The organism is uncultured Massilia sp. (genome assembly GCF_913773735.1).
Taxonomy (GTDB): domain Bacteria; phylum Pseudomonadota; class Gammaproteobacteria; order Burkholderiales; family Burkholderiaceae_D; genus Telluria.
Genome location: NZ_CAJYEB010000010.1, coordinates 227817 through 319892, shown reverse-complemented (window position 1 = coordinate 319892; position 92076 = coordinate 227817). Strand labels below are relative to the sequence as shown.

At 69.9% G+C, this 92076-nt stretch carries 73 protein-coding genes, 2 tRNA genes, 1 other RNA gene and 1 riboswitch (1 of these 77 cut by a window edge); of the genes, 29 read left to right on the top strand and 47 right to left on the bottom strand.

The window, feature by feature from the left end; translation table 11 throughout:
- Positions 1–112: 112 nt before the first annotated feature.
- The 6 genes from QZ749_RS04795 to QZ749_RS04770 all read right to left on the bottom strand — a co-directional run bounded on the left by QZ749_RS04795 (position 113) and on the right by QZ749_RS04770 (position 5967).
- Positions 113–349 (bottom strand): Arm DNA-binding domain-containing protein, encoded by a 237-nt coding sequence (locus QZ749_RS04795; protein ID WP_296943849.1) that lies wholly within the window; start codon positions 347–349, stop codon positions 113–115.
- Positions 350–490: 141 nt separating this feature from the next.
- Positions 491–580: transfer RNA gene (locus tag QZ749_RS04790), tRNA-Ser, on the bottom strand.
- Between the two features lie 63 nt (positions 581–643).
- Positions 644–2689, bottom strand: a complete 2046-nt coding sequence (locus QZ749_RS04785; protein WP_296943846.1) for a bifunctional diguanylate cyclase/phosphodiesterase — start codon at positions 2687–2689, stop codon at positions 644–646.
- Positions 2682–3821 (bottom strand): HDOD domain-containing protein, encoded by a 1140-nt coding sequence (locus tag QZ749_RS04780; RefSeq protein ID WP_296943843.1) that lies wholly within the window; start codon positions 3819–3821, stop codon positions 2682–2684. The genes QZ749_RS04785 and QZ749_RS04780 overlap by 8 nt, the downstream gene beginning before the upstream one ends.
- 131 nt (positions 3822–3952) lie before the next feature.
- Positions 3953–4606 carry a response regulator transcription factor gene (locus QZ749_RS04775; RefSeq protein ID WP_296943840.1) on the bottom strand — a complete coding sequence of 218 codons (654 nt, stop codon included), beginning with the start codon at positions 4604–4606 and terminating at the stop codon, positions 3953–3955.
- Between the two features lie 2 nt (positions 4607–4608).
- Positions 4609–5967 (bottom strand): cache domain-containing protein, encoded by a 1359-nt coding sequence (locus tag QZ749_RS04770; protein WP_296943837.1) that lies wholly within the window; start codon positions 5965–5967, stop codon positions 4609–4611.
- 263 nt (positions 5968–6230) lie between these two features.
- On the opposite strand from QZ749_RS04770, the gene QZ749_RS04765 reads away from it, so the two are divergent.
- From QZ749_RS04765 to QZ749_RS04750, 4 genes are all read left to right on the top strand, one after another.
- Positions 6231–8306, top strand: coding sequence for a carbon starvation CstA family protein (locus tag QZ749_RS04765; RefSeq protein WP_296943835.1), 2076 nt, complete (start codon positions 6231–6233; stop codon positions 8304–8306).
- Positions 8306–8524 carry a YbdD/YjiX family protein gene (locus QZ749_RS04760; protein WP_296943833.1) on the top strand — a complete coding sequence of 73 codons (219 nt, stop codon included), beginning with the start codon at positions 8306–8308 and terminating at the stop codon, positions 8522–8524. Before QZ749_RS04765 ends, QZ749_RS04760 begins: the two co-directional genes overlap by 1 nt.
- A gap of 292 nt (positions 8525–8816) precedes the next feature.
- Entirely contained in the window at positions 8817–11705 is a 2889-nt protein-coding gene (locus QZ749_RS04755) for a response regulator (RefSeq protein ID WP_296943831.1), read from the top strand.
- A gap of 1 nt (position 11706) precedes the next feature.
- Positions 11707–13908 carry a bifunctional diguanylate cyclase/phosphodiesterase gene (locus tag QZ749_RS04750; RefSeq protein WP_296943828.1) on the top strand — a complete coding sequence of 734 codons (2202 nt, stop codon included), beginning with the start codon at positions 11707–11709 and terminating at the stop codon, positions 13906–13908.
- 63 nt (positions 13909–13971) lie between these two features.
- Here QZ749_RS04750 and QZ749_RS04745 read toward each other — a convergent pair whose 3' ends face one another.
- From QZ749_RS04745 to QZ749_RS04730, 4 genes are all read right to left on the bottom strand, one after another.
- Complete coding sequence (locus QZ749_RS04745) at positions 13972–14871, bottom strand: glycerophosphodiester phosphodiesterase (RefSeq protein WP_296943825.1); 900 nt, start codon at positions 14869–14871, stop codon at positions 13972–13974.
- Positions 14846–16438 carry a hypothetical protein gene (locus QZ749_RS04740; protein WP_296943822.1) on the bottom strand — a complete coding sequence of 531 codons (1593 nt, stop codon included), beginning with the start codon at positions 16436–16438 and terminating at the stop codon, positions 14846–14848. The genes QZ749_RS04745 and QZ749_RS04740 overlap by 26 nt, the downstream gene beginning before the upstream one ends.
- The gene (locus tag QZ749_RS04735) at positions 16438–17307 is read right to left on the bottom strand and encodes a hypothetical protein (protein WP_296943820.1); all 870 of its coding nucleotides are present in this window, start codon (positions 17305–17307) and stop codon (positions 16438–16440) included. The genes QZ749_RS04740 and QZ749_RS04735 overlap by 1 nt, the downstream gene beginning before the upstream one ends.
- A gap of 267 nt (positions 17308–17574) precedes the next feature.
- The gene (locus QZ749_RS04730) at positions 17575–19983 is read right to left on the bottom strand and encodes a penicillin acylase family protein (protein ID WP_296943817.1); all 2409 of its coding nucleotides are present in this window, start codon (positions 19981–19983) and stop codon (positions 17575–17577) included.
- Positions 19984–20164: 181 nt separating this feature from the next.
- Here QZ749_RS04730 and QZ749_RS04725 point away from each other — a divergent pair, with 181 nt between their 5' ends.
- Complete coding sequence (locus QZ749_RS04725; RefSeq protein WP_296943814.1) at positions 20165–20554, top strand: hypothetical protein; 390 nt, start codon at positions 20165–20167, stop codon at positions 20552–20554.
- Here the strand turns inward: QZ749_RS04725 and QZ749_RS04720 are convergent.
- The 7 genes from QZ749_RS04720 to ubiD all read right to left on the bottom strand — a co-directional run bounded on the left by QZ749_RS04720 (position 20451) and on the right by ubiD (position 28742).
- Entirely contained in the window at positions 20451–22274 is a 1824-nt protein-coding gene (locus tag QZ749_RS04720; protein ID WP_296943812.1) for a polysaccharide deacetylase family protein, read from the bottom strand. The two genes, QZ749_RS04725 and QZ749_RS04720, sit on opposite strands and share 104 nt — an antisense overlap.
- Positions 22261–23400: a glycosyltransferase gene (locus QZ749_RS04715; RefSeq protein WP_296943810.1), complete on the bottom strand. Its 1140-nt coding sequence runs from the start codon at positions 23398–23400 to the stop codon at positions 22261–22263. The genes QZ749_RS04720 and QZ749_RS04715 overlap by 14 nt, the downstream gene beginning before the upstream one ends.
- A 99-nt stretch (positions 23401–23499) precedes the next feature.
- Positions 23500–24090 (bottom strand): recombination mediator RecR, encoded by a 591-nt coding sequence (gene recR, locus QZ749_RS04710; protein WP_296943807.1) that lies wholly within the window; start codon positions 24088–24090, stop codon positions 23500–23502.
- A 100-nt stretch (positions 24091–24190) separates the two neighbouring features.
- A complete protein-coding gene (locus QZ749_RS04705; RefSeq protein WP_296943804.1) occupies positions 24191–24517 on the bottom strand; it encodes a YbaB/EbfC family nucleoid-associated protein in 327 nt (108 codons plus the stop codon).
- Between the two features lie 72 nt (positions 24518–24589).
- A complete protein-coding gene (locus QZ749_RS04700) occupies positions 24590–26803 on the bottom strand; it encodes a DNA polymerase III subunit gamma/tau (RefSeq protein ID WP_296943801.1) in 2214 nt (737 codons plus the stop codon).
- A gap of 191 nt (positions 26804–26994) precedes the next feature.
- Positions 26995–27093, bottom strand: an RNA gene (gene ffs, locus QZ749_RS04695) — signal recognition particle sRNA small type.
- A gap of 164 nt (positions 27094–27257) precedes the next feature.
- Positions 27258–28742 carry a 4-hydroxy-3-polyprenylbenzoate decarboxylase gene (gene ubiD, locus QZ749_RS04690; RefSeq protein WP_296943798.1) on the bottom strand — a complete coding sequence of 495 codons (1485 nt, stop codon included), beginning with the start codon at positions 28740–28742 and terminating at the stop codon, positions 27258–27260.
- Positions 28743–29332: 590 nt separating this feature from the next.
- Here ubiD and QZ749_RS04685 point away from each other — a divergent pair.
- Positions 29333–30115: a transglycosylase SLT domain-containing protein gene (locus tag QZ749_RS04685; protein ID WP_296943796.1), complete on the top strand. Its 783-nt coding sequence runs from the start codon at positions 29333–29335 to the stop codon at positions 30113–30115.
- Positions 30116–30350: 235 nt separating this feature from the next.
- Here the strand turns inward: QZ749_RS04685 and nusB are convergent, their stop codons facing one another.
- The 3 genes from nusB to ribBA form a co-directional block, all read right to left on the bottom strand.
- On the bottom strand, positions 30351–30821 hold the full coding sequence (gene nusB / locus QZ749_RS04680) for a transcription antitermination factor NusB (RefSeq protein ID WP_296943794.1): 471 nt from the start codon (positions 30819–30821) through the stop codon (positions 30351–30353).
- A 16-nt stretch (positions 30822–30837) separates the two neighbouring features.
- Positions 30838–31317, bottom strand: a complete 480-nt coding sequence (ribH, locus tag QZ749_RS04675) for a 6,7-dimethyl-8-ribityllumazine synthase (protein WP_296943792.1) — start codon at positions 31315–31317, stop codon at positions 30838–30840.
- 97 nt (positions 31318–31414) lie between these two features.
- Positions 31415–32527, bottom strand: a complete 1113-nt coding sequence (gene ribBA / locus QZ749_RS04670) for a bifunctional 3,4-dihydroxy-2-butanone-4-phosphate synthase/GTP cyclohydrolase II (protein ID WP_296943789.1) — start codon at positions 32525–32527, stop codon at positions 31415–31417.
- Between the two features lie 252 nt (positions 32528–32779).
- Here ribBA and QZ749_RS04665 point away from each other — a divergent pair, with 252 nt between their 5' ends.
- Positions 32780–35635 carry a pitrilysin family protein gene (locus tag QZ749_RS04665; RefSeq protein WP_296943787.1) on the top strand — a complete coding sequence of 952 codons (2856 nt, stop codon included), beginning with the start codon at positions 32780–32782 and terminating at the stop codon, positions 35633–35635.
- 107 nt (positions 35636–35742) lie between these two features.
- Here QZ749_RS04665 and QZ749_RS04660 read toward each other — a convergent pair whose 3' ends face one another.
- From QZ749_RS04660 to glyA, 10 genes are all read right to left on the bottom strand, one after another.
- The gene (locus QZ749_RS04660; RefSeq protein ID WP_296943786.1) at positions 35743–37701 is read right to left on the bottom strand and encodes a S9 family peptidase; all 1959 of its coding nucleotides are present in this window, start codon (positions 37699–37701) and stop codon (positions 35743–35745) included.
- 315 nt (positions 37702–38016) lie between these two features.
- Entirely contained in the window at positions 38017–38652 is a 636-nt protein-coding gene (locus QZ749_RS04655) for a riboflavin synthase (protein ID WP_296943783.1), read from the bottom strand.
- Between the two features lie 70 nt (positions 38653–38722).
- A complete protein-coding gene (gene ribD / locus QZ749_RS04650; protein ID WP_296943781.1) occupies positions 38723–39829 on the bottom strand; it encodes a bifunctional diaminohydroxyphosphoribosylaminopyrimidine deaminase/5-amino-6-(5-phosphoribosylamino)uracil reductase RibD in 1107 nt (368 codons plus the stop codon).
- Between the two features lie 61 nt (positions 39830–39890).
- Positions 39891–40457 carry a GspH/FimT family pseudopilin gene (locus QZ749_RS04645; protein WP_296943778.1) on the bottom strand — a complete coding sequence of 189 codons (567 nt, stop codon included), beginning with the start codon at positions 40455–40457 and terminating at the stop codon, positions 39891–39893.
- Positions 40454–40933 (bottom strand): type IV pilin protein, encoded by a 480-nt coding sequence (locus QZ749_RS04640; RefSeq protein WP_296943776.1) that lies wholly within the window; start codon positions 40931–40933, stop codon positions 40454–40456. Before QZ749_RS04640 ends, QZ749_RS04645 begins: the two co-directional genes overlap by 4 nt.
- Before the next feature lie 20 nt (positions 40934–40953).
- Complete coding sequence (locus QZ749_RS04635) at positions 40954–41811, bottom strand: pilus assembly protein (RefSeq protein WP_296943774.1); 858 nt, start codon at positions 41809–41811, stop codon at positions 40954–40956.
- A gap of 47 nt (positions 41812–41858) precedes the next feature.
- Positions 41859–42794, bottom strand: a complete 936-nt coding sequence (locus tag QZ749_RS04630) for a PilW family protein (protein ID WP_296943772.1) — start codon at positions 42792–42794, stop codon at positions 41859–41861.
- Positions 42791–43318, bottom strand: coding sequence for a type IV pilus modification protein PilV (gene pilV / locus QZ749_RS04625; RefSeq protein WP_296943770.1), 528 nt, complete (start codon positions 43316–43318; stop codon positions 42791–42793). The genes QZ749_RS04630 and pilV overlap by 4 nt, the downstream gene beginning before the upstream one ends.
- A gap of 121 nt (positions 43319–43439) precedes the next feature.
- A complete protein-coding gene (gene nrdR / locus QZ749_RS04620) occupies positions 43440–43898 on the bottom strand; it encodes a transcriptional regulator NrdR (RefSeq protein ID WP_296943768.1) in 459 nt (152 codons plus the stop codon).
- A 117-nt stretch (positions 43899–44015) separates the two neighbouring features.
- On the bottom strand, positions 44016–45263 hold the full coding sequence (gene glyA / locus QZ749_RS04615; protein WP_296943766.1) for a serine hydroxymethyltransferase: 1248 nt from the start codon (positions 45261–45263) through the stop codon (positions 44016–44018).
- 115 nt (positions 45264–45378) lie between these two features.
- A riboswitch (ZMP/ZTP riboswitch) is annotated at positions 45379–45507 on the bottom strand.
- 179 nt (positions 45508–45686) lie between these two features.
- Here glyA and QZ749_RS04610 point away from each other — a divergent pair.
- From QZ749_RS04610 to QZ749_RS04570, 9 genes are all read left to right on the top strand, one after another.
- Positions 45687–46433, top strand: a complete 747-nt coding sequence (locus QZ749_RS04610) for an SDR family oxidoreductase (RefSeq protein ID WP_296943764.1) — start codon at positions 45687–45689, stop codon at positions 46431–46433.
- A 243-nt stretch (positions 46434–46676) separates the two neighbouring features.
- The gene (gene ybgC / locus QZ749_RS04605; protein ID WP_296943762.1) at positions 46677–47081 is read left to right on the top strand and encodes a tol-pal system-associated acyl-CoA thioesterase; all 405 of its coding nucleotides are present in this window, start codon (positions 46677–46679) and stop codon (positions 47079–47081) included.
- Positions 47082–47107: 26 nt separating this feature from the next.
- Positions 47108–47791: a protein TolQ gene (gene tolQ, locus QZ749_RS04600; RefSeq protein WP_296943760.1), complete on the top strand. Its 684-nt coding sequence runs from the start codon at positions 47108–47110 to the stop codon at positions 47789–47791.
- 21 nt (positions 47792–47812) lie between these two features.
- Positions 47813–48241: an ExbD/TolR family protein gene (locus QZ749_RS04595; protein WP_296943759.1), complete on the top strand. Its 429-nt coding sequence runs from the start codon at positions 47813–47815 to the stop codon at positions 48239–48241.
- Positions 48242–48256: 15 nt separating this feature from the next.
- Entirely contained in the window at positions 48257–49303 is a 1047-nt protein-coding gene (gene tolA, locus QZ749_RS04590) for a cell envelope integrity protein TolA (protein ID WP_296943756.1), read from the top strand.
- 36 nt (positions 49304–49339) lie between these two features.
- Positions 49340–50602, top strand: a complete 1263-nt coding sequence (gene tolB / locus QZ749_RS04585) for a Tol-Pal system beta propeller repeat protein TolB (protein WP_296943754.1) — start codon at positions 49340–49342, stop codon at positions 50600–50602.
- Between the two features lie 26 nt (positions 50603–50628).
- On the top strand, positions 50629–51156 hold the full coding sequence (gene pal / locus QZ749_RS04580; RefSeq protein ID WP_296943751.1) for a peptidoglycan-associated lipoprotein Pal: 528 nt from the start codon (positions 50629–50631) through the stop codon (positions 51154–51156).
- Between the two features lie 115 nt (positions 51157–51271).
- On the top strand, positions 51272–52033 hold the full coding sequence (gene ybgF, locus QZ749_RS04575; protein WP_296943867.1) for a tol-pal system protein YbgF: 762 nt from the start codon (positions 51272–51274) through the stop codon (positions 52031–52033).
- Between the two features lie 53 nt (positions 52034–52086).
- Positions 52087–52162: transfer RNA gene (locus tag QZ749_RS04570), tRNA-Lys, on the top strand.
- Positions 52163–52345: 183 nt separating this feature from the next.
- On the opposite strand, the gene QZ749_RS04565 is transcribed toward QZ749_RS04570, so the two are convergent.
- From QZ749_RS04565 to QZ749_RS04540, 6 genes are read right to left on the bottom strand one after another with little or no spacing between them, the layout of a single operon-like run.
- Entirely contained in the window at positions 52346–52531 is a 186-nt protein-coding gene (locus QZ749_RS04565) for a hypothetical protein (RefSeq protein ID WP_296943749.1), read from the bottom strand.
- The gene (locus QZ749_RS04560) at positions 52528–53448 is read right to left on the bottom strand and encodes a hydroxymethylglutaryl-CoA lyase (protein ID WP_296943746.1); all 921 of its coding nucleotides are present in this window, start codon (positions 53446–53448) and stop codon (positions 52528–52530) included. The genes QZ749_RS04565 and QZ749_RS04560 overlap by 4 nt, the downstream gene beginning before the upstream one ends.
- Positions 53445–54677 carry a CaiB/BaiF CoA-transferase family protein gene (locus tag QZ749_RS04555; protein WP_296943743.1) on the bottom strand — a complete coding sequence of 411 codons (1233 nt, stop codon included), beginning with the start codon at positions 54675–54677 and terminating at the stop codon, positions 53445–53447. Before QZ749_RS04555 ends, QZ749_RS04560 begins: the two co-directional genes overlap by 4 nt.
- A gap of 19 nt (positions 54678–54696) precedes the next feature.
- Positions 54697–55755, bottom strand: coding sequence for a TRAP transporter substrate-binding protein DctP (gene dctP, locus QZ749_RS04550; protein WP_296943740.1), 1059 nt, complete (start codon positions 55753–55755; stop codon positions 54697–54699).
- Positions 55756–55787: 32 nt separating this feature from the next.
- The gene (locus QZ749_RS04545; protein ID WP_296943738.1) at positions 55788–57074 is read right to left on the bottom strand and encodes a TRAP transporter large permease; all 1287 of its coding nucleotides are present in this window, start codon (positions 57072–57074) and stop codon (positions 55788–55790) included.
- Positions 57075–57076: 2 nt separating this feature from the next.
- Positions 57077–57619, bottom strand: a complete 543-nt coding sequence (locus tag QZ749_RS04540) for a TRAP transporter small permease (RefSeq protein ID WP_296943735.1) — start codon at positions 57617–57619, stop codon at positions 57077–57079.
- Positions 57620–57727: 108 nt separating this feature from the next.
- On the opposite strand from QZ749_RS04540, the gene QZ749_RS04535 reads away from it, so the two are divergent.
- On the top strand, positions 57728–58630 hold the full coding sequence (locus QZ749_RS04535; RefSeq protein ID WP_296943733.1) for a LysR substrate-binding domain-containing protein: 903 nt from the start codon (positions 57728–57730) through the stop codon (positions 58628–58630).
- Positions 58631–58646: 16 nt separating this feature from the next.
- Here QZ749_RS04535 and QZ749_RS04530 read toward each other — a convergent pair whose 3' ends face one another.
- Together QZ749_RS04530 and QZ749_RS04525 are read right to left on the bottom strand one after the other, a co-directional pair.
- Positions 58647–59840: a DUF2325 domain-containing protein gene (locus QZ749_RS04530; protein ID WP_296943731.1), complete on the bottom strand. Its 1194-nt coding sequence runs from the start codon at positions 59838–59840 to the stop codon at positions 58647–58649.
- 10 nt (positions 59841–59850) lie between these two features.
- A complete protein-coding gene (locus QZ749_RS04525; protein ID WP_296943729.1) occupies positions 59851–60102 on the bottom strand; it encodes a hypothetical protein in 252 nt (83 codons plus the stop codon).
- Between the two features lie 236 nt (positions 60103–60338).
- Between QZ749_RS04525 and QZ749_RS04520 the strand changes: the two genes are divergently transcribed.
- Positions 60339–61364, top strand: coding sequence for a 5'-nucleotidase (locus QZ749_RS04520; protein ID WP_296943726.1), 1026 nt, complete (start codon positions 60339–60341; stop codon positions 61362–61364).
- On the opposite strand, the gene pbpC is transcribed toward QZ749_RS04520, so the two are convergent.
- Both pbpC and QZ749_RS04510 read right to left on the bottom strand, forming a co-directional pair.
- Complete coding sequence (pbpC, locus tag QZ749_RS04515; RefSeq protein WP_296943723.1) at positions 61268–63472, bottom strand: penicillin-binding protein 1C; 2205 nt, start codon at positions 63470–63472, stop codon at positions 61268–61270. The genes QZ749_RS04520 and pbpC overlap by 97 nt on opposite strands.
- The gene (locus QZ749_RS04510; RefSeq protein WP_296943720.1) at positions 63469–69255 is read right to left on the bottom strand and encodes an MG2 domain-containing protein; all 5787 of its coding nucleotides are present in this window, start codon (positions 69253–69255) and stop codon (positions 63469–63471) included. Before QZ749_RS04510 ends, pbpC begins: the two co-directional genes overlap by 4 nt.
- A gap of 294 nt (positions 69256–69549) precedes the next feature.
- On the opposite strand from QZ749_RS04510, the gene QZ749_RS04505 reads away from it, so the two are divergent.
- From QZ749_RS04505 to QZ749_RS04490, 4 genes are all read left to right on the top strand, one after another.
- Positions 69550–70950, top strand: coding sequence for an L-cystine transporter (locus QZ749_RS04505; protein WP_296943718.1), 1401 nt, complete (start codon positions 69550–69552; stop codon positions 70948–70950).
- A 145-nt stretch (positions 70951–71095) separates the two neighbouring features.
- Positions 71096–71827, top strand: a complete 732-nt coding sequence (locus QZ749_RS04500; protein ID WP_307726649.1) for a histidine phosphatase family protein — start codon at positions 71096–71098, stop codon at positions 71825–71827.
- A gap of 11 nt (positions 71828–71838) precedes the next feature.
- The gene (locus QZ749_RS04495) at positions 71839–72819 is read left to right on the top strand and encodes an NAD(P)H-hydrate dehydratase (protein ID WP_296943716.1); all 981 of its coding nucleotides are present in this window, start codon (positions 71839–71841) and stop codon (positions 72817–72819) included.
- Between the two features lie 295 nt (positions 72820–73114).
- A complete protein-coding gene (locus QZ749_RS04490; protein WP_296943714.1) occupies positions 73115–73555 on the top strand; it encodes a hypothetical protein in 441 nt (146 codons plus the stop codon).
- A gap of 217 nt (positions 73556–73772) precedes the next feature.
- Here QZ749_RS04490 and QZ749_RS04485 read toward each other — a convergent pair whose 3' ends face one another.
- The 3 genes from QZ749_RS04485 to QZ749_RS04475 form a co-directional block, all read right to left on the bottom strand.
- On the bottom strand, positions 73773–76976 hold the full coding sequence (locus tag QZ749_RS04485; RefSeq protein WP_296943713.1) for an efflux RND transporter permease subunit: 3204 nt from the start codon (positions 76974–76976) through the stop codon (positions 73773–73775).
- A gap of 21 nt (positions 76977–76997) precedes the next feature.
- Positions 76998–78176, bottom strand: coding sequence for an efflux RND transporter periplasmic adaptor subunit (locus QZ749_RS04480; RefSeq protein ID WP_296943711.1), 1179 nt, complete (start codon positions 78174–78176; stop codon positions 76998–77000).
- A 331-nt stretch (positions 78177–78507) separates the two neighbouring features.
- Positions 78508–78927, bottom strand: a complete 420-nt coding sequence (locus QZ749_RS04475) for a divergent PAP2 family protein (RefSeq protein ID WP_296943709.1) — start codon at positions 78925–78927, stop codon at positions 78508–78510.
- A 167-nt stretch (positions 78928–79094) separates the two neighbouring features.
- On the opposite strand from QZ749_RS04475, the gene QZ749_RS04470 reads away from it, so the two are divergent.
- The 4 genes from QZ749_RS04470 to QZ749_RS04455 all read left to right on the top strand — a co-directional run bounded on the left by QZ749_RS04470 (position 79095) and on the right by QZ749_RS04455 (position 83059).
- Positions 79095–80132, top strand: coding sequence for a DUF475 domain-containing protein (locus tag QZ749_RS04470; protein WP_296943707.1), 1038 nt, complete (start codon positions 79095–79097; stop codon positions 80130–80132).
- Positions 80133–80207: 75 nt separating this feature from the next.
- A complete protein-coding gene (locus tag QZ749_RS04465; protein WP_296943705.1) occupies positions 80208–80783 on the top strand; it encodes a TerD family protein in 576 nt (191 codons plus the stop codon).
- A gap of 81 nt (positions 80784–80864) precedes the next feature.
- Positions 80865–81269, top strand: coding sequence for a hypothetical protein (locus QZ749_RS04460; RefSeq protein ID WP_296943703.1), 405 nt, complete (start codon positions 80865–80867; stop codon positions 81267–81269).
- 284 nt (positions 81270–81553) lie between these two features.
- Positions 81554–83059, top strand: coding sequence for a tryptophan halogenase family protein (locus QZ749_RS04455; protein WP_296943701.1), 1506 nt, complete (start codon positions 81554–81556; stop codon positions 83057–83059).
- Between the two features lie 116 nt (positions 83060–83175).
- Here the strand turns inward: QZ749_RS04455 and QZ749_RS04450 are convergent, their stop codons facing one another.
- From QZ749_RS04450 to QZ749_RS04440, 3 genes are all read right to left on the bottom strand, one after another.
- Positions 83176–84798, bottom strand: coding sequence for a methyl-accepting chemotaxis protein (locus tag QZ749_RS04450; RefSeq protein WP_296943698.1), 1623 nt, complete (start codon positions 84796–84798; stop codon positions 83176–83178).
- A 282-nt stretch (positions 84799–85080) separates the two neighbouring features.
- Complete coding sequence (locus tag QZ749_RS04445) at positions 85081–87429, bottom strand: hypothetical protein (RefSeq protein WP_296943696.1); 2349 nt, start codon at positions 87427–87429, stop codon at positions 85081–85083.
- A gap of 154 nt (positions 87430–87583) precedes the next feature.
- Positions 87584–88591, bottom strand: a complete 1008-nt coding sequence (locus tag QZ749_RS04440) for a serine/threonine protein kinase (protein ID WP_296943694.1) — start codon at positions 88589–88591, stop codon at positions 87584–87586.
- A 254-nt stretch (positions 88592–88845) separates the two neighbouring features.
- On the opposite strand from QZ749_RS04440, the gene QZ749_RS04435 reads away from it, so the two are divergent.
- Positions 88846–89538, top strand: coding sequence for a UPF0149 family protein (locus tag QZ749_RS04435; RefSeq protein ID WP_296943691.1), 693 nt, complete (start codon positions 88846–88848; stop codon positions 89536–89538).
- 114 nt (positions 89539–89652) lie between these two features.
- Here QZ749_RS04435 and QZ749_RS04430 read toward each other — a convergent pair whose 3' ends face one another.
- Positions 89653–90804: an HPP family protein gene (locus tag QZ749_RS04430; RefSeq protein WP_296943688.1), complete on the bottom strand. Its 1152-nt coding sequence runs from the start codon at positions 90802–90804 to the stop codon at positions 89653–89655.
- A gap of 122 nt (positions 90805–90926) precedes the next feature.
- On the opposite strand from QZ749_RS04430, the gene QZ749_RS04425 reads away from it, so the two are divergent.
- Both QZ749_RS04425 and QZ749_RS04420 read left to right on the top strand, forming a co-directional pair.
- On the top strand, positions 90927–91328 hold the full coding sequence (locus QZ749_RS04425; RefSeq protein WP_296943686.1) for a MarR family winged helix-turn-helix transcriptional regulator: 402 nt from the start codon (positions 90927–90929) through the stop codon (positions 91326–91328).
- Between the two features lie 99 nt (positions 91329–91427).
- Positions 91428–92076 carry the 5' portion of an MBL fold metallo-hydrolase gene (locus QZ749_RS04420; protein WP_296943684.1) on the top strand. 308 nt of this gene lie beyond the right edge of the window, so the window shows 649 of its 957 coding nt (coding positions 1–649); its start codon is at positions 91428–91430; its stop codon lies beyond the right edge, outside the window.

Below are 92076 nucleotides of genomic sequence, written 5' to 3'. Positions count from 1 at the left end.
CATGGTGTGGGTTGGACGGCAAATGTGGTTCCAATTGCCGCCATTGCTGTTCAGTTAGGTCAGTTCGGCTCATCGCCGTCTGACCGGCTAAACCTTGCTTGGTTCAACTCAGTCAGACAGACCCTAGGCGGCATTCCTTGGCTTTTGTGCGCGCCTCTGCTAGCGATACCGCGTGAAACGGCCCTAGCCCCATCTCTCGCTGCTTTCCGGCGATGGTGTAGCGGAATATCCAGCTTTTGGAGCCAGTGGGCGACACTTGCAACCACAGCCCTGCTCCGTCGCCGTAGTAACCCGGCTTTGTCTTCTTGCTTACTTCAAGAGGTGATAATTTTTCGATCAGTCTTGCCACGAAATCCTACCCACATTCCTACCCACATGGAACAAGCGGATTTTAGCGTTTTCCGTTGGACAACGGTGGACGACTGTTGCGTGATTTCCCTATGAAGCCAGGGCAAATGAGGAATGAGAGAGACCGTGTTGGACGATGTATTGGCGGAAGCGGTGAGATTCGAACTCACGAACGGGTTCCCCCGTCGGCAGTTTTCAAGACTGCTGCCTTCAACCACTCGGCCACGCTTCCTGGGGAACCGCATTATACCTAAATCGTTGCCCACCGGGCAGCAAACAGCAGGCCAGGCAGCGCTCACGCCGGCAACACCCAATCCGCCCGCAACCCCTGCTCGAACTCCTCTGCCGGCAACGGCTTGCCATACAGGTAGCCCTGCGCCTCGTCGCACCCCGCCTGGCGCAGGAACTCCATCTGCGCCACGGTCTCCACCCCTTCCGCGATGACGCGGTGCCCCAGGCGCCGGCCCATGCTAATGATGGTGGTGGCGATCGCGCAGTCGCTCGAGTCGGCCGGGATGCCGGTCGTGAACGAGCGGTCGATCTTCAGGGTGTCGATCGGGAAGCGCTTCAGGTACGACAGCGACGAGTAGCCCGTGCCGAAATCGTCCAGCGACAGCGCCACGCCCAGCGCGTTGATGCAGTCCATGATGTCGATCACCTGCTCGATGTCGTGCATCAGCGTACTTTCGGTGATCTCCAGTTCCAGCCAGTGCGGCTGCAGGTCGTGGCGGCGCAGGGTGTCGGCGACGCGTTCCGGCAGCGACGGCGTGAACTCGCGCGCCGACACGTTCACCGCCAGGCGGAACGACGGCAGGCCGGCGCGCTGCCAGATGGCGGCCTGGGCGCAGGCCTGTTCCAGCACCCAGCCACCCACCTGCACGATCAGGCCCGTGGTCTCGGCCAGCGGGATGAATTCGCTCGGCGGGATCATGCCGCGCACCGGGTGCTTCCAGCGCACCAGCGCTTCGGCACCGACCAGGCGGCCGCTGGCGATCTCGAACTTCGGCTGGTAGTGCAGCGCCAGTTCGCCGTGGCCCAGCGCGTGGCGCAGGCCCGATTCGATCCGCATGCGCTGCTGCATGCCGTGGTTCATGTCCAGGCGGTAGAACGCCACGCCGTGGTCGGGGTGCTGGGCGTTTTCCTTGGCGCGGCCCATCGCGATGTCGGCCATGCGCAGCAGCGTCTCGGCGTCCTGGCCGTCCTGCGGGTACACGGCGATGCCGATGCTGGCGCCCACGCGCAGGTCGTGGCCGCCGATCTGGAACGGCGCGTCCAGCGCCATCTGCAGCTTGCGCGCGACCGTCGTCGCCTCGAAGTGCTGGCGCATGTCGAACAGGCCGACGGCGAATTCGTCGCCGCCCATGTGGGCCACCACGTCCTCGTCGCGCAGCGCCGCGCGGAAGCGCTGCGCGGCCTGGCGCAGCAGTTCGTCGCCGACCTGCAGGCCCAGCGTGCCGTTGATCAGCTTGAAGCGGTTCAGGTCGACGTACAGCACGCAGGCCGAGGTCTCGTTGCGCTGGGCGACCGTCAGCGCCTGGTCGACCAGGCGCGCGAACAGGCGGCGGTTCGGCAGGCCGGTCAGTTCCTGGTAGTAGGCCAGGTGGTGCAGGCGCTCCTCGGCCAGCTTGCGCTCGGTGATATCGGTCAGGTAGGCGATCAGGCCGACCGGGCGATCCTCGAGGTCGCGCAGCGGCGACAGCGACAGGCTGGCCCAGAACACCTCGCCGGACTTCTTGCGGCGCCGCACTTCCATCATGCGTCCGCCCTCCTGCGCGAAAGCGTCCGCCTCTTGCGCGGCCTCGTCGGCGTACAGGAACAGGATGTTGCGCCCCACCGCTTCCAGCGCCGTATAGCCGAACAGCTGCTCGGCGCCCTTGTTCCAGCTGGTGATGTAGCCCATGCGGTCCATGGTCAGGACCGATTCGTGGATCTGGTCGAGGATCTGCGACTGGTGCGCCAGCTGCGCCTCGACCTGGGCGTAGGCGTGGGTGGTGCGCTGGGCCAGGCCGTGCATCTGCAACAGCGTGCCGGTCAGCGCGGCCAGGCCTTCGAGCTGGCGCCAGTCCTCCAGCCGGTACGGGCGGCCGCTCACCTCATAGCGGCCGATACAGGCGCCGTCGGCGCGCACGCCCTGGGCCAGGCCGCCTTCCAGCGCCATCGCGGGCGGCTGCGCGCATCCGGAGCACGGCAGGAACAGGCCGTAGGGGCTGGACAGCAGGGCCGCGGCGATGCGCCCCAGTTCGGCGTGCAGCGCGTCGCCGCGCAAGGTGAGGACGGCGTCGCAGACGGCAGCGCTGCTGCCGACGAAGTCGAGTGGCGCAGCGGCTGGCAGCTTAGACATTGCGTGCTACCTGGATCGCCCAGTGGCAGGCATGGAGCTGGCTGTGCCACCAGTCCTCGGCATCGACGCCGGCGCCGGCCAGCGTCGCTGCGCCAGGTGCGTCGGCCTCGGCCAGCCGCAGGCGCTGGCCCAGCGCGCCCTCGCGCCGCAGCAGCGCGGCCTGCACGTCGGCGCGCAGGTTCAGGTCGGGCAGCACGTCCGACATCGGCATGCGGAACAAGCGGTCCAGCAGCGAGAACACGCCGGTCATGAAGGCGATGTCCTGCTCGTCGCGCTCGCCGCCCTCGCGCTTGCACAGGTCTTCCAGCGCCGCGCCGCGCAGCGCCGCCAGCGGCAGCAGCAGGTTGGGCGGGCCGTCCGGGTCCTGGCGCGCGTACAGCAGCAGTTGCAGCCAGCGCTGCAGCTGGCGCCGGCCGATGCGGTTGATCGCCTGGTTAAAGCTGGTGATCGGCACGCCCGCCGAGAAGGCCGCCGAGTTCACGAGCTTGAGCAGGTGGTAGGCCAGCGTCGCGTCCTGCTTGAGCTGGTGTTCCAGCTCGTGCGAATCGGCGTCGCGCGCCAGCAGCGCCAGCATGGTCAGCATGCGCTTGCGCGTGGTGCCGTCGTCGTCGTCGCCGAGCGCGCTTTCCAGCACGTAGTCGCCGCTGAACCAGGCGAAGCCCGCGTTCTCGCAGGCCCGGAAGCGTTCCATGCTGTCCACGCCGTAGGCCAGGTGCGGGCCGAACAGGGCCGGCAGCGAGATCGCCGGCGGCGCGTGCGCGCTGCAGTCGCGCGCCACCGTGCGCAGGGCCAGCGGCGGCGCCACGCCGTCCGGCAGCGGGCCGTCGACCAGTACGCGGTAGCCTTCCATCTGCAGCTCGGCCAGGCGGCGCGCCACGCCGTCGCGCGCGAGCGCGCCGGCCGCCACGGCCAGCACGACGCGGCCGGGCGGCAGCACCTTCAACACGGGGGGATGCAGCACGGCCGGATCGGCCACGCGCACGACGCACTCCAGCGGCGCCACGGCGGCCAGCAGGTCCGCGGGACCGAACACCGCCTGCAGGAAGCCACTGTCGGCCGGCTGGCCGACGGCGTCGACCAGCAGCGCGACCCACTCGTTTTGTGCGTTGGCGATCGAGCGTAATTCAACCAACGGGAACGATGGCGAGGCCATTAACGATCAGGCATGTATGCAGTAGTAGTAACCGGGGCAATGGTAATGCCCCGGTTTTTGGAAAGCAACTGTTTTTATTGCCAATAAGATATGTTTGCCATAATAAATACTTACCTTGGTGCATCGAAATGCGCGTGCTGGACCGCGTACTTGATCAGTTCGGCCTGCCCTTCGATGCCCAGCTTGCGCTTGATGTTCAGGCGGTGCGTCTCGACGGTGCGCACCGACAGGTCGAGGGCGCGCGCGATCTGCTTGTTCGATTCGCCGTTGGCGATGTGGCGCAGCACTTCCTGTTCGCGCGAGGTCAGCTGGTTGTCCTGCGCCGCCGCCGCCGGGCGCGCGAGCTGGCGCGCCAGCGCGGCGCTGTAGTAGATGCCGCCGGCCATCACGGTGTCGATGGCCAGCACGATGTCCTTGCCGGGCGCGTCCTTCAGCACGTAGCCGCGCGCGCCGGCCTGCATGGCTTGGGTCACGTATTCGAGCTTGTCGTGCATCGACAGGATCAGGATCGCGATGTCCGGGTGGCGTTCGGAGAGGCACGCGGTGGCGTCGATGCCGCTGCCGTCGCGCATGGTGATGTCCATCAGCACCAGGTCGACGGGTGTGCTGCCGGCCAGCACCAGCGCGTCGGCGCCGGAATCGGCCTCGGCCACCACGTCGAAGTGGGGCACGGCTTCCAGGCGCGCGCGCAGGCCGTCGCGCACCAGCGGGTGGTCGTCGACCAGCATGATGCGCACGCTGGGCTGGATGGTGTCGGTATGCATGTTCAATCCTTGAGTTCGACGCTGGCGCGCACGCTGGTGCCCGCCGCGGAGGAGACGATGTCGAGCGTGCCGCCGATCGCGTCGAGCCGCTCCATCATGTTGCGCAGGCCGATGCCGCGCTGCGGGTGGGTCTCGACGCCTTCCGGGTCGAAACCGGCGCCGTCGTCGACGATCGCCAGCACCACCGTGCCGCGCAGCGAGGTCAGCGACAAGTCGATGCGGTGCGCGCCGGCGTGGCGCTCGATGTTCGTCAGCGCTTCCTGGGCGATGCGGAACAGCACCGTGCCGACCACGGCCGGCAGCTTTTCCACGTTGCCGCGCGCGGAAAACGCCACCGGCGTGCCGCTGTGCTGCGAGAATTCCTGGGCCAGGTGGTCCAGTGCGGCCGCCAGCCCCAGGTCGTCGAGCAGGGTCGGGCGCAGGTCGTGCGAGATGCGGCGTACCTCGCCCAGCACGTCGTTGAGTTCCTCGGCGATGCGCTCGAAGCTGGCGCGCGCCCTCGCCTGCTGCGCGGCGTCGCCCTGCAGGCGGATGATGCCGGCCTCGATCTGCAGCTTGATCGACACCAGCCACTGGCTGATGCCGTCGTGCAGGTCGCGCGACAGGCGCGCCCGCTCCTGTTCCTGCGAATCGACCACGCGCTGGGCCAGGGCCTTGAGCTTGGCGTCGGCCACGCGCGACTCGCTGATGTTCAGCGCCAGGCCGGCCGTGGCGATGACCAGCGTGGCCAGGATCGCCAGGCCCATGATCCACAGCATGGTGACGTCGATGTTGCGCGACTGCTGGGCGTCGACCTTGGCCAGCGCGGCCTCGACGTCGTCCAGGTACAGGCCGCTGCCCATGATCCAGTTCCAGTCCTTGATCGGGACCACGTAGCCGAGCTTGGGGCCGGCCTTGCGCGTGGACGGCTTGACCCAGTTGTAGCGCACCAGGCCGCCGCCCGCCTTCGCCACCGCGACCAGGTTCTGGATCGTCGGGGCGCCGAACTGGTCGTGCAGGTCCCACAGGTCGCGCCCCACCAGTTCCGGCTGGCGCGGGTGCATCAGGTTGCGGCCCTGCATGTCGTAGACGAAGAAATAGCCGTCGTCGCCGAAGCTGAGCGACTGCAGCACGCGCTTGGCCTCGTCCAGCGTGTCCGCGTCCTTGCGGCCGGACGCCGTCAGGTGGGCGATGGCGTGCGCGGCCAGCTCGACGTAGTGCTCGAGCTCGGCCTGCTTGCTGGCCAGGTAGGCCTGCTGGATGGTGGCATGCTGCTGGCGCGCCAGTTCGGCCGCCTGCTGGCGCACGAACACCGCGATCGCGCACAGCGCCACGATCAGCGGCGCGATCGCCAGGAAAATGAACTTTTGCCGTAATTTCATGCCATGCCGGTGCGCACACCGGATTTGTTTCGTCGTAACATGAAATTGTACGTGCGAACCGGCGCAGGAGACCACCCGGCCGTTCGACGGCGACGATCGCAGGGCACATGACTACGCGCATGGCTACGTAGTACTACGCAGGAGGCTGCGTAATCATGCGCTTGTCCGTTGTCGAAGCGTGCAAGATACTGAAAATAATGCTGCAAAAAAGTAATCGGCATCGACCGAATCCAGGCAGCGCGATCCACATCGGAGGAGTCACAATGAACAAAACTGCAAGCCGGCTCGGTTGGGCTGCGCTTTCGCTCGTGGGCGCCGGCGCCCTCGGCTTCATCGCCCTGAAGCGGGGCGAATCCATCAACGCGGTCTGGATCGTCATGGCGGCGGTCTGCGTCTACCTGATCGCCTACCGCTTCTACAGCCGCTACATCGCCGACAAGGTGATGGGCCTGGACGCCACGCGCCAGACCCCGGCCTACCGCTACAACGACGGCCTCGACTACGTTCCCACCAACCGCTACGTGCTGTTCGGCCACCACTTCGCCGCGATCGCCGGCGCCGGTCCGCTGGTCGGCCCCGTGCTGGCCGCGCAGATGGGCTACCTGCCGGGCATGATGTGGATCCTGGCCGGCGTCGTGTTCGCCGGCGCCGTGCAGGACTTCATGGTGCTGTTCATGTCGATGCGCCGCGACGGCCGCTCGCTCGGCGACCTGATCAAGTCCGAGATGGGCGAGATCCCGGGCGTGATCGCGCTGTTCGGCACCTTCATGATCATGGTGATCATCCTGGCCGTGCTGGCGCTGATCGTCGTGAAGGCGCTGACCGGCTCGCCGTGGGGCACCTTTACCGTGATGGCGACGATCCCGATCGCGCTGTTCATGGGCATCTACTCGCGCTTCGTGCGCGTCGGCCGCATCGGCGAGATCTCGCTGATCGGCTTCGTGCTGCTGATCCTCGCCATCGTCGGCGGCCAGTGGGTGCACGACTCGCCGACGCTGGCGCCGATGTTCACCTTCACCGGCACCCAGCTGACCTGGATGCTGATCGGCTACGGCTTCGTCGCCTCCGTCATCCCGGTGTGGCTGCTGCTGGCCCCGCGCGACTACCTGTCGACCTTCCTGAAGATCGGCACCATCGTCGCGCTGGCCCTGGGCATCGTGTTCGTCGCCCCGCACCTGCAGATGCCGGCGTTCACCCGCTTCATCGACGGCACCGGCCCGGCCTGGTCCGGCACCCTGTTCCCGTTCCTGTTCATCACCATCGCCTGCGGCGCCGTCTCCGGCTTCCACGCGCTGATCTCGTCGGGCACCACGCCCAAGATGATCGAGAACGAAAAGCACGCCCGCTTCATCGGCTACGGCGGCATGCTGATGGAATCCTTCGTCGCCATCATGGCCCTGGTGGCCGCGTCGACCATCGACCCGGGCGTCTACTTCGCCATGAACAGCCCGGCCGCCGTGCTCGGCACCACCGCCCAGAGCGCGGCCGCCGCGGTCTCGAACTGGGGCTTCGTGATCACGCCGGAAACCCTGACCCAGATGGCCAAGGACGTCGGCGAGAACACCATCATCTCGCGCGCCGGCGGCGCCCCGACGCTGGCCGTCGGCATGGCCCACATCCTGTCCAACGCCGTCGGCGGCAAGGCCATGATGGCGTTCTGGTACCACTTCGCGATCCTGTTCGAGGCGCTGTTCATCCTGACCGCCGTCGACGCGGGCACCCGCGCCGGCCGCTTCATGCTGCAGGACCTGCTGGGCGCCTTCGTCCCGTCGTTCAAGAAGACCGATTCGCTGCCGGCCAACCTGATCGCCACCGCCCTGTGCGTGGCGGCCTGGGGCTACTTCCTGTACCAGGGCGTCGTCGATCCGCTGGGCGGCATCAACACGCTGTGGCCGCTGTTCGGCATCGCCAACCAGATGCTGGCCGGTATCGCGCTGACGCTGGGCACCGTCGTGCTGTTCAAGATGAAGCGCGGCAAGTACGCCTGGGTCACCGTCGTGCCGACCGTCTGGCTGCTGATCTGCACCCTGACCGCCGGCTGGATGAAGATCTTCGACGACAACGTCAAGGTCGGCTTCCTGGCCCACGCCCGCAAGTTCCAGGCCGCGCACGACGCCGGCCAGGTGCTGGCCCCGGCCAAGACGGTGGACGAGATGAGCCGCATCATCTTCAACGACTACCTCGACGCAGGCCTGTGCGCCTTCTTCATGGTCGTCGTGCTGGCGGTGCTGCTGTACGGCTTCCGCACCATCATGGCCGCCAACAAGGAATCGCGTCCGACGGTCAAGGAGACCCCGTACGTGACCCAGGCGCCGGCCGCGGCCGCCGAGGCGCACTGATGTTCGGCGCGCTCGTCCAGGCGGGGGAGACCCTGGCCCAGGCGGGCCGCTACCTCGGGCAGAGCATGCGCCTGATGGTCGGCCTGCCGGAATACGACACCTACGTCGCCCACATGGAAAAGACCCACCCGGGCCAGCCCATGATGAGCTACGAGGAATTCTTCCGCGAGCGCCAGGAGGCGCGGTACGGCGCGAGCGGGAACGGCAAGTGCTGTTGAGGCCTGGCTGATACGGTGAAAGGGACGCAGGCTTGCGTCCCTTTTCTTTTGCTGGTCTCAGACCGTCTCCCCGGCGCAGGCCGGGGCCTAATCTTGCGTGCGTTATCGTAGCGCGTGCAAATTGGATCCCGGCCTGCGCCGGGACGACGGGCAGCGGCGCCCTCTTGCGTCACCGCAAACGCATCCCACCACCCCTCCCCTATAGTCCGTTCTTGCAGGAATTTTCCTTCCTGCATGGTGAGCCCGGACCCCGTCGGGCTCGTTCGCAGCGCGACCGCCGGATCCGCCTCCCATGCCGAACCTCGAGCGCTCCAGCCTCAACCGCAAACTGTTATCGATGTGCCTCAAGACCGCGGCCGGTGCGCTGGCGATCGCCTGGATGGCGTTCGCGCTCGCCACGGTGCTCGGGCACCGGCGCACCGAGGGCGCGCAGGCGCGCGCGCTGGCCGGCGTGGTCGCGCGCAGCAGCGCCGACGCGCTGCAGTTCAACGACCGCCGCCTGGCCGAGCAGATGCTGGCGGCGCTGGGCGAACACGGCACCGTGTGCGCCGCCGTGCTGTACGATCGCGACGGCCGCCCCTTCGCCACCTGGCGCGCCGCCCAAGCAGCCGCCGAAGCAGGCGCCGATGCCGGCCCGGACCCGGCGCTGCCCGGCCTCGATCCCACCGCCATGGCCGCGCTGAACCGCGCCGGCAGCAGCCCGTGGCATCCGACGCTGCGCATCTACCGCCCGCTCGACGCGTCGGCCGCCGCCGCGCCGCCGCCCGGCGCCGTCATGGTCGAGACCGACCTGCGCCCGATGTGGCTGGACCTGGCGCGCGGCCTGGGCGTGACCGCGATCGCGCTGGCCACCTCGATGCTGGCCGCGCTGCTGCTGGCGCGGCGCCTGCGGCGCGACATCGCCGACCCGATCGCGCGCCTGAACGGCGCCGCGCAGAAGGTGTCGAGCAGCCAGAATTACACGCTGCGCATCGCCCACGAGCGCGACGACGAACTGGGCATGCTGATCGACAGCTTCAACGACATGCTGGCCCAGGTGGAGGGGCGCGGCGCGGCGCTGGCCCACCACCGCGACGAACTGGAACGCCAGGTCGGCGTGCGCACCGAGCAGCTGGAACGGGCCAAGAACGCCGCCGAGGCGGCCAGCCGGGCGAAGAGCGCCTTCCTCGCCACCATGAGCCACGAGATCCGCACGCCGATGAACGGCGTGCTCGGGATGACGGAAATGCTGCTGGGGACCGACCTGTCCGAGGTGCAGCGCAACTACACGAACCTGGTGAAGCAGTCGGGCGAGCACCTGCTGGTGATCATCAACGACATCCTCGACTTTTCCAAGATCGAGGCCGGCAAGCTGACCGTCGAGTACATCAACTTCAACCTGTGGGACCTGCTCGAGGACATCCACACGGTCTACACGCCGCAGGCCGAGGCCAAGGGCATCCCGCTGCACTTCGACATCGCCAACGACATCCCGGTGGCGATCTGCGGCGACCCCAACCGCCTGCGCCAGATCATGGCCAACCTGCTCGGCAATGCCCTCAAGTTCACCGACGAGGGCCGCGTGCTGGCGCGGGTGCGGATCGCCAGCGAGGACGACCAGGCGGTGATGCTGCGCTTCGAGGTGCACGACACCGGCATCGGTATCTCGCGCGAGGCGCGCAGCCGCCTGTTCGAGGCGTTCTCGCAGGCCGACGACTCGACCACCCGCAAGTACGGCGGCACCGGCCTGGGGCTGGCGATCTCGAAGCAGCTGGTCGAACTGATGGGCGGCGCCATCGGCGTCGACAATGCGCGGCCGCGGGGCGCGGTGTTCTGGTTCACGGTTTCGTTCGACAAGCGCCGCGTCGACCCGGACGCACCGGAGGCGCCGGACGCGCGGCAGCACACGATCGACGGCCTGCGCGTGCTGGTCGTCGACGGCGGCGAATCCAGCCGCGTCGGGCTGGAACGGCACCTGGCCGCCTGGCGCGTGGCGTGCGACGGCGTGACGGGCGCCGAGGAAGCGCTCGCGCGCCTGCGCGCGGCGGCCCAGGCCGGACGGCCCTACGACGCCGCCATCCTCGACATGGAACTGCAGCATTCCAGCGGCCTGCTGCTGGCCGCCGGCATCAAGGCCGATCCGGCCACGCGCGCGACCCGGCTGGTGCTGCTCAGCCCCGAACGGCTGGCGGCCGATCCGGTGCAGCGGCGCGAGGCCGGCGTGGCCTACCAGCTGGTCAAGCCGGCACGCGCGGCCGACCTGTTCGCCTGCCTGGCGACGCGTCCGCGCGGCCAGGTGGCGCCGGCGCCGCGCTTCGTGCCGCCGCGCCCCCTGCGCACCGACGCCGGCCGGCCGCGCCGCCGGCGCGTGCTGCTGGCCGAGGACAATCCGGTCAACGTCGAGGTGGCCAGGGCCATGCTGGAAAGCCTGGACCTGCAGGTCGACTGCGCGCGCAACGGCCAGGAAGCGCTGGACGCAGTGCGCGCCGCCGCCGGCAAGGACCACTACGACGTCGTGCTGATGGATTGCCAGATGCCGCTGATGGACGGCTTCGCGGCCACCGCCGCGATCCGCCGCGAGGAGCGCGAATCCCAGCACGAGCGCGGGCACGGGCACGGACGCGTGCTGCCGGTCATCGCGATCACCGCCAACGCGCTGCAGGGCGACCGCGAATCCTGCCTGGCCGCCGGCATGGACGACTACCTGTCCAAGCCCTTCACCCAGCAGCAACTGGCGGCCGTGCTCGGGCGCTGGATGGCGCTGCCGCTGTCGGCCACCGTGCATCACGACGACGCGCCGCCACGCCTGCCGCCCGAGGCGGCCGAGGCGGTCGAGGCGCTCCGGCGCGACGTCATCAATCATGCGGCGCTGGACAAGATCCGCGCGCTGTCGCGCGAACGCGGCGCCGCGCTGGTGCAGAAGGTCGTCGAAGCCTACGTCGGCGACACCCCGCAGCAGCTGCGCGTGCTGCGCAACGCCATCGGCGACATGGATGCCGGCGGCGTGCGCCGCATCGCGCACACGCTGAAGTCGGCCAGCGCCAACGTCGGCGCCGACACCCTCGCCGCGATGTGCAAGGAGATGGAACACCTGGGCCGCGCCGACACCACCGAAGGGGCCGATGCGATCCTGGTCGACATGGAACAGGAATTCCAGGCCGTCCGCCACTCGCTCACCGCCCTGCTAGAGAAGGAAACCTGACATGCCCGCGTCCCATTCCACCCGGCGTGCGCCGTCGTCCACCGTCGTGCTGGTCGCCGACGACGATCCCGTGATGCGCCTGCTGATGGTCGAGATGCTGGAAAGCGTCGGCCTGCAGGCGATCGAGGCCGCCGACGGCGCCCAGGCCGTGGCGCTGGCCGCCGAGCGCGCGCCCGACCTGATCCTGATGGACGTCGAGATGCCCGCGATGGACGGCTTCGCCGCCTGCCGCGCGATCCGCGATTCCGCCGGCGGCGCCACGGTGCCGATCGTGATGGTCACCGGCGGCGACGACCTCGAGGCCGTCACCAACGCCTACGAGGCCGGCGCCACCGACTTCGTGTCCAAGCCGATCAACTGGCCGATCCTCGGCCACCGCGTGCTGTACGTGCTGCGCGCCAGCGACGCCATCGTGCGCCTGCGCATCGCCGACGCCCAGAACCGCGCGGTGCTGGCGGCGATCCCCGACACCTTCTTCCGCATGTCGCGCGACGGCGTCTACCTCGACTACGAACCGGGCCGCAGCGGCGGCGGACGCGAGACGCCCGGCCACGGCAACGTGCCGCGCGAGGCGCTGCCGGCCGGCGCCATCGTCGGGCGCCACGTCAGCGAGGTGCTGCCGCCCGACATCGCCGCGCGCCTGCTGGAACAGGTGGCGGCGGCGCTGCAGATGCGCCAGGTGCGCTCGGTCGAGTACGAACTGGTGCACTTCGGCGAGACCCAGCACTTCGAGGCGCGCCTGGTCGCCACCGGCCCGTCCGAAGTGCTCGGCCTGGTGCGCGACATCTCCGAGCGCAAGCGCGCGGAAGAGCAGATCCGGCGCCTGGCCTATTCCGACAGCCTGACCGGCATCCCGAACCGCCAGGCCTTCCTCGAGATGCTCGAGCGCGAGCTGCAGCGCTCGAAGATCGGCAACAAGAAGTTCGCCGTGCTGTTCATGGACCTCGACGCCTTCAAGCGCATCAACGACACGCTCGGCCACAACGTCGGCGACCAGCTGCTCAAGCAGGTGTCGGAGCGCCTGCGCGAGACGATCCGCCCGAACGACCTGATGTCGCGCGGCGACCCGATCGTGCGCCCGGAAGGCGGCGCGCGCGCCGAGGCCGAGCCGCGCCAGGACACCAACCTGGCGCGCCTGGGCGGGGACGAGTTCACCATCCTGATCCCGGACCTGGACCGGGTCGAGCACGCGCTGAACGTCGCGCACCGCGTGAAGGACGCGATGCGCCGGCCCTTCCTCATCGAGGGCAACGAGATCTTCGTCACCGCCAGCATCGGCATCTCGCTGTTCCCCGAGGACGGCGACGACTGCACCTCGCTGTTGAAGTACGCCGACACCGCGATGTACCACGCCAAGAACTGCGGCAAGAACAACGCCAAGCTGTATTCCTCGTCGCTGACGATGCAGATCATGAGCCACGTGAAGCTCGAAGTCGGCCTGCGCCGCGCGCTGCAGAACGACGAGCTGTACCTGCTGTACCAGCCGCAGCTGGACGTGCGCTCGTCCGAGATCGTCGGCGTCGAGGCGCTGGTGCGCTGGCGCCACGCGGAGCGCGGCATCGTCCCGCCCACCGAATTCATCCCGCTGGCCGAGGAGACCGGCCTGATCGTCCCGATCGGCGAATGGGTGCTGCGCACCGCCTGCAACCAGGCGCGCCGCTGGCAGCGGCTGGCGCGCCGTCCGGTGCGCATGGCGGTGAACCTGTCGGCCAAGCAGTTCAAGGACGAGAGCCTGGGCCGCATGGTGCTGTCCGCCCTGCACGACACCGGGCTCGATCCGCGCCTGCTGGAGCTGGAACTCACCGAGAGCACGCTGATGGACGACGCCAAGGCGACGCTGGCCACGCTGGAACAGTTGCGCGGCATCGGCGTCTACCTGTCGATCGACGACTTCGGCACCGGCTACTCGTCGATGAACTACCTGAAGCGCTTCGACGTGCGTGCGCTGAAGATCGATCGCAGCTTCATCAGCGGCCTGCCGCAGGATTCCGAGAACGCGGCCATCACGCGCGCCATCATCGCGATGGCGCACGGCCTCAAGATGGTCGTGGTGGCGGAAGGCGTGGAAACCGGCGAGCAGCTGGTGCTGCTGGAGGAATTCGGCTGCGACCTGGTGCAGGGCTTCTACCTGGGCCGGCCGGCGCCGGCGGATGCGGTGAGCGGCATGCTGCAGAAGCTGTGGGTGCCGCTGCCGTCGAAGTGATCCCGTCCGGGCCGCGTCGATGCCCGGTGCGCGCCCTGCCCGCACCCGGCTCGTGCCCCGCGTCTAGTCGAGGCGCGCGCAGAAGGCGGCGGCGGCGCCGTCGACCACCACTCCGCTCGGCCAGTAGCCGGTGCGCATGCGCGCGCGCCGCACCGACGTCGCCAGGGCCGCGTCGCCGGCCACCGCGTACACGAACACCGGCACCCGGGCCGCGGCCGCATCCGTCAGCAGCGCCGGATTGTCGTCGAGCGTGCGCGCGTCGACGTGCACGCCCACCGGCGCGCCGATCTCGTCGCGGACCCGCGCCAGCCAGGCCGCGTCCAGCCGCGGCGCACGGGCGCGGCTGGACAGCGCGCGCGTCAGGCGGTTGCTGCCGAGCGCCTCGGCATTGCGCGGGTCGAGCACGATCAGGCCCAGGTAACCCTCGGGATCGGCCTGGCGCGCGCAGCGCAGGTTGGCGTCGCTGACCGAGGTCATGAACCAGTTGCCGTGCCCGACGCCGCCACGCAACTCGGCCGCAAGTGCGCCGATGTCGGCGCAGCCGGCGACCGCCTTGATCTCGGCGTTCAGCGCCTGGCCGGGATGGCGCGCCGCCAGGTCGGCGACCTGGCTCACGAACGGCGGCGCCTCGGACGTGGCCACGCCGCGCAGCTTCATGCGCGCCGCGCGCCAGTCGCCGGCGTCCAGCGCGCGCACCGGCTGCGGCGCGCCGGCCTGCACCACGCGGCCGGTGAGCGCGTCGTGGTGGATGACCCAGGTGCCGTCGCCCAGCTCCTGCATGTCGGTCTCGACGCCGTCCCAGCCGCCCTCGTAGGCGGCGCGCAGCGCGCTCAGGGAATTCTCGGGCGCGCCGTCGGCGCCGCGGTGGGCATGCACCTGCATGCCCATGCAGCCCGCCTGCACGGCCGCCGGCAACGCCAGCGCGCCGGCCAGCAGCCTACGGCTGCGTGGGGTGATATCCATAACTCAGTCCCTGCAAGATCCCGATGCGGATCGATTCGTTGATCGGATAGCCGTAGCCCTGGCCGACGGCGACCACGTGGGTCACGTTGGCCACGAACGCCTTGCGCAGCTTGTCCCAGTTGCCGTCGTCCGGCTCCGGCGCGCGCACCTGGTCGACGAGCTGCTGGAACAGCTCGCTGCGCGTGATGCGGTTGTCGCTCACCGTCAGGCCGCCCCAGGCCAGCACCACGGCGCCCAGCAGCACGCCGAAGGCCAGCCACGCCGCGCCCGCGCTCAGGCCCTCGTCGGCATCGCCCTGGTCGCGGCGCCGCGCCAGCAGGACCAGCGTGGCCAGCAGGTACAAGAGCTTGGCCAGGTGGCCGACGGCCCCGAGCAGCGAGAAGAACAGCGCCACCGGCGGCACGATGACGGCGCGCGCGGCCTCGCGGCCCTTGGCGAACCAGTCGCCGCCGTGCTCGAACTGCGCGGCCGGCGCGTCGTACTGCGCGCGCAATGCGCGCACCTGCTGCTGCACCATGGCGTCGTACAGCTTGCGGAACTCGGCCGGGCTGCGGTAGACCGGCGCCACCGTCGTCCCCGCCGGCAGGCCCAGCGCCTTGCGCAGTTCGGCCTGCACGCCGGGGCGCAGCACGAACTGTTCATGGGACAGGCCCGGCGGGATCCAGTCCTTGCCGACCTGCACGCCGCGCACCGTGCGGCGATAGCGCTGCTCGACGGCGTCCCGGAAGCCCACCTCGTCGGCCGGGTCCCACGAAGACGGCACCGGCACCTGCTTGCGCACCTTGTTCACCACGGCGCCGCGGCGCGAGGCCGGGACGCTCTGCGGCGTCCAGCCGTGCCGCGACAGCGACTTCAGGTAGTCGTTCCAGGCCTTGTCCTGCTCGTGCAGCAGGTCCTCGTCGTTCGCCACCGGGATGCGCGCGTACTTCTTCCAGCGCTCGCCCGCCTCCTTCATGCGATCGACGTAGTCCTCGTAGTAGCGCTGCGGCGTCACCTTGCGGCGCACGCCGTTGCCGATCAACGCGTCCTTCAGCGGCGACAGGCGCTCGTCGAGCCGCGTGCTGGACAGCGCGAGGAAGGGAAACAGCGCCATGAAGGCCTTGCCCTCGGGCTGGGCGAACACGCCCTGGTCGTCGACGAGGCCGTCCAGGGCCACCTGGCCGTGCGCCAGCGCGTCCTGCAGCAGCAGGGAGTTGAAGGCGGTGCGCCGGAATTCGGCGGTGCGCGTCGCGACCAGCACGTCGACGACGACCTTGATGGCGACGTAGACCGTACCCAGGGTCAGCGCGCACCACAGGGCGATCATCGGCAGCGACGGGCCGCGCCCACCGGTCTTCGCGCGGCTCCGCAGCTTGACCTGCAGTACCACCAGCGCGGCGGCGATGCCGGACAGCGAACGGCCGTAGACTTCCAGGCCCTCGACGTCCTCCGGCGCCGGCGCGCCGCCGACCACGTCGAGCAGGCGCGCGTTGAAGCCGAGTTCGAAACACAGGTAGACCACCGTGATCGCGATGAGGAACAGCGTCTGCCTCACGTGCACGGAGCGCATCAGTCGCGTCGCTTGCATCAGTTGTTCCTCAAATCGATACGGACCGGCTTGATCTCGTCGGCCGGGATCTGCATCGCGCCCGGCAGCTGTGCGGACGGCTGCGTCCGCGCGGGGCGCTTGGCGGCCTGGCGCGCCGGCGTCGCCGCGGCGGTCGCGGTCGCGGTCGTGGTCGTGGTCGCGGTGGCGTTCGTGCTCGCCCCGGCGGTCGTGGCGGCGACCGCGCCGGCCCGGTGCGGCGGCGCCGGGATCACACGGGCGCCACCGGCGGCCGGCGGCATGGACGCGGCGCCCGCCAGGCCCGCGCCGGCGGGGGCGCGCAGGTCGGCATCGGCGAAGGGACGCGTCAGCGACGTGCCGGGCGGCAGCGGAATGCGCGACTCGAACATGAGGTCGCCGATGGCATAGGCATAGCGGTGCAGTTGTCCGTTCTCCAGGAACTCGAGGGCCAGCGTCTGGCCGCTCGCCCCCGGCGCGACGCGCGGACGGCCCTGGCAATCGCCCATCGTCCACTGCGCCACGTCGTCGCGCCCGATCGCCAGCAGGACGTAGCGGTACTGGCAGCCGCGTTCCTGGGTCTCCAGGACGGCCACGGTGCTCGGGCCGATGGTCGACACGTGGGCGATGCGCGCCGACGTCGCGTTCGGCAGCGGCACCACGCGCGCCGTGCCGCCGATCTTGACCGACAGGGCGTTGCTGGCCGGGTCGCGGCGCAGCACGGCCTGGCGGCCGCCGGGCAGCTCGAAGGTGCCGAGCGTGGTGCCGAACAGTTCGGCGTTGTCGATGCCGACCAGCATGCCGCCGCGACCGTTCGGCTGCACGGCGCAACCCGCGAGCAGCAGTGCCAGGACCGGGGCGGCGAGCCGGATAAGGAGCGAGGATGTCTTCATGGTGAGTACGGGGATGGCACGGCGTCCGGCACGGTCGGAATAAAGACGCCGAGCATAATCTATTTACAAGTAAAAGTGTATGCCTGGAAATAATTTTGCGCGGCAAATGCTGCCCCGCCTGACCAGAACGCGGGCGAACGACGATTTTGAAAGGAATCGGCATGAAAAGCGGGGCGTGCGCATGCGGCGCCGGCCGCCGCGGGCCGGCTGCTGCGCACGGCGCGCCGAACGGCCGCAGGGTCAGGACTGCGGGGTCCGGGCTGCGGGTCAGGGCTGCAGCATCAGCGCATGGCGCACCGGCCCCGGCAACAGCGGCTTCGGCGTGCCCGCCACCCAGTCCGCGTGCCCCTTCAGGAAGAACGGCGACAGCGGATGCCCGCTCTGCCCGCCGGGCATGTCGAACAGTCCTTCCTCCTCGCGTCCGGGCGAGACCGTCATGCGTTCGGACTGGCCGAATTTCGGCCCCGCCACGCGCGGCATGTTGCCGTCGCCCGAAAGTTGGTCGGGCGGTGCGGCCAGCCAGCGCCCCAGCAACGGTGGCAGCGCCGCCGCCACCGGGTGCGCGATCGCCGCCGTGTTGCGCCGCCCCCAGGTGGCTTGCGCTAGCGGCGTGCCGTCCTTCGTGACCTCGGCGATCGTGCGGTCGACGGCCGCCAGCTGCAGGTCCTGCCAGCGCGCGTAGCCGGGCGGCAGCCAGGCGGCCGGGCGCTCGTCGAGCAGGCGCGCGACGACGTCGGACCAGCGCGACGTCGCCGCCAGCATGGTCGCCTTCGGGTCGAGCTGGCGCATGCCGGCATCGGCGCCGGCGAACAGCAGTTCGTACAACGACCAGCGGTACTGCTGCGCCAGGCGGTAGCCGACCGAGCCGGTGCCGGCATGGCCGTCCCAGCTGTCGCGCAGCAGGCGCGCGAATTCGGCGCGCCGCGCATCGCCCGCGACGGCGCGCGCATCGAGCGCCTCCAGCGCGCGCCGGCGCCAGCCGTCGATGTACAGGGCGCGGTCGTCCAGCACGGTACGGAAGGCCGCGCCGACGTCCGCCCCGGCGGGCAGCGCCGCCAGCCCGTCGCGCAGCTGGCGGGCACGCGCGCCGAGGTCGAAGCCGCCGTCGCCCAGCACGTCGGCGCCGGGGCCGGCGAGCTGGCGGCTGTTGGCCGTCACCAGCAGGCCGGACGCCGGGTTGACGATGCGCGGGTGCGCGTCCGGCGCCAGCAGGCCGTCCCAGGTGGGAACGGCGCCGCCGGCAGCGAGCGGGTAGGCGACGGCCGCGCCTCCCTGCGCGCGGCGCGGCAGCGCGCCGGCGATGGTCCAGGCGATGTTGCCGCGCGCATCGCCCAGGACGATGTTCTGCGCCGGGATGCCGTCCGCGGCGGCCGCGGCCAGCGCCTCGTCCAGCGTCACCGCCGCCTCCAGCTTCAGGTGTTCCAGGTTCACCGCATCCGGCGCATGCGCGACCCAGTGCACGGCATACACCGCGTCGCCGGCCGCGCGCACCGGCCCCAGGCTGGTCTCGCGCACCGCCAGGCGCTGCGCCGTCTCGCCCTTGACGAGGATGGTCTCGACGTGCGTTACCGGTGTCTCCCAGCCGGACGGCAGGCGCAGCTGGCCCGGATGGGCGTCGTCGCGCTCCAGGCGCACCAGGTCGAGCGTGTCGGCATAGCTGTTGGTGAAGCCCCAGGCCACGTGGCCGTTGCTGCCCGCGATGACGAGCGGCGGCGCGCCCGGCAGGCTGACGCCGACGAGGCGCCGCGCCCTTCCCTGCGCGTCGGTGAAGCGCAGCGCCAGCCGGTACCAGATGTTCGGCAGTTGCAGCCCCAGGTGCATGTCGTCCGAGACGATCGCCGCGCCGCTGGCGCTGCGGCTGCCGGCCAGGGCGAAATTGTTGCTGCCGACGGCGTCGGTGAAACCGATGCCCGCCACCTGGCGCGCCGGCACGGCATCCTTGCGGCCCCACCAGGACGGGGCCGTGGCGGGCACCGGGGGCGGCGCGGCGGCGGCGATCGCGGGTGCATCGAGCGGCGCATCCCAGGCGCTGGAAGCCGGCAGCAGGAAGGCGCGCTGGGCGTCGTCCAGGTTGGCAGCGAGCCAGCCGCGCGCCAGCTCGCGCGGTTCCTGGTTGCCCTGCAGGTCGAAATACATCGCCCACACGACCAGCAATGAATCGGCCGGACGCCAGCGGCGCGGCGCGGTGCCGGTCAGCGCATACTCGAACGGCTGCGCGCCGAGCGCGCCTAGGCCGTCGTTGACGCCGGCGGCGTAGCGTTCGATGAAGACGCGTTCGGCCGGCGCCAGGCGACCCAGCGCCAGCTCGGCGCGGGCGCGGAAGCGGTGCAGCCGGTGCGCGCGGTCGAGCGGCAGCGCGCGCGCGCCGAACAGCTCGGCCAGTTCGCCGGCGGCGCTGCGGCGCAGCAGGTCCATCTGGAAGAAACGCTCCTGCCCGTGCACGAAACCGGTGGCGTAGGCGAGATCGAGCCGGTTGGCGCCGCTGAGCGTGGGGACGCCGTCGGCATCGCGCGCCACGGTCACGGGCGCCGACAGCAGCGGTGCGCGGCGCGCGCCGTCGAGCTGCGGCAGGCTGGCGCGCAGGTACAGCCAGGCGGCCAGCGCGGCCAGCGCCAGCAAGACCGCAACGGCCAGCGCCATGCGGGTTCCCCAGGTCAGCCAGCGGCGTGTTCGCATGCGCGTCATCCTTCGAAAAGGCGCATCTTGCCAGAAAAAACATGTCTCGGCGAGTACGCGACAGTCCCTGCCCGATGCGGTTCCCGGCCCGCATTTGAGCCAGTGTCGCAAGCGTCCTGCGATCCTGCCTATCCTGATGACAGGCGCACATGCCGTGCGCCCCGTACGAGGAGACTGACCGATGAAGCCGCAGCCTTTGCTGTCGCGATCGCTTGCCGCGCTCGCGCGGCCTGTCTCGGCAAGCGTGCTGGCGCCTGCGCCGCTGCCCGGCCGGCGCCTGCCCGGCCTGCTCTTGCGTGGTCTGCTCTTGCCTGGCCTGCTCTCACTGGCGGCATGCACGACGCCGCAGGAACGGGCGGCCCAGGTGCAGGCACAGGTCGAGCGCATGATGGTGGTGTACGGGCCGGCATGCACGCGCCTCGGCTATGCCGCCGGGTCCGATCCATGGCGCAACTGCGTGCTGAACCTCAGCGCAAAGGACGACCTGCCGCGCTACGGTCCCGATCCGTACTACCATGCCGGCTGGGGGATGGGCCGCTGGCCGGGCGGCTGGTGGGGCCCGTACTGGTAGCGCCGGCGGCAGCCGGCCAGCCGGCCCGGCCCCTGCGCCTGCCGGAAGCAGGCAGGCGCGCGAACGTCGGCACGATGCAGTGACGGTTGCCGAAGTCGATGCCGGGACGGCGCGTGTCGGGTAACGATGCCGGATGGTGGCCCGCCGTGGCGTCCGCCGTGAGGTCGGCGGTGGCATCGGCCGCGATGGCGGCCCGCGCCCGATCGTCGGCTTGCGCCTCGCGACTTGCCTGCGCGTAGGTGCGGGCTTGCGTGCGGTCGCCGGCGTGCGCCGGGCTGCCGGCCCGCGTTCGGTCGTCGGCGTGCGCTTGCCCGTTGGCCTGCAGCTGCTCGTCGGGCTGCGTCTGGTGGCTGGCCTGCGCCTGATCGTTGGCCTGCGCTCGCGCGTTGGCGTGCACCGGCTCGTCAGCGTGCGCGCGGGTCGACACGTTCGCGGCCGCGGCTTGCGCATGCTCGCTGGCGCTGTCTGCGATGCCTGCGGTGCCTGCAACGCGCACCGCCGCGTCGGCGACATGCGCGTTGGCGACATGCGCGTTGGCGACATGCGCGTCCGCAACATGCACGCCCGCGGCGTGTTCGTCCGCCACGCGTTCGTCCCCGACTTGCGCTTCGACTACGCCTGCCCCGGCAGCACGCGCCCCCACCCCGCCCTCGCACGCGCCAGCGGCATCGACGCCGGCGCCGGCACTGGCGGCACCATGCGCACCCGCATCGGCCCGCGCCGGCGCGATGCCGCCATGGTCGCCAGCAGCGCTGGCGCCGGCATCGTGTGGCTGCAAGGCATCGTCGCGCCCGGCCTCCGCCAGCGTACCGCCCACGCCCGGCCCGGGTTCGCCTGCCGCCGTCCGGATCACGAGGACGTCTTCGCCGGGCGCCCGCGCCGCGCCGTCGGACGGCGACGGCTGCATCAGGCGCCGCGCGCACGCCAGCTTGGTCACGGCCTCGCGCTGCTCGAGCAGGCGTTCGAGCACGCGCTGCGTGTGCCGCACCAGTTCCGGGTAGCGCGCATCCGGCGGATGCAGGCCGAAGCGCACCAGCGGCGCGTTCGCCAGCATGGCCGCCGTGGCGTCGGCGATGCGCGGGGACAGCAGGCGCCCGCCGCGGTTGCGCGCGGCATAGACCAGCGATGGCGACAGCACGGCGCGCCCGCCCGTGCCGGCGCCGTCCCCGTCCGCGCCCGGCAGGCAGTGGAAATGGCTGAAGGTGCTGGTGTAGGCGAAACCCGATGCGCGCAGCGCGCGCCAGGCGCCCTTGCCCAGCAGCCAGGCCGGAGGGACGAAGCCGGACGGCGTCCAACCGCGTTCCGCGAACCAGGCGCGGCCCAGTTCCAGCCGGCGCCGCGCCTCGGCCTCGTCCAGCGCGGCGAACTCGCCCTCGCGGCGCGTGTAGACGTTGCGCAGGAAGCGGCCACGCAGGCCGCCGCCGTTGGCCTCGGTGTCGAGATGGCTGTAGCCGTGCAGCGCCAGCTCGTCGCCGCGCTCCAGCACCACGTCCAGGCAAGCTTCCATGGCCGCCGAGCGCTCGGGCCGGAAGTGGTAGTGCGGCACGACCAGCCAGGTCAGCGGAATGTCCGCCACCTCGCGCACGGCCTGCACGAGGCGCAGGCAGTCGGCCCAGGTGGCCGGGGCCACGTCGTGGATCGACACGCACAGCATCGGCGCGGGGGCAGCCGCGCTCGCCGGCTCGGCGACGCGCTGGTCGGGGATGTCAGTCGACGGCACAGGCACGCTCCGGGTCGGGCGCCGCATGGGCGCGGCGCGACAGCAGGCCGTCGTAGCGCCCCAGCACCTGCGGCAGGATTTCGTTCCAGTCGTAGCGTTCGGCGGCCTTGCGCCGCGCCGCGGTGCCCATGCGCGCCATGTCGCGCTGGTACAGCGCCTCGATGGCGCCGGCGAAGCTGTCGACGCTGTCCGGTTCGGCCAGCAGGCCGGTGTCGGCATCGACCAGTTCCGCGATGCCGCCGCCGTTGACGCCCACCACCGGCAGGCCGCAGGCCATCGCTTCGAGCACGATCAGGCCGAAGGTTTCGCGGTCGCCCGGGTGCACCAGCATGTCGCAGCCGGCCAGCAGGCGCGCCAGGCGGCGCTGGTCGCGCTCGAACGGCAGGCGCGTGACGTTGGGCGCCGACGCCGGCGCCGTGCCCGACCCCACCAGCAGCAGGTGGTAGCGCGGGCCCAGGCGGCGCATGGCGCGCACCAGCACGTCGAGCTTTTTCTCGGGCGTGAAGCGGCCCGCGTACACGAGCAGGCGCACGCCGGGCTCCAGGCCGAGGCGCCGGCGCAGCGCGTCGTCGCGCTGGCGCGGGCGGAACACGGTGCTGTCGATGCCGAGCGGCTGGTGCACGGCGCCATGCACGCCGATGGCGTCGAGCTGCTGCACCATGGCGCGGCTGGGCGCCAGCACCAGGTCGAACTGGCGGTACAGCCGGGCGAGGTAGTTGCAGGTGCCGCGCGCGGCCAGGCTGCCCAGGCGCGGCTGCACGAGGCGCGGCAGGTCGGAGTGGTAGAAGGCGACGGCGGGGACGTCGTGGCGGTCGCGCATGCGCAGCGCGGCCCAGGCGCAATGCCCGGCGTCGCCGGCTTCCACGAGGTCGGGATGGGCCGACGCCAGCAGGCGCGCGGGCCCCGCCACCGACAGCGGCATGCGAAAGCCATGGAAGCCGGGCAGCCCGGCCGCCGGGATGCGCACCAGCGCGGGCACGTGCGCGCCGCAGGTCTCGACGTTGGGGCTCATGATCGTGTGACGCACGCGGCTGCGACGCGACAGCCAGTGCGCCTTGGCGTTCAGGTAGGTGCTGACGCCGCCGCCTTCCGCGGCATAGAACATGGTGATGTCGACGAGGTGCATGCTGGGGTCCGGTCAAAGTATCCCCACGATAGCAGCGGACATGCCGCGTCCACTTTGCGCACCGTCAAAGCTGGAGCCGCCACCCTCACGGGAGGCCCATTATGCACTGCGTCTGTCCAGCATGGCGCGCGCGATGGTGCCGGCGTCCACGTACTCGAGTTCGCCCCCCACCGGTACGCCGCGCGCCAGCCGGCTGACCTTCAGCCCGCGCGCCTTCAGCATCTCGCTGATGTAGTGGGCGGTCGCCTCGCCCTCGTTGGTGAAATTGGTCGCCAACACCACTTCGGCGACCTGGCCGTCGTTGGCGCGGTTGACCAGTTTTTCGAGATGCAGGTCGCGCGGACCGATGCCGTCCAGCGGCGACAGCCTGCCCATCAGCACGAAGTACAGGCCCTTGTAGGTCAGGGTCTGCTCGATCATGATCTGGTCCGCCGGCGTCTCGACCACGCACAGCAGCGCGCGGTCGCGCTCCTCGTCCGCGCACAGTTCGCAGACCTCGGTCTCGGAAAAGGTATTGCACATGGCGCAGTGGTGCACCGAGTCGACGGCCTGGTACAGCGCGCGCGACAGCATGGCCGCGCCTTCGCGGTCGTGCTGCAGCAGGTGGAAGGCCATGCGCTGCGCCGACTTCGGTCCGACGCCCGGCAGGCGGCGCAGGGCCTCGGTCAGGAAGTCGAGCGATTTGGACATGATGGCTCCGGTGAAAGGAATCGGCGCCCCTGCCCCGGGCACCAGGGATGCGGCGGCAGGGACGGCGCCGGCACGCGCCGGCGCGGATGCTGCAGGCGTCTCAGAACGGCATCTTGAAGCCCGGCGGGATCGGCAGGCCGGCGGTCAGGCCGCTCATCTTTTCCTGGGTGGTCGCCTCGGCCTTGCGGATCGCGTCGTTGAACGCGGCGGCGACCAGGTCTTCCAGCATGTCGCGGTCGTCGCCCAGCAGCGACGGGTCGATCGTGACGCGCTTGACGTCGTTCTTGCAGGTCATGACGACCTTGACCAGGCCGGCGCCGGACTGGCCTTCGACTTCGATGAGGGCCAGCTGGTCTTGCGCCTTCTTCATGTTGTCCTGCATGGCCTGTACCTGCTTCATCATGCCTGCGAGCTGGTTCTTCATCATGGTGTGTTCTCCAATGGGTCGGGTGAAACGAAAGGGATTCGAAAAGCGGGCCGGGTCGTCTGCAGCGCCCGATCAGGTCGCGATCGGCCGCACCGAGCCGGGCACCACGAACGCGTCGAAGGTGCGCGCCATCTCCTGCACGAACGGGTCGGCCTCGACGGTCGCCTCGGCCTCGCGCTGCAGCCGCTCGCGGCGCGCCTTCGCTTCCGCGCTGGCGGTGTACCAGACCGGCGCGATCTCGGTGTCGACGTTCACGCGCACGGACGGGAAGCATTCCTGCAGCGCCGCGCACAGTTTCTCGCTGTTGCCGCTGGCGCGCAGCGTGTCGACCGGCACGCGCAGGCGGAAGGTGGCGGCGCCGGCGTCGGCCCGGCACTCCACCAGTTCGGTCTGGAACGCGAGCTGCTGGGCCACGCCGCGCAGCGGCAGCGAGGCGGCCAGCGCGGGCCAGTTGCCGTCCCAGCCGAGCTGCGCCACCGGCGTGACGACGTAGGGATACGGCGCGACGCTCGACGCGGCCACGCGCGCCGGCGGCGGCGCCAGCGCGGGGGCGTCGGCGGCCGGCGCGGCGACGGCGGTATCGTCGGAAAATTCGGTGACCCAGGACGGCGGCTCATCGTCGGCCACGGTCTGTTCATGGGCCTGCGGCGCCTGCCGCGCCACGGCGCCCGGCTGCGCGCGGCCCGCGGGCTGCTGCGCCGGCGCCGGCGCCTGCGCGCGGGCCTGCGCCTGCGTGCCGGCGCCCGGCGCCGCATCCCACGGCGCCGTCGACGCGGCGGCGGGACGGGCCGGGGCGGCGCTCGCCTGCGGCCCGGGGATGGATGCGGGGGACGGCGCCGGCACCGGCGCCGCGGGCGCGGCGGAGGCATCGGCCGGCGGCGGACGCTTGGCGACGCCGCCGCTGCCGCCGCGCGAGGCGGCGCGCGCCGCTTCCAGCGCGGCATTGATCGAGGCGCGGGCCAGGCTCATGGCCGGGGCGCCGCCGCCGGCTGCGGAAGCGGGAGCGGGCGCTCCGGCCGGTGCGCCGTGGCCATGGGCGGCAGCCGGCCCGGCCGCCGGACGCGCCGGCGCCTGGGAGACCGGTGCGGACGGCGCCGGCGCCGCGGCCGGGCGGACCGCCTGGGCCTGCGGCAGCGGGCGCGCCAGCGCGCCCGGCGCCGGGGTGCCGGCTGGCTCGGCGCCGCCCTGCCCCGGACGGAAGGCCAGCATGCGCAGCAGCGTCATCGTGAAGCCGGCGTACTCGTCCGGCGCGAGGCCGATCTCGTTGCGGCCGTGCACGGCGATCTGGTAGTACAGCTGCACTTCCTGCGGATCGAAGGCGAGCGCCAGGCGCTGGATGTCGGCCAGTTCGGGGAGGTCCTGCGGCACGGCCGTCGGCACGGTCTGCGCCAGCGCGATACGGTGCAGCAGCGTGCCGAGGTCCTGCAGCGCGCCGTTGTACGACAGGCTGCGGCTGGCCATCTCGTCCGCCACCGCCATCAGGTCGGCGCCGTCCTGCTGCGCCAGCGCGTCGAGCAGGCGCACGAGGTAGGACTGGTCGAGCGCGCCCAGCATGCCCTGCACGGCGTCGAGCGTGACGGCGCCGGCGGCGTAGGCGATGGCCTGGTCGGTCAGCGACAGCGCATCGCGCATCGACCCGTGCGCGCCCTGCGCCAGCAGGCGCAGCGCCGGCTGCTCGAAGGTCACGCCTTCCTGGCCGAGGATGTTTTCCAGGTGCCCGACGATATGGCCCGGCGGCATCTGCTTGAGGTTGAACTGCAGGCAGCGCGACAGCACCGTCACCGGGATCTTTTGCGGGTCGGTGGTCGCGAGGATGAATTTCACGTGCTCGGGCGGTTCTTCCAGCGTCTTCAGCATGGCGTTGAAGGCGTGGTTGGTCAGCATGTGCACCTCGTCGATCATGTAGACCTTGTAGCGTGCGTTGCTGGGCGCATAGACCGCCTGCTCGAGCAGTTGCGCCATCTCGTCGACGCCGCGGTTGGAGGCGGCGTCCATCTCGATGTAGTCGACGAAGCGGCCGGCGTCGATCGCGCGGCAGGCTTCGCACTGGCCGCAGGGTTCGGCGGTGATGCCGCCCTGCCCGTCCGGCCCGGTACAGTTGAGCGACTTGGCCAGGATGCGCGACAGCGTCGTCTTGCCCACCCCGCGCGTGCCGGTGAACAGGTAGGCGTGGTGCAGCCGCCCGGTGCGCAGTGCATGGGTCAGGGCACGGACGACGTGCTCCTGGCCGACCAGCGTTTCGAAGTTCCGGGGACGGTATTTGCGGGCGAGGACTTGATAGGACATACCGCGATTTTACCGTAGACCGGGGGCGCAGGGCCAATACTCCATGTCCGGCGGACACGACGCTGCGGGATGGCGGCGCAACACGCGGGCGCAACGAAGCGTGCCCTGGAGGGCCATCGACGACGAAATGGAAACGAGAGGGAAACGGGAGGCGGAAAGACGAGGACGGCGAGGAATACGGGAACAACGAAAGAGGCGAGCCTGATCTGCGGCACTTGCGGTGAACGGCTTTGGCTGCTTCGTTCCCGACCTGACCAGGTAAACCATGCCACAATGCGCAGGGGCCCGCCAGCTCGCATTATACCCGACGCGGGAGGGGCAGGCAAACGGCTTTGTCGCCGCGCTATGTATGCCCTATATATATGTGTATGCGGCAGGGGTCAGGGCCCGGTGTCGATGTCCAATGGGCCCTGCCCCCGGTGTCGAACGGCGCGGCACGCGCACCGCCCGCGCGCTACAGTCCCAGCTGCTGCCAGATCCCGTCCACGCGCGCCTTGACCTCCGGCGTCATCACGATCGGCGTGCCCCACTCGCGGTCGGTCTCGCCCGGCCACTTGTTGGTGGCGTCGATGCCCATCTTGCTGCCCAGGCCGCTGACCGGCGACGCGAAGTCGAGGTAGTCGATCGGCGTATTGTCGACCAGCACCGTGTCGCGCGTCGGGTCGACGCGGGTCGTGATCGCCCAGATCACTTCCTTCCAGTCGCGCACGTCGACGTCCTCGTCCACCACGACGATGAACTTGGTGTACATGAACTGGCGCAGGAAGCTCCACACGCCGAACATCACGCGCTTGGCGTGGCCGGCGTACTGCTTCTTCATCTGCACCACCGCCATGCGGTAGCTGCAACCTTCCGGCGGCAGGTAGAAGTCGGTGATCTCGCTGAACTGCTTCTGCAGCAGCGGGATGAACACCTCGTTCAGCGCCACGCCCAGCACGGCCGGCTCGTCGGGCGGCTTGCCGGTATAGGTGGAGTGGTAGATCGGGTCGCGCCGCATCGTGATGCGGTCGATGGTGAACACCGGGAACCAGTCCTGCTCGTTGTAGTAGCCGGTGTGGTCGCCGTACGGGCCTTCCAGCGCATGCTCGAAGCCGGTCGGATGGCTCTGGTCCGGATAGATATGGCCTTCCAGCACGATCTCGGCGGATGCCGGCACGCGCAGCTCGCTGCCGATAGCCTTGGTGAGCGTCGTGCGCTGGCCGCGCAGCAGCCCGGCGAACTGGTATTCGGACAGCGTGTCCGGCACCGGCGTCACCGCGCCCAGGATGGTGGCCGGATCGGCGCCCAGCGCCACGGCCACCGGATACGGCTGGCCCGGGTTGGCGATGCAGTGCTCGCGGAAATCGAGCGCGCCGCCGCGGTGCGCCAGCCAGCGCATGATGACCTTGTTCGGCCCCAGCACCTGCTGGCGGTAGATGCCCAGGTTCTGGCGTTTCTTGTTCGGCCCCTTGGTGATGACCAGGCCCCAGGTGATCAGCGGCGCGATGTCGCCCGGCCAGCAATGCTGGATCGGCAGGCGGCCCAGGTCCACGTCCTGCCCTTCCCAAACGATTTCCTGGCAGGGCGCGCCCTTGATTTCCTTGGGCGCCATGTCCCACACGGCCTTGACGAGCGAGCCCATGTCCATGATGTCGCGCAATCCCTTGGGCGGCTCGGGCTCCTTGAGGCGCGCCAGCACGTGGCCGATGCGACGCAGCTCGCCGACGTCGTCGGCACCCATGCCCAGCGCCACCCGGCGCGGCGTGCCGAACAGGTTGGCGAGCACCGGGATGGTGTGGCCGGTGGGCTTTTCGAACAGCAGGGCCGGTCCGCCGGCGCGCAGCGTGCGGTCGCAGACCTCCGTCATCTCGAGATTCGGGGAAATGGGCACCGATATGCGCTTGAAGTCACCGATTTCTTGCAACTTAGCAAGGAAATCGCGTAAATCAGAGTAGTTCATCGCGTTTTTAATTCTTTTTTACATCTTTTGAGGTTGGCTAACAATCAGCGGCAAGTGATTGATTTGCCAAAGAATTGATGAGCCCCGAGGCTTACTTTAGATCTGAAAGTAATAAAGAACAGGCGTGCTAGTATTGACTTGGTATAAACGCGCCCCTACAATCCGCCTACTTAGTGAGACAGGCCCGTCCAGAACGTGATTTTAGCCGGTCTCATTCTTTCACGGGGACGGGGCCCCAGCGACATTTTAAGGAGTGTTTCCCTGGGCGTCTGCCCAACCTCCCCCGAGAACTTGTTAGCCACTGGGCGCCTCCATCGCAGCGCGGCCCAGCTGTAGCAAGCAACGACGGCGTTAGTCGACCGCAACGAGCGGCGACGGACGGTTTTCTGATGCACGGCATGAGTATGTCCATGACTGCAGCGCTTCGCGCGCCGCAATGGGAACGCTTTTTCCGCGACAAAGGAGAGACGATGATCCATCGCTTCATCGGTACGAGCGCAAGGCTCGTCCAACAGGCGGCCAGCCAGCCCATCACGTGGTCTTCCGTGATCAAAACGGCGCGCGGTGTCTTTACCACCGCAAAACATACGATGACCGTATTCGGCATTTCCGCAGTCGCCATGATGGCGCTGCTGTACCTCCGCCCCGACTTCGCCAAGCGCGTGTCGGATTTCCTGAGCCCGCAACAGGCAGCTCCCGCTGTCGTGGCGGCCGCTCCCGCACGGCCGCAGGCCGCCGCGGCCCACGCCGTCGAAGTCGCCAACGACGACAAGACGCACCGCGTCACGCGCCAGCAGAAGTACGTGACCGACTGGCTGTCGCGGCGCTACCGCGTAGCCGGCGACGCCGCCAACATGCTGGTGACGACCGCCTACAACACGGCCCACGAGATCAAGCTCGACCCGCTGCTGATCCTGGCCGTGATGGCCATCGAATCGGGCCTGAATCCGTTCGCGGAAAGCCCGATGGGCGCGCAGGGCCTGATGCAGGTGATGTCGAAGGTCCACAGCGACAAGTTCGAGGAAGTCGGCGGCAAGCAGGCTGCCCTGAATCCGGTCGCCAACATCCGCGTCGGCGCCCAGATCCTGAAGGATTACGTGACCCGCACCGGTTCCGTCGAGGGCGGCCTCAAGACCTACGTCGGCGCCGGCGCCTTCGACGACGATTCCGGCTACGGCAACAAGGTCATGGCCGAGTACAACCGCCTGAAGCAGGTCGCGCGCGGCAAGAACGTGCCGATCTACACCGCCCCTGCGGCCCCGGTCGCGCCGGCCGCGACGCTGGCCCAGAAATCGGCGCCCGCGCCGAAGGCCGATGCCGCCGAGACGGCGCACGGCAACAGCCAGAACGGCGAGACCGTCGCCGGGCTGTAACACCCCTTCCTGGTCGAAAGCCACCGTTGGCGGGAGCCGCGGTGGCTTTCTTTTTGGCGCCCCGTCACCCCGGCGCGTGCCGGGGGCCCGATGGTTCCCGCGTTTCGACGCCACATGCGCAGTCCGCCCCAGCCTGCGCCGCAGCGACAGGTCATGCACCTGGACCGCAGGACAAACAAAAAGGCCGCCCCGGTTCCCCGGCGCGGCCTCTCTCTATATATAGAGGGTAAAACGATCAGCGCTTCGCGTCCGCGCCCGCCTCGTCCGGGCGCAGCCTGCCGACCAGGCGGTCGAGCACGCCGTTCACGTACTTATGGCCGTCGATGCCGCCGAAGGACTTGGTCAGCTCGACCGCTTCGTTGATGACGACGCGGTACGGGATTTCGAGCTGGTTCTTCAGCTCATAGGCGCCCAGCAACAGCACCGCGTGCTCGATCGGCGACAGTTCGGCGACCGGACGGTCGACGGTCGGCGCCAGCAGCTCGCGCAGCTCGACCGACTGGGCGATCGCGCCGTGCAGCAACTCCTTGAAGTATTCGCTGTCGGCCTTGTCGAAACCGTGCGCGGTACGGATGTTGGCGATGATCGTGGCCGCCGGCTCATTGTTCAGCAGCCATTGGTACAAACCCTGCAGGGCGAACTCGCGCGCGCGGTGACGCGGCGTGCGGTTCTTGTTCGGGTTGGCGTGCGTAGTTTTTTCAGTCATGTTCCTTGCCTTGCTTTCAGTCTTCCTCGGCCTGCAGTTCTTCCAGGCCCAGCAGCAGATTGGCCATCTCGACCGCGACGCGCGCGGCATCGGTGCCCTTTTCGGCCATGCGGGCCTCGGCCTGCTCGTCGTTTTCGGTGGTCAGGATCGCGTTGGCGATCGGCATGCCATAGTCCAGGCCCACGCGGGTGATGCCGGCGCCGGATTCGTTCGACACCAGTTCGAAGTGATAGGTCTCGCCGCGGATGACGGCGCCCAGCGCGACCAGCGCGTCGAACTGCTGGGTCTCGGCCATCTTCTGCAGGGCCAGCGGGACTTCGAGGGCGCCCGGTACGGTCACGTGCAGGATGTCCTCGTCGGCCACGCCGAGATGTTTCAGTTCTGCCAGGCATGCCGACAGCAGGCCGTGCCCGACGTCCGCGTTGAAACGCGCCTGCACGATCCCGATGCGCAGGCCTTCGCCTGCCAGATTGCTTTCAAAAGTTCCTACCGTCATGGCTGCCTCTTGTTCTCTTGCTACGTTGAATGTGGATGGATACGTCAATGGTACCGCGTTCGCCGTGCGGCGCGGTACCCCGTGTGTGGATCGCGCGTCACGCCTCCGGGCGCGCCAGGTAGCCCGTGACCTCCAGGTCGAAGCCGGTCATCGACGGCATCTTGCGCGGGTTGGCCAGCAGCTTCATCTTGCGCACGCCGAGCTGGCGCAGGATCTGCGCGCCGATGCCGTAGGTGCGCAGGTCGAGGTTGGCCGCGCGCCCGGCCGGGCGGCTGGCCGGCTTGTCCATCGCCTCGAAGCGTTCGAACAGCTCGGCCGCGGTCTCGCCGGCATTGAGCAGGACGATCACGCCGGCCTCGGCGCGCTTGACCGTGTCCATCGCCGCCGCCAGGTTCCACGAGTGCGAGGTGCACGCGGTATCGAGCACGTCCAGGATCGACACCGGCTGGTGCACGCGCACCAGCGCCTCGCGCTCCTCGGACGGCGTGCCGTGCACCAGCGCCAGGTGGGCCGAGCCGCTCGGCTGGTCGCGGAAGGCGATCAGCTGGAATTCGCCGTGGGCGGTCGCCAGCGTGCGCTCGGCAACGCGCTCGACCAGCGTCTCGGTCTGGCTGCGGTAATGGATCAGGTCGGCGATGGTGCCGATCTTCAGGCCGTGTTCCTCGGCAAAGGCGAGCAGGTCGGGCAGGCGCGCCATGGTGCCGTCTTCCTTGATGATCTCGCAGATGACGGACGCCGGGGTCAGGCCCGCCATCTCGGTCAGGTCGCAGCCCGCCTCGGTATGGCCTGCGCGCATCAGCACGCCGCCCTTGACCGCGCGCAGCGGGAAGATGTGGCCCGGCTGCACCAGGTCTTCCGGCTTCGCGTCCTTGGCCACCGCCACCTGGATCGTGCGCGCGCGGTCGGCCGCCGAGATACCGGTGGTGACGCCTTCGGCGGCCTCGATCGACACCGTGAAATTGGTGCCGAACGAGGTGCCGTTGCGGGTCGTCATCATCGGCAGTTCCAGGCGGTCGCAGATCTCCTCGGCCAGGGTCAGGCAGACCAGCCCGCGCGCGTGACGGATCATGAAGTTGATCGCCTCGGGCGTGACGTGCTCGGCGGCGAGCACCAGGTCGCCCTCGTTCTCGCGGTCTTCTTCGTCGACCAGGATGACCATGCGCCCGGCGCGCAGTTCTTCGACGATTTCCTGGGTGGTGGAGATGGGCATGTGGGTTCCTCGAAACGGGGCGGCGGGGCGCGCCAAATCCGTTATTTTAATGGATTTGCCAGCATTTCACTGCCTCCCCGGGCCATCCGCCGGCCGCCGGCCGCCCCGAACCGCCTTTTGGCGGGGATCTTCGTTGCACTTCGACAACGACGCGGTCCGCGCTGCAGGGGCACGGTCATGGTTTTCTACCATTGTGTCGACTAACTTGCCATGTAGAATGGGTGTTTCCTGCCTCAACCGGACATCCTCCGCATGACTCATCGTTTCGCCCGTTTCACCCAGTCGATCGTCCTGTTCCTCATCCTGTGCGCCAGCGGCCTGGCGGGTGCCGCCGCGCTGAGGCTCGACGATCCGCTGCCGGTCGGCCCCCTGGTCCGGGTCGGCAAGCTGCCGAACGGCCTCACCTATTACATCCAGCAGAACCGCAAGCCGGAGCGCAAGCTCGAGCTGCGCCTGGTCGTCAAGGCCGGCTCGATCCTGGAGGACGAGGACCAGCGCGGCCTGGCCCACTTCACCGAGCACATGGCGTTCAACGGCTCGACGCATTTCAAGAAGCACGAACTGGTGTCCTACCTGCAGTCGATCGGCGTGAAGTTCGGCGCCGACCTGAACGCCTACACTTCGTTCGACGAAACCGTGTACATCCTGCCGGTCCCGGTCGCGGGCCGGCAGGAACTGGACAAGGCCTTCCTGGTGCTGGAAGACTGGGCCCACGGCCTGACGCTGAACGACGCCGACATCGACAAGGAGCGCGACATCATCCTGGAGGAGCTGCGCCTCGGCAAGGGCGCCGGCGACCGCATGCAGAAAGTCCTGATGCCGAAGATCTACAATGGCTCGCGCTACGCCGAGCGCCTGCCGATCGGCCAGGAAGACGTGATCCGCAACTTCCGTCCCGACGCGCTGCGCCGCTTCTACCGCGACTGGTACCGGCCCGACCTGATGGCCGTGGTCGCCGTCGGCGACGTCGATCCGGCCCACATCGAGCAACTGGTCAAGCGCCACTTCGCCGGCCTGAAGAACCCGGCGCCGGCGCGCCCGCGCGAGTACGCCGCGATCCCGCCGCGCGCCGGCACCGAGGCGCTGGTCGTCACCGACAAGGAAGCGGGGCCGGCCTCGATCCTGATCCGCTATCCGGTGCTGCCCTACCGCGAGCGCGCCACCATCGGCGGCTACCGCGAGCAGCTGGTCGAGAGCCTGTTCTCGGGCATGCTGAACCAGCGCCTGGCGGAACTGGCGCAGCTGCCGACGCCGCCGTTCATGGCGGCCAGCAGCGCGCTGTCGCGCCTGACCCCGCGCTACCGCTCCTGGAACGCGACCGCGGCGCTGGGCGAGAACGGCGCCCCGGCCGCCATCGACGCGCTGGTGCAGGAAAACGAGCGCGCCCGCAAGTTCGGCTTCGGCGCGCAGGAACTGGAGCGCGTCAAGAAGACCCTGCTGCGCACCTACGAACGGGCCTGGAACGAGCGCGACAAGACCGATTCGGCCGTCTACGCGTCCGAATACATGCGCCACTTCCTCGAAGGCGAGGCGATCCCCGGCATCGATGCCGAGTACCGCTACGTCAGCGAACTGGTGCCGGGCATCACGCTGGACGAGATCAACGCCTATGCGCGCCGCACCATCCCGGCCGATTCGGGCAAGCTGGTGGTCTACACCGGCCCGGCCCAGGGCGCGGAGAAGGACGGCGCCGCGATCCCGAGCGGCGACGAGCTGCTGGCCGCCGTCGCCCGCGCCGAGCGCCTCGACGTGCAGGCGAACGACGCCGAGAAGGCCGTCGCCGCGCGCCTGCTGGACAAGCCGCCGGCGCCGGGACGCATCGTCGGGGAGACGCACGACGAGCGCCTCGGCCTGACCCGCCTGGCGCTGTCGAACGGCGTCAAGGTGATCCTCAAGCCCACCACGTTCCGCAACGACCAGGTGCTGATGAGCGCCGCCCGCTTCGGCGGCCAGAGCCTGTTCGACGAGCGTGACATCTTCAATGCGCGCTATGCCGACGCCATCGTCGCCTCGATGGGCCTGAAGGACTTTTCGCCGCTCGACCTGCGCAAGATCCTGGCCGGCAAGGCGGCCGCCGTCAGCGCGGGCCTGGGCAGCCACACCGACGTCGTGGCCGGCACCGCCGGCGCCACCGACGTCGAGACGATGCTGCAGATGGTATGGCTGAAGTTCGCCGGCGTGCGCCGCGACGAGGATCTGTATAAATCGTTCATCGGCAAGCAGATGGAACTGGCGCGCAACCGCCTGGCGCAGCCGGGCGCGCAGTTCGGCGACACCGTGCTGGCCACGCTGTACGACAACAACCCGCGCGCGCCGCGCGCGCTGCGCCCGGACGACGTCACGCGCATCGACCTGGACCGCGCGATCGCCATCTACCGCGAGCGCTTTTCCAGCGCGCGCGACCTGACCTTCATCTTCGTCGGCAGCTTCGACGTGGCCGCCATCAAGCCGCTGCTGGCGACCTACCTGGGCAGCCTGCCGACGCCGCCGCTGCCGACCGCCTACCGCGACCTGGGCGTGCGCCCGGTGCGCGGCGTGGTCAAGCGCGTGGTGAACAGCGGCTCGGAAGAACGCAGCACGGTATCGCTGACCTTCACCGGCGCCGCCGACGTCGACGAGCACGAGGAACTGCGCCTGTCGGCGCTGACGGAGCTGATGAACCTGCGCATCATCGACGTGCTGCGCGAGAAGCTGGGCCTGATCTACGGCGGCGGCATGGAAGGCTCGATGACGCGCCTGCCCTACCCGCACTACACGGTCGGCGTGACGCTGCCGACCGGCCCGCAGAACGTCGGCAAGGTGGTCGACACGACCTTCGCCGAGATCGAGCGCATGCGCGCGCGCGGCCCGGACCAGGCCGACCTGGACAAGATCAAGGCGAACTGGATGCAGACCTACCGCAAGTCGCTGCAGGAGAACGGCTACTGGCTGGCGGTGCTGCAGACCTCGTTGACCGAGGGGACCGACCCGTCCACCGTCCTCACGCTGGACAAGGAAGTCGCGGCGCTGTCGGTGCACGACGTGCGGGAGGCGGCGCAGCGCTACCTCGATCCGCAGAATTACGTGCAGGTGGTGCTGAATCCGGAGGCGCCGGCGGCGCCGAAATGACGCCGCGATGTCATGCCGGCGCTTGGTGGGCACGGGGTGCCCACGCGTGACGTTCGCATCGAGCCAGCGCCGTAGGGTGCGCACCCCGTGCGCACCACCCCTTCACGTTACTTCAAATACTTGTTGAACCATCCGATTTCGCGCGCCCGCAGGTCGCGCTGGTGCTCCGGCTTGCGCAGCGAGTGCCCCTCGTCGGCGTAGATCACCAGCGAGGTGGGCACGCCCATCGCCTTCAGCCCGTGCCAGAATTCCAGCGACTGCGCCGGCGGGCATTCGACGTCGCGCTCGCCCACGTAGATGAAGGTCGGCGTCCGGGCGGCCTTGATCGACTCGATCGGCGAGGCGGCGCGGTACACGGCCGGATCGTCGTACATGGTGGCGCCGAAGAACGGCACCATCCACTGGTCGATGCCGTTCTGGCCGTAGTAGCTGATCCAGTTGGCGATGCCGGCGCCGGCGACGGCGGCCTTGAAGCGGGTGCTGTGCGTCACGCCCCACATCGTCATGAAGCCGCCGTAGGAATGGCCCATCAGGCCCAGGCGCGCGCCGTCGATCGGCGCCGCCTTCAGGGCCGCGTCGACGCCCGCCAGGATGTCGCGCCAGTCGCCGCCGCCGAAGTCGCGCCGGTTGGCGCTGGTGAAGGCGCTGCCCTGGCCGAAGCTGCCGCGCGGATTCGGCATGAACACGAAATACCCTTCGTCCACCAGGTCGCGCAGCAGGTTGCCGGTACCGCCGGCCGCCACGTAGCGCGGCGTCACCGCCGCCGCCGGGCCGCCGTGCACCTGCACGATCATCGGGTAGGTCTTGCCCGGCTCGACCCGGGCGGGGCCGACCAGCCAGCCCTGCACGTCATGGCCCTCGTTGGTCCAGGCCACGCTGCGCGCCGACAGCGCCGGCGCGAAGTGTGCGTTGTCGCGCGTGACGGGCGCCAGCGCAGGCAGGCGGCCGGCGACGATGCGCGGCGCACTGCCGAAATCCTCGTGCACGGAGGCCGCGACCTTGCCGTCGGCGCTGAACACGAAGCGGCCGTCGCGCGAGGCCGTCGCCGTCACCGGCCCCTTCCACAGCAGGCGCGTGCTGCGCGCGGCCGGGTCGATCGCGGCCACGCCGGCGTCGGCGCCGGCCAGCACCGACGCCAGCAATTCCTTGCCGCGCCAGGCGATGCCGTTGAACGTCCCCTTGTAGCCCGGCGTGACGTCGACCGGCTGGCCGCCCGCGAACGGCACCGTGTAGACGTCGCCGCCGACCGAGCCGAAATCGCTCATCAGGCCGCCGATGAAGGCGACCGTGCGGCCGTCCGGCGACACATGCGGCATGTTCATCTGCATCTTCGGCGCCGCCAGCACGCGCAGCGCGCCGCTGGCCGCATCGACGTGGCCCAGCGTCGCGACCCACCAGTTGTTGTCGCCGTTGCCCCTGGCGCTGGTGACGACGAAACCCTTGCCGTCCGGCGTCCAGTCGTATTCGTAGACGAAGGTGTCGGCCGGGGACACCAGCCGCACCGCGCCGCCCGCCGCCGGCACGACGGCCACGCGCTGCGCATCCTCTTCCTGGGCCAGGCCGATCTCGCCGACCTGGCGCGCTCCCGCCTCGACGGCGCCGGTGAGCTTCCTGGCGCCGACGGTGGCGAGGAACGCCAGCTGGCGCCCGTCCGGCGACCAGCGCACCGTGCTGGCGACGCCCTTGACGCTCGCGAGCGCCGTCATCCGGCCGTCGCGCAGCAGGTAGACGGTGGCGGTACCGGCTTGCGGATCGCTGCCGATCACGGCCAGCGCTGCCTGGTCGGGCGACCAGCTGGGCGCATCCAGGCGGCAGGCGGCGCATTCGGCCAGCTGGTAGGTGGCGGCGATGGCGCCGTCGCTGCGCGCACGGACGACGACGCGCGGTCCCGCCTTGGGTTCGCCGTCGACGGTCTCGATCGCCGCGATGCGCTCGCCATCGGCCGAGATCGCCAGCGCGCGGTAGCTGCGCAAGCCGGCGGGATCGGCCGTCGCGGCGCCGGCTGCGGCCAGCAGCGCGGCCAGGGTGGCGGCGCGTGCGAGCGCCGTGGGGTGTCGTTGGGTCATGTCGCTTACCTCTTGGTATCGTCGTTGTGATGTCGGGCGACGCCGCCGTCGAGACAGGCGCGCGCGGGCGCCGCCATGCGGCCGGAATTGCCAGCGGGCAGTCTACGTCAAATGGATGAGGGGACACGGTTGTTTTGCGGGTGCGTGCTCTGCCAGCACGTCGCCCCGGCGCAGGCCGGGGTCCAATGCTGCATGCGCCGTCGCACTGCATGCGCATTGGGTCCCGGCCTCCGCCGGGACGACGTGCACGTCAGTGCGTGCACGGCCATGCGCCTTTTGCGACAGCCTCCTGCGCCGGGACGACGGCGTTGCCGGTCAGGCCTTGGCCGCGCCCAGCATGCGCTCGACGTAGCGCGCGATCAGGTCGATTTCCAGGTTCACGCGGGCGCCCGCGTGCAGGTGCTTGAGCGTGGTGACGGCGATCGTGTGCGGGATCAGGTTGATCGAGAAGCGGCAGCAGGCGGCTGCGGCGCCATCGGCGGCCACGTCCTCGACGCTGTTGACGGTCAGCGACACGCCATTGACGACCACCGATCCCTTGTAGGCCAGGAACTTGCCCAGCTCATGGGGCGCATCGACGACCAGCTTGTACGACTCGCCCACCTGCTCGAAGGCGTGCACGCTGCCCAGGCCGTCGACGTGGCCCGACACCAGGTGCCCGCCCAGGCGCTCGGCCAGCGTCAGCGCCTTCTCGAGATTGACTTCGCCCGGCTGGTCCAGCCCGACGGTGCGGTTCAGGCTCTCGCGCGAGACGTCGACGGCGAACGCATCGGCGGTCTTCTCGACGACGGTCATGCAGGCGCCGTTGATGGCGATCGAGTCGCCCAGGGCGACGTCGGCCAGCGGCAGGCCGCCGGCATCGATCTCGAGGCGCACGCCGGCGTCCGCGCCGCCCGCGAGCGGCGCGACCGACTTGATGCTGCCGACGGCAGCGACGATTCCAGTAAACATGGCTTGAGGTTCCTTCCTTGTGTTCGGTTGAGGTCGTTATTCGGTGCTCGATGAATGATCCGTAGGGTTTTTATTCGGCATGGTCGTGAGCGAAGCGCGCCAGGATGCGCAGGTCCGGCCCGACCTGGGCCACGCCATGGAAGCGCAGCTGGCGCTTGTCGGCCAGGCGCGCCAGCGGCGGCAGCGCGAACATGCCCTGCCCCGGCCCGACCAGGCTGGGCGCTAGGTAGACCAGCAGCTCGTCCACGCAGCCTTCGCGCACCAGCGAGGCGTTCAGCCTGGCGCCGGCCTCCACGTGCAACTCGTTGATCTCGCGCCGGCCCAGCTCCAGCATCAGCGCCGGCAGGTCGACCTTGCCGGCGGCGTTGGGCAGCACGATGACCTCGTGGCCGGCCGCGCGCAGCGCCGCTTCCTTGGCGGTACCGGCGACGGCGGCCACGATCCAGCACGGCTCGCCCCGCAGGATGCGCGCGCCGGGATCGATGTCGAGGCGGCTGTCGACGATCACGCGGCGCGGCTGCAGCGGCGTATCGACGCCGCGCGCCGTCAGTTGCGGATCGTCCTGCCTGACGGTGCCGATGCCGGTGAGGATGGCGCTCGCGCGGGCGCGCCAGGCATGCCCGTCGGCGCGCGCCTGCGCGCTGGTGATCCACTGGCTCTCGCCATCGTCCAGCGCGGTGGCGCCGTCCAGGCTGGCGGCCGTCTTGAGGCGCACCCAGGGGCGGCCATGGCGCATGCGCCGGAAGAAGCCGATGTTCAGCTCGTGGGCCTCCTCGGCCAGCACGCCGGAGGCGACGTCGATGCCGGCCGCCTCCAGCTGCGCCAGCCCGCGTCCCGCCACCAGCGGATTCGGATCGACCATCGCGGCCACCACGCGCCCCAGGCCGGCCTGCACCAGCGCGTTAGAGCACGGCGGCGTGCGGCCGTAGTGGCTGCACGGCTCCAGCGTCACGTAGGCGGTGGCGCCGCGCACGTCGTTGCCGCGCGCCTGGGCGTCGCGCAGCGCCTGGATCTCGGCATGCGCCTGCCCGGCCGGCTGGGTGTGGCCGGCGCCGATGACGGCGCCGTCGCGCACGATCACGCAGCCGATGCGCGGGTTCGGCGCGGTGATGTACATGCCCTTCGCCGCCCATTCCAGGGCCAGCGCCATGCCTTCGGTATCGCTCTTGATCTGCACGGTGTGTTCCGGTTCCTCGCTTCCTGTGCCGGTGCGGCGCTGCCTCGTGGGGAACGCAGCATCACGGAGGCGCGGCCGCGCCCTCGCAGGTGTCGTCGCGCGCCGGATCGCAGACGCGCGCCCGCCCCAGCATATTGATTTTAATACGGCGGATGCCGTCGCCATGGAACAGCGACAGCGTGCCCCAGCGCGCCGCCGCGCTATTGGTCTCGCTGCAGCTGCGCCCGGCGCCATTGTAGGCGATATAGTAAGGCGGCGCTGGGCTCGTGAAGGCGAAGACGACGGCCAGCCCCGGCGCCAGCGGCCCGTGCCGGGCGATCGGTTCGTCGCCCGCGCCGGGCTGGCCGTCGCCGTCGCTGTCCTGGAACACGATCCAGCCGCGGCTCCAGTCCCGTCCCGCCGGATCGAGCGGCATCAGCTTGACCTGGCGGCCGCGCGCCAGCGCCTGCGCACGCGCCAGGTTGATCGCGCCGAACAGGTCGCCGGCGGCAGCCTTGAGCTGCAGCGTGCGCACCAGCGCGCGCAAGTCCGGCGCGGCGATGCCGAGCAGGACGGCGGCGATGGCCAGCACGACGAGCAGCTCGGGCAGCGCGAAGCCGGCGCCGCCGCGCGAGGGCAGGCGCCTCATGGCCAGCAGCTCGCGCCGTCGGCCCGCACGCCCTGCGCCCCCTGGCGCCCCAGGCTGTCCAGCGTCAGCGCGCCGCATTCGGGGTCGCGGAAGCGCCGGTCCACGCGTTCCGTGCCCGGCCGCGCGCGCAGCTCGACGCAGTCGTCGATCGCCATGTCCGGACAGGCGCGCGCATCGAGCTCGTAGGCGCTGGACGCGGCATCGTGCCCGGACCACCAGGCGAAGCCGCCGGCATCGTCGCCGTCGCCCTCGGCCGATGCGCCGGCCGAGAACGCGACGTAGCGGTTGTGCTGGGCGCGGTAGCGCTCCTGCTTCTGCATCGCCTCGATCAGGGCCACCTGCCCCTCGGTGCGGCGCGTGCGCACGATGTAGCCGGCATAGGTCGGGTAGGCGATCGACACCAGGATCGATACGATAGCGAGCACGATCAACACTTCGAGCAGCGTGAATCCGGTGGTGACGCGACATGGTTTCATGGTGAGCCTCACGGTGGCGGTCATTGGTTGGCGCGGGCGTGCAGTTCGGGCCAGTTGGCGATTTCGCGCCAGCCGATGCGGCCGGCGGGCAGCGTGCGGGGCGGGTCCGCGGGCTGGTGGTCCGGTGCCGCCGGAGGGGCTTGTGCCGGTGCCTGCGCCGGTGACTGTTCCGGTTCCTGCGCCGGCCCCTGCCCCGCAGGCGGTCCGGCGTCCCCCCCGCCGGAGGCGTCCTGGCCGGGACCGCCTGCGCCGGCGCCCTCGCCCGCGTGCTCGCCCGCGTGTCCGTCCGGCGGCGCCGGCCGCGGCTTGCGGTACAGCGCCTGCAGTACGACCCAGGTGGACGCGCGCATCCCGAAGCCGATGGCGGTGATGCGGTAGAAGCTGCCGTGCGCGGCATCGGCGCCGGCCGGCTCCAGCTTCTCGATCAGGTAGCGCGGCAGCCGCGCCGGCAGGGTGTCGCTGCCCACCGGCAGCACGGCGCCGCTGAAGCGGCCGTACGGCACCAGCGCGCCCGGGTCGGCCGCGGCCAGGTCGACGCGCTGCCAGGCGGGCGGCGACGCCGCGCGGCACAGGCCCAGGTCGGTGGCGCCGCTGCCGCAGCCGCCGGGAAAGTCGCCGCCGCCCGCCGGGTCGAACCACGCCGCCCGCGCCGTCGCCGCGGCGCCTGCGATGTCGCGCTCGGCATCGCGCAGCGCCGCCCCGGCCATGGCGCGCGCCGCGATGCGGTCGCCTTCGTTGCGCGCCGAGGCCAGCAGAGCGAACGCGCCGCGCACGACCGCGACGCCGATCACCATCGCCGCCGCCAGCAACAGCAGCGCGCAGACCAGCGCCACGCCGCGCTGGGCGCGCGCACGCGGCCGGCGTGGCAGCGGGAGCAAGCGTCGCGGACGCGGCGGGCGCGGCGGCGCAGAGGGAGGCGGGACGCTCATGGCAAGGCAGCCGGCAGCGCGACCGTCGTCGTGAACAGGCGCCGCTCGCGCCGCCGCAGGTCGGCCGGCATCGTCGCTTCGTGCAGCACCGTGCCGGCGTCGTCGTCGCCCTCGGCCCCGGCATGGGCGGCCCCGAACAGCGCGAAGTCGGCGCTGCCCGGCTGCGCGCGGGTGGCGCGCGCGCCGTGCAGCAGCAGCGCGACGCGCACGCTGGCGACGCGCTTCCACCAGGTGCGCCGGTTCAGGTCCTGCGCGTCGGCGGCCCCGAGGGCGTCGTCCAGCGCGCGGATCGCGGCGGCGTTCACGTAGCGGTTGGGCACGCCGTCGCGCGGTTCGTCGGTATCGATGCCGTACAGCAGCTGGAAGCCGTCGACGCCGGCCACGACGGCATCCGCGCTCCAGTTGGCCGCGCCGCGGTACTTGCAGCGCAGCTCCGCCTCGCCGTCGGCGTTGCGCGCCACGTGGAAGACGCTCCAGCCCTCCTCGCCCCGGGCGACCGTGAAGCCGGCGCAGCTGACGGTGCTGCCGTCGCCGTCCGGCGCCGGGCCGGCGCCGGGGAAGCGCACGGCCAGCACGTCGCTGCCGTTGGCGGCATCCGGCAGGGGCGCATCGATGCCGGGCGAGGTGCGGCCGACCGAGCTGGCGTCGAGTCCGGCGAGACGCGCCGGCAAGGTCTCCGGCGCGGCAGGACCCAGCAACGCCTCGGGATCGACGGCCGCGGCCTGGCGCAGCGCGCGCCCGACCAGTTCGAGGGCGTAGCGCCCGCCGTCGTCGACCGCCGCCATCTCCATCTGCGCCGCGTACGTGGCGTTGGCGTGCGCCAGCAGGCGGCCGGCGCCCAGCAGCACGCCCAGGCCGACGGCCAGCGCCACCAGCATCTCGACCAGCGTCATGCCGCCGGCGCGGCGCGCGGGCAGGCGCATGCGCGTCATGGCGCGGCTCCCGCCAGCACCAGCCTCAGCTTGGGAGCGACGCCGTCCCGGCCGCCGTCGCCGGCCTCGCGCCAGCCCAGGCGCGCGACCAGCGGCGCCCCGGGTCCGCCCGCGCAGGTCCAGCCGGGGGCGGCATCGGCGTCGCGGCAGACCTGGATGCGCCCGCCGGCATAGCGCGCCGCCACCGCCTGCGCCACCTCGAACAGGTCGAAGCGGGCCAGTTGCGCGGCATCGCAGGCGGCGCCGCCGTAGCACAGCGTGGCGGCCGGCGGCGGTCCCGCGGCGGCGTCATAGTCGAGTTCGAGGTAGGGATTGGCGGCGGCGTCCAGCGCCATCGCGGCGCGGTTGGCCTGCATGCGCTCGGCCAGCGCGGCCAGCAGCTGCGCGCCGTCCGCCAGGCGCGCCGCCTCCTGGCCCGTGCGCACGGCGAGCGTCTGCAACCCGGCCGCGCCGGCGATGCCCAGCGCGAGCACGAACAGGGCCACCAATACTTCCACCAGCGTGAAACCCTTGCTGCCAAGCATGCCTTGCCTCCCGCATCCGTTGCGCATGAGATGCGAAGGTAGCAGCGAGGCCAGGCTCGGCCATGCGCTCGCTCAAGCGTGCCGATGCAACCCGGATGGGGACGAGATGGACTAACGAACGTTACTTGCGCGGCTGCCCGACTTCCGCAATGGCTTCCTGGAATTCCGCCAGGTCGGCGAAGTTCTTGTACACGGAGGCAAAGCGGATGTAGGCGATTTCGTCGAGGCGCTTGAGTTCCTGCATCACCAGTTCGCCCACGTAGCCGGTATCGACTTCGCGGCGGCCGCTGGTGAGCAGCTTTTCCTCGATCGAGGCGACGGCGCGGTCGATGGCCTCGGCCGCCACGGGCCGCTTGCGCAGCGCCAGCATGAGGCTGCCGCGCAGCTTGGAGGATTCGAATTCGGTCCGGCTGCCGTTCTTCTTGACGATGATCGGCATCGACAGTTCGATGCGCTCGTAGGTGGTGAAGCGCTTGTCGCACTGCACGCAGCGGCGGCGGCGCTTGATGGCGTCCCCCACCTCCGATACGCGGGTATCGAGGACCTGGGTGTCGTCATGCTGACAGAACGGACATTTCATGGAGCGCCGATGCTACTGAGATAGTGCTGGATTACTAAAGAATACCGGCGCCCACGAGGAAGCGCCGGGAAGGCGCGGCGCCCGCGGGCGCCTCGCCGTATAGCTTAACGCAGAAGCTTACGCTTCGTAGACCGGATATTTGTCGGTCAGTTTCTTGACTTCGGCCTTCACGCGCTCGATGGTCGCGGCGTCGTGCGGGTTGTCCAGCACGTCGGCGATCAGGTTGCCCACCGTGGTCGCGTCCTCTTCCTTGAAGCCGCGGGTCGTGAAGGCCGGGCTGCCGAGGCGGATGCCCGAGGTCACGAACGGTTTCTGCGGGTCGTTCGGGATGCCGTTCTTGTTGCAGGTCATGTGTGCCTGGCCCAGGATGGCTTCCGCCTCCTTGCCGGTCAGGCCCTTCGAACGCAGGTCGACCAGCATGACGTGGGACTCGGTACGACCCGACACGATGCGCAGGCCGCGCGCGATCAGGGCGTCGGCCAGGGCCTTGGCGTTCTTGACCACCTGCTGCTGGTAGGCCTTGAATTCCGGCGACAGGGCTTCCTTGAACGCGACGGCCTTGCCGGCGATCACGTGCATCAGCGGACCGCCCTGGATGCCCGGGAAGATCGCCGAGTTGATGGCCTTCTCGTGCTCGGCCTTCATCAGGATGATGCCGCCGCGCGGGCCGCGCAGCGACTTGTGGGTGGTCGAGGTGACGAAGTCGGCGTACGGCACCGGGTTCGGGTATTCGCCGGCGGCGATCAGGCCGGCGTAGTGGGCCATGTCGACCATGAAGTACGCGCCGACTTCCTTGGCCACGCGGGCGAAGCGCTCGAAGTCGATGCGCAGGGCAAAGGCGGAGGCGCCGGCGATGATCAGCTTCGGCTTGTGCTCGCGCGCCAGGCGTTCCATGGCTTCGTAGTCGATGTCTTCCTGCTCGGTCAGGCCGTAGGAGATCACGTTGAACCACTTGCCCGACATGTTCAGGGCCATGCCGTGGGTCAGGTGGCCGCCTTCGGCCAGCGACATGCCCATGATGGTGTCGCCCGGCTTGAGCATGGCGAAGAACACGCCCTGGTTCGCCTGCGAGCCCGAGTTCGGCTGCACGTTGGCGGCTTCGGCGCCGAACAGTTCCTTGACGCGGTCGATCGCCAGCTGCTCGGCGACGTCGACGTATTCGCAGCCGCCGTAGTAGCGCTTGCCCGGATAGCCTTCGGCGTACTTGTTGGTCAGTTGCGAGCCCTGGGCCTGCATCACGGCCGGCGAGGTGTAGTTCTCGGATGCGATCAGCTCGATGTGGTCCTGCTGGCGCTTGTTTTCCTTCTGGATGGCATCCCACAGTTCCGGGTCAACCTTGGCGAGCGTGTGATCTTTTGCAAACATGAAAAACTCCAATCGATAAGAGAACCAGGCGACGGGCAGCGCTGAACGGGGCGGGACCGGCGGCAACGGGCCAGCCGGGGCGCCTCCTCATGCATCGCATGAACGCGTACCCATCGATGGCTGCCCAGGCGAACGGCATAAGACACCCCGCGTTCCCCGGTGGATGTCCACCTTCGCCGCACGCCGGCCGGTCGCTTGGGAAGCGGGCGCCGGTGCGCGGTTTTCGCCAGTTACGCGGGATGATAAGGAACTCCCGATTGTAAGGGATGACGCGGCCGGCAGGCAAGGAAACCGATGACGCCCTGGCAAGGCGCCGCGACCGGCGCCGGGCATGGCGCACTGGCGATCAGTTTCGACGATCAATTTCGGCTATCAATTTCGGCTACAATCCACGGGTTCAACTCCTTGCCCTGGATTCCCACCATGATCGTTTTCATCACCGGCGCATCGGCCGGCTTCGGCGCCGCGATGGCGCGCACCTTCGTCAAGAACGGCCACCAGGTAGTGCTGGCGGCGCGCCGCAAGGAGCGCCTGGACGCGCTGGCCAGGGAGCTGGGCGAATCCGCGCTGCCGATCGCGATGGACGTGACCGACAAGGACTCGATCGAGGAAGCGCTGTCGATGCTGCCGCAATCCTGGCGCCAGATCGACGTGCTGGTGAACAATGCCGGCCTGGCGCTGAACACCAGGCCCGCGCACGAAGTGCCGCTGGCCGACTGGGAAACCATGATCGACACCAACGTCAAGGGCCTGGTGACGATGACCCATGCGCTGCTGCCCGCCATGGTCGAGCGCGGCAGCGGCCTGATCATCAACCTCGGCTCGGTGGCCGGCCACTACCCCTACCCGGGCGGCAACGTGTACGGCGCCACCAAGGCCTTCGTCGAGCAGTTCACGCTGAACCTGCGCGCCGACCTGGTGGGCACCGGCGTGCGCGCCACCAACATCGCGCCGGGCCTGTGCGGCGGCACCGAGTTCTCCAACGTGCGCCTGAAGGGCGACGACGCCGCGGCCGCCAAGGTCTACGAGGGCACCCAGCCGCTGACCCCGGAGGACATCGCCGAGACCGCCTACTGGATCGCCACGCTGCCCGCGCACGTCAACGTCAACCTGATCGAGCTGATGCCGACCTGCCAGGGCTTCTCGCCGTTCAACGTCAAGCGCGGCTGAGCCGGCAGCGCGACGGGAGCGGCGCGCAAACAATTGTTTTCGATTTGTAACAGCTCCGTCGGGCCATGTGGAAAAATGATAGAGTTGCTGACTTAGCACAAGTAATCGTTAGATAAATCTTTCGATTGTTTGATCGCTTCGCCATGACTTAACCGGCTCATACCAATGTATATGTGTTTCAGCGTACATATGGATGAGTGAAATGGCGTAAAATGTCTTTCATTCTTAATCACGGCAGCTGAAATGCCTTCAGTTTTCACCTGGACCGTCCGGGTCTATTACGAAGATACGGACGCCGGCGGCATCGTGTATTACGCCAACTACCTGAAGTTCTTCGAACGCGCGCGCACCGAATGGCTGCGTTCGCTCGGCATTCACCAGCAGGACCTGCTCGCGAACGAACGCGTGGCCTTCGTGGTGCGCAGCGCGTCCGTCGACTACGTGGCGTCGGCGCGCCTGGACGACGAGGTCCGGCTGACGCTGGCCATCGGGAAGCTGGGCCGCGCGTCGGTCCAGTTCGTCCAGCAGGCCTGGCGTGGCGACACGCTGCTGGCGAGCGCGGACGTGAAGGTCGGCTGCGTGGACGCGGCGACCATGCGTCCCCGCCCCCTGCCCGACCTTGCCGCTGCTAAAATGCGTGCCGCCTGAATCCATCCATCCCTACGACCACAACGATGAGCGCAGCCCAAGACCTCTCCTTCATTGAACTGATCCGCAACGCGCACGTACTGGTGCAGCTGATCATGGCACTGCTGTTCGCCCTCTCGCTCACCAGCTGGACCTACATCTTCCGCAAGCTGTTCGCGATCCGCGCCGCGCGCCGCCTGACCGAGCAGTTCGAGCGCAGCTTCTGGGCCGGCGGCAACCTGCACACGCTGCACCAGAGCGCCAGCAGCCAGCGCGACCAGAGCGGTCCGCTGGCGCGCATCTTCGAGGCCGGCATGGGCGAGTTCATCAAGGGCAAGCAGGCCGCGCGCGACGCTCTCGACGGCAGCGCCGTGCTGGACGGCGCCCGCCGCGCCATGCGCGCCGCCTTCCAGCGCGAACTGGACCACCTCGACACGCACCTGAACTTCCTGGCCTCGGTCGGCTCGGTCTCGCCCTACATCGGCCTGCTGGGCACGGTCTGGGGCATCATGAACGCCTTCCGCGGCCTGGCCAACGTGCAGCAGGCCACGCTGGCCGCCGTCGCGCCCGGCATCGCCGAAGCGCTGATCGCGACCGCGATCGGCCTGTTCGCGGCGATCCCGGCGGTGGTGGCGTACAACCGCTTCACGCACGACATCGACCGCCTCGCGATCCGCTTCGAGAGCTTCGTCGAGGAATTCTCGAACATCCTGCAGCGCCAGTCGCGCTGACCGCCGCCCGGGAGCATTGCCATGGCCTTCAACAGCAGCATGCGCAGCACGCGCCGCAAGCTCAAAGCCGACATCAACGTCGTGCCGTACATCGACGTGATGCTGGTGCTGCTCATCATCTTCATGGTGACGCCGCCGGCCCAGAACCCCAGCGAGATCAAGCTGCCGAGCGCCGAGCGCTCGACCCAGCCGCCGGACGACTACATCACCATCGCCGTCAAGGACAAGGGCCAGCTGGCGATCGGCGTCAACGGCAAGACGCCGCAGGGCCTCGAGGACGTGTCGAACCGCGCCGCGCTGGTGCAGCGCCTGGCCGCGATCCACGCCGAGCATCCGGACTATCCGGTCCTGATCTCGGGCGACCGCGACAGCAAGTACGACGACGTGATCCAGCTGATCTCGGAAGCCAAGAAGATGGGCATCACGCGCGTCGGCCTGGCCACCAAGTGACGATGAACTGAACCGATGGCAGCAACGAAGCCCCACCGCACCGACACGGACGGCCCGCATTACCGGGTCCCGCCCGAACCGAACCGCTGGCCCGCGATCGGCCTGGCGGTGGGCGTGCACGCCCTGCTGCTGGCCTTCCTCATGATCGGCGTGAGCTGGCAAAACAATACGCCGGTCGCCGTCGAGGCCGAGATCTGGGACGTCCAGACCCAGGTCGCCGCCCCGCCGCCCCCGCCGCCGCAACCCGAACCGGAACCGGAGCCGGAACCCGAGACGCCGCCGGCACCGGCGCCGGCCCCGCGCGCCGTGGAACCGCCGCCGCCGGTCGAACGCCCGGCCCCGCCCAAGCAGCCCGACATCGCCCTCGAACGCGAGAAGAAGCGCCAGGAAGAACTGAAGCGCAAGGAAGAGGCGCGCCAGGAACGCGAGCGCGAGCTGGCCGAGCAGAAGCGCGCGGAAGACAGGAAAGCGAAGGAGCTCGAGGCGAAGAAGGAACGCGAGCTCGCCGAGAAGAAAGAGAAAGCGCTGGCCGAGAAGAAGGAAAAGGAACTGGCCGAGAAGAAGGCGCGCGAGGACGCCGAGAAGAAGGAAGCCGAGCAGAAGAAGAAAGAGGACGCCGAGAAGAAGAAAAAGGCCGAGGCCGAGAAGAAGAAGCAGGAAGCGGCGGACCAGAAGAAACGCGAGGCCGCGCGCGCCGACGAAATGAAACGCATGATGGCCGCGGCCGCCGGCACCGGCACCAGCAGCAACGGCACGGCCGCCCAGTCGAGCGCGCCGGGCCGCGACAAGGGCTATGTCGCCGCCATCACGGCCAAGGTCAAGGGCAATACCTCGTACCCGGGCAGCACCGACGAGCCGGGCAATCCGACGGCCTCGTTCCGCGTCGAGCAGTTGCCTACCGGCGAGATCATTTCGGTCCGCAAGATCAAGAGCAGCGGCATCCCGGCGTTCGACGACGCGGTGGAAAAAGGCATCACCAAATCGTCCCCACTGCCAAAGAAGAAAGATGGTACGGTAGAGCGTTCCCTCGTGATCGACTTCCATATGAAGGATCTGCAGTGATCGCGTCCCGAGCCAAACCATAGCGTTGAGACATTTATGAAGAAACTACATACCCTGCTGTTTTCCGCCACCCTGCTGATGGGCGTGGCTGCACATGCCCAGCTGCGCGTCGAGATCGCCGGCGTGGGCAGCAACCAGATCCCGGTCGCCGTCGCGGCCTTCGCCGACGAATCGGTGGCGCCGGAACAGGTGTCCGCCATCATCCGCGCCGACCTCGAACGCAGCGGCGTGTTCAAGGTCATCGACGCGCGCCAGCCGATCTCGGACAGCGCCAGCGTCGACCTGGCCGCGTTCAAGGCCAGCGGCGCCGACGCCCTCGTCGTGGGCTCGGTGCAGAAGATGCCGGACGGCCGCTTCCAGGTCCGCTACAAGCTGCTCGACACCGTCAAGCAGGCCCAGATCTCGCAGCTGGCCGACGCCGTCAGCGCGCGCAACACGCGTCTCGAGGCGCACCGCATCGCCGACGACGTCTACGAAAAGCTCACCGGCGTGCGCGGCATCTTCTCGACCCGCGTCACCTACGTGCGCCAGGACGGTCCGCGCGACTACAAGCTGGTCGTGTCGGACGCCGACGGCTTCGGCGAACAGGTGGCGGCGCACGGCAAGGAACCGATCATCTCGCCGTCGTGGTCGCCGGACGGCACCAAGGTGGCCTACGTCTCGTTCGAGCTGCGCAAGCCCGTGATCTACGTGCAGAACCTGGTCACCGGCCAGCGCACGATCGTGGCCAACGAAAAGGGCAACAACTCGGCGCCGGCCTGGTCGCCGGACGGCACCAAGCTGGCGCTGGCGCTGTCGCGCACCGGCAATACCCAGGTGTTCATCGTGAACGCGGACGGCAGCGGCATGCGCCGCCTGACCACCAGCAACGGCATCGATACCGAACCGCGCTTCTCGGCCGACGGCCAGAGCGTCTATTTCACCAGCGACCGCAGCGGCGGTCCGCAGATCTACAAGATGGGCGTGAACGGTGGCCAGGCCACCCGCGTCACGTTCAATGGCAACTACAACATCAGCCCTCGAGTATCCCCGGACGGCAAGACGCTGGCGTGGATTTCGCAACGCGAAGGGGGTTTTTCCCTGTATGCGATGGACCTGGCCAGCGGCCAGGAACAGCGCTTGGCCGAAGGGGCCACCGAACCGAGTTTTTCGCCGAACGGCAAATACATCATGTATGCAACCAGGGGCGGCGGCCGTACCGCGCTGGCCGTGGTGTCGGTCGACGGGCGCATCAAGCAACGCTTGAGCACCCAGGCGGGGAACATTCGGGAGCCCAGCTGGGGCCCGTTTATGAAGTAAAAATTTTTTGACCAGGAGAAAAACCCATGCGCAATCTGAAAAGTGTAGCCCTCATCGCGTCGGTCGCGGCCGTCCTGTCGGCCTGCTCGTCGCCCAAACTGCAAGAAGCCCCGGTGGTCGAGCAGCCGCCGGTCGCCCAGACCCCGCCGCCGGCCGACACCAGCCGTGACATCCGTCCGGTCGAGACCGGCACCGTCGATCCGCTGAACGACCCGAAAGGCGTCCTGGCGAACCGCAGCGTGTACTTCGACTTCGACAGCTACGTCGTCCGTGCCGACGGCAAGCCGGTCGTCGAGAACCACTCGGCCTACCTGACCAAGAACACCGGCCGCAAGGTCCTGATCCAGGGCAACACCGACGAACGCGGCGGCACCGAGTACAACCTGGCCCTGGGCCAGAAGCGCGCCGAAGCCGTGCGCAAGTCGATGACCGCCCTGGGCGTGTCGGACAGCCAGCTGGAAGCCGTTTCGCTGGGCAAGGAAAAGCCGAAGGCAACCGGCCACGACGAAGCCGCCTGGGCTGAAAACCGCCGCGCCGACATCGTCTACCAATAATCTGGCGCTGTCGCCGGCGTCGCTCGACGCTTGATTGACAGCGGGGCGGGATGCAGTGCAGACTGCATCCCGCCCCGTTTCCATCTGGATTTACCGGTTTTAGAAAGAGTCAATGATGATCAAACTGCCACAGCTCCGCCTTGCCGCCGCCGCCCTCGCGCTGGCCGCCTGGTTCCCCCTGCACGCGAACGCCGGCCTGCTCGACGACGACGAAGCCCGCCGCGCGATCCTCGACCTGCGCGCCAAGGTCGAAGCCCTGGCACGCGACGTCAACGCCCGCATCGACACCAAGGCGGACAAGAGCGCCACGCTGGACATGCTGAACCAGCACGAGCAGACGATGCAGGAAATCGCCCGCCTGCGCGGCCAGATCGAGGTGCTGGCCAACCAGATCGCCGTCTCGCAGAAGAACCAGAAAGACCTGTACGCCGACCTCGACGCCCGCATGCGCAAGCTCGAGCCGCGCCAGGAAGTGATCGACGGCCAGGCCGCGCAAGTGCTGCCGAGCGAAAAGAGCGCCTACGACGCCGCCATGGAACTGTTCAAGGGCGGCGACTACAAGGGTGCCGCCAGCGCCTTGCAGGGCTTCGTGCGCCAGTACCCGGAATCGGCCTACGCCGCCAACGCCCAGTACTGGCTCGGCAACGCCTACTACGCCCAGCGCGACTACAAGAACGCGATCGCCGCCCAGGAAGCCGTCGTCGCCAACTACGGCACCAGCGCCAAGGCCCCGGACGCGATGCTCAACATCGCCAGCAGCTACACGGAAATGAAGGACGCCAAGAACGCCAAGAAGACCCTGCAGGCGCTGCTGAAGAAATTCCCGGACAGCGCGGCCGGCCAGACGGCCAAGGATCGCCTGGCGGCGCTGAAGTGATCCTGATGAGCGTTTGACAGCGCTCGCGATCCCTCCTATAATCTTGCTTCTTCGGGTCGTTAGCTCAGTTGGTAGAGCAGCGGACTTTTAATCCGTTGGTCGCTGGTTCGAGCCCAGCACGGCCTACCAGAATACAGCAGCAGCAAATGAAGGCGTGACGAGCGATCGTGACGCCTTTTTTGTTCTGGCGCCGCCGCGCACCGCAAGTTGTCCCTCCCACATCCCTCCCGCGCATGCCCTGGCTTCGCCGCCAGCCCGCGATGCATCACGCGCGGCGCCGTCGCACGCGCCGGGCAGCTTGACCGCAACGGTCTATCGCACTGCCTCCCGGGGGATCACCACGCCGGCCGGCGACGTCACCCGCCGCGACGCCGCTGCAGCGAGATCGGGAATGCCGCCGGACATGAAGAACTTCGCGTACCGGATCGCGCGGCAGGCCGAGGGCGCTCCGTCCGCGCGCGTCGCGCCACCGGTGGCCGCGTGGGCCCGGGCGCTCATGCCGCCCTCCTCGCCGCCAGCGCCCGCGCCACCCGCGACTGCGACGGCCGCCCCAGGTGGCGCGAGATGTCGTCGCCGACGGCGCGCAGCTTGTCCAGGTCGACGCCGGTGGCGATGCCCATCCCGTGCAGCATGTAGACGACGTCCTCGGTCGCCACGTTGCCGGTGGCGCCGGGCGCGTACGGGCAGCCGCCCAGGCCCGCCACCGAGGCGTCGAACACCGTCATGCCGGCCTGCAGCGCCGCGTGGATGTTCGCCAGCGCCTGGCCATAGGTATCGTGGAAATGGCCGGCCAGCCGGCCGATGCCGACCTCGCCCGCCACCAGCTCGACCATGTCGCGCGTGGCGCCGGGTGTGCCGGTGCCGATGGTGTCGCCCAGCGAGATTTCGTAACAGCCCAGGTCGGCCAGCGCGCGCGCCAGCCGCGCCACGACCGAGGGCGCGACGTGGCCCTCGAACGGGCAGCCCAGCACGCACGAGATGTAGCCGCGCACCCGCACGCCCTGCGCCAGCGCCGCCGCGGCGACCGCCGCCACGCGCTCCAGGCTCGCGGCGATCGTGCAGTTCAGGTTCGCGCGCGAAAAGGCTTCCGAGGCCGAGATGAAGACCGCGATCTCGCTCACGCCGGCCTGGCGCGCCTGTTCCCAGCCCTTCAGGTTCGGCACCAGCACCGGATAGGCGACGTCCGCCCGGCGCCGCAGCAGGCGCATCACGTCGGCGTGGTCGGCCATCTGCGGCACCGCGCGCGGCGAGACGAAGCTGGTGGCTTCGATGGTGGTCAGGCCCGTGTCGCCGAGCCGCTCGATCAGCGCGACCTTGACCGCGGTGGGGACCGGCGTCTTCTCGGCCTGCAGGCCGTCGCGCGGGCCGACTTCCACCAGCCTGACGGCGGCCGGCATCCGTCCTTGGCCTTTCATGCGGCCCTCGCCACGGCCGGCGGCGCCGAGATGCGCTGGTCGAACAAGCGGCCGATCTCGTCCGCGCTGTAGCCGGCTTCGGCCAGCACCTCGGCGCTGTGCTCGCCCAGCTGCGGCGCCAGGCGGCGCACGTCGGGCGCCGTGCCCGACCAGCGGCTCGGGATGTCCATCATGCGGATCGTCCCTTCGCTGGGATGCTCCACCTGCTTGAAGAAATCGTTGGCCGCCAGGTGCTCGTCTTCCAGCAGCGATTCGATCGTGTGCATGCGCGCGACGGGGATGTCGGCCGCCTTCAGGCGCGCCAGCCAGTCGGCGGTGGTGCCGCCGGCGAGCGCGCGCGCGACGATCCCGTACAACTCGCCGATGTGGGCGGTGCGGCCCGCCATCGTGGCGAAGCGCGGATCGGCGGCCAGCTCGCCGCCGAGGCCCGCCAGCGCGAAGAACGCCTGCCACTGGCGGTCCGTGTAGGGCAGCACGCACAGGTAACCGTCGCTGGTGGCGAACGGCCGGCGCTCCGGCGCCATCAGGCGCGCATAGCCGGTGCCGCCGATGGCGGGCACGAAGGTCTCGCCGTACAGGTTGTCGCCCGCCATGAACTGGGCCATGGTCTCGAACATCGGGATGTCGATCTCCTGCCCCTGCCCGCTGCGCTCGCGGTGGTACAGGGCGGCGCTGATGACGCCCACCGCGTACAGGCCCACCGTGCGGTCGCAGATGTTGGCGGGCACGTAGGCCGGCGCATTGCCGGTCGAGCGGCCGAGCATGGCGGGGAAGCCCGACAGGCCCTGGATCAGGTCGTCGTAGGCCGGGTCCTTCGCATAGGCGCCGTCGCGCCCGAAGCCGAACATGCCGGCATAGATGATGTTCGGGTTGACCGCGCGCACGTCCGCGTAGCCGAGGCCGAGCCGCTCCATCGCCTGCGGCCGCACGTTGTAGGCGACGACGTCGGCCGTGGCGCACAGGCGCAGGAGCGCGGCGCGTCCCGGCGCGGTCTTGAGGTCGAGCACCACGCTGCGCTTGTTGCGGTTCACGTGCAGGAACAGCGCGCCCATGCCCTTGTGGCGTGCCGGCCCGGCGTAGCGGAAGGCGTCGCCGCCGGGCGACTCCACCTTGATGACGTCGGCGCCCATGTCGCCCAGGATCTGGGTGGCGTAGGGCCCCATCAGCACGGTCGTCAGATCGACGATGCGCACGCCGGCCAGCGGCCCGGAAGAAGTGTTGGCGCTCATGATGCTTGCATGGTCCTCGTCATTTGGCGCTGGACAGGGCCTGGCGCACCGCGTTCAGCGTCGGCGTGCCCGGCTTGCCGCGGCGGTCCAGGCTCGCGGCCCAGTCGGTCGCGACGCGCGCGAAGATGGCGGACAAGGCCTGGTCGTCGGCGGCGCCCAGTTCCAGCGGTTTCATGCCCAGGGCCGTGGTCTTCTTGAACGCCTCGCTCTCGGCCGTCTTGAAGCGGGTGCAGGCCGACAGCGAGACTTCCTGGCCGGCCTTCATGAGGATCGCGCGCGTCGCCTGCGGCAGCTGCTGCCACTTCATCGCGCCGATCGAATAGGTCAGCACCACGGTGCCGAAGTTTTCCTTGTAGGTGCCGGTCTTGATCTTGTTGGCGAAGCCGTAGGAGTTCGCGCTCTGGTACGGGAAGATGGCGCCGTCGACGGTGCCGCGGCTCAGGCTTTCGTAGACTTCGGGCGGCGTCATGCGCACCGGGACCATGTCCAGGCTCTTGACCATGAAGTCCATCGCGCCGCCGGCCGAGCGCACCTTCAGGCCGGACAGGTCCTTCAGCGTGGCGACCTTCTTGCCGCTGGCCAGCAGGATCTGGTACGGCGGCAGGACCATCGTCAGCAGCGGCACGACGCGGTTCGGCGCGAACTCGTTCTTCTCCAGGTAGCCGCCGTCGTGCGTCAGCGCCCACAGCGCGCGCGCGCCCTGGCAGTCGTCGGCGATCATGCCCGGCAGCTCCAGCGCGGACGACAGCGGCATCTTGTCCGACTGGTAGGACGGGCCGATGTAGCCGATGTCGGCCACGCCCGCCTGCGTCAGCATCAGGAGGTCCTTGGCCTTGCCCAGCTGCTCTCCCGGGAAGTGCTGCAGCTTGATTCTCCCCTGCGACATGCGCGCCACCGCGTCCAGGAAGGGCTTGGTGGCGATCTGGTGGATGATGTGGCCGCTGGGCAGGCTGTCGGCCACGCGCAGCGTGACGTCCTGCGCCATGGCCGGCGCGGCCGCCATCATGGCGGCGACGGTGGCGGCGGCGAGCATGGCGCCCCTGCGGCGCGCGGCGATGGTGGTGTGTCGAGGATGCATGTCGGTCTCCTGGTAGCGTATCGTTGTCGGTGTCATTTCATCAGCGAGGGCAGCCACAGCGTCAGTTGCGGGAAGAGCAGGAACACCGCGATGATCAGGATGTGGGCGCCGAAGTGCGGCCAGATGCCCTGGAAGACTTCGCCGATCGGCCGGTTGGCGTAGCGCGCGACGATGAAGCAGTTCAGGCCCACCGGCGGCGTGATCATCCCCACTTCGGCCGTGACGATCTTGACGACGCCGAACCAGATCGGGTCGAAGCCGAGCGAGACGATGACCGGGATGACGACGGGCACGGTCAGCACCAGGATCGCGATCTGGTCCATGAAGGCGCCCAGCACGATGTACATCAGCAGGATGCAGACGATGATCACCCAGCGCGAGGTGTCCAGGGCGCCGACCCACAGCACGATGTCCTGGGTGACGTGGGTCATGGCGAAGAAGTAGCCGAAGATCTGTGCGCCCATGATGATGGTGGCGATCATGCAGGAGCTGACGGCGGCGCGCAGCGCGGCCTGGCGGATCACGGCCGGCTTGAAGCCGCGCTTCCAGACGCTGAGCAGGAAGGCGCCGAACGCGCCGATCGCCGAGGCCTCGGTGGGCGTGGCCACGCCGGTGTAGATCACGCCGGTCACCACCAGCATCAGCGCCAGCATCGGCCAGATCACGCGCAGGCGATGGAAGCGTTCGCGCAGGCCCACGCGGGCGCTGGCCGGCGCCGATTGCGGGTCGAACACGGCCAGCAGGTACACCGTCGCCATGATGGTCAGCATGACCAGGAAGGCCGGGATCAGGCCCGCCACCAGCAGCTTGCCGATGTTCACCTCGGCCAGCAGGCCGAAGATCACCAGCGCCACCGCCGGCGGGATCAGCATCGACAGCGTGCCCGAGATGGCGACCACGCCGGCCGCCATCTTCGGCTCGTAGCCCTGCTTGAGCATCGCCGGCAGGCTGGTGGCGGACAACGCCGCCGCGGACGCCGTGCTGGTGCCGCACATGGCGCCGAAGCCGGCGCCGGTCAGCGCCGTCGCCATGCCCAGGCCCCCGCGGATGTGGCCGATCCAGGCCGCGGCGGCGCGGAACAGGTCGTCGGCGATGCCGCTGGCCATGACGAATTCCGCCATCAGCAGGAACATCGGCACCGTCACCAGCTCGTAGGCGCTGACGGTGGACAGCGGCGCCGTCTGCAGCACGCCCAGCAGCATGTCGAGGCCGCCCAGCGCGAACAGGCCGATGGCGCCGGCGGCGGCCATCGTGAAGCCGACCGGCACGCCGAGCGCCAGCAGCACGAACATCAGGACGAGAACGAGTGCGGACGTCATGCTCACTCCCCCCCGGCGTGGCCGTGCGCCGCCGGCGGCGCGACGACGTCGGTGCCGGTCGCCAGGCTGGCGAGGTTGCCCACCAGGCGCAGCGCCAGGCGCAGCACCAGCACGCCGCTGCCCAGCGCCATCAGCGCGGCGCCGACCCAGGTCGGCCAGGCGATCAGGCCCGACATGGCGTCGCCGTTTTCCCAGTTGGTCCAGGCGCGGCCGGCGCCGGCGCGGCAGATCAGGCCGAACAGCGGCAGCGCGACCAGGCAGGCCAGGCATTCGGCGTAGCGGCGGCCCGTGTCGGACAGCTTCTGCACGACGATGTCCACGCCGACGTGCGCCTGCGCCGCATGGGCGAACGACAGCGACAGGAAGAACAGGCCCGCCATCAGGTACAGGTTGATCAGGTCGTAGGCCCAGCGCAGCGGGCTGTTGAAGAGGTAGCGGCCGATCACGTCCGCGAACACGATCAGCATGATGGCCAGGATCAGCAGCCCGGCAATCCATTGGCACACGGCCTCGATGCGCTGGAGCCAGCGCTCAAGCATTTGCATGGTATCTCCTTAATAATTTTATGAAACTTTTGTAAGGTAAATTCTAGAGAGTAAGCGATATATGGGACAATATGATTTATGTTGTTTTTCATATGAAATATCATATCAATGATCTCGTCCCGCCTGCTCGCGCAATTCATCGCCGTCGCCGAGGAACTGCACTTCGGCCGCGCGGCGCTGCGCCTGCACATGTCGCAGCCGCCGTTGAGCCAGGCGATCCAGCGGCTGGAAGAGCACATCGGCGTGGCGCTGTTCGACCGCGCGAACCGGACCATCGCCCTGACCGACGCCGGCCGCGTGTTCCTCAAGGAGGCCCGGCGCCTGGAAGACCAGCAGGCGCAGGCGGTCGCGCACACGCGCCAGGCCGCGGCGGGGCTGATGGGAACGATCGTGCTGGGATTCGTGGGATCGGTCAGCTACGGGCTGCTGCCGGAACTGCTGACGCAGTTCCGCAAGCACCATGCGGACGTGGCGTTCGACCTGCGCGAGGCGACGTCGGTCGAACAGATCGAGGACCTGAAGGCGCGCCGGATCGACCTGGGCATCGTGCGCCTGCCGCTGGGCGGCGCCAACGACCTGGAAATGCGCGTGATCAAGCGCGAGCGGATGATCGCCGTGCTGCCGCGCGCGCATCCGCTCGCGGCCCTGCCGGCGATTCCGCTGGCCAGCCTGGCCGGCGAGACCTTCATGATGTTCCCCGCCGACCGCGTGTTCAGCCTGCACGCCAAGACCCTGATGGCCTGCCAGGCCGCGGGCTTCAGCCCGCGCCTGGGCATGAGCGCCTGGCAGATGCCGACGATGGTGAGCCTGATCGCGGCGGGCGTGGGCATCGCGCTGCTGCCGTCGCAGATCGTCAACATCGCGCACCCCGGCGTGATCTACCGGGAGCTCGAGGACCGCATGGAACACCTGGAACTGGAGATCGCGCTGGCGTGGCGGCGCGACGACCGCTCGCGCCTGCGCGAGGCGTTCGTGGACGCGGCCACCGCGTATTTCGGCGCCGGGACGTGAACGGCGCCGGCCCCGTTCAGTCCAGCGCCGGCGCCGCCTCGGCCACCTTGCGCAGGCAGGACGAGAGGCTCGACGTGCTCGGGTTGTCGACGAACAGGCAGCGCTTGCCGGTGCGCTTGCAGAAGTCCTTCACGCGCCAGTAGGCCTGGTGGCTGATGCAGCCGGTCTGGCAGATCACCAGGTCGGCCGCGGCCAGGCTCGTGTCCAGCAGTTCGCTGGCCTGCTCGATGCCGCCGTCGTGGTGCATGAAGCGGGCGCCCTCCTTTTCCAGCAGTTCGCGGTAGTTCGGCACGTTGGCGCTGCGCCCGCCCACGCACAGCACCGTCTTGTCGGCCAGCGCGATCGGCACCACCACGGGGGTGCGCGGCGCCGCCGGTGCGGGCGGCGGCGGCGGGTGGGCCGCCGCTTCCTGGCGTGCGCGCGCCGCGCGCTGGCGCAGCTGCGCCAGCCTGTCGGCCAGCGCCCGTTCGCGCGCTTCCAGTTCCTCGACCCGGCGCAGCAGGCGCTCGCGGTCGCGCATGTCGGGCAGCGCGGCTTCCAGCGCGTCGCGCTGGCGCCGCAGCGCCTCGATCGCGGTGTCGCGCTGGGCCAGTTCGGCGCGCAGCTGCGCCGCCTGCTCGGTCGTGCGCGCGGCGTCCTTCGCGCGCGCCTCGGCGGCGCGCGCGGCCTTGTCGCGGGTCTGCTCGAGTTCCGCCGCCAGCAGCGCGTTCTGGCGCTGCAGCTCGGCGAAGCGGCCGATGTCGACGCGCACGCTGGCGCCGGCCTGGTGCTGGATCATGTGCATGTCGCGCACGATCGACTCGGTCATCCAGGCGTCGCAGCGCGGGTGGCTGAGCGCGGCCCAGAAGGCGCCGGCCGTGTCGCCGCTGTCCATCGCGCGGCGCCACAGCGCCAGCAGCGCGTCGCCGTCGCGCGCGCCCTTGAACTGGCGGATCACGCCGGCGAAGCGCTCGTCCAGCGTGCGCTGCAGCAGGTCGGCCATGCGGCTGCGGTTGCCGCATTCGTGCACGGACCAGACGTGCAGGTCGTAGTCGTCGCCCTGCACCGGCGTCGCCGCGGCCTTGCCCACCAGCTTGCGCAGCAGCGCCAGCGGCAGGCACACGCCGATGATCGGGCAGTGGCAGTTGGTCGGCAGTTCCCACAGGCGGCGGCGGCGCGAGCCGCAGGCGTCGTCGTGGCGGGCGGAGGGAGAACGGGCGTGGTCGCACATGGTCGGCTCCTCAGTGCAGCGCGCGGTCCGGGAGGCGCCCGGCGTGGTCGTCACGGTGTGACACGATGGCGCCGTCGCTGGCCACGGCCAGCGCGGCGGGCCCCACCAGCGCGGCCAGGTCCTGGAACGTCGCGCGCGTCAGGCGCAGGGACATCTGCGCCATCGCGACGTGGACCGTGCCGCACGCGGCGCAGGTGGTCACCTTGCCGGCGCCGGTGGCGGCCAGGACGATGCAGCGGCAGGCGGAATCGGAAATGGTCATGGCAGGGATCGGGTGGCTGTCGGAACAACCACTGTAGCGCATCGTTCGCGCTTTGTAAATGAGAATCATTATCAAGAAAAATCCGCAAAACCACGCCCCCGCGGCGATACGTCTTGCTCGGGCTCAAACGCCGCGTCGCTTGCCCGTACGGAGTTTTCCTAAAAGGAATACGCTAGGCTGGCCGTGCGTCCGGTAAACTCGGCCGTGACGCCCCCAACCAACCGCTCCGGACCGCCATGCCCTTCGATCCCTCCGATACCCTCGTGGTCGGCATTTCCGCCACCGCCCTGTTCGACCTGGCCGAGGCCGACGCCGTCTACAAGACCGGCAAGGCCAGGCATGCCCGCAATCCGCGCAGCGGGCTGGACGAATACCGCGCCTACATGCTCGAGCGCGAGAACGAGCCGCTGCGCGACGGCACCGGCATGGCGCTGGTGCGCGCCCTGCTCGGCCTGAACCGCCACGCGGGGGCGGACGGCAAGCCGCTGGTCGAGGTGGTCGTCATGTCGCGCAACAGCCCGGAGACCGGCATGCGCGTGTTCAACAACATCCGCTCGCGCGGGCTGCCGATCGCGCGCCATGCCTTCACCGGCGGCGAGTCGGTGGTCGACTACCTCGACGCCTTCGCCGTCGACCTGTTCCTGACCACCAACGTCGACGACGCCCAGCGCGTGATCGACGCCCAGGCCTGCGCCGCGGCGGTGCTCAAGCCGCCGCCGCACGCGGCCGAGGCGCCGCCGGAAGACCAGGTGCGCATCGCCTTCGACGGCGACGCCGTGCTGTTCGACGATGCCAGCGAACTGGTCTACAAGACCGAGGGACTGGACCGCTTCCACACCGTCGAGGACGAGAAGCGCAACGAACCGATGAACGACGGCCCCTACGCGATCCTGCTGCGCAAGCTGGCGCGCCTGCAGGAGCGGCTGCCGTTCGGCGCGGACGCCTCGCCGCTGCGCATCGCCATCGTCACCGCGCGCAGCGCGCCGGCCGAGATGCGGGTAATTAACACCTTGCGCCACTGGGGCGTGTACGTGAACGAGATCTTCTTCCTGGGCGGCGTGCCCAAGTCGAAGGTGGTCAAGGCCTTCCGCGCCCACCTGTTCTTCGACGACCAGGACCTGCACCTCGATCCGGCCGCCATCCACGTGCCGGCCGGGCGCGTGCCCTACCGCTCCGATTCGCCGCTGTTCGTGCCGCCGCCGGACGCTTCGCCGGACGAGCCGCCGGTGCTGGTCGAGCGCGTCGACACCGCCGGCGCCTGAGGCGCGGGCTGCGCGCCGCGCACCTCGAAGCCGGCGGCGGACAGCACCCGCCCGCCGGCATCCACCAGCTTCAGTTCGTGGCGGCCGGGCACCGGCTGCCAGCCGGCGTCGCCATCGGCCGGGCCGTACGCCTGGCCGTCGAGTTCCCACTGCAGTCCCTTGCCGGCCTGGGCACGGAAGCGCAGGCGCTGCAGCGGCGCCGGGATGTCCGGGTCGAGCGCGACCAGGCTGCCGTCGGCCGGGTAGACGATCTTCGGCGTGCGCCGCGCCGCCTCCAGCATCTCGACGACGGCCGTTTCGGTGCCGCGCACGAACCATTCGGCGCGGCGCGGCTCGACGGCGGGCGCGTACGCCACCTCCTGGCGCACCACGCCTGGCGGCGGCGCGGGCGCGCGGCCCGGGCGGTCGCGGTGCAGCCAGTCCATCACGTCGCGCCATACCGGCGCCGCGCCCGCGACGCCGGACACGTCCCACATCGAGCGGCCGTCGAAATTGCCGACCCAGACGCCGACCGTGTAGCGGTCCGAATAGCCCAGGCACCAGTTGTCGCGCATGTCCTTGCTGGTGCCGGTCTTGACCGCGCTCCAGTAGCCGGTGGCCAGCTCGTTGCGCAGGCCGAAGGTCACGCTGCGCGCGGCGCGGTCGGACAGGATGTCGGACACGATGAAGCTGGCGCGCGCGTCGAGCACGCGGGTGGTGCCCACCGCAGCGCGCGCCGCGCCGCCGGGCGCCACCGTGACGGGGCCCTGCAGGCCGCCGTTGGCCAGCGTGCGGTAGGCATTGGCCAGTTCCAGCAGGCTGACGTCGCCCGACCCCAGCGCCAGCGACCAGCCGTAGAATTCCGGCGCCTCGGTCAGGCTGGAGATGCCCAGCAGGCGCAGGCGCTCGTGAAAGCGCTCCTGCCCCACCAGCACCAGCGTGCGCACGGCCGGGACGTTGAGCGAGCCGGCCAGGCTGGTGCGCACGCTGGCGGCGTCGCGGTACTGGTGGTCGTAGTTCTGCGGCACGTACAGGCCGCCCGCGACGGGGATGCCGACCGGCGTGTCGTCCAGCAACGAGGCGGCGGTCAGCTGGCCGCGTTCCAGCGCCAGCTCGTACAGGAAGGGCTTCAGGGTGGAGCCGGCCTGGCGCAGCGCCGTCGCGCCGTCCACTTCGCCGGCGCCGGCATTCGCCACGTACGCCAGGATCTCGCCGCTGGCATTGTCCAGCACGACCACGGCGCCATCGCCGACGTTGCGCCCGGCCAGCTGGGCCAGGTGGCGCCGCAGCGCGCCGGCCGCCACCCGCTGCACGTCGGCGTCCAGCGTGGTGCGCACGGCCGCGCCGGCCTCGCGGGCCAGGCGGCGCGCCAGCGGCGCCACCGCGGCCGGCGGATTGCTGCGCGCCAGCGCCGCCAGCGTCTGCCATTCGATCGCGGCGCAGTCGGCGCGCGCGTCGATCTCGCGCGCCAGCGCGCAGGCGCGGCGCGCCAGTTGCGCGCCCGGGGCGCCGGGCGCGCGCAGCAGGCTGGCCAGGATCGCCGCCTCGCCCGCGTCCAGCCCGGACGGCGCCTTGCCGAACAGGCCGCGCGATCCCGCGCCGATGCCCTGCAGCTCGCCGCGGAAGCTGGCCAGGTTCAGGTAGGCCTCGAGGATCTGGCGCTTGGTCCAGCCGGCTTCCAGTTCGCGCGCGGCCAGCGCCTGGTCCCACTTGGCGCCCCAGCTGCGGCCGGCCGAACGGGGCGCCAGCTTCGGGTCGAGCATGCCGGCCAGCTGCATGGTGATGGTCGAGGCGCCGCGCACGCGTTCGCGGCCGGCCCGGTCGAACAGGTTGTCCCAGGCGGCCTTGCCGGCCGCGCGCAGGTCGATGCCGCCGTGCTCCATGAAGCGCTGGTCCTCGGCCTGCAGCACGGCGCGGCCCAGCGCCGGCGAGATGTCGTCCAGCGCCACCCAGGCCTGGCGCCGCGCCGCCATGTCGATGCGCACCGTGTCCAGCAGCACGCCGTGGCGGTCGAGCAGGCGCGCGTCGGACGCGCGCCAGGCCGCCCTCACCTCCTGCGGCGTCGGCACCGCGGCGCCCGCCGCGACCGACACGCACGCCGCCAGCAGCGCCGCCGCGATGCCCTTCACTGGCGCACCGCGACGCCGGCGTTCGGCAGCTCGCCGAACATCTCGGGGCTGTACATGGCCTCCACGCGCGTCGGTGGCAGCGAGAAGGCGCCGGCATTGTTCAGGCGCACCGTGTACTCGACGCTGAAGCGGCCCTTGGGCACCCATTCGAAGTAGGAACGGAAACCGGCGTGCGTGCGCTCCTCGTAGGCCGGCCACACCCACCCGCCGCGGCGCTCGCCCGCGGTGGCGATCTGCGAATCGCGGCCCAGGCCCGAGCCGAGCACGCTGGCGCCGGCGGGGATCGGGTCGTCGACCACGACCCAGCTCATGTCGGCCTGGGCATCGATGTCCAGGCGCACGCGGTAGACGTCGCCGCGGCTCCATGTTCCCTTGTCCTTGCGCTCGACCGGGGTCACGGTGCGCACGATGCGGTAGCCCGAGGACAGCGGCGCCGCCAGCGGCACGGCCGCCAGGCTCTGGATCGTCGCCCATGGCTTGCCGCCGCCGAGCTGGCGCAGCGTCAGGCTGGCGCGCCCCTCCGGCCAAGCCTGCAGCACGACGGCCGGCTTGTCGGCCGGGATCGTGCCGGTCCAGGCCAGCGGCTTGCCGGCGGCGCCGGCCAGCACCACGCTGGTGTCGCCCGTCACCGGCGCGCGCTCGAAGGTCTCGGAAAAGCGCTTGAGCGCCACCGTGCCCCAGGCATTCGCGGTGGTCGTGTCCCAGTGGCCGCGGCGCTGGCGGCCCAGCGCGCCGCGCGCCAGCCGGCCAGCGTCCTGGCGCCAGGCCGGATCGTCGAGCACGGCCAGCAGCAGCCGGTTGGCGTTGGTGTCGCCGGACGTCATCAGCCACCACCAGGCGTCGCCGCGCTCGGTGGAAAAGCCGAGCGTCGTGCCCTGCAGGTTCAGGCGCGCGCGCAGCACCTGCGCCGCCTGCGCCAGGTGGGTGTCGCGCTGCGCCAGGTCGGGCGTGCGGCGCAGCACGAGGTACCAGTCGATCAAGGCCGACGTGGGCCACAGGTTCGGCTGCACCGCCAGCGTGTCGAGCATGCCGGGCCGCACCAGGCCGGCGCGCGACAGCGCTTCCAGCGCCGCCAGCTTGCGCACCGCCAGTTCGCCGCTGGCGCGCGCATTGCCGCGCACGATGCGGCCCTCGACGAAGGCCGCGAGGCCGGCCTGCATGCGCGTCTTCAGGTCGTCGGGGATGGCGAAGCCGGCGTCGGCGGTCAGCGACAGCACGTAGGCCGTGAGCACGTCGCTGCCCTGGTCCATCGGCGCGAAGTACTTGACCAGGCCGTCGCCGTCCAGGTGGGCCGGCAGCGTGGCGGCGACGGTGTCCCACATGGCGCCGTCGCCCAGCGCCACCGCGCGCGAGGTGCGCTGCTCGAAGCAGGTATAGGGATAGGCCGCCATGTAGTCGCGCACGCCGGGCAGGTCCGCGCCCAGCCGCGCCTGCAGGGTGGTGCGCACGCCGCCGCGTCCCGGCAGCGCGTCGGCGGGGCGCTCGACCGGCAGCACCGTGGCGCCGTCGAGCTGCACCAGCGTCGCCTGCAGCGTGCGCACCGGCACGGCCGCGCCGACCTGCTGGTTCAAGCGGATGCGGTCGGACGCGGCGGCATCGCCGTCGACGTCGGCGCGCACGTCCCAGCGTAGCGCCGCCGCGCCGGCCGGCACCTGGACGTCCCAGCCGATCTCGCGCGCCTCGGCCGGGGCCAGGGACACGTCCTGCGGCGCCAGCGCGCGCAGCGTGGCGTCGCTCGTGCCCATCCCGGCTTGCAGGCGCACCTGCAGCGGCCGGTCGGACGCGTTGCGCACGGTGAAGCCGGCGCGCAGGCGGTCGCCTTCGCGCACCAGCGGCGGCAGGCCGGACACCAGCATCAGGTCCTGCGTGCTGCGGATCTCGGTGGCACCGGTGCCGAACAGGCCGGCCCCGCCGCTGGCCACGGCGACGATGCGGAACGACGTCAGCGCATCGTTCAGCGGCACCTCGACCCGCGCCTCGCCGTTCGCATCCAGCGCCACCCTGCCCTTCCACAGCAGCAGCGTGTCGAACAGCTCGCGCCCCGCCGCGCGCCCGCCGCCGCCGCCGTGCGGGAAGGCCTTGCGGCCGTAGTGGCGCTTGCCCACCACCTGCATCTGCGCCGTCGCCGTCTCCACCTGCAGGCTGCGTTCGCGCATCATCGTGTCGAGCAGGTTCCAGCTCTCGTTGGGCATCAGTTCCAGCAGGCCGGCGTCGACGGCGGCCAGCGCCACCTCGGTGCCCGCCGCCGGCCGCCCGCCGCCGGGCGCGCGCACGCGCACCGTCACCCGGGCGCGCTCGCGCACCTTGTACGCCGGCTTGTCGGCCGCCACCTCGACCTTCAGCTCGTGCGCGCCCCAGCCGACGCGGATCGGCGCGATGCCGAGCTTGTAGGCCGGCTTGCCGAGGTCGACCAGCGCGGTCGGCTGCACGCCGGCCACGCGCCCGCGCACCACCAGGGCCGACACGAACACGTTCGGCGCGTAGCTGTCCTTGACGGGGATCGCGATCTGCTGGTCGGTGCCGGACAGCCGGCGCACATAGGTGTCGAGGATGCCCTCGCGCTCCACCGTCACCAGCACGGTCGCGCGCCGGAACGGGCTGCGCACCTGGAAGCGCGCCTGCTGGCCCGGCTCGTAGCGCTTGTGCTCGGGCAGCAGGTCGATGCGGTCGTGGTCGGCGCCGGCGAACCACTGTTCGTCCGCGCCCGCGACCCAGACCTCGCGGTTGGCCGCGGCCGCGCGCCGCTGCGGGTCGGCGGCGCGGGCGCGCAGGATCAGGTCGCCGTCCTCGGGCGCGCGCACCTCGCACAGCAGCAGGCCGCGCGCATCGGTGACGCCGCCGCAGGCTTCGCCCAGGCGCTTGATCTCGCTGCTGTTCTCGTAGGCGTAGAAGCCGCCCACCATGCGGCGCCGGTGCGAATAGGTATGGCGCTTGAGGAAGTCGACCGCCACCGGCACGTTCGCCACCGGCTTGCCGCCCACGTCCAGCACCACCACCTGGAACTTCATGGCGTCGCGCCGCAGCAGCCAGCCGTCCGGCTTGATGCCCAGCACGTACTGCGCCGGCCACAGCGGCACGCGCGTGGAGGCGGTCAGCGTCTCGCCATTGGCGTCCTGGTAGGACAGCTCGGCCAGCAGGCTCTTCGGCCGCTCGACCGGCGCCAGGCCGTCGACCACGATGCGCGCGCCGCCGGCGCGGTCCAGCTGCAGCGACTGCGTGCGCGCCACGTCCTGGCCGCCGGCGCCGTCTTCCTCGCCGCCCTCCTCGTCCATCTCCTCGCCGCTCTCTTCCCGGCGCACCACGCCCTCGCGCACGTCGCCGCTGCCCAGCGAGAAATCCTCGTAGCCGGGGAACTGCACGCTGGTGTCCTGCACCACGCTGCGCAGCTTGACGGGCGCCTGCCCGGCCGGCCCGCCGGCCAGGTAGCTGACCTGGGCGTCCAGCGCCACCGCCGCCGGGGCCACCGCCGGCTGCTTCGGCCCGGCCAGCACCGCCTTCATGGTCGGCACGCGGAACTGCTCGACGCGGAACTGCCCGGCCACCTGGCCGCCGACCAGCACGTCGTAGGCGCCCAGTTTTGCCTCGGCCGGGATTGCCCATTCGCCGGTGGCGCTGCCGTTGGCGTCCCATTCGATCGGGAACTCGGTCTTCTCGCCGCTGCCCTGGTGGACCAGGAAGCCGCGCGCCGGCAGCGCCGACTTGTCCGGGCCGAGTTCCTGGGCGCGCCAGTCCTGCACCGACTTCGGCGCGGGCTCGCTCGCGCGCACCAGCGCGAAACCGCCCTGGGTGCGGCGGCGCAGGAAGTGCTTCATGTGCACCGTCTCGCCGGCGCGCAGCAGCGTGCGGTCGAACACGGTGGCGACCAGGCGGCTGTCCTCGTCGCGCGCGCCGGTCGGCAGGTGGAAGCGCCAGGCTTCGATGCCCTGCTGCCAGTCCGACAGCGTGAAGGTGAAGTCGTCGCCGCGGCTGGCGGCGATGAAGTAGCTGTTGCCGGTCTTGCAGCGCGCCGGCGCCAGCGCCTTGCGGATGTGGGCCACGCCCGCGGCGTCGCTGGTGCCGCTCCACAGCAGCCGGGCGGCGCAGTCGCGCACGTCGACGCGCGCGCCGGCCACCGGCGCGCCCTTGTCGAGCGAGGTCACCCACACCAGCGAGGATTGCGCGCCGTGCTTGAAGTGGGCGGTCATGTTGGTGACCAGGGCGGCGCTGCGCACATAGGCCACGCGGCCCTTCGGATTGATGGCCGCGCCCAGGCGCGCGCTGCGCAGCTCGACGGCATAGAAGCCCGGCTGGCGCAGCGGAATGCCGATCACCTCGAAGGCGCGCCGCCCGCGCGGCCTGGGCAGGTCGAAGCGCTGTAGCGCGCTGTCCTTGACGCCGGCGAAGATCGAGGTCTCCAGCTGCTTGCCGGACGGCTGGTCCGGGGTCAAGCCGCCGCCCGGCCCGGCCACCTTGCGCATCCAGGCCAGCACGTCGGCCGCGCGCGCCGCGCCCAGGCGCAAGGTGGCGCCGCCACCGTGTTGCTCATTGGCCAACCCTACGGCCAGCTTGGCCTCGACGTTGCGCACGGTGACCGGCAGCAGGCGCTCGCCGCTGGCCTCGACGATGCCGAACGGCGCCGCGAACTTGATCAAGGGAGGCTGCTCGGCCGTGCGCACGGCCAGCGGGAAGCGGCCGGCGTTGACGAGCGCGCGGCCGGCATCGTCGCGCAGCCCGGCCGGCAGGTGCAACGTGAAGCGCGCCTGTTCCGGGAACGGTCCCGGCAGGCTGACGCTGTCCACCAGGCCGTCCTGCCGGTCGCGGCCGTCGCGGCCGGGCGCCGCCGGCCAGCGCTTGCCGCCGGGCCCCTCCAGGTAGACCCGGGCCGCGTCCGCGGCCTTGACCGGCGCGCTGAAGTCGACGCGCATGGGCTGGAACGGGATGCACTGGGAGCGCGCGCTGACGCGCTCGCAATTGAAGCGGGCCGTGAAGTCGGCGCGGGTCTTGAAGCCGAGCGCCTGTTCCTGGCTGGTCGCCACGCCGTTCGGCGCGGCCACGCCGGCGCCCCAGACCAGCGCGACCTCGGTGGCCGCCGGCAGGGTGCGCTTGCACTGCAGCGCCACCAGCCGGCGCAGCCGCCCGGCCCGCTCGGCGGCGCGCACGTGCGCCTCGGATGCGTTCCAGGCCCGGTCCTTGTCCGCGCCGCGCTCGTGATCGGGATCGGGATCGACGGCCTGGCCGGCGAACCAGCGGTTGCGCAGCAGCAGTTGCAGGCGCGTGTCGCCGGTGACGACGCGCACGCCGATCTTTTCGTTGATGCCGTCGGCGCGGCACCAGGCGTGCGCCAGGATGCTCTCGTCGCTGGCCGGGGCCGACAGCGCCAGCAGGAACACCTGCTGCTCGTCGATGCCGCCGGCGCCCTCGCCCGGCAGCGATTCCAGCACGGCCGGGCCGCCGGTGCGCACGGCGAACGCGCGCCGGCCCGCGAGCGGCCGGCCGGCCAGGTCGCGCGCGTCGGGCGCCAGCGTGAAGCGGCAGGAGGCGGCGCCCGGCAGGTCGCGCTCGAAGTCGTAGCTCCAGCTGCGCTCGTCGATCCAGCGCCCGCTGCCCGCCACCGGGCAGTCGACGGCGAACGGCGCGGGGGCACGCAAGTCGCCGAACGCCACCATCGGCGCCGAGAAGCGCGCGACCGCCTGCCTCACCTCGCGCACTTCGCCGTCCGGGGTGAACGAGTCGACCGTCGTCTGCGCGCGGGCCGCCCCGCAGCACAGCAGTACCAGGAACAGCGCGCGCAGCACGACAGGCATCGGAATCTCCCGGATCAGCGAACAAGATGGCCAGTGAAATATTGCAAGCAAGAATATACCTGTGAACAATATTTCTGTCATATTAAGGTGTTGTGCGGAACGGCCCCCGGCAACGCCGGGGCCTTCGTGCAGAAGTGCTGGATTTGGATATAAAATGCCAGTCTTATATTTCCCAAGCGCATATAAAAGCGTCCGGAACCCCGTTGTCGGGGCGATCGCAAACGGTGCAGGGCGAGGCGCGGCGCCGCAACGCCGCCATGTGCCTTTTGCGACAGCCTCTTTTCCAAGGAAACCATGAGCCTTCAACTGATCCTGAACCTGGCCATCGCCGCCGCGGTGTGCGCGCTGCTGTATGTCATGCAGCAGCGCCACGTGTCCTTCACCAAGCGCGTCTTTTCCGCCCTCGGCCTGGGCGTGCTGCTGGGCGCCGGGTTCCAGGCGGCGTACGGCAACGGCGCGGCCGTGATCAAGGACACCAACGCCTACCTCGACATCGTGGGCAGCGGCTACGTCAAGCTGCTGCAGATGATCATCATGCCGCTCATCATGGTGTCGATCGTCCAGGCCATCCTGAAGCTGCGCAACGCTTCGTCGCTCGGCAAGATCAGCGTGCTGACCATCGGCACGCTGATGGTCACGACCGCCGTCGCGGCGTCGATCGGCATCCTGATGGCCAAGCTGTTCGGCCTGTCCGCCGTCGGCCTGACGTCGAGCGCGGCCGAGCTCGCGCGCGGCGCCTACCTCGAAGGCAAGCTGGCGACGACGCAGGACCTGTCGCTGCCGAAGATGATCCTGTCGTTCATCCCGGAAAACCCCTTCCTCGACATGACCGGCGCGCGCAACACCTCGACGATCGCCGTGGTGCTGTTCTCGATCTTCGTCGGCGTCTCGGCCACCGGCATCGCCGGCAAGAAGCCGGAAGTGTTCGAATCGTTCAGCCACTTCGTCCACGTGGCCCACGTGATCGTGATGCGGATGGTGACGCTGGTGCTGCGCCTGACCCCGTTCGGCGTGTTCGCCCTGATCACCCAGGTGCTGGCGCGCTCGAGCATGCAGGACATCCTCAAGCTGATCGACTTCGTGCTGGCCTCGTACAGCGCGCTGGTGCTGATGTTCGGCGTGCACCTGCTCCTGATCGTGCTGGTCGGCCTGAACCCGGCGCGCTACGTCAAGAAGATCTTCCCGGTGCTGGCCTTCGCCTTCACCTCGCGCACCTCGGCCGGTTCGATCCCGATGAGCGTGCAGACCCAGACCGCGCGCCTGGGCACGCCGGAAGGCATCGCCAACTTCGCGGCCAGCTTCGGCGCGACGATCGGCCAGAACGGCTGCGCCGGCATCTATCCGGCCATGCTGGCGGTGATGATCGCGCCGACCGTCGGCATCGACCCGTTCACCAGCCACTTCCTGCTGACCCTGGTCGGCGTGATCACCATCGGCTCGGTCGGCGTGGCCGGCGTGGGCGGCGGCGCCACCTTCGCCGCGCTGATCGTGCTGTCGGCCATGAACCTGCCGGTGGCGCTGGCGGGCCTCCTGATCTCGATCGAACCGCTGATCGACATGGGCCGCACGGCGCTGAACGTCAGCGGCTCGATCACGGCGGGCACGCTGACCAGCCGCGTGCTGGGCCAGACCGACATGCAGGTATTCAACAGCAACGCCGACCTGAACCTGGACGGCGACGAGCAGGTCGCGTAAGCACCGGATTTTCCTGTCTTTTCCTGCGCACGTTTTCCAAAGGAATCGTGCGCAGACGTCCCGCCGAATCCGTCTATGATGATGTCATATCGTTATCGGATGCGACCGGGTGATGGAACAAAAGTGGCCACAAGAAATATGGTTGGTGCGGCACGGGCAGAGCGCGGGCAACGTCGCGCGTGACGCCGCCGAAGCCGCGGCCGGCCTGCACATCGACATCGCCGAGCGCGACGTGGACGTGCCGCTGTCCGAGCTGGGCATGCGCCAGTCGGAAGCGCTGGCCAACTGGTTCGCCGCCCTGCCCCCGGGCAGCCAGCCGAACGTGGTGCTGCACTCGCCCTATGTGCGCGCCGCCGAGACCGCCAACATCCTGATGCAGCGGCTGGACCGCGACGAACTGCTCGCGGTGCATGCCGACGAACGCCTGCGCGAAAAGGAATTCGGCATCCTCGACCGCCTCACCACGCACGGCATCGCCCAGAAATACCCCGAGCTGTACGAGCAGCGCCGCCACGTCGGCAAGTTCTACTTCCGCCCGCCCGGCGGCGAGAGCTGGTGCGACGTCATCCTGCGACTGCGCGGCGTGCTGGAAACCATCACCCGCGAATACCCGCGCGAGCGCGTGCTGATCGTCGGCCACCAGGTCATCGTCAACTGCTTCCGCTACCTGATCGAACGGCTCGACGAGGCGACGATCCTGGCGCACGACCGCGCCGGCGACGTGCCGAACTGCTCCGTCACCTCCTACGCCTTCGACCCCACGCTGGGCAAGCGCGGCAAACTCGCGCTGCGCCTGGTCAATTTCGTCGCGCCACTCGAAGCCACCGGCACGCCGGTCACCTCCGGCAAGGACATTCCCGCGGCCGCCAAGGCCTGAGGCTCCCCACCATGACGCTGTCCACCAACGCCCGCCCGCGCGACGTCGACGCCAGCCTGCTGCGCAGCTGGCCGCTGCCGATGCCGTCGCACGACGGCGACAAGGAAGCCCGCGGCCACGTGCTGGTGCTGGGCGGCTCGCGTGAGATGCCGGGCGCCGTGATCCTGGCGGCTACCGCGGCGCTGCGCGCGGGCGCCGGCAAGCTGACCATCGCCACCGGCCGCAGCGTGGCGCAGCTGGTCGCGCTGGCGCTGCCGGAGTCGCGCGTGCTGGGGCTGCTCGAAACCGATGCCGGCGGCTTCACGGTGGAATCCGTCGCCGCGCTCGACCCGCTGGCCGACAAGGTCGACGCCATCGTCGCCGGGCCCGGCATGCAGGACGAGGTCGCGACGGCGCGCCTGGTGCACGCGCTGCTGGCGCGCCTGGCGGGCAGCGACGCGCGGGTGCTGCTCGACGCCAACGCCATGGGCGCCCTGCTGCATCCGCCGGCGGGCGGCGCGGCACCGTGCCGCTTCGCCACGCCGGTGCTGCTGACGCCGCACGCCGGCGAGATGGCGCACCTGACCGGCATCGCCAAGGAGGACATCTGCGCCGCGCCCGACCGCCATGCGCTGGACGCGGCCGAGCGCTGGAACGCGGTGGTGGCGCTCAAGGGCGCGCGCACGATCATCGCCGCGCCGGGCGGCGAGCGCTGGCAGCACGAGGGCGGCAACATCGGCCTGGCCGCGTCCGGTTCGGGCGACGTGCTGGCCGGCATCATCGCGGGCCTGGCGGCGCGCGGCGCGACGCTGCCCCAGGCCGCCGCCTGGGGCGTGGCGCTGCATGCGCGCGCCGGCGAATGCCTGGCGCAACGCTTTGGAAAACTCGGTTATCTGGCGCGGGAACTACCGCAGGAAATTCCCGCGCTCCTGGAACAGGCCGCCGGCGGCGACGCCGACGCGGCCGCATGGCCATCCGGCGGTGTTGCCGCTGGATCGAGGGTCGAACGATGACGGTTCGGCTTTCATCGAATCCGCATGCCGTACCGCGGATGGGGGTGCATGCCCAACAGGCAGACAGGCCTGACGGCATGGGCTCGACAAGCAGAAGCAGGCAATCCGGCGAACCGGCCCGCACCATACCGGTCAAACGCAGACAGTCGGATTCGCGTGCTCACGGGGCCGCGTATTGCGTCGGTTCCGAAGGTTTCGTGCCAAGCCGGCAAGGAACCGAACAGGCGCCGCCGGCCCTCCAGCGCCTCACCTGGAGACGGCGGCACGTAATAGACGTGAACGAGGAGTAAAACAAATGAACGCACTCAGCAACGCATCGAAGATCCTGTTTGCAGCCGCCCTGGTGGCCAGCCTGGCAGCCTGCAAGAAGAACGACACCACCAGCACCACCGGTACCGGTGACACCACGGCCACCACGCCGAGCACCACCAGCAGCGGTACCAGCGGCACGACCGGCGCGACCGGCACGACCGGCGATACCGGCACGGGCGCAACCGGCACCGGCACCACGGGTACCGGCACCACCGGCACCGATGCCACCATGGGCACCGGCACCACCACCCCGCCGACCGATGCCACCGGCACCGGCACCACGGGCACCGGCACCACCACCACCCCGCCGGCCGGCACCGGCTCGTCGGGTACCTCGGGCATGTCGGGCACGTCGGGCAGCGGCGCCGGCAACGACACCTCGAACACCGGTTCGACCGGCACGACCTCGAACACCGGCCGCTGATGGCGTGCGGGCAAAGGGCCACGCGGCTCTTTGCGGAGGTTCGGTTCCGGCATGCCCTGGCGCGGCAGACGCGGCTCCAGCGCATGCCGCCGCGACGGCGCGGCGATCATGTCATCGATCGTCGCGCCGTTGTTTTTTGAGAAGTGATTTTCGGACGGAATACAGGTGCAGGGTGGGCATCCGAGGCCAGGGGCCCCACATGCCCACCCTGCCAGGGTCAGGCCGCCGCCGGACGCCGCGCGCGCCCCGTCAGCAGCCGGCCCAGCTTGACGATCATGCGGAACACGAAGCGCACCAGCGTCAACGTCAGGATCGCCTCGACGAGGGTCATCGCGAAGGCCGGCAGCACCGTGAAGCGCTCCACGCGGCGGTGGAACTTGGCGGCCATGCGGTCGCGGGCGATCTCGATGCTGTCGTAGAAGGTCGGCACGACCAGCAGCGTCAGCAGCGTCGACGTGATGGTGCCGCCAATGATCGAGATGGCCAGCGGCTGGTAGAACTCGCCCGAGTCGCCCAGGGCCAGCGCCACCGGCAGCATACCGGCGATCAGCGCGAAGGTCGTCATCAGGATCGGACGCAGGCGCGCGCGGCCGGCCTCCATCAGCGCCTCCTCGCGGTCCATGCCCTCGGCCTCGCGGGTACGGGCCGCGTCCAGCAGCAGGATCGCGTTCTTGGCCACCAGGCCCATCAGCATGATGATGCCGATGAAGCTCATCAGGTTCAGCGTGCCGCGCGTCAGCAGCAGCGCCACCACCACGCCGATCAGCGACAGCGGCAGCGACATCATGACGCCCAGCGGCGCGGTGAAGGAACCGAACTGCATCACCAGCACCAGGTACATCAGGCCGATGCCCGACAGCAGGGCGATGCCCATCTGGGTGAACAGTTCCTGCTGGTCCTTGCTCTGGCCGCCCAGCGACAGGCCGTAGCCCGGCGGGAAGTCCATCGTCTTGGCCAGCTTGATGGCGTCGTTCATGACCTCGCCGTTCGAACGGCCCTGGGCGTTGGCCGACACGCGCACGACGCGCTTGCCGTCCTTGTGCTCGATGGCCGACGGGCCCTTGCCCATCGTGATCTTCGCGATCTGGTCGAGCGGCACCATCATGTTGGCGCCGCTGACGGCGATCGGCAGGCGCTCGATGTTCTCGGTGCCCACGCGGTCTTCCGGCGCCAGGCGCACGGCCACGTCGCGGGTCTCGCCGGTCGGGTCGACCCAGTCGCCTACCTCGATGCCGGCGAAGGCCACGCGCAGCGCGGTGGCGGCGTCGCCCACCGAGATGCCCATCATGTTCGCCAGGCCGCGGTCGAGCTCGATCTGCAGCTCGTCCTTCGGATCCTGCTGGGACAGCGTGACGTCGACCGCGCCCGGGACCATGCGCAGCTTGTCCATGTAGGCATTGGTCAGTTCCATCAGCTTGCGCGAATCCGGCCCGGTGAACTCGATCTGCACCGGCTTGCCGTTGCCGTTCATGTCGTCCATGACCGTGTATTCGGCGCCGACCAGGCGCGCGATCTTGGCGCGCAGCTCGACGGCGACCTCGGCCGCGCTACGCTTGCGTTCGCTGCGCTTGCCGATGTCGACGTAGACGGTGCCGCCGCTCGACTTGATCGTGCTGTTGGTTTCCTTGGCTTCCGGCAGCGTGCGTGCCAGTACGGCCGCCTCTTCCATCTTCTTCTGGGCGTAGTACACCGAGGACGAGGCCGGGGTGCGCACCTCGATCTGCAATTGGCCGGCGTCCATCTTCGGCAGGAACGAGGTGCCGCCGAACATGCTGTTGAGCCCCAGCGCGACGATCAGGCTGCCGACGGCGATGACGGCCATCCAGCGGCGGTGGTGCAGCGCCCAGGCGATCACGCGGCCGTAGCGGTCGGCCTGGTGGTCGAACCAGGTGTTGAAGCGCGCCAGGTATTTTTCCAGGCCCTTGCGCTCGGCGTGGTGGTGGCCCGGCGGGTCGCCCCAGTAGGCAGACAGCATCGGGTCGAGCGTGAACGAGATCAGCAGCGAGACGATCACCGAGCAGGTCACGGTCAGCGCGAACGGCCGGAACCACTCGCCGGAAATGCCGGGCATGAAGGCGACCGGGATGAACACGGCCATGATCGAGAAGGTGGTCGAGGCCACGGCCATGCCGATCTCGGCGGTGCCTTCGAGGGCGGCGGTGCGGCGGTCGGAACCGTTTTCCATGTGGCGCACGATGTTCTCGCGCACCACGATGGCGTCGTCGATCAGCACGCCGATCGCCAGCGACAGGCCGAGCAGCGTCATGAAGTTCAGCGTGAAGCCGCACAGCCAGACGGCGATGAAGGCCGCCAGCACCGAGGTCGGCAGCGACAGCGCCGTGATCAGGGTGGAACGCCAGGAATTCAGGAAGGCGTAGACGACGAAGATGGTCAGCACGGCGCCGAACACCAGCGACTCGACCACGTTGTTCAGGCTGCTCTGGGCATCCTTGCCGCCGTCGTAGGAAATGTCCAGCTTGGTGCCGGCCGGCAGTTCCTTCTGGATTTCCTTGATCTCTTCGCGCACCTTCTTGGCGATCGACACGGTCGACGCCTCGCGCGAACGGATGATCTGGATGCCGACGTTCGGATTGCCGTTGCGGCTGGACATGCTCTCGACTTCGGCGAAGCCGTCGCGGATGTCGGCCACCTGGTTCAGGCGCACGATGGTGTCGCCGTTACGCTTGACCACGACCTGCGAGAAATCCTCCGGACGCTCGATGCGGCCGACCAGGCGGATGCCCTTCTCGTCGAGCTCGCTGCGCACCTTGCCCACCGGCGCATTGGTGTTCTGGCGCGACAGCGCGTTGGTGACGTCGCTGACCGAGACGTTGTACTCGCGCAGCTTTTCGGCATGCAGCAGCACCGACAGTTCGCGCCGCAGCGAGCCGCTGACGTTGACGTTGGCGACGCCGTCGATGGCGCGCAGGCGGTCGGCCAGCACGTCCTCGGCCAGGCGCGAGATCTCGGCGTGGGTCTGGGAGCTGGACGACAGCGCCAGGTTCATGATCGGCTGGGACGACGGGTCGACCCGGCGCAGCACCGGCTCGCGCATCTCGGTCGGCAGCTTGTAGCGCACCGCGGCGATGGCGTTGCGCACGTCGTCGGACGCCTCGATCAGGTTGCGCTTGAAGTCGAAGCGCAGCACGATCGTGGCGCTGCCTTCGTTGGCATACGAGTTCACCTCGGTGACGCCGGTGATCGCCTGCATCTGCTTCTCGAGGCGCTCGATCAGCTCGCGCTCCGAGGTTTCCGGCGAGGCGCCCGGGTACGGGATGGTGACGACGATGATCGGGATGTCGACGTCCGGGTTCTGGTTCACGCGCAGATGGCTCAGGGCCAGCAGGCCCATGCACATCATCGCGATGATCAGCACGATCGTGGCGATCGGCTTCTTGACGCTGAAATTGGAAAGGAACATGAGGTTTTCCTGGCTCGCTGTTTACTTGCCCTGGGCCTGGCCGTTGCCGGCGGCGGCCAGCGTGGACGCCGGCGCCTTGGCCGCCGCCATCTCGACCTTCTGGCCATCCTTCAGGTTCGAGTTCGGGTGGCGCAGCACGGTGTCGCCGGCGGCCAGGCCGGTCCTGACCTCGTAGTTGCCGGTGCGCGCATCGCGCGTGCCCATGCCCAGGTCGACCTTGGCCAGGGCGCCGCCCTTGACCTTCCAGGCATAGGTCTTGTCGCCGGTCTTGACCAGCGCCGACTCCGGCAGCATCAGGACGTCGGACAGTTCGGCGTCGATGCGGCCCTCGGCGTACAGGCCGGCCACGCGCGGCTGGTTCTCGCCGGTGAACGAGACGAGCACCTCGACCTGGCGGGTGATGTCGTTGGCGGACGGGTCGATGCGGCGCACCTTGCCGGCGAACTGCTGCTCGCCGTAGCCGTTGACGCGGAACAGCACCGGCTGGCCCAGCTTGACGGCGGCGATCTTGTCGGCCGAGACACGGCCTTCGAAGCGCATGCTGGCCGGATCGATCACTTTCAGCAATTCCTTGCCGATCGACGCGGTGTCGCCCGGCGACACCTTGCGGTCGGACACGATGCCGTCGAACGGCGCGCGCACCACGGTGCGGTCGACCTGCTGGCGCGCGGCCACCAGGCGCGCCTTGGCGGCCGAGACTTCGCTCTGGGCGGTATTGCGGCGCACTTCGGCGTCGTCCAGGGCCTGGGCCGAGGTCATGCCCGAGGCGCGCAGGGTCTTGAGGCGCTCGAGGGCGCGCTGCGACTGTTCGAAGGCCTGGGTGGCGGCGCGCGACGATTCCTCGGCCGACATCAGGCTGTCGCGGATCGAGGTTTCGTCGAGCTTGACGAGGACGTCGCCGCGCTTGACCGGCTCGCCGTTTTCCTTCAGGACCTGCAGGACGATGGCGGACACTTCGGCGCGCAGGTCGGCACGGCGTTCCGGCTGGATCGATCCGGTGATCACCGGGCCGGAGGCGAGCGCATTGCTCTGCACCGTCAGCACGTCTTCGGGGGCCACCAGCAACTGGACGGCCTTGGCATCTTTCTTGCCGTCCGCCTGGGCGGTCGTGTTGTCGGACTTGGCGGCGTCCTTGCCACCCTGGCCGCAGGCGCTCAGCGCAGCGGCGATGGCAAGGACGATGATGGTTTTGCGCAGCATTTCTTGGTTCCCCCGAGTTGGACTCTTGACCTGTAAAAATAAGAATAGAAAAAGCCAGCGCGCAGTATCCGGGACCCCGTCGACACAGTCAACGAGGGATCGGCCAAGCGCGGTTTTGAAGGGATGAAATGCAGATAGGCGCGATGAAATGCATGTGGTCGAGTATGAAACGCGCCACAGGCGGACGGGGGCGGACGGGGGCGGACGTCCGGGGCGGGTGGGTGGATGGAAATTGGACCACGGCCTGCGCAGGGGAGACGGTTTCACGGCCAACACTGGGTGAAACGTCGTCCCGGCGCAGGCCGGGACCCAATTTCACCAAGCGCAGACATTACTTCACCAGCACCCGATAGATCAGATTCCCCATCAAGATCCCCGTCACGATCCCGCCGGAAATCTCCACCAGCGTATGGCCCATCCGCTCGCGCAAGACCTTGAAGTCCGGCTGGCCGGCGGCCAGGCGGTTGATGGCGGCGGCCTGGCGGCCGACGTGCTGGCGCAGGCTGTTGGCGTCGATCATCACGATGAAGCACAGCGTGACCGCCACGCCGAAGGCCGGATGGCCCATGCCCTCGCGCAGCGCGATCAGCGTGGCCATGCTGACGACGGTGGCGCTGTGGTTGCTCGGGAAGCCGCCGTTGCCGATCAGGTTGAATGCCCAGCGGCGCTGGCGCGCACTGTTGATCAGGAATTTGATCGGGCCGACGACCAGCCAGGTCAGCACCGGCGTGACCAGATAGGTAAGATCCATGAATATCCTTGGGTTAAAGACCGGAAGCACGGCGCGGTGCGCCGCGATATGTCGGCGGGCATTATCGCAGAAGCATTGTCTAGCGGCGACATTCCTTGCGCCCATAGACATTGGATACAAGGTAATATGCAAGGATTATTGTGGCATTTCAGTCAATGGAGGAATTGATGCAACATTTCAGGTTGTCGTTCGTGGTCACGGCGGTCCTGCTGGCACTGGCCGCCTGGTGGGGCTACGACCACGGCGGCACGTCCGGCCTGCTGCAGGCCCTGTGGATCGCGGCCGTGCTGGGCGTGCTTGAAGTGTCGCTGTCCTTCGACAACGCGGTCGTGAACGCCTCGGTGCTGCGCAACTGGAACGCGTTCTGGCGCAAGCTGTTCCTGACGGTCGGCATCCTGGTCGCCGTGTTCGGCATGCGCTTGCTGTTCCCGCTGCTGATCGTGTCGATGGCGACCGGCCTCGGCCTCATCGACGTCTGGCACATGGCCACCAACAATCCGGACCAGTATGCGCTGCACCTGACCTCCAAGCATGCCGAGGTGGCCGCGTTCGGCGGCGCCTTCCTGTTGCTGGTCTTCCTCAACTTCCTGTTCGACGAAGAGAAGGAACTGCACTGGCTGGGCTGGATCGAAGAGAAGATCGGGAAATACGGCACCGAAGGGCTGGCGATCCTGCTGACGCTGCTCGCCGTGTTCGCCTGCATGAGCCTGGAACCCGAGGGCAAGAAGCTGTCGGTGCTCATCGCCGGCGTGGTCGGCGTGCTGGTGTACGTGGGCGTGGACTGGTTCAGCGGCCTGCTCGAGGAAGAAGAAACGGATCCCGCGATCGGCAAGGCGATCTCGCAGGGCAGCATCGGCGGCTTCCTCTACCTCGAAGTGCTGGATGCCTCGTTCAGCTTCGACGGCGTGATCGGCGCGTTCGCGATCACCAAGGACGTCGTGATCATCATGCTGGGCCTGGCCATCGGCGCGATGTTCGTGCGTTCGCTGACCGTGTTCCTGGTCAACAAGGGCACGCTGGAAGAATTCGTGTTCCTGGAGCATGGTGCGCACTACGCGATCGGCATCCTGGCGCTGATCATGTTCGCCAGCGTCCAGTACCATATTCCCGAATGGTTCACCGGGCTGTCCGGTGTGGCCTTCATCCTCGTGTCGCTGTGGTCCTCGGTGCGCTATCGCAAGCGCGAACTCGGCCACGCGACCTGACGAAGCGGCCGGTCCACGGGCCGGCCGGTATCCGGCGGCACACGGCCGCCATCATCCAAGCGGAAAGGAAACAACATGGCAATCAGTCTGCAGAAAGGCGGCAACGTCAACCTGTCCAAGGAAGACCCGACCCTCAAGAAGGTCATCATCGGCCTGGGCTGGGATCCGCGCGCGACCGACGGCGCCACCTTCGACCTCGACGGCAGCGCCTTCCTGCTGCGCGGCGACGGCAAGGTCCGCGCCGACAACGACTTCATCTTCTACAACAACCTGAAATCGAGCGACGGCTCGGTCGTGCACACGGGTGACAACCGCGACGGCCAGGGCGAGGGCGACGACGAGCGCCTGGTCGTGGAACTCGGCCGCGTGCCGCCGGACATCGAGAAGATCGCGTTTTCCGTCACCATCCACGACGCCGAGCAGCGCCGCCAGAACTTCGGCATGGTCGCGCGCGCCTTCATCCGCTGCATGAACGCCGACGGCGAGCGCGAGATCGCGCGCTACGACCTGTCGGAAGACAGCTCGACCGAGACCGCGATGATCTTCGGCGAACTGTATCGCTACGGCAGCGAATGGAAGTTCCGCGCGGTCGGCCAGGGCTACAACGGCGGCCTGGGCCCCCTCGCACGCTCGTTCGGCGTGAACGTCTGACGTTTTGACAAGCGGCGCGCCCGTCGGCAGAATGGGCGCGCCGCACGCTTCCCCCCTTTTTCGACACGGATCCATCCGCCCATGCCGACTTCCATCCCACGCCGCGCCAGCGCCATCGTCCTCTCCGTCATCGTCGTCATCGGCGGCCTGTTCGCCCTGTATGTCTGGGCGGTGCTGAACTGGTCGTATTCCGAAGGCGAGCGCGCCGGCTACCTGCAGAAACTGTCGCGCAAGGGCTGGCTGTGCAAGACCTGGGAGGGCGAGATCCTGCTGTCGAGCATGCCGGGCGCGATTCCCGAGCGCTTCGCCTTTACCGTGCGCGACGACGCCATCGTCAAGCAGCTGCAGTCGGCCATGGGCCAGCGCGTGCAGCTGAGCTATTCGCAGCACGGCGGGCTGCCGACCACCTGCTTCGGCGAGACGTCGTATTTCGTCGAGAAGGTCGAGATCGGCGGCGCGAATCCGGTAGCGCCCAGCAATATGTAAGTCGACCCACATATCACCGCCGCGCGGTCAGTCGCGCTTCATATCACCGAAACGGCAGCCACGCGCTGCCGTTTTTCATGGTGGCCCATGGCGCGCCAGCGAGCTACGCGAAGCGATGCCGACAAGCCATTGCCAAAAACCGGGCTCTGACCCCGGCTCTGACCCCGGTTTGAGGGGATGCAAATGTTGGGCGCTAACATTGTGGTTGCCGCCGGGTGGGGCGTGCTCTACACTGCTGCGCTATGACACGGGCCTATCCCGGGAGACAGCGACAGGAGACCAGCATGCAGGACAACGCCATCCGCAGGATCGTCATCGTCGGCGGCGGCACGGCCGGGTGGATGGCGGCGGCGCCGCTGGTGCAGCGGCTCGGCAAGCGCTGCGAGGTGGCGCTGGTGGAGTCGCCCGAGATCGGCACCATCGGCGTCGGCGAGGCGACCCTGCCCACCATCCGCTTCTACAACCAGGCGCTGGGCCTCGACGAGGCCGACTTCATGCGCACGACGCAGGCCACCTACAAGCTGGGCATCGAATTTCGCGACTGGGGCCACGCCGGCAACCGCTTCTTCCACGGCTTCGGCGACTTCGGGCCGCCGGTGGCCGGGCGGGCGCCGCACATGGCCTGGCTGCGCCTGGCGCGCGCCTTCGATGCGATGCCAGACCTCGAGAACTGGTCGATGGCCGCGGTGATGGCGCGCCAGCTGAAATTCGCGCCGCCGGGACGCGTCCGGCCGGGCGTCACCGACGCCTATTCCTACGGCTTCCACTTCGACGCCGGCCTGTACGCCGCTTGCCTGAGCGACTACGCCGTCGCGCGCGGCGCGCGCCGCATCGAGGGCACCATCGACGGCGTCGAGCGCCATCCGGCAACCGGCTTCGTCACGGCCGTGCGCCTGCGCGACGGCCGCCGCGTCGAGGGCGAGCTGTTCATCGACTGCTCGGGTTTCCGCGCGCTGCTGCTGGAAGGCGCGCTGCAGGCGGGCTACGAGGACTGGAGCCGCTGGCTGCCCTGCAACAGCGCGCTGGCCGTCCCCTGCGCCAGGGCGCCGGCGCTGGCGCCGTACACGCGCTCGACGGCGCAATCGGCCGGCTGGACCTGGCGCATCCCGCTGCAGCACCGCACCGGCAACGGCCACGTCTACAGCGACGCCTTCACCAGCGACGAGCAGGCGCGGCGCGACCTGCTGGCGGGCCTGGACGGCGCCGTGCTGGACGAGCCGCGCCAGCTGCGCTTCGTCACCGGAAGGCGCAAGCGCTCCTGGATCGGCAACTGCGTGGCCGTGGGCCTGTCGGCCGGCTTCGTCGAGCCGCTGGAATCGACCAGCATCCACCTGATCGAGACGGCGGTCGGCAAGCTGCTCGAGCTGTGGCCGGACCGCGATTGCCGCCCCGAGCTGGCGGACGAATTCAACCGCGCGATGGCGGTCCGCTACGAATCGGTGCGCGACTTCATCGTCCTGCACTACAAGCTCACCGCGCGCACCGACAGCGCCTTCTGGCGCCACTGCGCGGCCATGGAGATTCCGGATTCGCTGCGCCACCAGATCGCCCTGTTCCGCGAAACCGGCCGCGTGACGATCCTCGACCGCGACGGCTTCGCCGAGCCCTCGTTCGTCGCCATGCTGTTCGGACTGGGGGTGGTGCCGAAGCGCTACGATCCCTTCGTCGACGACGCCGACCTGCGCCAGCTGCACGGCCACTTCGCCGGGCTGCGCGACCTGATCGCGCAGGCGGCGGCGGGCATGCCGGACCATGGGGCGTACCTGGCCGGCCGGGGGCAAGCGGCGTAACCGTCACCCGTTTACGACGTCGCCCCCGCGCAGGCGGGGGCCCGATGCGCACGCGTAGCGACAACGCTCGCGGAAACCGGGTCCCGCCTGCGCGGGGGCGACGGTCTTCTACCGTATCAGGCCGCGATCGACGGCACCGCGTGGCGCCCGGCGGCGGCGCCGACCGGCGCCAGCGCCGTCGTGCGCGCGCCGGCGTGGCGCTTCAGGTTGAAGATGCCCACGGTGCGCGCCAGTTCCTCGGCTTCCTCGCGCAGCGCCTGCGCGGCGGCCGAGGCCTGCTCGACCAGCGCGGCGTTCTGCTGCGTGGCCTGGTCCATCTGGACGATCGCCTGGTTCACCTGCTCGATGCCGGCGGTCTGCTCCTGGCTGGCGTTCATGATCTCGGTCATGATCGCGGTCACGCGGCTGACGCTCTGGACGATCTCGCCCATCGTCGCGCCGGCCTGGTCGACCAGCTCGGAACCGTGGTTGACCTTGTCGACCGAGTCGTCGATCAACTGCTTGATCTCCTTGGCGGCGGCGGCGCTGCGCTGGGCCAGCGTGCGCACCTCGCCGGCGACGACCGCGAAGCCGCGGCCCTGCTCGCCGGCGCGCGCCGCTTCCACGGCCGCGTTCAGCGCCAGGATATTGGTCTGGAACGAGATGCCGTCGATGACGTTGATGATGTCGGCGATGCGCGTGGCCGAGGCGTTGATCTCGCCCATCGTCGAGACGACCTCGGTCATCACGGTGCCGCCCTTGGCGGCGACGTCCGACGCCGACACGGCCAGCACGTTGGCCTGGCGCGCATTGTCGGCGTTCTGCTTGACCGTCGAGGTCAGTTGTTCCATCGACGACGCGGTCTGCTCGAGCGAGGCGGCCTGCTGTTCGGTGCGGGCCGACAGGTCCAGGTTGCCGGCGGCGATCTGGCTGGCCGCGGTGGCGATGGTGTCGGTGCCGGTGCGTACGCGGCCGACGATGCCGGCCAGGCCGTTGTTCATGTCGTCCAGCGAACGCATCAGGCGGCCGGTCTCGTCGTTCGCCTCGATGGCGATGTCCTGGGTCAGGTCGCCGGCGGCGACGGCGCCGGCCACGCGCACCGCCTCGTCCAGCGGACGGACGATGCCGCGCACCAGCATGGCGCCGATGATGGCGGCCAGGATCAGGCCCAGCACCATGCCGGTCAGGCACACCAGGCGCACCAGTTCGTAGGTCGACTGCGATTCCTTGCGGGCGATGTCGGCCTGGTTCAGCTGGATCTGGATCAGCTCGTCGATGCCGGCGCGCGCCGGGGCGAACAGCGTGTTCATGCGGCCGTGCACGATGGCGGCGGCGGCGGCCATGTCGCCGCCGCGCAGCGCGGCGACGGCCGGCGCCTGCGCGTCGGCGAGGAACTTGTCGCGCGCGGCGGCGAAGCGGCTGGCGGTCTCCTGCTCGTGGTCGGCCATGCCGGTCCCCATATAGGCCTTCCACTGCTCGGCGATCGCCACGTTGTTGCGCTCGACCTCGTCGAGCAGCGCCGGCACGCGTGCCGGTTCGGCGCTGAGCGCGCGGGCGATGTTCGCCTGGTTCATGTCCAGCCGGCGCACGATCTGGTCGAGCTGGCCGATGCAGACGATGCTGTTGGCGTACAGGGACTGCAGGCCGGTATTGGCATGGCTGAGACTGAACAAGCCGACGGCGGCGCCGATGATCAATTCCGCACCCAGCAGGGTGATGATGAAGATCAGGCGGGCTTTGATGCTGATGTTTTTAATCATGGGAACACGAGGCCAGAAATCGACATGAGACTTGCAGTATAGAAACCTTCCCTACCAGTGGAACAAAGTTCACAAAAATATTGACGCGATTTGACACTTGCGTGTGCGCGATGCAACACCCCTGCTTCCACTGTGGTCATTATGCCTCAGGAGCGGCCGAAATTGCGAGAAAGCAAAAACTGTGGCCGTACAGCCATAGTCTGACGGGATGGGATGACACGGAGGACATGCCAGGACAGGCCGGCGCTGCGGGGCGCCGGCCGGGCGAATGCGCGTCGCCCGCTACTCGAGTTCCTTGCGTTGCTTGGCGATGACGTCGTTCAGGCGCTCGACCGCCTGCGCCTTCGACGGCTGCTGGGCAAAGCGGCCCAGCACCTCGCGCGCCAGGTCTTCCGATTCGGCGCGCTGCTTGGCTTCGGCCTGGCGCGTGTCGATCTGGCCGCGCAGCGCGGCCAGCTCGGCCACCTGCTCGTCCTGGCGCGCCGATTCCAGCTCGATCAGGCGGCGGCGCGCCTCGTCCATTTCCAGCGTGGCGCGGGCGGCCTTGCGCTGCATCTCGGCGGCCTGCTGGGCGTGTTCCAGCAGCTTGCGCTGGGCGTCGCGCTTGTCGATCGCGGCCTGGGCCGCGGCCTGCTCGGCCAGCTCGCGCATCGTCGACAACTGGGCACGCTCTTCCTCGGCCTTGGCGCGCGCCTCGGCGGCAGCGACGGCCGCGCGCTCCGACGCCATCCGCGCCGCGGCGGCCTCGTTGGCGCGGGCATCGGCCGCCGCCTGCTGGCGCTGGGCGGCCAGCTTCTGTTCCAGCAGCAGCAGCGCGTCGTGCGCGGCCTCGACGGCGGCGCGTTCCGCCTCTGCCAGCTCCTCGGCCACGCGCTGCTGGCGTTCCTCGACCGCGGCGCGCTCGGCCTGGGCGCGCGCCAGTTGCGCGGCGCGCTCGGCCTGGGCCTGGCGCGACGCGGCGATCGCCCGTTCATGCTCGGCCTGCTCGCGCGCATGCGCGGTGGCCAAGCGCTCGGCCTCGAGGGCATCGCGGCGCGCATCCTCGGCCTCGCGCTCGGCCTGCGCCCGCGCGGCCAGTTCCGCGGCCTGGTCGCCGTCGGCGGCCGCGCGCGCGGCCGCCGCCTGGGCCAGCGCGCGCTCGGCGGCGATGCGTTCCTGCTGGCGTGCCAGCGCCTCTTCCTCGGCCGCCACGCGCGCGCGCTCGGCCTCGGCCAGCTGCTGCGCCTCGCGGGCGCGCCGTTCGGCCAGCGCGGCGGCCTGGCGCCGGGCGGCGGCCTCCTCTTCCAGCGCCGCGTGCGCTTCCTGCTCGGCCGCGTTCTCGGCGGCGCGCGCATCGGCGGCCGCCTGGGCCAGCGCGGCCCGTTCCTCGGCCAGCGCGCGCTCGCGCCGCTGCTGCTCGGCCTCGTGCCGCGCCGCTTCCTGGGCCAGGGCGTCGGCGCCGGCGCGCAGGCGCGCCTGCTCGGCCGCCTCGCGCTCGGCGTCCAGGCGCGCCTGCGCCTGCTGGGCTTCGGCCTCCTCGGCGCCGGCCCGTTCCAGGGCCACCTCGCGCAGCTTGCGGTCGGCCTCGATGCGCGCCTCGGTGGCGGCGAGGATCCGGGCCTCGGCCTCGCGGCGCGCCTCGGCGGCGGCCTTGGCCATCTGTTCCAGGCGCTCGCGGTGGGCGGCGGCGTCGCGCAATTCCTTCTCGGTCTGCAGGCGCAGGCGCAGCGACTGGGCCGCGGTGCGCTCGGACTCGGCCTGGGCCAGCGCGATGCTTTCGCGTTCCTGCTCGACGTGCGCGAGGGCGCGCGCCTCTTCCAGCGCGCGCGCCTCGGCGGCGGCGCGGGAGAAAGCGGCATTGAGCGCCACCTGGTCGGCGCGCTCGCGCTGCAGCGCCAGTTCGAGCGCCTCGGCCTCGGCCTGGGCCAGCTTCTCGGCGGTCTGGCGCGCGGCCTTCTCGGCGCGCTCGCGTTCGCGCGCCAGGATCGCCACGCGCGCATCGGCGCTGGCGCTGTACTGCACTTCCTCGCGCGCCGCATGCATGGCGGCGACGCGCTCGGCCGCCTGGCGGCGCGCCTGCTCGGCTTCCTGCGCCAGCTCGTCGGCCTCGCGCTGCGTGCGCGCGGCCATCTCGGCGTCGACCTTCGCCTGTTCCTCGGCGCGCCGGCGCGCTTCGTCGGCGGCGCGCACGCGGGCCTCGGCGGCCAGGCGGATCTGGGTGTCGGACTCGACCCGGGCGCGCAGTTCGGCCGTCTCCTGGCGGATCGCTTCCAGGCGCTCGGCGGCGGCCCGGGCGGCGGCGCGCAGCGTCTCGATGCGGCCGCGGTTGGCCTCGATCGCGTCTTCCGACGCCTGCGCGTTGGCCAGCGCCGCGGCGGCGGCCTCGGCGTCCATGGCGGCGCGTTCCTCGGCCAGGCTGCGCGCGCGCGCCTCGGCGTGGGCGCGGTTCTCGGCCGCCATCGCCGCCTTGGCTTCGGCCTCGACGCGTGCGATGCCTTCCTTGATCGCGCGCTGCTCCAGCTGTTCACGCTGCGGCTCGACGGCCGGCGCCGCGTGCTCCTGGCCGGCGGGCGTCAGGTCGATCATGAAATCGGCGTCGCTGCCCCTGGCGGGCGCGGTGGAGGAGTCGGGGCGGTCGGATCGGTCGGTCATGGCGGTCTCGCGGGTGGTCGGCGCATGGGTGGCGCCCGGGTGGCGCGCCGCAGCCTTGCGGGGTCATTATGACGCATGGGCGCCCCCGCTGTCGCGCCGAGCAGACCGATGAATACCCGTCAATTCGGCGCCAATGGCCGCGCTGCGCGCGGTCTCAGGCCGGCCACAGCGGCGGCTCGTCCATCAGGGCCACCTGCTCGCGCAGCTCGAGGATGCGGTCCTGCCAGTAACGCTGGGTATTGAACCAGGGGAAGGCGGCCGGGAACGCCGGATCGTCCCAGCGCATCGCCAGCCAGGCCGAGTAATGGATGAGGCGCAGCGTGCGCAGCGCCTCGACCAGGTGCAGCTGGCGCGGGTCGAATTCGCAGAAGTCCTCGTAGCCGGCCAGCACGTCGCCCAGCTGGCGCACCATCTCCTGGCGCTCGCCCGACAGCAGCATCCACAGGTCCTGCACGGCCGGGCCGGTGCGGCTGTCGTCGAAGTCGACGAAGTGCGGGCCGTCGGGGGTCCACAGCACGTTGCCGGCATGGCAGTCGCCGTGCAGGCGCAGCACCGGCACGGCGCCGGCGCGCGCGAAGCAGCGGGCGACGCCGTCGAGCGCCTGGTCGAGCACGCTGGTATAGGCGGCCGCCAGCTCGGACGGGATGAAGCCGTGGCCCAGCAGCCAGTCGCGCGGCGCGCGGCCGAAGGTATCGATGTCGAGCGCGGGCCGCTCGACGAACGGCCGCGCCGCGCCGACCGCATGGATGCGCCCGATGAAGCGGCCGATCCATTCCAGCACCTGCGGGTCGGACAGCTCGGGCGCGCGCCCTCCCCGGCTGGGGAACACGGCGAAGCGGAAGCCCCCGAATGCGTGCAGCGTGCGCCCGTCCAGCGCCAGCGCCGGCACCACCGGCACCTCGGCGGCCGCCAGTTCGGCGACGAAGCCGTGCTCCTCGAGGATGGCGGCGTCGCTCCAGCGCTGCGGGCGGTAGAACTTGACGACCACCGGCGGGCCGTCCTCGCAGCCGGCGCGGTAGACCCGGTTCTCGTAGCTGTTCAGCGCCAGCAGGCGGCCGTCGCCGTGCAGGCCGACGCTGTCGAGGGCATCGAGCACCGTCAGCGGGTCGAGGCGGGCGAACGGGTGGGCGCCATCCTGGCGCGTGTCGGGGTAGTGGTCCATGCCGCCATTGTAAGGCGGGGGCGGCGCGGCGTACATGGCGGCCCGGGAACGGGGCAGCGCCGGGCGCCGTGCGCGCGCCAGCGCCCCACCGCCCGGCGCGCCGGCGGTGGTGGCCTATGCGCTGCAGAACGCCTGCGGCGACTGCGCCGCGGGGCGGATCCGCAACAGGGGCGTGGCCGCCGCCGCGCCTTTTTTCGCCCGGGGTCCGGTGCACCGGTTACACTGGCGCCTTCATCCAAAGGAACACGTACCACATGCATCTCGAGCAACCCCTCTCCGAAAAAGAATTCGACGACCTCGACAACTTCCTGCTGTCCGAGCGCTGCCCCGAAGGCACGATGACGCTGGACACGCTGCACGGCTACCTGACCGCCATCGCGATCGGCCCGCAGACCATCATGCCTGCCGAATGGCTGCCGCGCATCTGGGGCGAGGACGGCACCGCCGCGCCCAAGTGGAAGAACGCCAAGGAAGAAGAGCGCATCGTCAACCTGGTCATGCGCTTCATGAACGAGGTCCTGATCACCTTCGAGGTCGCGCCCAAGGAATTCGAGCCGCTGTACGTCGAGCACGAGGTCGACGGCGAGACCCTGATCGATGCCGAGGCCTGGTGCTGGGGCTTCTGGGAAGGCATGGAACTGCGTCCCGGCTCCTGGGACGAGATCTGGGAATCGGAAGCCGGCCCGCTGATGCGTCCGCTGTACCTGCTCGGCGCCGACGAAATCGAGGAAAGCGAGCTGCCGGAAGTCGAGGACCCGCGCAAGGCCCACCAGCTGGCGCTGGACATCGAAGCGAACCTGCCCGGCATCCACCGCTTCTGGCTGCCGCGCCGCAAGGCCGCCGTCGACACCGTCCGCCACGACACCCCGAAAGTCGGCCGCAACGACGACTGCCCCTGCGGCAGCGGCAAGAAATACAAGAAGTGCTGCGGCGCCGACCAAACTTGACCACCATCAAACCGGGGTCAGAGCCGGGGTCAGAGCCCGATTTTTAGCAATATCTGTGGCGCCATTTCCAAACACCGGGCTCTGACCCTGGCTCTGACCCCGGTTTGAGGGAGATCAGGCGGTTTGGGCCAGCCGGCTTTCGTACACGGCGGCCAGCAGGTCGGATTGGCTGACGATGCCGGCGAAGGCGCCGGTGGCGTCGAGCACCGGTACGTGGTGCAGGCCGCCGTTGCTCATCAGGGGCACCAGGCGGGCGATCGGGTCGGCGGCGGCCACGCTCGTGACCTGCGTCTGCATCACGTCCGCCACCACGGCCGGACGCGCGGCGCGCACGCCCAGCAGGTGGCCCAGCAAGGCGCGCAGGCGCTCGCCCAGGGTCTGGTAGTCGTCCAGGCCGACGTGGTGCAGGAAATCGTCCTGGCCGATCATGCCCGCCACGCGGCGCTGCTCGTCCAGCACCGGCAGCGCGTGCAGGCGGTGCCGGCGCAGCAGGCGCCAGGCGGCGGGCAGCGCCGTGGACGGGGCGACCGTCACCGCATCCGTCGACATGATCGCCGCGCACGTGACCGTGCCGAAGCGGCGCTCGTACGCGCGCATTTCCGTCTCCAGCAGGATCCGTTCGAGGTCGTCGCGACTGACGTCCAGCACCTGGCCGTAGTGCGCCAGCGCGGCGTCCAGGTCTTCCTTGCCGAAGCCCAGGCGCGCGGTCGGCGCCGGGTCGGCGGTGGCGTGCAGGTTGCGCAGCGGCGACTGCTGGCCGTGCGGATAGCGGCGGCCGGTCAGGTTGTTGAAGACCAGCGCCACCAGCACGATCAGCGCCGAATTCAGTCCGACCGGCAGCAGCGCGAAGGTGAAGCCCGCCGCCTGCACGGCCGGCCCGCCCAGCACCGCCGTCAGCGCCACCGCGCCGCTGGGCGGATGCAGGCAGCGCAGCAGGAACATCGCGAAGATCGCGCAGGCGCCGGCCAGCGGCGCCGCCAGCATCGGGTCGTGCACCGTGCGCGCGCAGGCCACGCCGATCAGCGCCGAGACGGTGTTCCCGCCGATGACGGACCACGGCTGCGCGAGCGGACTGGCCGGCACGCAGAACAGCAGCACGGCCGACGCGCCCATCGGCGCGATGAGGGCCAGCGGCACGCTGCCGGCATGGGCCGCCGCCATGTCGCTGAGGATGAAGGTCACGAACAGCCCCACCAACGCCCCCGCCACCGCGCGCAGCCGCTCGGTGCGCGACGCCGTGCTCGCCTGCGGCAAAAAGGACCGCATCCACGCCGTACCGTTGTCCAGGATCATGGTGTTCGCAGGCCATCGGGCCTTGTCGTATATCGGGACGGCAATTGTATCATCTTGTGATATATTCGCCGCCATCCGGCTCTCCAGGAATCCCCATGTCGTCTCCGCTGTCCAAGTCCAACTTCGCCGCGTTGTCGGAATTCCGCTACCAGATGCGGCGCTTCGAGCATTTTTCCGAAAGCGCCGTGCAGGCCGCGGGCATCACGCCGCTGCAATACCTGCTGCTGCTGCACATCAAGGGCTTTCCCGGCCGCGAATGGGCCACGGTCGGCGAGCTGGCCGAGCGCCTGCAGGCCCGGCCGCACGGCGTCGTCGCCTTGGTGACGCGCTGCGAGGCCGGCGGCCTGGTCGAGCGCCGCAGCCATGCCGGCGACCGGCGCCGGGTCGAGGTGCACCTGCTGCCGGCCGGCGAGACGATCCTCGTGCGGCTGGCCGAGATCCACCGCGCCGAGCTGCGCGCGCTGCACGGCGTCTTCACGATTCCCTATCTTCCGTAAGGGCGCCAGGGCATCCACATGCAAGCAGGGCATGGCCTGGTTCATGTACGATAGGCAATATGCACATCGACGTGCGTCAACGACAACGAGGAAAACGCCATGAACCACTTCCTGCGCCGCACCGTGCTGGCGACCCTGCTCGCCGCCGGCACGATCGCCCCGGCAGTCCACGCCGCCGCCCCGCTGGCCAAGACCCCGGCGCCGGGCTATGCCCGCGCCATGCTGGGCGACTTCGAGGTGACGCCGCTGAACGACGGCACCGCCGACCTGCCGATGGACCAGCTGCTCAAGCAGAAGCCGGAGGCGACGAAGGCCACGCTGGAAAAGAACTTCCTGAAGCTGCCGCTGGAAACCTCGACCAATGCGTTCCTGGTCAACACCGGCAGCAAGCTGGTGCTGGTCGACACCGGCGCCGGCGGCTTCTTCGGCCCGACGCTGGGCAAGCTGGCCGCCAACATCAAGGCCGCCGGCTACCAGCCCGAGCAGGTCGACGAGATCTACATCACGCACGTGCACCCGGACCACGTCGGCGGCCTGGCCGCGGACGGCAAGCGCGTGTTCGCGAACGCCACGGTGCGCGTCGGCAAGGCCGATGCCGACTACTGGCTGTCCGCCGCGAACGAAGCCAAGGCGCCGGCCGACAAGAAGGGCTTCTTCGGCCCGGCCAGGGCCTCGCTCGAACCGTACGCCAAGGCCGGCAAGCTCAAGCCGATCGAGGGCGACGGCGAACTGGTGCCGGGCATCTCGG

Bases quoted from the DNA above. Each gene is read 5' to 3' on its own strand.
- QZ749_RS04785 (WP_296943846.1), bottom strand. From the start codon at position 2,689: ATGTCTAAGCTGCCAGCCGCTGCGCCACTCGACTTCGTCGGCAGCAGC.
- QZ749_RS04775 (WP_296943840.1), bottom strand. From the start codon at position 4,606: ATGCATACCGACACCATCCAGCCCAGCGTGCGCATCATGCTGGTCGAC.
- QZ749_RS04770 (WP_296943837.1), bottom strand. From the start codon at position 5,967: ATGAAATTACGGCAAAAGTTCATTTTCCTGGCGATCGCGCCGCTGATC.
- QZ749_RS04765 (WP_296943835.1), top strand. From the start codon at position 6,231: ATGAACAAAACTGCAAGCCGGCTCGGTTGGGCTGCGCTTTCGCTCGTG.
- QZ749_RS04760 (WP_296943833.1), top strand. From the start codon at position 8,306: ATGTTCGGCGCGCTCGTCCAGGCGGGGGAGACCCTGGCCCAGGCGGGC.
- QZ749_RS04755 (WP_296943831.1), top strand. From the start codon at position 8,817: ATGCCGAACCTCGAGCGCTCCAGCCTCAACCGCAAACTGTTATCGATG.
- QZ749_RS04750 (WP_296943828.1), top strand. From the start codon at position 11,707: ATGCCCGCGTCCCATTCCACCCGGCGTGCGCCGTCGTCCACCGTCGTG.
- QZ749_RS04745 (WP_296943825.1), bottom strand. From the start codon at position 14,871: ATGGATATCACCCCACGCAGCCGTAGGCTGCTGGCCGGCGCGCTGGCG.
- QZ749_RS04740 (WP_296943822.1), bottom strand. From the start codon at position 16,438: ATGCAAGCGACGCGACTGATGCGCTCCGTGCACGTGAGGCAGACGCTG.
- QZ749_RS04735 (WP_296943820.1), bottom strand. From the start codon at position 17,307: ATGAAGACATCCTCGCTCCTTATCCGGCTCGCCGCCCCGGTCCTGGCA.
- QZ749_RS04730 (WP_296943817.1), bottom strand. From the start codon at position 19,983: ATGCGAACACGCCGCTGGCTGACCTGGGGAACCCGCATGGCGCTGGCC.
- QZ749_RS04725 (WP_296943814.1), top strand. From the start codon at position 20,165: ATGAAGCCGCAGCCTTTGCTGTCGCGATCGCTTGCCGCGCTCGCGCGG.
- QZ749_RS04715 (WP_296943810.1), bottom strand. From the start codon at position 23,400: ATGCACCTCGTCGACATCACCATGTTCTATGCCGCGGAAGGCGGCGGC.
- recR (WP_296943807.1), bottom strand. From the start codon at position 24,090: ATGTCCAAATCGCTCGACTTCCTGACCGAGGCCCTGCGCCGCCTGCCG.
- QZ749_RS04705 (WP_296943804.1), bottom strand. From the start codon at position 24,517: ATGATGAAGAACCAGCTCGCAGGCATGATGAAGCAGGTACAGGCCATG.
- QZ749_RS04700 (WP_296943801.1), bottom strand. From the start codon at position 26,803: ATGTCCTATCAAGTCCTCGCCCGCAAATACCGTCCCCGGAACTTCGAA.
- ubiD (WP_296943798.1), bottom strand. From the start codon at position 28,742: ATGAACTACTCTGATTTACGCGATTTCCTTGCTAAGTTGCAAGAAATC.
- QZ749_RS04685 (WP_296943796.1), top strand. From the start codon at position 29,333: ATGACCGTATTCGGCATTTCCGCAGTCGCCATGATGGCGCTGCTGTAC.
- nusB (WP_296943794.1), bottom strand. From the start codon at position 30,821: ATGACTGAAAAAACTACGCACGCCAACCCGAACAAGAACCGCACGCCG.
- ribH (WP_296943792.1), bottom strand. From the start codon at position 31,317: ATGACGGTAGGAACTTTTGAAAGCAATCTGGCAGGCGAAGGCCTGCGC.
- ribBA (WP_296943789.1), bottom strand. From the start codon at position 32,527: ATGCCCATCTCCACCACCCAGGAAATCGTCGAAGAACTGCGCGCCGGG.
- QZ749_RS04665 (WP_296943787.1), top strand. From the start codon at position 32,780: ATGACTCATCGTTTCGCCCGTTTCACCCAGTCGATCGTCCTGTTCCTC.
- QZ749_RS04660 (WP_296943786.1), bottom strand. From the start codon at position 37,701: ATGACCCAACGACACCCCACGGCGCTCGCACGCGCCGCCACCCTGGCC.
- QZ749_RS04655 (WP_296943783.1), bottom strand. From the start codon at position 38,652: ATGTTTACTGGAATCGTCGCTGCCGTCGGCAGCATCAAGTCGGTCGCG.
- QZ749_RS04645 (WP_296943778.1), bottom strand. From the start codon at position 40,457: ATGAGGCGCCTGCCCTCGCGCGGCGGCGCCGGCTTCGCGCTGCCCGAG.
- QZ749_RS04640 (WP_296943776.1), bottom strand. From the start codon at position 40,933: ATGAAACCATGTCGCGTCACCACCGGATTCACGCTGCTCGAAGTGTTG.
- QZ749_RS04630 (WP_296943772.1), bottom strand. From the start codon at position 42,794: ATGACGCGCATGCGCCTGCCCGCGCGCCGCGCCGGCGGCATGACGCTG.
- pilV (WP_296943770.1), bottom strand. From the start codon at position 43,318: ATGCTTGGCAGCAAGGGTTTCACGCTGGTGGAAGTATTGGTGGCCCTG.
- nrdR (WP_296943768.1), bottom strand. From the start codon at position 43,898: ATGAAATGTCCGTTCTGTCAGCATGACGACACCCAGGTCCTCGATACC.
- glyA (WP_296943766.1), bottom strand. From the start codon at position 45,263: ATGTTTGCAAAAGATCACACGCTCGCCAAGGTTGACCCGGAACTGTGG.
- QZ749_RS04610 (WP_296943764.1), top strand. From the start codon at position 45,687: ATGATCGTTTTCATCACCGGCGCATCGGCCGGCTTCGGCGCCGCGATG.
- ybgC (WP_296943762.1), top strand. From the start codon at position 46,677: ATGCCTTCAGTTTTCACCTGGACCGTCCGGGTCTATTACGAAGATACG.
- tolQ (WP_296943760.1), top strand. From the start codon at position 47,108: ATGAGCGCAGCCCAAGACCTCTCCTTCATTGAACTGATCCGCAACGCG.
- QZ749_RS04595 (WP_296943759.1), top strand. From the start codon at position 47,813: ATGGCCTTCAACAGCAGCATGCGCAGCACGCGCCGCAAGCTCAAAGCC.
- tolA (WP_296943756.1), top strand. From the start codon at position 48,257: ATGGCAGCAACGAAGCCCCACCGCACCGACACGGACGGCCCGCATTAC.
- tolB (WP_296943754.1), top strand. From the start codon at position 49,340: ATGAAGAAACTACATACCCTGCTGTTTTCCGCCACCCTGCTGATGGGC.
- pal (WP_296943751.1), top strand. From the start codon at position 50,629: ATGCGCAATCTGAAAAGTGTAGCCCTCATCGCGTCGGTCGCGGCCGTC.
- ybgF (WP_296943867.1), top strand. From the start codon at position 51,272: ATGATCAAACTGCCACAGCTCCGCCTTGCCGCCGCCGCCCTCGCGCTG.
- QZ749_RS04565 (WP_296943749.1), bottom strand. From the start codon at position 52,531: ATGAGCGCCCGGGCCCACGCGGCCACCGGTGGCGCGACGCGCGCGGAC.
- QZ749_RS04560 (WP_296943746.1), bottom strand. From the start codon at position 53,448: ATGAAAGGCCAAGGACGGATGCCGGCCGCCGTCAGGCTGGTGGAAGTC.
- QZ749_RS04555 (WP_296943743.1), bottom strand. From the start codon at position 54,677: ATGAGCGCCAACACTTCTTCCGGGCCGCTGGCCGGCGTGCGCATCGTC.
- dctP (WP_296943740.1), bottom strand. From the start codon at position 55,755: ATGCATCCTCGACACACCACCATCGCCGCGCGCCGCAGGGGCGCCATG.
- QZ749_RS04545 (WP_296943738.1), bottom strand. From the start codon at position 57,074: ATGACGTCCGCACTCGTTCTCGTCCTGATGTTCGTGCTGCTGGCGCTC.
- QZ749_RS04540 (WP_296943735.1), bottom strand. From the start codon at position 57,619: ATGCAAATGCTTGAGCGCTGGCTCCAGCGCATCGAGGCCGTGTGCCAA.
- QZ749_RS04535 (WP_296943733.1), top strand. From the start codon at position 57,728: ATGATCTCGTCCCGCCTGCTCGCGCAATTCATCGCCGTCGCCGAGGAA.
- QZ749_RS04530 (WP_296943731.1), bottom strand. From the start codon at position 59,840: ATGTGCGACCACGCCCGTTCTCCCTCCGCCCGCCACGACGACGCCTGC.
- QZ749_RS04525 (WP_296943729.1), bottom strand. From the start codon at position 60,102: ATGACCATTTCCGATTCCGCCTGCCGCTGCATCGTCCTGGCCGCCACC.
- QZ749_RS04520 (WP_296943726.1), top strand. From the start codon at position 60,339: ATGCCCTTCGATCCCTCCGATACCCTCGTGGTCGGCATTTCCGCCACC.
- QZ749_RS04510 (WP_296943720.1), bottom strand. From the start codon at position 69,255: ATGCCTGTCGTGCTGCGCGCGCTGTTCCTGGTACTGCTGTGCTGCGGG.
- QZ749_RS04505 (WP_296943718.1), top strand. From the start codon at position 69,550: ATGAGCCTTCAACTGATCCTGAACCTGGCCATCGCCGCCGCGGTGTGC.
- QZ749_RS04495 (WP_296943716.1), top strand. From the start codon at position 71,839: ATGACGCTGTCCACCAACGCCCGCCCGCGCGACGTCGACGCCAGCCTG.
- QZ749_RS04490 (WP_296943714.1), top strand. From the start codon at position 73,115: ATGAACGCACTCAGCAACGCATCGAAGATCCTGTTTGCAGCCGCCCTG.
- QZ749_RS04485 (WP_296943713.1), bottom strand. From the start codon at position 76,976: ATGTTCCTTTCCAATTTCAGCGTCAAGAAGCCGATCGCCACGATCGTG.
- QZ749_RS04480 (WP_296943711.1), bottom strand. From the start codon at position 78,176: ATGCTGCGCAAAACCATCATCGTCCTTGCCATCGCCGCTGCGCTGAGC.
- QZ749_RS04475 (WP_296943709.1), bottom strand. From the start codon at position 78,927: ATGGATCTTACCTATCTGGTCACGCCGGTGCTGACCTGGCTGGTCGTC.
- QZ749_RS04470 (WP_296943707.1), top strand. From the start codon at position 79,095: ATGCAACATTTCAGGTTGTCGTTCGTGGTCACGGCGGTCCTGCTGGCA.
- QZ749_RS04465 (WP_296943705.1), top strand. From the start codon at position 80,208: ATGGCAATCAGTCTGCAGAAAGGCGGCAACGTCAACCTGTCCAAGGAA.
- QZ749_RS04460 (WP_296943703.1), top strand. From the start codon at position 80,865: ATGCCGACTTCCATCCCACGCCGCGCCAGCGCCATCGTCCTCTCCGTC.
- QZ749_RS04455 (WP_296943701.1), top strand. From the start codon at position 81,554: ATGCAGGACAACGCCATCCGCAGGATCGTCATCGTCGGCGGCGGCACG.
- QZ749_RS04450 (WP_296943698.1), bottom strand. From the start codon at position 84,798: ATGATTAAAAACATCAGCATCAAAGCCCGCCTGATCTTCATCATCACC.
- QZ749_RS04445 (WP_296943696.1), bottom strand. From the start codon at position 87,429: ATGACCGACCGATCCGACCGCCCCGACTCCTCCACCGCGCCCGCCAGG.
- QZ749_RS04440 (WP_296943694.1), bottom strand. From the start codon at position 88,591: ATGGACCACTACCCCGACACGCGCCAGGATGGCGCCCACCCGTTCGCC.
- QZ749_RS04435 (WP_296943691.1), top strand. From the start codon at position 88,846: ATGCATCTCGAGCAACCCCTCTCCGAAAAAGAATTCGACGACCTCGAC.
- QZ749_RS04430 (WP_296943688.1), bottom strand. From the start codon at position 90,804: ATGCGGTCCTTTTTGCCGCAGGCGAGCACGGCGTCGCGCACCGAGCGG.
- QZ749_RS04425 (WP_296943686.1), top strand. From the start codon at position 90,927: ATGTCGTCTCCGCTGTCCAAGTCCAACTTCGCCGCGTTGTCGGAATTC.